Source organism: Georgenia sp. SYP-B2076 (assembly GCF_003991205.1).
GTDB lineage: Bacteria > Actinomycetota > Actinomycetes > Actinomycetales > Actinomycetaceae > Georgenia.
This window is the reverse complement of record NZ_RXOZ01000002.1, coordinates 1-112897: the sequence shown is the minus strand read 5'-3', so window position 1 is coordinate 112897 and position 112897 is coordinate 1. Positions and strand designations below refer to the sequence as shown.

Annotated in this window: 111 protein-coding genes, 2 tRNA genes and 3 pseudogenes (1 of these 116 cut by a window edge); 43 read left to right on the top strand and 73 right to left on the bottom strand. The window is 71.4% G+C overall.

Going from position 1 to position 112897, the window contains the following annotated elements; genetic code table 11:
- The 5 genes from EJK16_RS01455 to EJK16_RS01435 form a co-directional block, all read right to left on the bottom strand.
- On the bottom strand, positions 1-1448 hold the 5' portion of the coding sequence (locus tag EJK16_RS01455) for a TIGR01777 family oxidoreductase (protein WP_127125621.1). 25 nt of this gene lie to the left of the window's left edge; the window shows 1448 of its 1473 coding nt (coding positions 1-1448); the start codon lies at positions 1446-1448; the stop codon falls past the left edge of the window.
- 116 nt (positions 1449-1564) lie between these two features.
- Positions 1565-1942 (bottom strand): VOC family protein, encoded by a 378-nt coding sequence (locus EJK16_RS01450; protein ID WP_127125619.1) that lies wholly within the window; start codon positions 1940-1942, stop codon positions 1565-1567.
- Between the two features lie 190 nt (positions 1943-2132).
- Positions 2133-2888: a CDP-alcohol phosphatidyltransferase family protein gene (locus tag EJK16_RS01445; protein ID WP_127125617.1), complete on the bottom strand. Its 756-nt coding sequence runs from the start codon at positions 2886-2888 to the stop codon at positions 2133-2135.
- 99 nt (positions 2889-2987) lie between these two features.
- Positions 2988-4223, bottom strand: a complete 1236-nt coding sequence (locus tag EJK16_RS01440; protein ID WP_127125615.1) for a TerC/Alx family metal homeostasis membrane protein — start codon at positions 4221-4223, stop codon at positions 2988-2990.
- A 157-nt stretch (positions 4224-4380) separates the two neighbouring features.
- A tRNA-Met gene (locus EJK16_RS01435) sits at positions 4381-4454 on the bottom strand.
- Between the two features lie 331 nt (positions 4455-4785).
- On the opposite strand from EJK16_RS01435, the gene EJK16_RS01430 reads away from it, so the two are divergent.
- Positions 4786-5169 carry a VOC family protein gene (locus EJK16_RS01430; RefSeq protein WP_127125613.1) on the top strand — a complete coding sequence of 128 codons (384 nt, stop codon included), beginning with the start codon at positions 4786-4788 and terminating at the stop codon, positions 5167-5169.
- Positions 5170-5300: 131 nt separating this feature from the next.
- Here EJK16_RS01430 and EJK16_RS01425 read toward each other — a convergent pair whose 3' ends face one another.
- The 12 genes from EJK16_RS01425 to EJK16_RS01370 all read right to left on the bottom strand — a co-directional run bounded on the left by EJK16_RS01425 (position 5301) and on the right by EJK16_RS01370 (position 21611).
- Positions 5301-6323, bottom strand: a complete 1023-nt coding sequence (locus tag EJK16_RS01425; protein ID WP_127125611.1) for an Rv2578c family radical SAM protein — start codon at positions 6321-6323, stop codon at positions 5301-5303.
- Between the two features lie 517 nt (positions 6324-6840).
- Positions 6841-9303, bottom strand: a complete 2463-nt coding sequence (locus EJK16_RS01420; RefSeq protein ID WP_164737170.1) for a class I SAM-dependent DNA methyltransferase — start codon at positions 9301-9303, stop codon at positions 6841-6843.
- A 64-nt stretch (positions 9304-9367) separates the two neighbouring features.
- Positions 9368-12586 carry a type I restriction endonuclease subunit R gene (locus EJK16_RS01415; protein WP_127125607.1) on the bottom strand — a complete coding sequence of 1073 codons (3219 nt, stop codon included), beginning with the start codon at positions 12584-12586 and terminating at the stop codon, positions 9368-9370.
- A 3-nt stretch (positions 12587-12589) separates the two neighbouring features.
- Complete coding sequence (locus EJK16_RS01410) at positions 12590-13963, bottom strand: restriction endonuclease subunit S (protein WP_127125605.1); 1374 nt, start codon at positions 13961-13963, stop codon at positions 12590-12592.
- Entirely contained in the window at positions 13960-15966 is a 2007-nt protein-coding gene (locus EJK16_RS01405; RefSeq protein ID WP_127125603.1) for a class I SAM-dependent DNA methyltransferase, read from the bottom strand. The genes EJK16_RS01410 and EJK16_RS01405 overlap by 4 nt, the downstream gene beginning before the upstream one ends.
- Before the next feature lie 133 nt (positions 15967-16099).
- Positions 16100-16360, bottom strand: coding sequence for a hypothetical protein (locus tag EJK16_RS01400; RefSeq protein ID WP_127125601.1), 261 nt, complete (start codon positions 16358-16360; stop codon positions 16100-16102).
- Between the two features lie 127 nt (positions 16361-16487).
- Entirely contained in the window at positions 16488-17009 is a 522-nt protein-coding gene (locus tag EJK16_RS01395; RefSeq protein ID WP_127125599.1) for a hypothetical protein, read from the bottom strand.
- Entirely contained in the window at positions 17006-17245 is a 240-nt protein-coding gene (locus tag EJK16_RS19985; RefSeq protein ID WP_240645705.1) for a hypothetical protein, read from the bottom strand. The genes EJK16_RS01395 and EJK16_RS19985 overlap by 4 nt, the downstream gene beginning before the upstream one ends.
- A 227-nt stretch (positions 17246-17472) precedes the next feature.
- Positions 17473-18534, bottom strand: coding sequence for a nucleotidyltransferase (locus EJK16_RS01385; RefSeq protein ID WP_127125594.1), 1062 nt, complete (start codon positions 18532-18534; stop codon positions 17473-17475).
- Positions 18535-18656: 122 nt separating this feature from the next.
- Positions 18657-19652 (bottom strand): ImmA/IrrE family metallo-endopeptidase, encoded by a 996-nt coding sequence (locus EJK16_RS01380; protein ID WP_164737169.1) that lies wholly within the window; start codon positions 19650-19652, stop codon positions 18657-18659.
- A 55-nt stretch (positions 19653-19707) separates the two neighbouring features.
- Entirely contained in the window at positions 19708-20598 is an 891-nt protein-coding gene (locus EJK16_RS01375) for a hypothetical protein (RefSeq protein ID WP_127125590.1), read from the bottom strand.
- On the bottom strand, positions 20595-21611 hold the full coding sequence (locus tag EJK16_RS01370) for a hypothetical protein (RefSeq protein ID WP_127125588.1): 1017 nt from the start codon (positions 21609-21611) through the stop codon (positions 20595-20597). The genes EJK16_RS01375 and EJK16_RS01370 overlap by 4 nt, the downstream gene beginning before the upstream one ends.
- A 202-nt stretch (positions 21612-21813) precedes the next feature.
- Here EJK16_RS01370 and EJK16_RS01365 point away from each other — a divergent pair.
- A pseudogene (locus EJK16_RS01365) lies at positions 21814-22318 on the top strand (transposase); the annotation flags it as partial.
- Positions 22319-22348: 30 nt separating this feature from the next.
- Here the strand turns inward: EJK16_RS01365 and mobF are convergent.
- The 8 genes from mobF to EJK16_RS01325 all read right to left on the bottom strand — a co-directional run bounded on the left by mobF (position 22349) and on the right by EJK16_RS01325 (position 33009).
- The gene (gene mobF, locus EJK16_RS01360; protein WP_240645704.1) at positions 22349-25885 is read right to left on the bottom strand and encodes a MobF family relaxase; all 3537 of its coding nucleotides are present in this window, start codon (positions 25883-25885) and stop codon (positions 22349-22351) included.
- A 610-nt stretch (positions 25886-26495) separates the two neighbouring features.
- Complete coding sequence (locus EJK16_RS01355) at positions 26496-27689, bottom strand: tyrosine-type recombinase/integrase (protein WP_127125586.1); 1194 nt, start codon at positions 27687-27689, stop codon at positions 26496-26498.
- A 6-nt stretch (positions 27690-27695) separates the two neighbouring features.
- Positions 27696-27884, bottom strand: a complete 189-nt coding sequence (locus EJK16_RS01350) for a helix-turn-helix domain-containing protein (RefSeq protein WP_127125584.1) — start codon at positions 27882-27884, stop codon at positions 27696-27698.
- A gap of 227 nt (positions 27885-28111) precedes the next feature.
- Positions 28112-28185 (bottom strand) — tRNA-Met (locus EJK16_RS01345).
- 475 nt (positions 28186-28660) lie between these two features.
- Entirely contained in the window at positions 28661-29311 is a 651-nt protein-coding gene (locus tag EJK16_RS20490) for a response regulator transcription factor (protein WP_127125582.1), read from the bottom strand.
- Positions 29308-31251, bottom strand: coding sequence for a histidine kinase (locus EJK16_RS01335; RefSeq protein ID WP_127125580.1), 1944 nt, complete (start codon positions 31249-31251; stop codon positions 29308-29310). The genes EJK16_RS20490 and EJK16_RS01335 overlap by 4 nt, the downstream gene beginning before the upstream one ends.
- A 57-nt stretch (positions 31252-31308) precedes the next feature.
- Positions 31309-32004, bottom strand: coding sequence for a hypothetical protein (locus EJK16_RS19440; protein WP_164737168.1), 696 nt, complete (start codon positions 32002-32004; stop codon positions 31309-31311).
- Between the two features lie 186 nt (positions 32005-32190).
- Positions 32191-33009, bottom strand: coding sequence for an alpha/beta fold hydrolase (locus EJK16_RS01325; RefSeq protein WP_127125578.1), 819 nt, complete (start codon positions 33007-33009; stop codon positions 32191-32193).
- A gap of 121 nt (positions 33010-33130) precedes the next feature.
- Here EJK16_RS01325 and EJK16_RS01320 point away from each other — a divergent pair, with 121 nt between their 5' ends.
- Positions 33131-34150 carry a DMT family transporter gene (locus EJK16_RS01320; protein WP_127125576.1) on the top strand — a complete coding sequence of 340 codons (1020 nt, stop codon included), beginning with the start codon at positions 33131-33133 and terminating at the stop codon, positions 34148-34150.
- Here EJK16_RS01320 and EJK16_RS01315 read toward each other — a convergent pair.
- From EJK16_RS01315 to EJK16_RS01305, 3 genes are all read right to left on the bottom strand, one after another.
- Positions 34089-34475 (bottom strand): MmcQ/YjbR family DNA-binding protein, encoded by a 387-nt coding sequence (locus tag EJK16_RS01315; protein ID WP_127125574.1) that lies wholly within the window; start codon positions 34473-34475, stop codon positions 34089-34091. The two genes, EJK16_RS01320 and EJK16_RS01315, sit on opposite strands and share 62 nt — an antisense overlap.
- Positions 34476-34571: 96 nt before the next feature.
- The gene (locus EJK16_RS01310; RefSeq protein ID WP_127125572.1) at positions 34572-35132 is read right to left on the bottom strand and encodes a CueP family metal-binding protein; all 561 of its coding nucleotides are present in this window, start codon (positions 35130-35132) and stop codon (positions 34572-34574) included.
- A 104-nt stretch (positions 35133-35236) separates the two neighbouring features.
- Positions 35237-36355 carry an XdhC family protein gene (locus EJK16_RS01305; RefSeq protein ID WP_127125570.1) on the bottom strand — a complete coding sequence of 373 codons (1119 nt, stop codon included), beginning with the start codon at positions 36353-36355 and terminating at the stop codon, positions 35237-35239.
- A gap of 221 nt (positions 36356-36576) precedes the next feature.
- Here EJK16_RS01305 and moaA point away from each other — a divergent pair, with 221 nt between their 5' ends.
- Complete coding sequence (gene moaA, locus EJK16_RS01300; protein WP_205739545.1) at positions 36577-37611, top strand: GTP 3',8-cyclase MoaA; 1035 nt, start codon at positions 36577-36579, stop codon at positions 37609-37611.
- An 18-nt stretch (positions 37612-37629) separates the two neighbouring features.
- On the opposite strand, the gene EJK16_RS01295 is transcribed toward moaA, so the two are convergent.
- The 23 genes from EJK16_RS01295 to EJK16_RS01185 all read right to left on the bottom strand — a co-directional run bounded on the left by EJK16_RS01295 (position 37630) and on the right by EJK16_RS01185 (position 60978).
- Positions 37630-39300 (bottom strand): NAD(P)/FAD-dependent oxidoreductase, encoded by a 1671-nt coding sequence (locus EJK16_RS01295; protein WP_127125566.1) that lies wholly within the window; start codon positions 39298-39300, stop codon positions 37630-37632.
- 26 nt (positions 39301-39326) lie between these two features.
- A complete protein-coding gene (locus tag EJK16_RS01290; protein WP_205739544.1) occupies positions 39327-41072 on the bottom strand; it encodes a flavin reductase in 1746 nt (581 codons plus the stop codon).
- 7 nt (positions 41073-41079) lie between these two features.
- A complete protein-coding gene (locus EJK16_RS01285; RefSeq protein ID WP_127125564.1) occupies positions 41080-41286 on the bottom strand; it encodes a tautomerase family protein in 207 nt (68 codons plus the stop codon).
- A gap of 18 nt (positions 41287-41304) precedes the next feature.
- Positions 41305-41712 carry a universal stress protein gene (locus EJK16_RS01280; protein WP_127125562.1) on the bottom strand — a complete coding sequence of 136 codons (408 nt, stop codon included), beginning with the start codon at positions 41710-41712 and terminating at the stop codon, positions 41305-41307.
- A 54-nt stretch (positions 41713-41766) separates the two neighbouring features.
- A complete protein-coding gene (locus EJK16_RS01275; RefSeq protein WP_127125560.1) occupies positions 41767-42687 on the bottom strand; it encodes a fumarylacetoacetate hydrolase family protein in 921 nt (306 codons plus the stop codon).
- Entirely contained in the window at positions 42684-43088 is a 405-nt protein-coding gene (locus tag EJK16_RS01270) for a RidA family protein (protein WP_127125558.1), read from the bottom strand. The genes EJK16_RS01275 and EJK16_RS01270 overlap by 4 nt, the downstream gene beginning before the upstream one ends.
- Positions 43089-43111: 23 nt before the next feature.
- Positions 43112-43657, bottom strand: coding sequence for a cupin domain-containing protein (locus EJK16_RS01265; RefSeq protein ID WP_127125556.1), 546 nt, complete (start codon positions 43655-43657; stop codon positions 43112-43114).
- Positions 43657-44346: a hypothetical protein gene (locus EJK16_RS19755; protein ID WP_205739543.1), complete on the bottom strand. Its 690-nt coding sequence runs from the start codon at positions 44344-44346 to the stop codon at positions 43657-43659. The genes EJK16_RS01265 and EJK16_RS19755 overlap by 1 nt, the downstream gene beginning before the upstream one ends.
- Entirely contained in the window at positions 44336-45412 is a 1077-nt protein-coding gene (locus tag EJK16_RS01255; protein WP_127125554.1) for an Ldh family oxidoreductase, read from the bottom strand. Before EJK16_RS01255 ends, EJK16_RS19755 begins: the two co-directional genes overlap by 11 nt.
- 128 nt (positions 45413-45540) lie before the next feature.
- The gene (locus EJK16_RS01250; RefSeq protein ID WP_127125552.1) at positions 45541-46767 is read right to left on the bottom strand and encodes a branched-chain amino acid ABC transporter permease; all 1227 of its coding nucleotides are present in this window, start codon (positions 46765-46767) and stop codon (positions 45541-45543) included.
- The gene (locus EJK16_RS01245; RefSeq protein WP_127125550.1) at positions 46764-47645 is read right to left on the bottom strand and encodes a branched-chain amino acid ABC transporter permease; all 882 of its coding nucleotides are present in this window, start codon (positions 47643-47645) and stop codon (positions 46764-46766) included. The genes EJK16_RS01250 and EJK16_RS01245 overlap by 4 nt, the downstream gene beginning before the upstream one ends.
- Complete coding sequence (locus EJK16_RS01240; protein WP_164737167.1) at positions 47642-48361, bottom strand: ABC transporter ATP-binding protein; 720 nt, start codon at positions 48359-48361, stop codon at positions 47642-47644. Before EJK16_RS01240 ends, EJK16_RS01245 begins: the two co-directional genes overlap by 4 nt.
- Entirely contained in the window at positions 48348-49097 is a 750-nt protein-coding gene (locus EJK16_RS01235) for an ABC transporter ATP-binding protein (RefSeq protein WP_127125548.1), read from the bottom strand. The genes EJK16_RS01240 and EJK16_RS01235 overlap by 14 nt, the downstream gene beginning before the upstream one ends.
- A complete protein-coding gene (locus tag EJK16_RS01230; RefSeq protein WP_164737166.1) occupies positions 49094-50314 on the bottom strand; it encodes an ABC transporter substrate-binding protein in 1221 nt (406 codons plus the stop codon). Before EJK16_RS01230 ends, EJK16_RS01235 begins: the two co-directional genes overlap by 4 nt.
- 282 nt (positions 50315-50596) lie before the next feature.
- Positions 50597-52180, bottom strand: coding sequence for an FAD-dependent monooxygenase (locus EJK16_RS01225; RefSeq protein WP_127125544.1), 1584 nt, complete (start codon positions 52178-52180; stop codon positions 50597-50599).
- Positions 52177-52902 (bottom strand): SDR family NAD(P)-dependent oxidoreductase, encoded by a 726-nt coding sequence (locus EJK16_RS01220; RefSeq protein ID WP_127125542.1) that lies wholly within the window; start codon positions 52900-52902, stop codon positions 52177-52179. The genes EJK16_RS01225 and EJK16_RS01220 overlap by 4 nt, the downstream gene beginning before the upstream one ends.
- Entirely contained in the window at positions 52899-54524 is a 1626-nt protein-coding gene (locus EJK16_RS01215) for an NAD(P)/FAD-dependent oxidoreductase (protein WP_127125540.1), read from the bottom strand. The genes EJK16_RS01220 and EJK16_RS01215 overlap by 4 nt, the downstream gene beginning before the upstream one ends.
- Before the next feature lie 40 nt (positions 54525-54564).
- Positions 54565-55689, bottom strand: coding sequence for an LLM class flavin-dependent oxidoreductase (locus EJK16_RS01210; protein WP_240645703.1), 1125 nt, complete (start codon positions 55687-55689; stop codon positions 54565-54567).
- Positions 55690-55714: 25 nt separating this feature from the next.
- Positions 55715-56677 (bottom strand): amidohydrolase family protein, encoded by a 963-nt coding sequence (locus tag EJK16_RS01205; RefSeq protein ID WP_127125538.1) that lies wholly within the window; start codon positions 56675-56677, stop codon positions 55715-55717.
- Positions 56674-57120: a CoxG family protein gene (locus tag EJK16_RS01200; protein WP_127125536.1), complete on the bottom strand. Its 447-nt coding sequence runs from the start codon at positions 57118-57120 to the stop codon at positions 56674-56676. The genes EJK16_RS01205 and EJK16_RS01200 overlap by 4 nt, the downstream gene beginning before the upstream one ends.
- Positions 57117-59564, bottom strand: a complete 2448-nt coding sequence (locus tag EJK16_RS01195; protein ID WP_127125534.1) for a xanthine dehydrogenase family protein molybdopterin-binding subunit — start codon at positions 59562-59564, stop codon at positions 57117-57119. The genes EJK16_RS01200 and EJK16_RS01195 overlap by 4 nt, the downstream gene beginning before the upstream one ends.
- Positions 59561-60115 (bottom strand): (2Fe-2S)-binding protein, encoded by a 555-nt coding sequence (locus EJK16_RS01190; protein ID WP_127125532.1) that lies wholly within the window; start codon positions 60113-60115, stop codon positions 59561-59563. The genes EJK16_RS01195 and EJK16_RS01190 overlap by 4 nt, the downstream gene beginning before the upstream one ends.
- Complete coding sequence (locus EJK16_RS01185) at positions 60112-60978, bottom strand: xanthine dehydrogenase family protein subunit M (protein ID WP_127125530.1); 867 nt, start codon at positions 60976-60978, stop codon at positions 60112-60114. Before EJK16_RS01185 ends, EJK16_RS01190 begins: the two co-directional genes overlap by 4 nt.
- Before the next feature lie 363 nt (positions 60979-61341).
- Here EJK16_RS01185 and EJK16_RS01180 point away from each other — a divergent pair, with 363 nt between their 5' ends.
- Positions 61342-62037, top strand: coding sequence for a GntR family transcriptional regulator (locus EJK16_RS01180; RefSeq protein ID WP_127125528.1), 696 nt, complete (start codon positions 61342-61344; stop codon positions 62035-62037).
- Between the two features lie 105 nt (positions 62038-62142).
- Positions 62143-62919 carry a GntR family transcriptional regulator gene (locus EJK16_RS01175; protein ID WP_205739542.1) on the top strand — a complete coding sequence of 259 codons (777 nt, stop codon included), beginning with the start codon at positions 62143-62145 and terminating at the stop codon, positions 62917-62919.
- A gap of 25 nt (positions 62920-62944) precedes the next feature.
- On the opposite strand, the gene EJK16_RS01170 is transcribed toward EJK16_RS01175, so the two are convergent.
- On the bottom strand, positions 62945-63325 hold the full coding sequence (locus EJK16_RS01170) for a DUF6544 family protein (protein ID WP_127125526.1): 381 nt from the start codon (positions 63323-63325) through the stop codon (positions 62945-62947).
- Between the two features lie 192 nt (positions 63326-63517).
- On the opposite strand from EJK16_RS01170, the gene EJK16_RS01165 reads away from it, so the two are divergent.
- The 6 genes from EJK16_RS01165 to EJK16_RS01140 all read left to right on the top strand — a co-directional run bounded on the left by EJK16_RS01165 (position 63518) and on the right by EJK16_RS01140 (position 66838).
- Positions 63518-64093: a hemerythrin domain-containing protein gene (locus tag EJK16_RS01165; RefSeq protein ID WP_127125524.1), complete on the top strand. Its 576-nt coding sequence runs from the start codon at positions 63518-63520 to the stop codon at positions 64091-64093.
- Between the two features lie 14 nt (positions 64094-64107).
- Positions 64108-64680 (top strand): dihydrofolate reductase family protein, encoded by a 573-nt coding sequence (locus EJK16_RS01160; RefSeq protein WP_127125522.1) that lies wholly within the window; start codon positions 64108-64110, stop codon positions 64678-64680.
- 65 nt (positions 64681-64745) lie between these two features.
- Positions 64746-64982, top strand: coding sequence for a helix-turn-helix domain-containing protein (locus EJK16_RS01155; RefSeq protein ID WP_127125520.1), 237 nt, complete (start codon positions 64746-64748; stop codon positions 64980-64982).
- Positions 64982-65533, top strand: coding sequence for a Clp protease N-terminal domain-containing protein (locus EJK16_RS01150; protein WP_164737165.1), 552 nt, complete (start codon positions 64982-64984; stop codon positions 65531-65533). The genes EJK16_RS01155 and EJK16_RS01150 overlap by 1 nt, the downstream gene beginning before the upstream one ends.
- A 186-nt stretch (positions 65534-65719) precedes the next feature.
- Entirely contained in the window at positions 65720-66172 is a 453-nt protein-coding gene (locus EJK16_RS01145; RefSeq protein ID WP_127125516.1) for a VOC family protein, read from the top strand.
- 3 nt (positions 66173-66175) lie between these two features.
- Positions 66176-66838: a helix-turn-helix domain-containing protein gene (locus EJK16_RS01140; protein WP_127125514.1), complete on the top strand. Its 663-nt coding sequence runs from the start codon at positions 66176-66178 to the stop codon at positions 66836-66838.
- A 148-nt stretch (positions 66839-66986) separates the two neighbouring features.
- On the opposite strand, the gene EJK16_RS01135 is transcribed toward EJK16_RS01140, so the two are convergent.
- The 5 genes from EJK16_RS01135 to EJK16_RS01115 form a co-directional block, all read right to left on the bottom strand.
- The gene (locus EJK16_RS01135; protein WP_127125512.1) at positions 66987-67535 is read right to left on the bottom strand and encodes a type 1 glutamine amidotransferase domain-containing protein; all 549 of its coding nucleotides are present in this window, start codon (positions 67533-67535) and stop codon (positions 66987-66989) included.
- Positions 67536-67651: 116 nt separating this feature from the next.
- Positions 67652-68026, bottom strand: coding sequence for a PH domain-containing protein (locus EJK16_RS01130; protein WP_127125510.1), 375 nt, complete (start codon positions 68024-68026; stop codon positions 67652-67654).
- 189 nt (positions 68027-68215) lie between these two features.
- Entirely contained in the window at positions 68216-68713 is a 498-nt protein-coding gene (locus EJK16_RS01125) for a hypothetical protein (RefSeq protein WP_127125508.1), read from the bottom strand.
- 399 nt (positions 68714-69112) lie between these two features.
- The gene (locus EJK16_RS20560; protein ID WP_127125506.1) at positions 69113-69616 is read right to left on the bottom strand and encodes a DUF1918 domain-containing protein; all 504 of its coding nucleotides are present in this window, start codon (positions 69614-69616) and stop codon (positions 69113-69115) included.
- Positions 69617-69758: 142 nt separating this feature from the next.
- A complete protein-coding gene (locus EJK16_RS01115) occupies positions 69759-70304 on the bottom strand; it encodes a DUF1697 domain-containing protein (RefSeq protein ID WP_127125504.1) in 546 nt (181 codons plus the stop codon).
- 215 nt (positions 70305-70519) lie between these two features.
- Here EJK16_RS01115 and EJK16_RS01110 point away from each other — a divergent pair, with 215 nt between their 5' ends.
- Complete coding sequence (locus tag EJK16_RS01110) at positions 70520-71257, top strand: SDR family oxidoreductase (protein WP_127125502.1); 738 nt, start codon at positions 70520-70522, stop codon at positions 71255-71257.
- A 57-nt stretch (positions 71258-71314) separates the two neighbouring features.
- Here EJK16_RS01110 and EJK16_RS01105 read toward each other — a convergent pair whose 3' ends face one another.
- Entirely contained in the window at positions 71315-72022 is a 708-nt protein-coding gene (locus EJK16_RS01105) for a hypothetical protein (RefSeq protein ID WP_127125500.1), read from the bottom strand.
- A 157-nt stretch (positions 72023-72179) separates the two neighbouring features.
- On the opposite strand from EJK16_RS01105, the pseudogene EJK16_RS20555 reads away from it, so the two are divergent.
- From EJK16_RS20555 to EJK16_RS01095, 3 genes and pseudogenes are all read left to right on the top strand, one after another.
- Positions 72180-72494: pseudogene (locus EJK16_RS20555) on the top strand (sulfurtransferase); the annotation flags it as partial.
- Positions 72467-73024: a sulfurtransferase gene (locus tag EJK16_RS19745; protein ID WP_370275865.1), complete on the top strand. Its 558-nt coding sequence runs from the start codon at positions 72467-72469 to the stop codon at positions 73022-73024. The pseudogene EJK16_RS20555 and the gene EJK16_RS19745, both read left to right, overlap by 28 nt.
- Before the next feature lie 56 nt (positions 73025-73080).
- On the top strand, positions 73081-73716 hold the full coding sequence (locus tag EJK16_RS01095) for a DUF2461 domain-containing protein (protein ID WP_127125498.1): 636 nt from the start codon (positions 73081-73083) through the stop codon (positions 73714-73716).
- Positions 73717-73833: 117 nt separating this feature from the next.
- On the opposite strand, the gene EJK16_RS01090 is transcribed toward EJK16_RS01095, so the two are convergent.
- Complete coding sequence (locus tag EJK16_RS01090; protein WP_127125496.1) at positions 73834-74445, bottom strand: class I SAM-dependent methyltransferase; 612 nt, start codon at positions 74443-74445, stop codon at positions 73834-73836.
- A 207-nt stretch (positions 74446-74652) separates the two neighbouring features.
- Here EJK16_RS01090 and EJK16_RS01085 point away from each other — a divergent pair, with 207 nt between their 5' ends.
- Positions 74653-75366 carry a DNA alkylation repair protein gene (locus tag EJK16_RS01085; RefSeq protein ID WP_127125494.1) on the top strand — a complete coding sequence of 238 codons (714 nt, stop codon included), beginning with the start codon at positions 74653-74655 and terminating at the stop codon, positions 75364-75366.
- Positions 75367-75469: 103 nt separating this feature from the next.
- On the opposite strand, the gene EJK16_RS01080 is transcribed toward EJK16_RS01085, so the two are convergent.
- From EJK16_RS01080 to mftR, 3 genes are read right to left on the bottom strand one after another with little or no spacing between them, the layout of a single operon-like run.
- The gene (locus EJK16_RS01080; RefSeq protein ID WP_127125492.1) at positions 75470-77017 is read right to left on the bottom strand and encodes a GMC family oxidoreductase; all 1548 of its coding nucleotides are present in this window, start codon (positions 77015-77017) and stop codon (positions 75470-75472) included.
- Positions 77018-77025: 8 nt separating this feature from the next.
- Positions 77026-77718 carry a mycofactocin biosynthesis peptidyl-dipeptidase MftE gene (gene mftE / locus EJK16_RS01075; protein ID WP_127125490.1) on the bottom strand — a complete coding sequence of 231 codons (693 nt, stop codon included), beginning with the start codon at positions 77716-77718 and terminating at the stop codon, positions 77026-77028.
- Entirely contained in the window at positions 77715-78365 is a 651-nt protein-coding gene (gene mftR, locus EJK16_RS01070; RefSeq protein ID WP_127125488.1) for a mycofactocin system transcriptional regulator, read from the bottom strand. The genes mftE and mftR overlap by 4 nt, the downstream gene beginning before the upstream one ends.
- A 111-nt stretch (positions 78366-78476) precedes the next feature.
- Here mftR and mftA point away from each other — a divergent pair, with 111 nt between their 5' ends.
- The 16 genes from mftA to EJK16_RS00990 all read left to right on the top strand — a co-directional run bounded on the left by mftA (position 78477) and on the right by EJK16_RS00990 (position 94745).
- Complete coding sequence (gene mftA / locus EJK16_RS01065) at positions 78477-78572, top strand: mycofactocin precursor MftA (protein ID WP_127125486.1); 96 nt, start codon at positions 78477-78479, stop codon at positions 78570-78572.
- Entirely contained in the window at positions 78562-78888 is a 327-nt protein-coding gene (gene mftB / locus EJK16_RS01060; protein WP_127125484.1) for a mycofactocin biosynthesis chaperone MftB, read from the top strand. The genes mftA and mftB overlap by 11 nt, the downstream gene beginning before the upstream one ends.
- On the top strand, positions 78885-80231 hold the full coding sequence (mftC, locus tag EJK16_RS01055; protein WP_127125482.1) for a mycofactocin radical SAM maturase: 1347 nt from the start codon (positions 78885-78887) through the stop codon (positions 80229-80231). Before mftB ends, mftC begins: the two co-directional genes overlap by 4 nt.
- A gap of 78 nt (positions 80232-80309) precedes the next feature.
- A complete protein-coding gene (locus EJK16_RS01050) occupies positions 80310-81146 on the top strand; it encodes a mycofactocin-coupled SDR family oxidoreductase (protein ID WP_127125480.1) in 837 nt (278 codons plus the stop codon).
- Positions 81147-81208: 62 nt separating this feature from the next.
- A complete protein-coding gene (locus EJK16_RS01045) occupies positions 81209-82048 on the top strand; it encodes a mycofactocin-coupled SDR family oxidoreductase (protein ID WP_127125478.1) in 840 nt (279 codons plus the stop codon).
- Positions 82049-82100: 52 nt separating this feature from the next.
- Positions 82101-82943, top strand: a complete 843-nt coding sequence (locus EJK16_RS01040; protein ID WP_127125476.1) for a mycofactocin-coupled SDR family oxidoreductase — start codon at positions 82101-82103, stop codon at positions 82941-82943.
- A 182-nt stretch (positions 82944-83125) separates the two neighbouring features.
- Positions 83126-83944: a mycofactocin-coupled SDR family oxidoreductase gene (locus EJK16_RS01035; RefSeq protein WP_127125474.1), complete on the top strand. Its 819-nt coding sequence runs from the start codon at positions 83126-83128 to the stop codon at positions 83942-83944.
- Between the two features lie 61 nt (positions 83945-84005).
- Entirely contained in the window at positions 84006-85001 is a 996-nt protein-coding gene (locus tag EJK16_RS01030) for a MoxR family ATPase (RefSeq protein WP_127125472.1), read from the top strand.
- A 129-nt stretch (positions 85002-85130) separates the two neighbouring features.
- Positions 85131-85976, top strand: a complete 846-nt coding sequence (locus EJK16_RS01025; protein WP_205739540.1) for a VWA domain-containing protein — start codon at positions 85131-85133, stop codon at positions 85974-85976.
- Between the two features lie 58 nt (positions 85977-86034).
- Positions 86035-87282: a pre-mycofactocin synthase MftD gene (mftD, locus tag EJK16_RS01020; RefSeq protein WP_127125468.1), complete on the top strand. Its 1248-nt coding sequence runs from the start codon at positions 86035-86037 to the stop codon at positions 87280-87282.
- A 30-nt stretch (positions 87283-87312) separates the two neighbouring features.
- Complete coding sequence (gene mftF, locus EJK16_RS01015) at positions 87313-88836, top strand: mycofactocin biosynthesis glycosyltransferase MftF (RefSeq protein ID WP_127125466.1); 1524 nt, start codon at positions 87313-87315, stop codon at positions 88834-88836.
- A gap of 146 nt (positions 88837-88982) precedes the next feature.
- Positions 88983-89963: a thiamine pyrophosphate-dependent dehydrogenase E1 component subunit alpha gene (locus tag EJK16_RS01010; RefSeq protein ID WP_127125464.1), complete on the top strand. Its 981-nt coding sequence runs from the start codon at positions 88983-88985 to the stop codon at positions 89961-89963.
- Between the two features lie 23 nt (positions 89964-89986).
- Positions 89987-90955 (top strand): alpha-ketoacid dehydrogenase subunit beta, encoded by a 969-nt coding sequence (locus EJK16_RS01005; protein ID WP_127125462.1) that lies wholly within the window; start codon positions 89987-89989, stop codon positions 90953-90955.
- A 9-nt stretch (positions 90956-90964) separates the two neighbouring features.
- On the top strand, positions 90965-92188 hold the full coding sequence (locus EJK16_RS01000; protein ID WP_205739539.1) for a dihydrolipoamide acetyltransferase family protein: 1224 nt from the start codon (positions 90965-90967) through the stop codon (positions 92186-92188).
- 140 nt (positions 92189-92328) lie between these two features.
- Positions 92329-93693: a plasmid pRiA4b ORF-3 family protein gene (locus EJK16_RS00995; RefSeq protein WP_164737164.1), complete on the top strand. Its 1365-nt coding sequence runs from the start codon at positions 92329-92331 to the stop codon at positions 93691-93693.
- An 8-nt stretch (positions 93694-93701) separates the two neighbouring features.
- Positions 93702-94745, top strand: coding sequence for a DUF2293 domain-containing protein (locus EJK16_RS00990; RefSeq protein ID WP_127125458.1), 1044 nt, complete (start codon positions 93702-93704; stop codon positions 94743-94745).
- A 245-nt stretch (positions 94746-94990) separates the two neighbouring features.
- Here EJK16_RS00990 and EJK16_RS00985 read toward each other — a convergent pair whose 3' ends face one another.
- The gene (locus tag EJK16_RS00985) at positions 94991-95935 is read right to left on the bottom strand and encodes an NAD(P)-dependent oxidoreductase (RefSeq protein ID WP_127125456.1); all 945 of its coding nucleotides are present in this window, start codon (positions 95933-95935) and stop codon (positions 94991-94993) included.
- A gap of 153 nt (positions 95936-96088) precedes the next feature.
- Between EJK16_RS00985 and EJK16_RS00980 the strand changes: the two genes are divergently transcribed.
- A complete protein-coding gene (locus EJK16_RS00980) occupies positions 96089-96400 on the top strand; it encodes a DUF1905 domain-containing protein (protein ID WP_127125454.1) in 312 nt (103 codons plus the stop codon).
- Between the two features lie 308 nt (positions 96401-96708).
- Here EJK16_RS00980 and EJK16_RS00975 read toward each other — a convergent pair whose 3' ends face one another.
- Together EJK16_RS00975 and EJK16_RS00970 are read right to left on the bottom strand one after the other, a co-directional pair.
- The gene (locus EJK16_RS00975) at positions 96709-98928 is read right to left on the bottom strand and encodes a RyR domain-containing protein (protein WP_164737163.1); all 2220 of its coding nucleotides are present in this window, start codon (positions 98926-98928) and stop codon (positions 96709-96711) included.
- Between the two features lie 72 nt (positions 98929-99000).
- Complete coding sequence (locus EJK16_RS00970) at positions 99001-99894, bottom strand: toll/interleukin-1 receptor domain-containing protein (RefSeq protein ID WP_164737162.1); 894 nt, start codon at positions 99892-99894, stop codon at positions 99001-99003.
- A 128-nt stretch (positions 99895-100022) separates the two neighbouring features.
- Here EJK16_RS00970 and EJK16_RS00965 point away from each other — a divergent pair, with 128 nt between their 5' ends.
- Positions 100023-101000, top strand: a complete 978-nt coding sequence (locus EJK16_RS00965; RefSeq protein WP_127125448.1) for a hypothetical protein — start codon at positions 100023-100025, stop codon at positions 100998-101000.
- A gap of 209 nt (positions 101001-101209) precedes the next feature.
- On the opposite strand, the gene EJK16_RS00960 is transcribed toward EJK16_RS00965, so the two are convergent.
- Both EJK16_RS00960 and EJK16_RS00955 read right to left on the bottom strand, forming a co-directional pair.
- Positions 101210-101443, bottom strand: a complete 234-nt coding sequence (locus tag EJK16_RS00960; RefSeq protein ID WP_127125446.1) for a hypothetical protein — start codon at positions 101441-101443, stop codon at positions 101210-101212.
- On the bottom strand, positions 101430-101696 hold the full coding sequence (locus EJK16_RS00955; protein ID WP_127125444.1) for a hypothetical protein: 267 nt from the start codon (positions 101694-101696) through the stop codon (positions 101430-101432). The genes EJK16_RS00960 and EJK16_RS00955 overlap by 14 nt, the downstream gene beginning before the upstream one ends.
- Before the next feature lie 126 nt (positions 101697-101822).
- On the opposite strand from EJK16_RS00955, the gene EJK16_RS00950 reads away from it, so the two are divergent.
- Together EJK16_RS00950 and EJK16_RS20550 are read left to right on the top strand one after the other, a co-directional pair.
- Complete coding sequence (locus EJK16_RS00950) at positions 101823-102215, top strand: VOC family protein (protein ID WP_127125442.1); 393 nt, start codon at positions 101823-101825, stop codon at positions 102213-102215.
- Between the two features lie 533 nt (positions 102216-102748).
- Positions 102749-102916, top strand: coding sequence for a hypothetical protein (locus EJK16_RS20550; protein WP_370275861.1), 168 nt, complete (start codon positions 102749-102751; stop codon positions 102914-102916).
- Positions 102917-103127: 211 nt separating this feature from the next.
- Here EJK16_RS20550 and EJK16_RS00940 read toward each other — a convergent pair whose 3' ends face one another.
- Positions 103128-103529, bottom strand: a complete 402-nt coding sequence (locus EJK16_RS00940; RefSeq protein WP_127125440.1) for a type II toxin-antitoxin system VapC family toxin — start codon at positions 103527-103529, stop codon at positions 103128-103130.
- Positions 103529-103783: pseudogene (locus EJK16_RS00935) on the bottom strand (type II toxin-antitoxin system VapB family antitoxin). The gene EJK16_RS00940 and the pseudogene EJK16_RS00935 overlap by 1 nt, the downstream one beginning before the upstream one ends.
- 351 nt (positions 103784-104134) lie before the next feature.
- Here EJK16_RS00935 and EJK16_RS00930 point away from each other — a divergent pair.
- The 3 genes from EJK16_RS00930 (at position 104135) to EJK16_RS19740 (ending at position 106386) form a co-directional block, all read left to right on the top strand.
- Positions 104135-105121 (top strand): diaminopimelate dehydrogenase, encoded by a 987-nt coding sequence (locus EJK16_RS00930; protein ID WP_127125438.1) that lies wholly within the window; start codon positions 104135-104137, stop codon positions 105119-105121.
- A gap of 375 nt (positions 105122-105496) precedes the next feature.
- The gene (locus EJK16_RS00925) at positions 105497-106213 is read left to right on the top strand and encodes a type II CAAX prenyl endopeptidase Rce1 family protein (protein ID WP_240645702.1); all 717 of its coding nucleotides are present in this window, start codon (positions 105497-105499) and stop codon (positions 106211-106213) included.
- Complete coding sequence (locus EJK16_RS19740) at positions 106156-106386, top strand: hypothetical protein (protein WP_205739538.1); 231 nt, start codon at positions 106156-106158, stop codon at positions 106384-106386. Before EJK16_RS00925 ends, EJK16_RS19740 begins: the two co-directional genes overlap by 58 nt.
- On the opposite strand, the gene EJK16_RS00920 is transcribed toward EJK16_RS19740, so the two are convergent.
- From EJK16_RS00920 to EJK16_RS00910, 3 genes are all read right to left on the bottom strand, one after another.
- Entirely contained in the window at positions 106383-108281 is a 1899-nt protein-coding gene (locus EJK16_RS00920; protein ID WP_240645701.1) for a DUF2075 domain-containing protein, read from the bottom strand. The genes EJK16_RS19740 and EJK16_RS00920 overlap by 4 nt on opposite strands.
- 142 nt (positions 108282-108423) lie before the next feature.
- Complete coding sequence (locus EJK16_RS00915) at positions 108424-108615, bottom strand: ribbon-helix-helix protein, CopG family (RefSeq protein WP_127125434.1); 192 nt, start codon at positions 108613-108615, stop codon at positions 108424-108426.
- Between the two features lie 31 nt (positions 108616-108646).
- On the bottom strand, positions 108647-109000 hold the full coding sequence (locus EJK16_RS00910; protein WP_240645700.1) for a rhodanese-like domain-containing protein: 354 nt from the start codon (positions 108998-109000) through the stop codon (positions 108647-108649).
- Between the two features lie 221 nt (positions 109001-109221).
- On the opposite strand from EJK16_RS00910, the gene EJK16_RS00905 reads away from it, so the two are divergent.
- Both EJK16_RS00905 and EJK16_RS19435 read left to right on the top strand, forming a co-directional pair.
- On the top strand, positions 109222-110766 hold the full coding sequence (locus EJK16_RS00905; protein WP_127125432.1) for an FAD-dependent oxidoreductase: 1545 nt from the start codon (positions 109222-109224) through the stop codon (positions 110764-110766).
- Positions 110767-110802: 36 nt separating this feature from the next.
- Positions 110803-111027, top strand: coding sequence for a hypothetical protein (locus EJK16_RS19435; protein WP_164737161.1), 225 nt, complete (start codon positions 110803-110805; stop codon positions 111025-111027).
- 166 nt (positions 111028-111193) lie between these two features.
- On the opposite strand, the gene EJK16_RS00895 is transcribed toward EJK16_RS19435, so the two are convergent.
- Complete coding sequence (locus EJK16_RS00895) at positions 111194-112321, bottom strand: NYN domain-containing protein (RefSeq protein ID WP_127125430.1); 1128 nt, start codon at positions 112319-112321, stop codon at positions 111194-111196.
- 107 nt (positions 112322-112428) lie between these two features.
- Between EJK16_RS00895 and EJK16_RS00890 the strand changes: the two genes are divergently transcribed.
- Positions 112429-112897, top strand: a 469-nt coding sequence (locus EJK16_RS00890) for a molybdopterin-binding protein (RefSeq protein WP_164737160.1), incomplete at its 3' end; no start/stop codon positions are given.

The window sequence follows — 112897 nt, the reverse complement described above, 5'->3', positions numbered from 1 at the left end:
GCCTCGAGGGTGGGATGGCGGAAGCGGAAGCCGGCCTCCTGCAGCCGCCGGGACGACACCCGCTGGCTCGCGTACGCCAGCTCCTCGGCGCCCTGCCGCCCGACCACCAGGCGCGGGCCGAAGGCCGGGACGGGCAGGAGCGCCGGCCGGTGCAGGACGTGCCCGAGGGTGCGGGCGTACTCCTCGCCGCGCACGGGCTCGGGGCCGACGGCGTTGACCGGGCCGCGGACCCGGTCATCGAGCGCGGCGTGGGCGTAGGCGGAGACGATGTCGTCGATGGAGATCCAGCTCTGCCACTGGTCGCGGTCGAGCGGGCCGCCGAGCCCGACGGCGAAGAGCGGGAGGAGCCGCGCGAGCGGTCCCTCCACGGGGGTCTGGACCAGTCCGGTGCGCAGCGAGACCACGCGGACCCCGGCCTCCGCGGCGGGGGTGGTCGCGGCCTCCCAGGCGCGGGAGACGTCGGCGAGGAAGCCCGTCCCCGCCGGGTCGTCCTCGGTGAGCGGCTCGGGGTCGGGGACGGTGTGCGGGCGGGCGCCGTAGTAGCCGATGCCCGAGGCGCAGACGAACGCCCGCTCCCGCCCGTCCTCGGCGATCCGGGCGAGCGCCCGGGACAGCAGCGTGGTGCCGTCGACCCGGCTGTGCCAGATCTCGTGCTTGGCCGTCGGCGTGAGGTGGCCGCCGATGAACCGGCCGGCCAGGTTGACGACGACGTCGACTTCGCGCAGCGCCTCCTCGTCCAGGGTCCCGGCGGCCGGGTCCCAGGAGACCTCGTCGGGGGCGGTGGCGTCGCGGCGGACGAGCCGCAGCACGCGGTGCCCGCCGCCGGTGAGCAGCGCGCACAGCTGGCGGCCGATGAGCCCGGAGGCGCCGGCGACGGCGACGGTCCGGGTCCCGGCGGCCGCGTGGGCGGCGTGGAAGACGAGGTCGTCGCGCAGCTGGGCGGCCCGGTAGGCGAAGATGCGCCGCAGCGTCGGCTGCAGCGGCCGGGCGGCGGTCTCGGCCACCTGGTCGGGGAGCCGCCCCTCCCCCGGGACCCCGAAGTCGATGTGGTCGACCATCACGGTGCCGCCGTCGGGGGCCTCCTCGAAGCGGTGCGTGTGCTGCCAGTGGCCCAGGGGCCCGCGCTCCATCGTGTCGCGGAAGCCGTGCGGCGGGTCGTAGGCGTCGTGGCGGGCGGTCCAGTCCAGCTCGGGCCGGCGCAGGCGCGCCGGGACGACGCCGGGCCACGGCACCGCCCGGGCCAGCGCCCCGAGACCGGCGCCCAGCACGCCGGGGGCGCCGATGCCCAGCCGGGCGGTCGAGCCGTCCCGGATCCCCCGGTCCGGCTCCGCCTGCACCGAGCCGCCGAAGGGCGGGCTGAGCCGGACGAGCGCGCCCGGGCGCTCGAACCACGCGAAGACCTCGTCGCGCGGGTACGGCAGGACCGTCGTGTGCTGGAAGTGCGCCATCGGCCCATGGTCGCAGGCGCGTCACGCTCGCACCTTCCGGTCGGGCGCGGCGACCCGGCGCGCCGCCGACGGGCGTGGCGGCCCCGGCGGCGGCTCCGCCGCCGGAAAGCCGGACGTCAGCCGCCGTACGGCCGGGTGAGGATCTCGAGGTTGTGGCCGTCCGGGTCGCGCCAGTAAAGCCCGCGGCCGCCGTCGTTGGTGTTGATCTCCCCCGCGCGCCGATGGTACGGGTCCGCCCAGTAGGTCAATCCGAGGCCGGTGATCCGCCCGAGGATCTGGTCGAACTCCCCCTCGCCCACGAGGAAGGCGTAGTGCTGCGGGCGGATCTCGCCGGAGTCGTCGGCGAAGTCCAGCGACACGCCGTTCTCGACCTGGACGACGACGAACGGGCCATACGTCGTCGGCGCGGGCAGCCCCAGGATCCCGGCGAGGAACACGGCGGAGGCGTGCTTGTCGCGCGCGTTCACGATGGTGTGGTTCAGCTCGATGCTCATCGGCGACCTCCGTGTGCTGCCACTGCGGCGGGGCGGGTTGCGAGGCGACGCCAGGTGACGCGTCGCGTCGCGACGTCTGGGTGCGCGAGCCCCATGGGACCTGATCCTCCCCCGCCCCGTCGACGGCGGCCACGGAATGGCCGGGTGTCATCCGCCGGGGCTTCGACACCGGTAGGACCGTCGCGGTGGCCTACCGCACCGTGGCCAGGTGCCGGGCGCGCTGCCACCGCGCGTCCCGGCCGAACGACCAGCACAACGCCACGAGCGCCGGCGCGACGACGACGTCCGGGGCCGCCGGCGGCAGCCCCGGGACCAGGGGGCACAGGAGCGCGGCGAGCAGCGCGACCCCCTGGGCGACGCCGACCGCCTTGCGGGCCGTGCTCTCGGGCAAGGGCGCCCGGAGCCACGGCCACCGGTACGAGCAGGCCAGGTAGGCGTAGCGCATGAGGCCGACGGCGAGAGCCCACCCGCCCACGACGTCGAGGAGGCCGACGGCGAGGCTCAGGACCAGCACCAGGGCCGCGTCCGTCTCCATGTCGAACCGGGCACCGAACGGGCTCGCCCCGCCCCACGCCCGGGCCACGCGCCCGTCCACGCCGTCGAGCAGCAGCGAAAGGGTGCCCACGCCGATCACGAAGAGGTGCGTGGCCGGTGACCACGGGCCCAGCACGGCCTGCGGCAGGGTCGCGGCCACCCACGAGACGCCGACGAGACGCACGAGGGTGATCTGGTTCGCCGGGCCGAGGGACCGGCCGGGCCAGTGCCAGGCGACGAGCCCGGCGCCGGCCAGGTACACCAGCGGCCCGGTAAGAGCTGCCGCCCCGGTCCCACCGGCGGACATCAGGACGAGCGGGGCCAAGAGGCTCGCGAGCAGCCCACGGATCAACGACGGCCAGGGGAAGTCAGCAACCGGCGCCAGCGTGCTCGCACCGCGGCCGGGAGCCATGGCGCCAGCCTAGGCACTGCCGCGCGGCCGCAGGGCGCATGACCGCGGCCTGCGCGCCGCGGGCACCACCGCGGCCGCGGCGCGCTGTGCAGGTGGTACCTACCCGCGTTCGACGATCTGCGTCTCGCCGGCCGGGGGCGCCTGCCCGCGGTCCACCGCGGTCTCGTGGCTCTCCTTCGCCCGCTCGAGCAGCTCCATCAGGGCCGGCTCGTCGCGGACCATCTGGCGGTACTTCGGCCCGAGCGCGATGATCTGGTCACGCTCGGTAAGCAGCATCCGGAAGATCCGCTCCCGCTCCGCCGCGTCGATCGTGTACTCGGAGTCGAGGTAGTGCGTGGCGTGGCGTCGCGCGTTGGCGATGGCGTTCTGAGCCTTGCCCTTCTTGCTGACGAGCGAGCCCACGACGGTCACGACCAGGACCCCGAGGATCACCGTCAGGGAGAGGCTTGTGCTGATCTCCACGACCGGCACGGGCTCGCCGCCGTTGATGAACGGCACGTTGTTCTCGTGCAGGGCGTGGAGGATCAGCTTGACGCCGATGAACCCGAGGATCGCGGCCAGCCCGTACGACAGGTAGACCAGTCGGTCCAGCAGCCCGTCGATGAGGAAGTACAGCTGCCGCAGCCCGAGGAGGGAGAACGCGGTCGCGGTGAAGACGATGAAGACGTTCTGGGTCAGCCCGAAGATCGCCGGGATGGAGTCCAGGGCGAACAGGATGTCGGTACCGCCGATGGCCACCATGACCAGCAGCATCGGCGTGAGCGCCCGCCTGCCGTCAACCATCGTGAACAGCTTGTCGCCGTCGTAGTGGTCGGTGGTGTGGAAGAGCTTGCGAGCGATCCGGATGATGAAGTTGTCGGCGCCGCGGGAGTCGTCGCTGCTCTCGGGCTTGAGCATGTTGCCGGCGGTGAGCAGGAGGATCAGGCCGAAGAAGTAGAACACCCAGGCAAACGAGTTGATCAGCGCTGCGCCCACGAAGATGAGCCCGGTCCGTGCGATGAGGGAGAAGACGATGCCGAACAGCAGCACCTTCTGCTGGTCCTCACGCGGCACCCGGAAGCTGGTCATGATGATGAGGAAGACGAACAGGTTGTCGACCGAGAGCGCCTTCTCGGTGACGTAGCCGGCGAAGTACTCCGACCCCGCCGCCGCGCCTCCGAACACGAGCACGCCGACGCCGAACAGCAACGCCAGCCCGACGTACAGACCGGACCACAGCGCCGCCTCGCGCAGCGTGGGAACGTGGGCCTTGCGGACGTGGAAGATGAAGTCGAAGGCCAGCAGCCCGACGATCCCGGCGATCGTCAGGCCCCAGACCAGGGGTGGTACCTCCATGTGGGGACTCCCTTCAGAAGCTGGCGCCGGTGGCCGGGTGCGTTGCGCCGATCTCATGGAGCGCGCGCCCAGGGCGTTCGCGGCGTGCCACCAATGTAGTTGGGTGGCTAGAGATGATTCAGGCTCGGAAATTTGTCATTTCCGAGCCTGAAACCCGTAGCGGGGGCAGGATGTGAACCTGCGACCTCCGGGTTATGAGCCCGGCGAGCTACCGAGCTGCTCCACCCCGCGATGAGTCGTCAATGTTATGGGGTCGCCGGCCGGTGGACGAGGCAGGTCGGCATGCGCTTGATCACAACGCCCGACGGGTGCCCGGTGTTCGGCACACCTGTTCCTCGCCCCACGCGCCGACGAGTTCCACCGCGCAACCTGTTCGGCACGCTCCGCGTGCCGTCGCGGGTGAGCCGGTGCGGCTGCCGCTGGGCTGACGTCACCCCGGGCACGACTCCTCGACCCGCGAAGGACGCATAGCCAAGAATGGCGTCTTGACCGGGACCAGCCAGAGACTTACCTTCGAGCCGCCGACCAGCCGATGTACGTCTGGCTCGCATAGGAGGTCGCCATGCTCTCCAACCTCACGGCCATCCCGGCGCTCGCGGTCAAGGACCTCGCCGCCGCGCGGGAGTTCTACGAGAATGTCCTCGGCTTCTCGCCAGGCAGCGAGACGGTGGGTGGTGTGCTGTACCAGGCGGGACAGAGCCAGTTCCTGGTCTACCCCTCCGCCTACGCCGGCACGAACAAGGCAACGGCGTTGTCCTTCATGGCGTCGGATGAGTCCTTCGACGCCGAGGTCGCCGCGTTGCGCGACAAGGGCATCAAGTTCCAGACCTTCGAGTACGAGGGCACGGAGTGGCAGGACGGGGTCGCGACCATGGGCGATTCGAAGGGCGTCTGGTTCACCGACCCCGACGGGAACATCCTGAGCGTCGCGACCGGCATGTCCTGAGCGGCGGGGCGTCCGCCGCAGGCGGCCGGGTCTGATGCCGGCTCGGCCGCCACCTTGAGAAGGAACTGCACCGCCGTCGATGCCAGCCTGCGCTTGACCTGGGAAGTGCCGCGTAGAACTCGGCCGTCGGCTCAGAAGAGGGCGGGCTGAGCGGGTCCGGTCGCCTCCGGTGCCGGCTCCGGTGCGGCGGTGCGCGCCCAGCGGAACGGGGCCCGCCGGTCGAACCCGTGCATGCGGTGCGCCCGCGCCGTGCGTTCACCGAGCCACTGGCGGTACTCCTTCGGGGCATAGGCGCCGGAGCCATACAACCGGCGGTACCGCGGCACGAGGCCGGGGAACTCACGCTGGAGCCACGCCAGGTACCACTCGCGGGCACCGGGGCGCAGGTGCAGGGGGCCGGCCGTGACGTCGGTCGCCCCCGCGTCGGCCAGGGCGGCGTACAGGTCGTCGAGCTGGTCCTCGGAGTCGGTCAGCCACGGCAGGATCGGCATCGCCAGTACCGAACACTCGAGCCCGGCGTCGGTGATAGCCCGGATGAGGTCGAGGCGTGCCTTGGGCGTGGACGTGCCGGGCTCGACCCGCTGCTGGAGCTCGGGGTCGACCAGGGCGAGGGACACGGCCACGGAGACGGGCACCGTGCGTGCCGCGTCCACGAGGAGTGGGAGGTCGCGCCGGAGCAGCGGGCCCTTGGTCAGGATGGAGAACGGGGTCCCGGACTCCGCGAGCGCGGTGATGATCCCCGGCATGAGGCGGTAGCGGCCTTCGGCGCGCATGTAGGGGTCGGAGTTCGTGCCGAGCGCCACGTGCTCGCGCCGCCAGGACGGGCGGCCGAGCTCCTTGCGGAGCACCTCGACGATGTTCGTCTTGACGACGATCTGCGTGTCGAAGTCCTGGCCGGCGTCCAGGTCCAGGTACTCGTGGGTGCGGCGCGCGAAGCAGTACGTGCACCGGTGCAGGCACCCCCGAGTTGGGTTGATCGTCCACGTGAAGGGCATCGAGGACTGTGCCGGCACCCGGTTCAGCGCGCTCCTGCACAGCACCTCGTGGAAGGTCACCCCGGCGAACTCGGGCGTGCTCACGCTCCGGACCAGCCCGGCCAGCGGCAGCAGCGCAGTCGCGTCCGCGCCCTTCAGCTCTCGAGACTCCCATCGCATACCCCCATTCGAACATGCATTCGATACGACGTCCAGCGGTGGGACTGCTCCCCGAGCGGGCGGTCGCGGACACAGCAAAGGCCCGGTCGCAGTGACCGGGCCTCGTGCCAACGAGATTGGTAGCGGGGGCAGGATTTGAACCTGCGACCTCCGGACGCCATCAGGGGCATCGCGACTACTACGGTCTCGGGCCGGAAGCTACCGATTCGCTCGGTTTGGTGAGGGATCCGCCCTCGCTTCCAGTCGCCAGGATACCCGTTTGCTGCGGTGTGCGACGGACCCAATGTGGACACTAAGTGGACCCAGGTGAGGATCCGGGTTGCATGCGCGGGATCACCGGTTGCACGTCGTGGGCGGCAGCGTCGAGACTGTTTTAGACGAGTTCGATGACCGCCTTGATCGGGTCGTTCTCGTGGCCTCGTCTCTGGACGAGGTCGTCGTCGTCCTCAAGCTGCATGTGCGGCACGTTCACATCCTGTCAGCGACGACCGACAGATAGCCCCAGCACGCCCGTCGATCACGAGAGCGCCAGTCCCCCGAAGTCCGCACGAAGGCTCTCCACGTCGTCCTCCAGCTCGCTCTCCAATCCGTACTGGTAGCTGACCATCCGCACGCTTGTCCCCTCGGTGCGGTTGTAGAAGTACGTGGTGAACTGGGCGCTGCTCGGGGCCGCGCGCAGCTGCACGAAGTGCCCGAGGCGCAGCGGCGACTGCGATCCGTCCCGCACGAGGTAGAGCTCGTCGTCGTACATGTGCTCACCCACGGCGAACTCCCGAGCCGCGAACGGCGTCCGAGTCCCCACTGCGACCTCCGCCGTCTGGACGAGACCGTCACGACGGCGCTTCGCGCTGCCAGGGCGGACCAGCACGAGCTGTGCCCAGACGTTCCCGAGGAGCCCGCGGAGCTCTCTGAGGTCTGAGACGAGAGAGTCGACCTGAGTCCTCAGCTCCTGCTCCGGGGTGTACCCCGTGTGGCCGGACCACCGGTTGCGCTTGCCGTTCAGCTCGTTGAACTTTTTGACGACGTCCTTCGAGATCAGCCGTTCGATGCCGGCGCGGCCGAGGTCGGCGAACGCGCGGCGAACGCGGGCCACGTCATCGGCGTCGCCGTTCTCGAGCGCGCTGCGCAGGCTCTTCGACGTCTTCTCGACGATGACCACCCAGGTGCCGAGCGAGGCCTTCTCGATGCCCAGGTGCTGTTCATGCAGGGTCTGACGGATCGCGGCCTCGGTCTCGCTGCTGCTGCCCGGATCGCTGCGGCTCGCGGAGAGCAGGACCGTCGCATGGAAGGTCACGATCGCCTCCCAGGCGTGGAGATAGGCGCGCTGCTGCTCCCCCACCGAATGGGCGGACTCCGCGGTCCACAATGCCGATGCGATCGGGTACGGCAGCTGGTCGAGCCAGGACGTCAACGAGTCGTCGAAGGCACCAGCGACCTTGCTCACCACCTCCTCAGCGCTCTCCGGTGATGACCAGATGCTCGCTCGCCGAGTGCCGAGGTCGGCCTGGAACGAACTGAGCCGTTCGTCTGCAGAGGCGAGGGCCAGCTGGACACTGAGGTCCGGCACCGGAATCAGCAGCTCATCGGCCCACCTCATCAATGAGTTGGCGTCCGACCGCAATGCCTTGAGGTGGTGGCCCGAACTGGCGTTGTCGATCGCACGAAGCCGACTGGCGACGCCCTGCTCCGAGTTCAGCCACGCCGCCATGAAGGGCGGGTACACCGAGTCGTCGTCAAACTGCATCGCCAGGACGCGACCGCCGGCGTTCGTCTCGGACAGCTCGGTGGCGGCTCTGCCACCCCAGCTGGTGGGCACGAACAACCGGCGCTCGCCCTTCTCGTGATTCGGATCAGGGGCAGCGTCGGGCTCTCGGGCGAGAAGGCTGCTCAGACGTCGGCTGGGCCAGCCTTTCGCGGCCATGTCCCGCAGCAGCTCGCGCGCATCCTCCCTGAAGACGCGGCTGGGATCGAGGTCGACGGTCTCGCGCGGCTCCTCGGTCAACGAGACTCCGGAGTCCGGCCCATAGCGTGCCTCAAGGAACCGACCATCGATCGCTGTGTCGTTGTACGTTGTGACGCGCCACGAGAGCTGAGTGCTTTCGCTCGTGGTGCGCGACAGCCGTGCGTCCCTGCGCGTGAACTGGCGAGTGCTGATGGTGCGGTTGCGCGGGCCCGACTTCTTCGTCCTTAGCCCAGACTCGAGCTCGTGGAACGCCTCGACCGGGATCGACCTCCGGCCTTGCTCCGTGGTGAACATCGTCTGCAGGTCGGCGATCATCGCCGTGTCCCGGCCGACGTCCTCGGCTCTGTTGGAGAAGGTCAGGAGGTACAGGGGGATCTCGGTGTTCGGCGCGAGGCCGTCGGGAAGGCGGGTGACCGACTCCAGCAGGCCGGCGTCGACGATCCGCTGCCGCACCCCGCCGGTTGCGCCGCCGGAGCTCAGAGCGCCCGGGTTGACCAATGCCGCGACACGTCCACCGCCCTGCTTCGCCGGACGCAGCTTCTCCAGCGCCAGAGAGATGAACAGCCAGGTGCTGTCGGAACGCTGGGGAAGGCCGAACCCGAACGCGCCGGCGCGATGCCGGGCCTCGACAGCCGTCGCCGACTGCCTCCAGTCCATGCCCCAGGGCGCGTCGACGATCACCAGATCCGCACTGAAGTCCTCAAAGGCGTCGTGCGCCAACGTGTCCGCATGGGCGATTTCGGCGTCGTGGACCGCCTCGAACCGACGAAGGCTCGCGGACGCCGCGGCTTCGTTGATGTCCTGACCGCGGTAGCGGACCTCCACTCCCGACGACTGCAGCGCTTCGACCAGGAGGAAACCGGCGAATCCCAGGCCGGCCGCAGGATCCCAGACGTCGACGGCCGTGAGACTCGGCTCGAGGCGGCTGAGGCCGCCGACGGCAAGAGCCCGCGCCAAAGACACGCTCGTCGCGTGCTCCAGGCCAACCGGGCCGCGGCCCATGTCGGAGTACGGCACGGGCTCAGAGTCCTGGAGCACCGCGCGAATCGCCGGGTGCGGAGCGCTCTTCGTCGCCATCGTGCTACACGCCCTGGTCGGAGGCACCGGCGTCCTCAGAATCCGTCTCGTCCGCCATCCGCATCCGGCGCGACTGGTACAGGTACTGACCGATCAGGCGGATGAACTCGTCGGCGCGCTCGTTGTCGCCGGTCAGCGCACCGGTGAGCTTGCCGAACGCCCCCTCGTTCAGCACAGCGGCGTCGGTCAGCGTCTCGCGCAGCTCGGGCGAGGCCAGGAACTGGTCGACGGCGTTGTGGTCGATCTGGTCGGCGATGCGCTGGTCCTCCTCGGCCATGCCGGCCGCGGCTATCACGAAGCCCTCGATCTGCGGGTCCGCGAACTCCGTGCCGAACAGCGAGTTGATCCGGGCGACGACCTCCGACAGCAGCTCCTGCTGAGGGTCGGGACGCGACACTCCCGACCCGACGCCCGTGATGCCTGACAGACCCGGCGTGTCCTGGTCGCCGGAGAGGCCGATGTCGGCCCTGCCCTGGTCGATCTGGCGGACGCGGCGCAGCTCGAGCCCGGACACGTCGGCGTCCCCGCCCGTGTCGTCGGACGGGAGCAGCCGCACCAGCTGCCTCAGGAACTCGGCGAGCTTCTCGAGATCGCTGGTGCCGTAGTCGACCACCTGCGACATGAAGTCGTATAGGCGCACGTAGGAGCCGCAGTCTTTGCGAAACGTGCGCAGCTCGTCGAGCGCCTGGCTGTCCTGTCCCTCCACGGCCTCGGCCCACCGGCTCGCGAACCCGTCGCGCGCCGGTGTCACCGCGGCGGCCAGCGCCGCGTGCGACTGCGTAGGCGTCCACCACGCCTCCGCGTAGCGCTCGACGTCCTCGGGCGAGTAGATCCGTGTCTGGGTCAGCTTGGTCGCGAGCCGGTGCACCAAGTTTGGGTCGGTCTCGGTCTCGACGTGAGCCTCGAGGTAGTAGGTCAGGAAGGCCTCGCGGATCTCGGCCGGGTCGTTGACGAAGTCGAGCACGAATGTGCGGTCCTTCACCTCCCCCGACGGCGCTCGGTAGGTTCGGTTGAGCCGCGACAGCGTCTGCACCGCGTGCACGTCGGGGAGCTTTTTGTCGACGTACATCGCGCACAGCAGCGGCTGGTCGAACCCTGTCTGGAACTTGTCGGCGACGAGCATCAGCCGGTACTCGGGCCGGCGGAACTCCCGCGCGAGGTCGGAGCCGAGACCGGGGTTCATCGACGCCTCAGTGACGTCGGTCAGCCCGTACTCGTCGTCGCTGATCTTGTCGGAGAACGCGACGATCGACTGGTACCCGTAGCCCTTCTGCGCGAGGTACTTGTCGACCTCCACCTTGTACCGGACCGCGGCCTGCCGGGAATCCGTGACGACCATCGCCTTGGCGTGCCCGTCGAGGAGCTGGGCGACGTTCGCGCGGAAGTGCTCGACGATGATCTCGACCTTCTGGCCGACGTTCGTCGGGTGCAGGTTCGCGAACCGCATGATCTTGCGGGCGGCGACCTTGGGGTCCACCAGGCGGTCGTCGCCGCCCTCCACGATGCCCGTGACGACACCGTCCTCGCCGCGCTGCTCGATTTCGAACGCGGTCCGGTAGGTCTGGTAGCCGCGCAGCACGTCGAGGATGAAGCCCTCCTCGATCGCCTGCCGCATCGGGTAGACGTCGAACGAGACCGGCAGCCCCCCGTCGTTCTCGCGCCCGAAGAGCGTCTTGGTCTTCGTCTTCGGCGTCGCCGTGAAGGCCAGCAGCGACACGTTCCGAGCACCGGCCCGGGCGGCGGTCTCGGCGGCGATCTGCTGCTCTCGCGCGTCGTCGGCCTCGACCAGCTCGTTGACGACGTCCTGCGCGTCGAGCTCCTCATCGGTCGCGATCTGCCCGCCCTCGGTGAGGACCTTCTTCAGGTCGGCGGCGGTCTTGCCGGACTGCGAGGTGTGCGCCTCGTCGACGATCACGGCGAAGTTCTTGTCGCCCAGCGTCGTCTCCAGCAGACCCTTGACGTAGGGGAACGTCTGGATCGTCACGACGATAATCAGCGCCGAGCCGGTCAGGGCGTCCAGCAAGGCGCGGGACTTCGAGCCGCCTGAGCGGCGCACGGCCGCCGAGTCGATGACGGCGACCGTGCCGACGGTGTCGTCGACCTGCTCTACCGCCTGCTGCAGTTGCGCGTCCAGGACCCGGCGGTCCGAGACGATCAGGACCTTGTCGAAGACCTTCGCGTTCGCCTGGTCGTGGAGCCGCGCGAGCCGGTGCGCCGTCCAGGCGATGGTGTTCGTCTTCCCCGAACCGGCGCTGTGCTCGATCAGGTAGCGGCGGCCCGGGCCCTCGTCCGCGATCGAGTCCACGAGCTTCTTCACGGCGCGCCACTGGTGGTAGCGCGGGAACATCAGCGTGGTGGACCGCTTGATTCTCCCGGTGGCGGGGTCCTCGTGGGCCTCGGTTTTGAGGAACATCTGGGAGCCGAGGATCGCCAGCCAGTTGTCGCGCTGCAGGACCTGCTCCCACAGGTACGACGTGGCGGCCCCGTGCGGGTCCTGCGGGTTGCCCGCTGCGCCGGTGTCCTCGTGGCCGCGGTTGAAGGGCAGGAAGTGGGTCCTCTCCCCCGCCAGCTTCGTGGTCATGTGGACCTGGTCGTCGTCGACGGCGAAGTGGACGAGGGCGCGCGTGCCGAAGCCGAGCAGCGGCTGCCCGGCCGGTTCGCGGTCCTTCCGGTACTGGCTGACGGCCGTGCGCCACTCCTGCTTGAAGAACGACTTCAGCTCGATGGTCGCCACCGGCAAGCCGTTGACGAACAGGACCAGGTCGATCGAGCGGGAGTCCCCGCGCTTCGGCGAGAAGTGCAGCTGTCGGACGACGCGCAGCCGCACCTTCCCGTAGTGCTCGGTGGTCGTCGGGTTCTGGGTCGTGGCCGGCCTGAACTGGCACATCCGCAGGTGCGCGGTGGCCCCGCGGGTGTGGGAGAACTTCCGGCGCAGCACGTTCAGCGTGCCGCCGCCGGAGCTCATCGGGGTGTCCAGCCGGGCGACGAGGGACGACAGCAGCGCCTCGCGGTCGGCGGCCTCAGCTGCGGTGCCGACGCGGACGACCTTCGCGTACTGGCTGGGCTGCGTCTCGCTCAGCCACCAGTGCACGTCCTCCGGCCAGACCGCCCGCTCGGCGTCGTAGCCGTCGTCGGTCTCGCTGTACTCCCAGCCGTGCGCTGCGAGGTGCTCGGCGATCTCGGTCTCGAACGCCTCCTCGCGGGTTCCGTCGGGTGCCGCCATGGTTCAGCTCGCCTTCCGTGCCGTGCGTACGTCGATCTGCCCCGTCACCGCCGCCGTGACCAGCGCCGAGCGCCGCTCCTTGGCGAGGACGATGTGCTCCTCGGCCTTCGCGATCAGGGCATCGATGCGGGTGGTCTGCTCGTTGATGTGCTCGACGATCGCGTGCTGCTCATCTATAGGCGGACGTGGCAAGACGATGGATTTGACATCAGCAGCTGAAACCTTGAAGGTTCCCACTGTCGTCCGCGCCAACAGCTCGATCTGTGCTCGACTCGCGGGCGCGTCGAACGCAGCAACGAAGAACTCGGGAAGCATGTCGGGAGTTGTGCGGATTCTGATCAAGAGGTCGGGATAGATGTACTCCTGTTGGCCGAATTCGTCGCCGACCAGCCCCGCCCGTCCGACCAAACTGATGTTGCCGTTGCCGCGAACGATGAGCACGTCACCAGGTTCAAGGCGCAGACGCGAAATGTCACTCACCGCGGCTCGGTCGACGTACTTCGTGACGTCGTCTGCGAGTCTCACCCGCCCATTGCGGACCGCACCGATCGACAACGAGCGCAGATCGCCGACGCGGCCTGCCTCGGGTGAGACGCCATTGGAGGGCCCAAGTTCAAGCAGGCGTCGCGTGGGAACGGCCCGCCAGCCACGCGGCAGTTCCGAGAGCCAGGCGCTTCCGGTTGCTTCGACGCTCCGACCTTGCACGACACCAGCGGTCATCAGTTTGTCCCGGACAGCACCTCGGCGCTCTTGCAGCAGCCCGACGAACTCCTCCTGCTTGGCGACGAGCACGTCGATCTGGGCCGTCTCGTGGTCCAGGTAGTCGGCGATGGCGCGCTGCTCGTCGGGCGGCGGGAGCGGGATCGTAACCTTGTTGAGGTCGGTGCTGCGGATACCGACACGAGTCACGCCTGCGGCGGTGACACTCCACTGACGGGCGATGGGCTCCGAATCAAGCGCCCAATAGAGGAACCTCGGAACGACCTTTCGCCCGTGGGGCCGGATGATGGCCAAGTGGTAGCCGCAGACGAGGTCTTCGGCTTCGTACTCGACGAAGGCCGGGACGCCGATGTCGTCCGCAGTCTCGGAGTCCTTGGTGATGAGGGTGTCACCTTGGCGGATTCGAAACTTCCTAATCTGGTCATGCGTCGCGGAAGCGGCCATGAAGTCGAGTGAGTCGACGATGGAGTCGTTCTTGTAGACGTCCACGTAGTTGCAGAGCCGGACCGAGGGCTGCCCCTCGACTGTGTGTTTGTCTACGTTGCTCGTCCACGCGTCTGCGACCTCGAACAGTCGAGCCCCGCTCCAACCGGCCGGAATGTCTCCAAGCCACTTGTGAACGCGCTCGGCAACGGCATCCGGGACTACGACGCTCACGCTTCCACCTCGCGGAGCAACGTCATGATCTCGCCGACGACCCTCTCGAGATCGGCGTCGATCTCGTCGAGCGGCCTTGGCGGCTCGTAGGAGTAAAAGTGCCGGGTGAACGGGATCTCGTAGCCGGTCTTCGTCTTCGACCAGTCGATCCAGGCGTCGTCGACGTGCGGCTTCACCTCGGCGTCGAAGTACGCCTGCACGGTCTCCTCGAGCGCCTCGTGGGTCTTCGGGTGGCCCCCCCATCCGAAGGGCACGTTCTCTGTGTCACGGAGCGCCGCGTCCGGCTCCGGCTCGCCCCTCTGCGCACCCGAGGCGTACACGCAGACGTCCGCGGTCTCGTCGTGGACGCCGATGGTCTGCCACAGGGTCTTGCGCCGCGCCGTGGTCAGGCGGAGTCCCTGGTCACCGAGGTGCTTGCCGAGCTCGCGGTTGAACTTCTCGCGGTTCAGGTACGGCTCGTCGCCGAAGGACTCGAGGGCATCGGTCAGCCCGGTGATCTTGCCGAGCGTCCTGTGCTCAGACACGGCGCTGATCGCCTCTGGGGTGCACGCGAAGCGCAGCTGGAGCGGGCGCTCGACGGTCACGCTCCAGTAGGCGAAGTCGAGGTTGTCGAACACCTTCACCGGCACCGTGGTTTCATCGTCCTCGCTCTCGGTCCCGGCGAAGGCGCGCACGATCGCCTCGCGGCCCTTCTCGGCGATCTCGACGCGCTTGGAGCCGATCGACTTGCGCAGCTTCGACCCCAGCCCCGTGGCGTCGATCAGCTGCAACCTGCCCACGCGCTCATCGGGTTTGGCGTTCGACAGGATCCACAGGTACGTGGCGATGCCGGTGTTGTAGAACATGTCGTTCGGCAGGGCGACGATCGCCTCGACCATGTCGTTCTCAAGCATGTGGCCGCGGATGTCCGATGGCCCGGAGCCCGCGCCGCCGTTGAAGAGCGGCGAGCCGTTGAGGACGATGCCGGCCTTGCCGCCGCGGCCGCTGTCGTCGACGTCGCGCATCTTCGACGCGACGTGCAGCAGGAACAGCATCGCGGCGTCGCCGACGGCCGGGAGCCCCGGCATGAAGCGCCCCTGTCCCCCACGCGCGTGCTCGTTCTTCACGTCCGACTCGACGGCCTTCCAGTCGGTCCCGAATGGCGGATTGGAGAGCACGTAGTCGAAGCGGCGGTCCTCGAACCGGTCGACCACGAGCGTGTCTCCCTGCCGGACGTTCGACGGGTCCTGGCCCTTGATCAGGAGATCCGCCTTGCAGATCGCGTAGGTGCGCGGGTTGATCTCCTGCCCGAACAGGGCCGTGGAGGCGTCCGGGTTGAGCCCGTGCAGGTGCTCGTCGGCGACGGTCAGCATGCCGCCGGTGCCGACGGTCGGGTCGTAGATCGACCGCACGGTACCGCGGTCCCGCAGCGCCTCGGTGTCCTCGGCGTAGACCAGATCGACTAGGAGCCTCACGACGTCGCGGGGCGTGTAGAACTGGCCGGCACCGTCGTTGGCGGACTCGGCGAACCGGTAGATGAGGTTCTCGAACAGGTCCCCCATGTCCGCGTTCGAGACGGCATCGGGAGACAGGTCGATCCTGTCGAAGTGGCGGACGACCTGGGCCAGGCGGTCGCGCTCGTCGAGGGTGCGGATGACGTTCTCGAAGCCGAAGGACTTGAACACGTCGAGGTTCGCGGAAAACCCGCCCACGTAGTCGATGAGGTTCTCGGCCAGGTTGTCCGGGTCCTGCAGCGCCTTCTTCAGCGTGTAGGCACTGGTGGTCCAGAACGACAGTCCGGCGCTGTCCTCGGTGCGGGTGGCGATCTTCAGGTGCGTGCGCCGCTGCTGCTCGCCGGGGTACTTCGCGACGATCTCGGCCATCGCCTCGCGGTGCGGCTCCATCACGCACTCCAGGCGGCGCAGCACCGTGAACGGCAGGATCACCGAGCCATACTCGGCCTCGGCGTAGGGACCGCGCAGGGTGTCGGCGACACTCCACACGAAGCTCGAAAGGACTGACACGGCTGGTGATTCTCCGGATCTGGTCGGCGCTGAACGTGCCGGCTAGACCGGCGATTTCTGTACGTTCCTCACCCTATCGGCGAGCACCGACACGCGTTCGCGTAGACCAGACCGAGGAGATGGCCGAATTCCGCTACCGATCCGCCTCCTCGCCGAGCCGGTAGAGCAGGCTGCAGGCGAACATCAGAGCCTGCTCCGCGTTTCGCCGGCTGTACTGGTGCGCGCTCACCGCGTGCGCCGTCGCGTGGCGGCTGAAACGGGCGGGCACCTTGTCGCCGTTGGTGGCGAAGAACTGCTGGTATGTCTGCCACATCGGGGCGAAGGCGATGTACTCGCGGACGGTGAACTCGTCGTTGGCGACGGTCGTGGTCGTCTTCTTGTTCGGTACGAGCACGCCTACTGCGCTGCCCCCACCCCTTCGCCGGCGACCGCCGCCGAAGCACACACAACTCTCCACTGAACCCGGCGCGGTTCATCTTTGCGAGCTGATGGGTGTGGGCGAGGGGCGTCCGACACGGTGATCAAGCGTCTCGATGTCGGATCGCTTCGATGTAGCCCTTGCGCGCATCATCACTGCGGGAGCGGTTGTAGCGGGCGCCGATGGGAACTCCGCCATCACGTCGTGTGGGCCGGCTCTTCCACGCCTGTGACATCGCCTTGCCGCCTTCGGCTCGCGCCGCGGACACCAGCGTGCGGTATGCCGTGCTGATCTCGGAGTGCGCGTGGATGTCGAGCAGGGCGCAGTAGTAGGACAGCCTGGATTGGATTTCGCTGATGTGGGTGGTGATGGTCTGGCGTGCGGAGGTGGACCCGTCGCGGCGGCGCACGAGGTATGGCGCTTCCAGGTAGTCCTCAACCGCGCGCAGCGCTTCGCTGTAGATCACGGCCCGGCGCTCCTTTCGCGCGATCCTTTGCTGGATGCTGTAGCCGAGGACGGCGACGATCGCGGCAAGGACTGCGGCGAGGACGGTTGCGATGCCGTCCCAGCTGAGCGGCTCGATCGCGAGGGTCGCTTCGGTAGCGGGCAGCTGGGTCGGCGTCATGGCCTGCCACCTTGATAGCCGTGCGGTGCTTCCGGCGCCAGCCACGTGCCGCCTTGGTGGCCTCCGGTGTGGCGCCAGTAGGTCTCGAAGAACAGGTGGTCGCCGGCGAGATTCAGGAGAGCGAGCAGCCCGTCGTCCGCCATCCATCTTCGTTCGCGTGGATCGCCGGGGTAGAACAGGCAGAGGCTGTCGTCGGGCATGCGGTGGGGCGAGGCCAATCCGGGGTCGGCGAACACCCGTGGATAGTCCTGAGGCGAAAGCCCGTAGGTGTCGTAGAGAGGCCGGGCTTCGAATCGGACCTCTACGGGGACGGGTCCGTCACGCCCTGGGATATGGAGTCCCTCGTGGCGGTAGAGGAGGTTGTAGGGCCGCAAGGTGACGGTGACCGCTGGGCCGTAGTGGCGTCTCGCGTCGCGCTGGAACGGGAGTGCCCACGCCGGGTCGGCCCCGTACCACCGTGGGCTCAGGCTCCCCATGAGCGTACGTTTCCGCGTTCGCGGCCCGCGGAGGCGCCGGTGCCGGTGAGGAGGGCGGGGGTACCGAACGTCTTGCTGTCCTTGGCCTTCTGCGCGGTGATCCGCCGGGCTTCTTCCTGCATCACCGCAATGGGGTCCGGGGCGGGCAGCATCTTGGGGTCGTTGAAGAACTTGGCGAGGTCGTTGTGGGCGAGGGCGATGTAGCCGGTCTTCTCGTACTCGATCGCGCGGTCGAGCTTCTCCAGTGCGCGCGTGAGCCGACGGATCACTTCGGTGCGGATGCCGTTGAGCTTGATGGGCTTCTCCGCGACCCCGGCAGGATCAGGTGTCTCGCCGCGAGAGAGTTCCTTGATCGCGAAGTCGAACCATGCGCGTAGACCCGGGATTAGCGCAGTGGGGGCATCGACACAGTTGAGTGCGAGGGCCTTGATGTTCCAGGAGCACAGCGGCTTGCCGTTGCTCCGGTTCCAGTGCTTCAGCAGTCGCACGATCCGGGCGAAGCAGGCGTCGGTGCTCGTGTTCGCGATTCTCACGAGTTCGGTGTGCTTCTCGGGGTGCGAGCGGTCCCAGCTATCGAATCGAGGGATGTAGAGGCCGGCGCCGTCAGGGTTGTCGATGGCGACGATCACGTCGGCGGTGAAGTCGGGTTGTCCCGGGGCAACCGGGTCGCGGAATCGCACGAGGATGGAGCGCTTGCGGCCCTTGACTTCGACGGCGAGATCACCGTATTCCTCTTTGAGGCCGGCACGGATAGCGTCTGCGGCGCGCTCCTTGAGGTCCTTCGGCCCGCGCTTGCCCGGACCGTACTCGTGGTCGGGATTGGGCACCACGACGCCGAGGTCGACGTCTGTCAGTGGGGTCAGCGCATCCCCGTGAGCGATGCTGCCGTTGACGTAGGTGCGGCTGCCGCTGAACTCGTTGCGGAGCGCAGCGCCGATAGCAGCGCGGCGCTTTCGTGCTTCGTCGAGTTCGGCGTCGGAGACCTCGATCCTGCGGCGGGCCTGGTTGACGATTTGTTCAAGGGTGATGGTCGGGCTGATGGTTGTCATGATGTTCTTCTCGCCGGGAGCAGTGAGCTGGTGACTCTCCCGGCGTCGAGTCCCGCGCGAAGCATCACTTCGATGCTCTACCGAGGGCAGACGACGTATTTCGCTTTCAGCCGCCGCCCTGTTCAGGAGCAGTCTTGGCAGGCTCCGGTGGTGTCGTCGAAGAGATGGGCGGCTTTCACCAGGTAACACGACGGGCAGGTGCGTTCCCGCAGCCGGAAGCCGCAGTTGCACTGTCCGCATTCTGGACACCTCGGGACACTGCACTGCTCGCATGGGCGCTCAAACGTGCGGAACTCGTGTCCACACGCGCCATGTTCACAGATTCGGAACACGCCTTTGGGGCCGTTGTCCTTCCGTGGCAAGGACAGCTTCCGCCAGGCCGCCCGTTCGGTCACGGAGACGATGACGGTCATGCCGCCCATGTCGGCTGCCTGCGCATACAGTGCCTGACCGCGGATGCCGTCGCGGTAGAAGAACTCCGCCTCGCCGTCGAGGATACGCATGGGCGCCTGTCGTGCGGCGGCCACGATGCTCACTCGAGATTGGTCGCTGCCTCGATGCAGCGGGGGAAGCTCGCGGGAGGAGGAGAAGACGACGACGCCGTTCTCGTCGAGGAGCGTCACGTGACCCGGGGTCTGGAGCGTCAGGGCAGCACGGACGCAGACGGCCGCCCGGGAGACTTGCGGCGCGGCGTGCCACAGCGACAGCGCGGTGTCCGCTGACGGGCCTCGGTCCCCGATGTGCTTCTTGACCAGCTCTTTGGGCAGCAAGATGGCGGAGGCGAAAGTGTCACAGGCCGCGTCCTCCAACGCGAGGCCGCCGTCGGGTTGCTGTGTTAGGCCTTCCATGAGGTCGAAGACACTCTGCTGGAGGTGATGGCCGTACTCGTGCAACGCGGTGAAGGCCCGTCGACCACGGCTGGCTGATTCTGAGATGACGAGAACGGGCGGCGTGTGGTCGGCGAGGTACCCGCCGGCCACACTGCATCCAGATCCGTCGACTTCCTGATCGGGGACCAAACGCACATCGATCTCGTCTCTGCTTGCCAACGTGCTCAAGACGTCGTCGAACAGCCGCGAGCGGATGCCTGGGTCGGATGCGTCGATGTAGTCGAGCATGGCCGTCACCTGTGCGATGACCTGGTTCCTGGGCACACTGATTGGGCGGTGACGGTCAGGGTTCATCGAGCACCGCCGCAAAGAGGGTGTCGAGCCGAAGGTTCCAGTTCGTCGTCTTCTGACCGGTCTGCCGCGCGGCGAGAGCCCAGGTTTGGTACGCGAGGTCTCGGTAAGCGGTAGGGACCTTCACGCTGCGCCTGGCGGCGTAGGCCAGAACCAGGCGATGACGCACCGGTTGTTCCAGGGAGGCGACGAGGTCCGCTGGTGGCGCAGGGTTCGCCGCCAACAGGGTTTCGGCTGACTCGCCGATCAACGGAGCGACCTTCTCCGCCTCCTCGTGGCTCAGCGCCAATTGGCCACGCCAGATTGCCAACGCCCTCTGCGGTGTCGCTCCGAGGGCTGCTGCGACGTCCTGAACCGTCAGGTCGGCCCGGTGCAGTATCGCACTCAAGTCACCCGACCCGCTCTCGTACCAGCGCGCAGCCGAGAGTTCCCCCATCGCGTCTTCGAGCAACGCTCGATACACGCGTACCGGGTGCGGCAGTGAACGATCCTCGGCGGATCGTGCCGGCTCCGAGGCCAGCGAGGCGGTGACCTCTGGGGACAGCTGACCGGCGAAGCGGTCGAAGACGACGAGGGGGAGGGCCTGGGCGAGCCCGGACCAGACGATCACCGGAACGTTGAACGGGTTGGCCGCAGCCGCGATCGGCGTCGTGGTGGAGTCGGTGTAGTCGAGGTCGAATGACAGAGGGATTGCTGTGGGGCGCCGGTCGGCGCCGAGGATGACGACGAGTTGGACCTGGTCGTCCCAGCGTGCGCGCCAGATTTGCCCAACAGTCAGCCCCGGCGCGACCCCGGTCCACGCCGCGCGCACCTCGGCCGGAACAGTGACGCTTGAGGCGGCTACTTCAAGCTTCGACTGCGGACGTGCAGCATCACCAGTCACCTCAACTCCTCTCCGGCTGACCCCGCTAGGTGCGGTCCCACCTGGGACAGACGACGTGATTCATTGTTGGTGCGTGCGAGCGCTGCCAGGTGCAGAATGATGTCCTCGCGATGCCGGTCATCAACGGTGGCCAGCCTTAGCCGATCAGTCAGAGCCGCGCTCAGCGCTTGTGTCGCCGCGCGTCCCATGCCGGTGGCGGCCTGCCGGGAGTCCAGGCTCTGCCCCAGTACAGGCAGCAGATCTTGTTCTTCCGCGCTGAGCGTGAGCCAAAGATGTTCAGCTTGTTCTCGCACCGTCAACTCCGCAGTTGGGTCGTCACTGGCGGTGAACCCGGCGAGCGCGGCCGCGGTGAAGGAACCGTCGGGAATCTCAATGAAGACCGGTGGTGCAAGGAGTGCGAATCGGCGCTCGATGACCGCGGCGAGGTCCTGGTCTCGGACGGCACCGTCGGCGTGGTCGATTACGCCGTAGGAGACCTCCGTGAGTGCTACCACCGTGTGCTTCGGGGTTCGTCCCGCCGTGTTCCAGGCAAGAATCTGGTAGCCGCGGACCCGCGCCGCGGCTTGATGCAGTTCCTCCAGGTCACCTTGCCACAGGCCCATGGCGCGATGGAGGAGCGCCCAGGCCCAAATGTCCGCAAGTCCGGGTGGTCGCGCGAAACGAGCATCATCGCTGAGGAGAGTGTCGAGACGGCGGCGGAGTTTGCCGCGCTCGGTTCCCTTGGCCTGATCGATCAGGAAGTTGCGGATGCTGGCCAAGATGAGCCGCTCGAGTGATGCCTGGTCCGTCGCTTTCAGATAGCAGGCGAGGACGAAAACCTGGCCGCGGGGCGAGGCCTTTGAGAACATGTCGGCAAGCAGGTCATCGACTGCTTCGGCGCTCCAGCTGCGGTGCCCAGTCGGGGGTGGAAAGGACGAGGTACGCGTGACCTGAGCGCCAAGCCGACGGAGCAAAGCGATGGTTTGAGGTCCACCCGCATCTGCGCGCTGACCTATCTCATCGAACGCGCTCAAGCGGACTCCTACCGACGAACGTGGATCACGTCATCATCTTCTCACTATGACCAGGTAGCGGCCGTGCGACACGCAGCGCAAGGGCTCAGCTCACCGCCAGCGAGTGGGAAGCGTCGGCCGGAGCCTCCTTTGTGCCCGCTGTGAGCGGTGCCGGGCGCTCTTCCGCCGCGCCCGTCGTTCGCGAGGGCGCGAGGGCGCGCGGGCGCGCGCGCTGCTGGCGGCGGCGTTGCAGGCCGAGGTCGCCGCCTACATCGAGACCCACTCCGGCGAGGTCGACGAGTACGGCCACCGGCTGGTGGTGCGCAACGGCTATCACGGCGAGCGGGAGGTGACCACGGCGGCCGACGCGGTGCCGGTACGGGCGCCGCGGGTCAACGACAAGCGCACCGATGAGGCCACGGGTGAGCGGCCGCGGTTCGCCTCGGCGATCCTGCCTGCGTGGGCGCGCAGATCCCCGCGGGTGGCGGAGGTGTTGCCGTTGCTGTACCTGCACGGGCTGTCCAGCAGTGACTTCGCTCCGGCGTTGGAGCAGTTCCTCGACTCCGCCGGGTTGTCGGCCAAGACGATCACCCGCTGGCCGAGCAGTGGCAGGAGGAGGCGGCCGCGTTCAACCCGCGGTCGCTGGCCGGAGTCGATTAGGTGTACGTGTGGGTCAACGGGATCCCCTCAAGGTGCGCCTGGCCCAAGACAAGGTGTGCCTGCTGATGCGTGCGATCCCGGTCGAAACCTGGGCGGTCTCAGAGGCTGCGCCCGAGGTTGCGCGCACCACTCGGTCGAGTCCTCCGGGTTTGGGCGATGGCCGCGGCGCGGCGCAGGGCTTCGGCGGCTCGGCGCCGGTCGCGTTCCTGGGCGAGGGTCTGGGTCGAAGCGCCGAGTGGCGCGGCGGAGGTGATGGCGTACCGGTCGCGGTAGGCGGCGACGACGGTCAGCTCGGCGAGCCACTGCTCGCGGTCGCTTGCGCCGGCTGGCCGCTCACCGATGCGGTACACCCAGGGCGCCCGATCGCGGATCGCAGCCTCGGTGAGGGTGCGGGCGCGGGTCTCGATGAGCTCGCGGCGTTCGGTCAGCGCGCGGGCGGCGTCGGCGGGCAGTGGGCCGGTGGCGGCCGGGAGGAGTCCGGCGACGAGATCCGGGGTCGTCCCGCGTGGGGGCCGTCGCGTGGCTCGGGCGAGGCGGGCGGTGAGGACGGCGGCGATGTCGTCGGCGTCGAGCAGCGTGCGCTGGGCGACCAGGCGCGGCAGCAGGGTGTCGACGTCATGGCGGTTGGCCTCGGCGCGGCGCAGCCCCCCTGCGAGGACGGCGAAGGCTGCGGAGGCGATGACCTGGCTAGCGTCGGCGATCGTGAGCCCGCCCTTTCCGACGAGCGCGTCGGTCACGAGCCGCGTCCAGCGACCTTGCTGGGCGGTGGCGACGATGGTCTCGTACTCGGCCGCGAGCTGCCCGATGCTCGTCCACCGCTCCTGCTCGGCGGCGATGGTCTGGCGGGCGGAGAGCTCGAGCCCGGAGTGGTTGAGCACGCCGAACAGCACTGTGCGTGCGGAGGTCTCGGTGTCGGCCGGGGTGGTGTGCAGCGGGTCGGGCTTGTCGAGGGCGACGTAGGCGGTGTTGGCGCGTCGGCCGCGGGTCATGGACACGTACAGGTTCTCGCGGGTGGTGGACGGGGAGACGACCACGTGCGCGGTGTCGACGGTCATGCCCTGGGCGCGGTGGGCGGTGACGGCGTAGCCGAGGTCGACGTGCCGGGCGACGTAGCCGGCCGGAAGCGTCACGCTCACCCCGCTGAGATCGCCGACTCGGCGGACGTCGATCGTCTCGCCGCGTCCGACGGCGGTGACGGTCCAGCGGTCGCCGTTGCAAACCCAGGTGCCTTCGCCGGTGCGCAGCCGACGGTCGTTGCGGCGCGTGATGATCACATCGCCCACGGACGCGCGGGCCTCGTCGCGCAGCGCGACCTCGCGCCGTGTGAACGTCAGGCCGGACTGGATGCGTTCGGCACGGGCACGCTCGTTGAGCTGCCGTACCGATTCCGCGGCCTCAGTCACCAGGATGGACGACCGGCCGGCGGACAGGTCGTCCTGCCACGCCTGGTAGGCGGCGTCGATCATCGCCTCGGTGGTGCCCTCGCGGACGCGCCCGTGGGTCTCGTACGTGTCGATCGCGGCCACGTCGCCGTCGCGCAGGGCGAGGGAGGCGTCCTTCTCCCACTCGTGGACGAAGCGCCGCACCTCGACCAGCCGCGCCAGTTCGCCGACGCGGTCCTGGACGAGCATGGAGAACGCGCCGCCGGCGTCGACGGACTGGAGCTGGGCGGGGTCGCCGACGAGGACGACCTTGGCGCCGACCGCGGCTGCGCGGGTGGCGATTGTCTCCAGGGTGCGGGTGGAGGCGAGGGTGGCCTCGTCGAGGATGACGAGCTGGCCTGGGCGGAAGTCTGCCTTGCCGCGGTGGTGGTCGTGGAGCCACTTGGCGGTGTTGTCGCAGCCGATGCCGAGGTCTTCGGCGAGCACCTGCGCGGCGGCGGCCGACGGCGCCATGCCGACCACGGACCCGGGCCCGTGCCGGGCGGTCCAGGCACCCAGCAACGCGGCCATCGCGGTGGACTTGCCGGTGCCGGCCGGACCGACCAGCAGGTCCAGGCGCCGGCCCGAGGTGAGGACCTGGCCGATCGCGGCGCCCTGCTCACCGTCGATCACCACGCCGTCGCCACGGGCGCCGGGCATGGTCTCGACGATGTGCGGCGGGACGACGAGTTGCGCGTCGTGGTCCTGGGCCAGGGTGAGCAGCCGGTCCTCCGCGGCGAGCAGTTTCTCACTGGAGTAATAGATAGAGTGCCGGGGGCGCAAGATGCTGGTGCCGTCGTCGCGCCGCATCGTGGCCGGGGTGGTGGCGACCTCGCCCGGGGTGAGCTGGACCGACCGGCGGGTGGCGGCGTCGGTGACGAGGGCGACGACGCGTTCGCGGTCCGAGGCGGTCGCGAAGCGCCAGCCCATCGTGCGGCGCGTGGCCTCGGCCCACAGGTTCCAGTGTCGCCAGGTCGACCGCTTCTCCGAGACGGCGTCGACGACCTGGGCGGCGGCCTGGTCGATCAGGTGCATCGGCACCGACTCCGCGGTGAGGGCCTGCGCCGGCTGCGTGGTGGTGAGCTTGCGTGCCCATTCGGTGGGCTCGCCCCCGACGATTACACGCGCGCGTGCACGCCACTCGGTCGTCAGGTCGGCCAGCGCGCGGATGGTCTTCTCGGGCCGGGTCTCGAGGGTGGCCTCGGCGCGCAGCTGCACGATCCGCCGGTCGGAGGGTCGGTGGCCGTGCTCAATCACGTAGGCGGCGATCTTCGCGTCGGTGGCGACGTCGATCGCGCGGGCACGGCTGGAGAACTCGGCCACAAGGTCCTCACTGACGCCCTGGATCTCCCACTGCGCAGTGCGGTCCTCGCCACGTTCGCGCCGCTCCCAGGTCAGGCCGAAGGCTCCGGTGAGCCGGTCGGCGAGGGCGGCGTTGTAGTGCTCGGACAGCGCGACGATCGAGTGGTGGACGGCCCTGCTGTCCAGGGTGCGCCACTGCCCGTCGTGGGCGGTCATGACCTTGTTCGACACGACGACGTGGGTGTGGAGCTGTGGGTCGTTGGCGCGCGAGTCCCAATGGTCGTACGCCATCGCAGCGACCCCGACGACGGGCACCTGCGCGATCCCAGCATGGCCCGTACGGGTGGCGGCGACCTCCCGCTCAAAGAACTCGAGCACTTGGGCGACGGCGGCGTGGTGCGCCGCGACGAGGAGCTCCTGGGTGTTGGCGTCGGCGACGCCCCACAGCACGGAGACCGACTTGGGCACGGAGAACGTGAGGTCGAACCCGGCGGTCGCCGTCTGCGGCCCCCGCGCGGCCTGCGCGGCCTGGATACGGGTCACCTCGGCGTCGAACTCCTCGCCGGGCAGGCCCCGGTCGACGCGAGCGGCCAGCGCCGCGGTGCGCTCGGCCACCGTAGGGTACTCCCGGAAGGGCTGACCGAGGTTCGCCCCCGTGACAGGGTCGTTGCCGCGACCCAGGAGCGTCTGAAGCTGCTGGGATGTCGCCGTCATACCGGGGCGCAGCTCGCCAGCCCCGAAGTACGCGACCCCGTTGCCCATCCACACCCCCGGCGGGGTGCCGGCCTCGGTGAAGTACCGCGTGAACGCGGTCGCCTGGGCGGCGTCCCCGTCGCCCTGCACGACCGACCGGAGCAGGTACCCGTAGCCCTTGCCGGCCGAGATCACGCGCATCGAGACCGTCACACCCACCCGGTGCGCCTCGGGTGCCAGAGGTGTGAGGACCACAAACGACGACTGCCGCGGCCTGCCCGGGGATGGCTGGGCGGGTGCGACCGTTCACGGGGCGGCCTTCGCCGATAGTGCCCCCGGTCCGGTCCGGACAACACGTTGGGGTCCTCTGGCGTAGCCTGCACACCTCGTAGTCGAACGGGCCTCCTCCGGAGTTCGTCGCCGGCATGGGCAGGCTGGTCGACGAGCTGCTGAAGGAGGGCTCGGGAAGGAGGGAGCTGGGCACGGTCGCCAACACGCGGCGACCTTCCCCCGTACGCACCCTGACCTGTGCTGATGTGCGCCGTCATGGTGCGTACGGGGTGCGTACGGGGTCAGGCGCCCCGTACGTTCTCCGTAACGCACCCGCGCGAGAGTGAGTCCCATGGAACCCGCGATCGCACACGTGAGCTGGACGCCGGCAGCAAGGAGATGCACGTCGGTGACGACGGCAACCGTGGGGACGAGTGCGGTGGTGAAGAGTCATCACGACCGGGGATGCGCCGTCGCCAGGCGATGCGCTTCGGTTGGAATCGGCAACTTCGGGGAAGGGAGCGGTGGTGCGGAGTCCGCACCACCGGCGACGTCCCTTTCACTTCTGGTCGTCTCGCTCGCGCGGAGCGAGTGATTCGAGGATCTCGGCGGTCACCGGGTTCACCATCTCGTCGGGCTCGATGTAGTGCTCCTTCGTGATCTTCGACGAGGTGTGACCGAGCATCTCGGCCGCAAGATCCGCACCGCCGGCCCGGTCGATGACCGTCGCGACGGTCCGACGGAACGAATGTGGCGTCACGCCCGAGATCCCCGCGCCGTCCAGGACGGTGCGCAGACGCCGGCGAACGTTGTTGGTCGTCAACGGCGTGTGGTTGCGGGTGAAGAAGATCAGGTGCTCCGGGTCCTCCGCGACGATCGCGACGAGCCGCTGACCCAGCACCTCGGCGGTGAATCTGGGTACCGAAACCGTCCTGGTTGACTTCGCCGTTTTGGGGTGCGGCTGTCGGTGCGTGGGCTTACCTGCCGGTGACACGATGGTTCCGCAGATGCGCACGGTCGCGGGAGAACTGATCACGTCGACGTCGCACCTTCGGATCGCGAGCACCTCGCCGATGCGGGCCGACGTCCCGAGCATGATCTCGATGATCTGCTCCAGTTGGCCGTCTGGCGGTGGCCCGGGAACGCCCGGGCCGCGCCGCCAACCTCGAGTTGCGTCGCGGATCGCCTCGACCTGCGTGGCCGTCAGCGCCATCGCCTGGGACGGCGGCTTTCGGAGCCGGGTCGTGTCGCGGACCGGGTTCTTGGCGATTGCGTCGTAGCGGACGGCAAGACCGAGGGCGAGGCTCAGGACAGTCCTCGCCTGCTTGGCCATGCTGTAGCTCTTGGTCGTCGCCAGTGTCTTGATGAACTGGTCAACCTTGCGAACAGTGATCTCCCGCAGGACGTAGTGCTCGAAGGCAGGCATGACGAGCTGACGCATGTTGCGCTCGTAGAGAGCACGCGTGCTCGGCGCGAGCTTGGACTCCGCATCGAGGTCTTCCAGCCAGGTCTCGACGAGTGTGGCAAAGGAAGTGTCCCCAGTCCCCTCTCCCCTGGCGACGTGACTCGGCCTCCGTGCTAGCACTTTCTTGAGGTTGCGCTCGGCGTCCTTGTTCGAGGTACCGGTGGCCGAGACTCGGCGAATCTGGCCGTCGTCATCGCGATAGCGGGTGCGAGCTCGGACCCGGCCGCCTGCGACCTTGACGTAGGTGATGTCACCGAAGGTGCCGATCGGTGTTCGCGGCCTACCCATCGCTGGTCACCCCGCCTCCGGCGCCCGCCCAGGCTCGGCCTCGCGCTGCTGCCGTAGCCAGCCGTGGATGTCGCTGACCAAGTAGCGGAGCTGTCGGCCGATGCGAACGGCACATGGCCCTTTGCCGGCGAGGCGCCAGTCGTACAACGTCCTGACCGGCACGTCGAGGTACTCCGAGAGTTCCTCGATGCTCATCAGCGGCTCCAGGCCGCCACTCAATCCTCGTGCTGTGCCTTCCATGCCCGGTAGGTGTGCCGCGGTCGCCGCACCACTCCGTGCAGGACGTGGCGACTCCGTACCCAAGCCGGACATCCGGCCAGCAGAAGGTTCCTGGACCGGGTTTGTGGACACTAAGTGGACACCCGATCATGTCTCTAAACGCCTCCAGGCTCGGAATCCGTAGATTCCGAGCCTGGATCTCGTAGCGGGGGCAGGATTTGAACCTGCGACCTCCGGGTTATGAGCCCGGCGAGCTACCGAGCTGCTCCACCCCGCGTCGGCTCAACAAGACTACGACGCCATGGGACTGGGGCGCGCATCGGGGCGGCATGCCGTCCGTCACACCTGCGCGGCCGGGCCGGGTGCGGGAGTACACCCCGCACCACCCGCACCACCGGAACCGCCGGCACCACCCGCACCGCCGGCGACCCGTCCGCGGGAGAGTGCGTAGGGGTGAGGCGGGCCCGGTCGGTGCGGTGGGCGCGTGGATCGCGCCACAACCGCCGCCCCACGCTCGTCGCGACCTGGCCCTTTGGCGCGGGACGAGCCCCTCACGGCCGGGGTTGTGGCGCGATCGCGATCCGATCAGTGTGCGTGGGCGCCGGCACGGGCCTCAGCTGACGAGCTGTCCCTGAGGGGCGGGAACGCCGGGCGCGGGCGCCCTCACCCTCCTCGCCCGAGCGGCGTCAACCGCCAGGATCACGAGCGCGCCCCACACGAGGCCGAACCCACCCGCCGCGCGAGGGGCCCCTTCAGCTTGCGCCGGCCCCGCCGAGGCCCCCCTCACGGGCACGGACGATCGCCGCCGACCGGTTCGGCACAGCCAGCTTCGCCAGGACGTTGGCCACGTGGTTGCGAACCGTCTTCGGGCTGAGCACGAGCCGGCGGGCGATGGCGGTGTTGTCGTGCCCGCGGGCCATGAGGTCGAGGACCTCGCGCTCCCGGTCGGTCAGCTCCGGGAACGGCACCCGCACCGCGGTGCGGCCTGAGACGAGGGCCGACATGGCGCGCGCGGCCACCTGGGGCCCGAGTATCAGCTCCCCGTTGGCCACCGCCCGCACCGCCCGCTCCACCTCCTCCGGCCCGGCCGTCTTGAGCAGATACCCCCGCGCGCCCACCCGCACCGCCGCGACGACGGACTCGTCGTCCTCGTTCATCGTCACCACCAGGACCGCGAGCCGCGGGTCCCGCGCCACCAGCTCGCGTGTCAGCTCGATCCCGGAGTCGGTGCCGAGGTGCAGGTCCATGAGGACGACGTCCACGCCCGGACCGACGGCGTCGCGCGCCTGCGCAGCGTCCGCCACCTGGCCGGCCACCTCCACCCCCGCCAGCGAGGCGAGCAGGGCGACCATGCCGAGGCGGAACACCGGGTGGTCGTCGACGACCACGACGCGGATCGTCATCGCGCCCCCACCGGCAGCACAGCCTCGACCGCCGTCCCGCGCGGCACCAGATCGCGGATCTCGAGCTCGCCGCCCAGCTCCTCGGCGCGCTCGCGCATGGCGCGGGTGCCGACGCCGGCCCGGGCGTCGGCGGGGTATCCCACGCCGTCGTCGCGACAGGTGATCCGGATCGTCCCGACCTCGTCGGCGACGTCGAGGTCGCAGCCCGCCGCGCCGCTGTGCCGGGCCGCGTTGAGCACCGCCTCGCCGGCGATACCGTAGGCGGCGGTCGCCACCGCCCCGGGCAGCGTGGGCTCGAGCCGGCAGGTCAGCCGCACGTCGAAGCCGTTCTCCGCGTGGCGGGCCACCAGCTCGCGCAGCGCCGGTTCCAGGCCCAGCTCCTCGAGGACGGGCGGCAGCAGCGTGCGCGCCACCGTGCGGACGTCCTCGACACGGGTCTCGAGCTCGGCCTGCAGCGCGCCGAGCATCTCCCGGGCGGCAGCCGGGTCCGTGGCGAGGAGGTTGGCCACGCCCCGCAGCCCCAGGCGCAAGCCGGCCAGCCATGGGCCGAGCCCGTCGTGCAGCTCGCGCCGGATGACCCGCCGCTCCTGCAGGCGGGCGGTGGTCAGGCGCTCGCGCGTGCGCTCCAGCTCGCTCGCGGTCCGGGTGAGCACGAGGCCAGAGGCCACTACCGCCGCCAGCTCCGTCAGCGCCCGCAGGGTGCGGACGTCCAGCGCCTCGCCGGGGCGCGCCGTCACGGACAGCGTCCCGATCGGCTCGCTGCCCGCTACGAGGGGTACCCGCGTGGCCCCGGCCGACGGCGTCCCCCACCGGGTTACGACCTGCTCCCCGCCGGGGGCGCCGGCGAGGAGGGTCACCGACTCGAGCCGCAGCGCGGTGCCGACGCTCTCGGTCAGCGAGCCGAGCAACGCGTCCGGGTCCGCCGCCCGGCCCAGCTGGGTGCCCATCCGGCCGGCCACGCGCCAGGGGTCGTGCGCGGCGCCGTAGATCATCAGGCGCAGGCGGCGCTGGAGCCACAGGCGGGTGGGCTGCACGGCGACGACCACGGCCGCCGCAGCGAGCGCCCGCGCCACCCCCTCCCCCGGCACAAGCCGGGCCAGGACCACGCTCGCGGTGAGGTAGATCGCCGCCAGCCCGAGGGTGAGGGAGCCCGCGAGCAACGCCCGCGAGACCGCCAGCTCGATGCCCCACAGCCGCTGCCGGAGCACCACGGAGAGGATCGCGGCCGGGAACAGCGCCTGCGTCCCAAGGTGCACGGCCGGGGTCAGCCACGCGGGCACGATGGCCTCGGGCAGGAGGATCGGGACGAACGACACGGCGAGCACCGCCGTCCCGGCGACGAGCCAGTCCAGGCCCACAGCCTCGGGCTCCGGCGAGCGCCGCCGTCGGACCTCCACGCCGACCGCGGTGACCAGGCCGAACACGACGGCCGCGGTGAGCACGAGCGTGAGGACCGCGAAGGTGCCGGCGACCGAGGCGGCGAGCGCCGCGGTCACCACGACGCCGCCGAGCGCCGGCCCCCACCAGGCCCGTCCGAGCGGCCGCTCCCGCACCATCCACGGCACCACGAGGAAAAGCGCCAGGGTGCCGGGCACCCACGCCCAGCCGAACGGGTCGGCGAGCGCGCCCGGCTCGAGCCCACGCGCCGTCGCGAACGCCCGCCACCCGCCGGCGAGGGCGGAGACCGCGCCACCGATGCTGGTGAGGGCGAGCAGGTACCCGACGGGATGGCGCCGGCGCGCGAGCACAAGGGCCGTGACCGCCCCGTACACCAGCCCGACGGTGACGTCGACGAGGAGGAACACGTCCTCGGGGGCGACCTGCGGACGCGACGCGACGAACAGCACGAGGCCGCCGAGGGCGAGGAGCCACGCGGCGGCACCCAGGACGTACGCCGGGACCCCGGACGCGGGGCGCCCGGGGTCCGACGGCTCAGTCATAAGGCAGGAGATCGGTCATGAGGGGACTGTAGAAACGATCAGGCCGCGTGGTCGGCGTTATCGCGCGGCACGTTCGCCGCGGAGCATCGTCAGGGCGGTGACGAGCAGCCACACCGGGCCGATGAAGCCGGCCATGTACTGCAGCGGCGACACCCCGAAGAGCACCATCAGGCCGCCGAGCACCAGGCTCGTCACGCCGAGGGCCCTCCCCGCGGCGCCGTGCCGGATTGCCGCGATCCCCAGCGCCAGGGCGCTGACCCCGGCGGTCAGCCAGAGCCAGGAGATGGTGGCGATCCAGTGCGAGTAGAACGACACGTCGCTCGCGACCATCAGCTCCGGCTCGCCGAGGCCGAAGACGAACTCGGTGTCCAGGCCCGAGCCGAGCACCAGCACCGCAGAGAGGACGCCCAGGCCCAGTGCGGCCACCGCGGGGAGCAGGGAGTGGGCCGGGGCCTGGCCGGCGAGACGGCGGTGCAGCCCCGCCGCGAACGGGATGAGCAGGAGCGCGCACACGACAGTGGCGACGTGCAGCCCGATGAGCTGCGGGACGAAGCCGGACAGGTGGTCGGTGACCGACTCGACCGTGGGTGGGTCGGCCCTGTCGTAGACGGGGCTGACACTCATGGACAGGAAGATGCCCGTCCCGCCGGCGAGGGCTGCGGCGACGCCGGACGCGGCCCAGCCGCGGCCGGCACGCGCCCCGCGGGGCTCGGTGGTGGTGGAGGCGGAAGTCAGGACCGGTGATGCGGACACTGTGGGCTCCTCTTGCCCGCGGCGCGCCGGCCGCCGTGGCCGGTCCCGTTCGGGCTCAGGAGTGATCCTGTGGCGCCCGGCATCCCGGGCGGCAGGGCCGGATGTCCCGACCTCCCGGGCAGTTCTGGGGTGTGGACGGCCGAGGGTGGCCCCCGTCACGCCGGGGCAGCCACCGATGCCCGCAGCTCACTCCCCCGCGCGATCCTGGTCCAGGACCTGGGAGGGCTGCGCCGTCTGCCGCATGGCTCCAGCGTCCGCCGCCGGGGTCGTCGCGCTCGACGCCGCGTCCGCGATGACGGCCGCGAGGTCGGCCGGCCGGCTGAACATGGGCCAGTGGCCCGTGGGCAGGTCCACGAACGTCAGGACGTCGGGGTTGGTGGCCACGAGCTCGCCGGTCCACGCCTGCCCCTCGTCCATCACCGCGCGCAGCCGGGCCGCGGGCACCGAGGAGCAGATGACCGTGACCGGGACGTCCAGGCGCCGCTCGTCGGTCAGGTGGACCGCCGAGCGGGCCACGCCCGCCGGCTCCGGCACAGCTCGTTCGCGGAACCGGGCGAGGCCGGCCTCGTCGATGCCCTCGAGGCTGTTGCCGTCCGCCTCCATCTGCTCCCAGCTCGGCAGCGGCAGGTCGACCTGGTCGGCGGGCAGGTCGAAGATGGCGTCGCCGTCGGCCGACGGCCACGCGTCGACATAGACCACCCCGGCGATCCGGCCCGGGTCGGCGTCGACGATGCCCTGCACGACGAGCGCGGCGCCGCTGTGCCCCACCAGCACCACCTGGCCCGTGAGGTCGGCGACCACGTCGCGCACGGTTGCGACGTGGTCGGCCAGCGTCAGCCCGGCGCGGTCCTCCGATGACGAGGCGAGGCCCGGCAGGGTGACGGGGTGCGGCTCGAGGCCGGACCGCTCGAGGTGCGGGACGACGTCGTCCCACGCCCAGCCGCCGAGCCAGAAGCCGGGCACGAGGACGACATGGACGGGCCCCGCCGTGTCTTCGGTTGTCATGGGCGACAGCCTGCCGGAGCGCAGCGGCCTTGTCTCCCGGACCGGTGGGTACCATGGTGCGGGCCGGCCGGTGCTTCCTGCGGCGGTCCGGCCACGCGTCGGGAAGCAGTTGGAGTAGACGGTGAAGGCGGCCCTTGCCCTCGTCCTGGCGACCTTGATGTGGGCGGGCAACTACATCGTCGGTCATGCGGCCGTCCAGACCATGAGCCCGCTGTCGCTGACGTGGCTGCGCTGGCTCCTCGCGGCCGTGCCGCTGCTGGTGCTGGCTCAGGTGCTGGAGAAGCCGGACTGGCGGCGGGTCGCCAGGGCGTGGCCGCGTCTCCTCCTGCTCGCCGCCCTCGGGCTGGCCGGGTACAACCTGCTGCTCTACGCGGCGCTGCAGCACACCTCGGCGCTGTCCGCCTCGCTGATCAACGCGGCCAACCCGGCCGTGATGGTCCTGCTCGCCGCGTTCATCCTCCGCGAGCGCATGGGCTGGCGGGGCGTCGCCGGGCTGGCCCTGGGCCTGGCCGGCGTGCTGCTCATCCTGACCAAGGGGGACCTGGCGTCCGTCCTGACCCTCGGTCACAACGCGGGCGACCTGCTCATGGTCGGCGCGATCGTCGTGTGGAGCCTGTACACGATCTTCGGGAAGGGCCTCACGTCCGTCCCACCCATCACGTCGACGGCGGCGCAGGCCACGATCATCGCGGTGCTGCTGGCCCCGGTGTCCCTCACCCTCGGCGTCGACTGGCCGGCGGACCGGGTGACGCTGAGCGCCCTGCTGTTCATCGCCCTCTTCCCGTCGGTGGGCGCCTACGCCCTGTGGAACGCGGCGCTGAAGACCATCCCGTCGGGGCGCGCGGGCCTGTTCCTCAACCTCATCACGGTCTTCACCGTGGTCATCTCGCTGGTGATGGGTGCGTCCCTGACCGCGGCGCAGGCGGCGGGCGGGCTCCTGGTGTTCGCCGGCGTCGGGCTCAGCGCGATGCGGCCGAGGCGGCCGGCTCTCGATATGCCGGCGGCCGGCGCGCCGGCGGCCGCGGACGCCGCGGACCGAGAGGACCCCGAGGGCCCCGCGAACCGCGCACACCCCACGGTCACCGGTCGAGGTACCCGTCCGACAGCCGGGGCGGCGCGCACGCCAGCCAGCCGTCCGTGATCGCCTCCTGCAGCGCCGTCGCGGAGACCTCCTGCAGCTCGATGAGCACGGCCGGGTACCCGTCGAAGTGCGGGATGGTGAAGAAGCCCGGCCGCCGCGCCGCGAGCACCGCCTCCTTCTCGCCGAGGTCCTCGACGCGGACGGCCAGGATGGGCCCCTCGGGCGGGGTCTGGTCCCCGAACCGGCGGAGATCGGCCTTGGTGAACGGACGCTCCCAGGCGAACGCCTTGCCCGCGACGGACCACGCCCGGTGCCCGCGGGACTCCCCCTCGGTCACCTCGGGCAGCTGCTCGGCCAACCGGGACACGTCCTCGTAGGTCGCCACGCGGGCCAACCTACGGGCCGACGGCGCGCGGCGGGTCCGCTACGACAGCCGCGCCGTCACAGGACCTGCCGCGCCGTCACACGACCGGCAGGCTCGTCACACGACCTGCAGTGTCGTCACGCAGGTGGCGCCGTCGGCGTCGGTGGAGAACCGGGCCTCTCCGGTCCGACCGTCGTGCGTGACGGTGATCGTGCCGTCGATGCCCCGCGGCAGCCAGAACCCGGTGAAGCCGTTCTCGAACGTGGTCCGCGCCTCGTCCAGCAGGACCTCGCCGGTGGCGTCGTCGACGATCCGCACCTGGACGTCCTCGCCGCCGAGCTCGCCGTGGCACGTGGTGAGGCTGTGGTAGAAGCACTCGTGCGTCTGGTCGGCGTACGGCGCGACGGACAGGTAGAACCGGTCCGCGGGCAGCTCCAGGCTCAGCTCCCGCGTGCCGTCGGAGAGCAGCAGCTCGTCGGTCCGCACGGACGCGGTGAGGTCGGTGGGGCGCTCGTCGTCGCCCAGGCGGTCCAGCCGGTCGATAACCTGGGTCGTGTCCAGGCCGTCGAGGTCGTGCTGGACGAGCATCGGGTCCGCCTCGGGCGCCCCCGGTCCCGACGAGCAGCCCGCCAGCACCAGTGCGAGCCCTGCGGCGGTGGCTGCCAGCCTTCTTGCCATCGTGGTCCCCCTTCACTACCGGCCGAGAGCGGCCGTATCTTTGGCCAGCATGCCAGGGGGCGAGGGACACCGGTGGGCCCAACGGCCCAGGGCGACCCGCCGGCTCAGCCGGCGGTTACGGGCGCCGTGGCCTCGCGGTGGATCGGGGTGTCGACGGCGGACAGGCGCCGACCGGACCCGCCCCACCGCTGCGCGACGATCTCGGCGGCGATGGACACCGCCGTCTCCTCAGGGGTGTGCGCGCCGAGGTCGAGCCCGATCGGCGAGCTCAGGCGCGCGAGCTGCTCCTCGGTGATGCCGTGCTCGCGGAGCTCGGCGTTGCGCTGGGCGTGGGTGCGCCGGCTCCCCATCACCCCGATGTAGGCGGCCGGTCCCGACAACGCCTCGACGAGGAGCGGGATGTCGAACTTGGGGTCGTGGGTGAGCACGCAGAGCACGGTGCGCCGGTCGACCTCCACCGACCGCAGGTAGTCGTGCGGCCACTGCACGATGAGCTCGTCGACCTCGGGGAACCGGGCGCGCGTGGCGAAGACCGGCCGCGCGTCGCACACCGTCACGTGGTAGCCGAGGAAGGAGCCCATCCGCGCCACCGCGGCGGCGAAGTCGATGGCACCGAAGACGATCATGCGCGGGGCGGGTGCGAAGGACTCGACGAAGACCGACACCTCGTCCATGCGCCGCTCGCCGTGGCTGCCCAGGTGCACCATCTGGTTGCGGCCGTGCTCGAGCAGGCCGCGCGCGGCGTCGACGACCGCCTCGTCGAGCCGCGCGTCGCCGGTGCCGCCGCGGGCCTCGTCGTCGACGAGGAGCACGTGCCTGCCCACCAGCCCCTCGTCCGCCGCGGCGGCCACGGTGGCCAGGGCGGTGGGGCGGTGGGCGTCGACGGCGGCCAGCAGGTCGGCCAGGTGCTCCGGCGCGGCGGGGTCGATGCGCTGGACCAGCAGCTCGATGGTCCCTCCGCACGTCAGGCCCACCTGGAAGGCGTCGTCGTCGCTGACCCCGTAGCGGACCCGCTGCGGGCGGCCGCTCTCGAGCACCTCCTGGCACGCCTCGTACACGGCGCCCTCGACGCACCCGCCCGAGACGCTGCCCACCGCCTCGCCCATGGCGTTGACCGCCATCGACGCGCCCGGCCCGCGCGGGGAGGACTTCCACGTGCGCACGACTGTGGCGACGGCGAAGGGTTCGGTCCAGTCGTGGATGCGGTCGAGGATGTCACGCACGATGTCGTCTCCGGGGTCAGGTGGCGATGGGTCTAGGCGGTGATGCAGACACGTCCAGGGTCACCACGGCTGCGTGAGACCCCTCGTGGGGAGGATGTCGGCCGGACGGGGCTGCGTCCGGCTACGATGGCGAGATTCTTCGATGTAGTTGATCACATGTCAACCGTGGCGCGCGGATGTGCGCGCGTGCCGGTCTGCCCCCGCGGGGCGGAGGAGGACAGATGTCAGACGACGTCCCTGCCGACCGGCTCGGCCGGCCCCTGCGTGACCTGCGGATCTCGGTCACCGACCGGTGCAACTTCCGGTGCGTCTACTGCATGCCGAAGGAGGTCTTCGGGCGCGACTACCCCTTCCTGCCCAAGGCGGAGATCCTCACCTTCGAGGAGATCGTGCGGGTGGCCCGCGTCGCGGTCGCGCACGGTGTCGAGAAGGTGCGCCTGACCGGGGGTGAGCCCCTGCTGCGCCGCGGCATCGAGGACCTCGTCGCCGCCCTCGCGCAGCTCCGCACGGCGGAGGGCCGGCCGGTCGACATCGCCCTCACCACCAACGGGTCCGCACTCGCCGTGATGGCACGCAGCCTGAAGGACGCCGGCCTGTCACGGGTGAGCGTCTCCCTCGACTCGCTCGACCCGGACCGGTTCGCCGCCATGAACGACGTGGACTTCCCGCTCGCGAGGGTGCTGCGCGGGATCGAGGCGGCCCAGGACGCCGGCCTGGCCCCGGTCAAGGTCAACATGGTCGTCAAACGCGGCACGAACGACGCCGACATCCTCCCCATGGCGCGGCACTTCAAGGGCACTGGCGTGATCGTCCGGTTCATCGAGTTCATGGACGTCGGCGCGACGAACGGCTGGAGCATGGACGAGGTACTGCCCTCCGCCGAGGTCGTGGCGCGGATCGACGCGGAGCTCCCGGTCGAGGCCGCCGCCGCCAGCCACCGCGGCGAGACGGCCACCCGGTGGCGCTACCGGGACGGTGCAGGCGAGATCGGCGTCATCTCCTCGGTCACCGCGGCCTTCTGCGGCACCTGCACCCGCGCCCGGCTGTCCACCGACGGCAAGCTCTTCACGTGCCTGTTCGCCTCCGAGGGGCACGACCTGCGGGCACTGCTGCGCGACCCCGCCAAGGACGACGGCGACCTCGCCGCCGCGCTCGGCGGCATCTGGGCCGCGCGCGGCGACCGGTACTCGGAGCTGCGCTCCTCGCTCGGTAGGCGCCGCGCCGGGCGGATCGAGATGTCCTACATCGGCGGCTGAGGCGCCTCAGCCCACGGGTTACCGCCCGGTGAACCGCCCCGCCACGGCATCCGCGCCGCGCGCGAGCGCGGCGGCACCGGCCCGCACGCCCGACCGCGCCCGGGTGCCCAGCCCGGGCGCAGGGCCGAGGAGCAGCTCGGCGCACAGATAGCCCGACAGCGCGTTCGTCCCGGCACCGGGCCACGTCGCCGCCCCGATCTGGTACAGCCCCGGAACGGCGGTGGCGTAACCGGAAGCGCCCAGCCAGGGGCGGAAGAGGAAGTTCTGGGCCACGTGGTGGCTGCCGGCCACGCTGTCGCCGCCGACAAGGTTGGGGTTGGACCGCTCGAGGTCCAGCGGGGAGAGCACGGTGCGGGCGCGCACGAGCGCGCCGACGCCCGGGGCGTACTCCTCCAGCTTGGCGAGGACCCGGTCGGCGACCGCCTCCTTCGCCTCGTCCCAGTGCCGGGCGGTGATCTCCCCCGCGGCGTCACCCAGGATCGTTGACGGCAGGCTGCGCACCTGCACCCAGACGACCTGGCGCCCGTCGGGGCTGCGGGTGGGGTCGACCTGGCTCGTCTGGCCGACGACGAGCAGCGGGCTGTCGGGGATGAGTCCGGCCAGGGACTGCGTGTAGGTGCGGGCCAGGTCGTCGACGTACGGGCCGACGTGGACGTAGGCGAAGGATGCGAGGTCGGGGTGGGCGGACCACGGGACCGGGGCGTCGAGCGCGAGGTGCACCATCATGGTGCCGGGGCCGTAGCGGAAGCGGCGGGCGTGCTCCCGCTCCTCGGCCCGGACCCCGGGGGCGCCGTCGAGGAGCTCCCCGAAGAGGCGGCGCGGGGACGTCCCGGCGACGACCGCGCGACGGGCGGCGATCGGCTCGCCGTTCGCCACGACGCCGGTGGCCCGGCCGCCGTCGACGGTGACGCGCTCGACCCGGGCGCCCGTGCGCACCTCGCCGCCTGCCTCGCGGACCAGGGCGGCGAGCGCCTCCGGCAGGCTCGAGACGCCGCCCCGGGCGATGGCGATGCCCGCCTCCATGTCGCCGAACGTCTCGACGAAGGGGAACATCGCGCCGAACGAGACGTCCGGGCCGTAGTCCAGGTGCATCCCCCACGCCGCGATGAGCGCCCTGGTCTCGGGGGTCTCGAACCACGTCTCGCCCAGCTCGCGGGTCGAGCGCGCCAACAGCTGGGCGAAGGTCAGCAGCTTGCCCACACCGGCGCGGCGCACGGCGCGGGCGAGGTGCCGCAGGGCCGCCGCGCTCGGCAGCCGGGTGCCGTAGAGCGGCATGAGCGTCGCCATGAACTCGTGCTGCATCTCGCGCAGACGGCGCCAGCCCGCGAGGTCGGCGGCGCTGTGCTCGCCCAGCTCGCGCTCCGTGCGCTCGGCGTCCTGGTAGACCCGCAGGCTGCCCCCGGGGAAGACGCTGGCGTACGGCCGGTCGGACACGACCGGCCGGAAGCCGGTGCGTGCGAGGTCCTCGCGCAGCTCGGCGTAGACGGGGCTGGCGAGGAACAGGTTGAGGTTCGTGGCGTAGAGGTCGTGGACCAGGCCGGGCTCGGTGACCTCACCGCTGCGGGTCGCGCCCCCGACGTCGTGGTTCCCCTCCAGCACGAGCACGTCCCACCCGGCCCGGGCCAGGTAGAGGGCGGTGACCAGGCCGTTGTGGCCGGCCCCGATGACGACGGCGTCGACGGTGCGCACGGATGATCCTCCTGTGGGTGGGTCGGTCAGCTCTCGGGGCGCGGCCGCGTCACGTGGAAGCGGCCGTCGTGGAACAGCAGCGGCTCTCCGCCGGTCGAGGAGTAGCGCTCCACCTGCCCGACGTGGATGTCGTGGTCGCCCGCGTCGTGGACGGCCACGCGCCGGCACTCGAAGGTGGCGACGGCGTCCGCGAGGACCGGCGCGCCGCCGAGCCCCTCGACCGTCTCCACGCCCTTGAACTTCTCGGCCGAGCCGGACACCGAGAACTGCCGGGACAGGTGGTGCTGCGCGTCCGCGAGGACGTTGACGACGAAGTACTCCGACGCGGCGAACACCGGCCGGCTCGTCGACCGCTTCGACGGGCACCACAGGACGAGCGGCGGGTCGATCGAGACCGACGTGAAGGAGTTCGCCGTGAGGCCGTGGTAGACGCCCGCACCGTCCGTCGTGGTGATGACGGTGACGCCGGTCGCGTACTGGCCGAGCGCCGAGCGGAGGTCACGCGCGTCGAGCGGACCCCGCGCCTCGGCCGCGCTGCGGGCGATGAGGGCGGCGGCGTCGGCCTCCTCGAACCACCATCGATAGCTCGTGCGGGGGTCCTCGAGGCTGTTGGCCACGGCCTGCGCCACGCCGGGCACCGTCTCCGCGGCCTTGAGGAGGGTGCGCTGGTGGGCGGTGAGGTCCTGCAGGATCGAGTTGGTCCAGAGCACCGACCACTTCGACCAGCCGCGCCAGAACGCCTCGAACGTGCGCCTCTGCCACGTGGCGTCGAAGTCGCGGTCGCCGCGCCGCAGGATGGCGTCGAGGTAGAAGTCGGCCGCGAGCGTCGCGTTGTTCGACGGCTGGGAGGCGATGGGGTCGGTCGCGACGACGGCGGTGCCGAGGCCCAGCACCGTACGGCCCGAGGGCAGCACGCCGACAGGCTGCCGCACCGTCGGGGTGACCCGGCCGCGGGCGACGGAGGTCTCGTCGAGCAGCCGGGCGCCCGCGAACCGCGCGGCCTCCGAGGGGAAGTGCTCGGCGAGCAGCTCCAGCCCGACGGCGAGATGGTCCGCGGCGTCGGTGATGGCGTCGAGCCGGCGCCCCAGGCCGGAGCCGGGCCGCCCCTCGAACATCATGACGTGGGCGGTGCCCCGTTCGGTGAGCATGGGGTAGCTGAGGAACTCCCCCGCCGCGGGGTCGACCGCCAGGTGCAGAGCCTCGCCGTCGGCGTCCGGCTCCACCCCCGTCACCAGGGCGACGGCGAGCACCCGCTGAGGGGCGTCGAAGGTGGTCCGGGACGCGTCCGTGGGGAACAGCGAGCCGACCTCGCCCTTGCCGGTGGCGACGATGGTGAGGTCGTGGCTGCCGGCGAGCTCCTCGGTGGCGCCCACGGTCATCGACTGGATGCGCAGGTCCCCGCCGCGGGCGACGAACAGGTCGAGCCAGGCGCTGTACTTCAGCCGCAGGTCCACCGACCGCGCCGGGGAGTCGAAGGAGGTGCGCCAGTGGACGGGCTCGCCGCCCGCGACCGTGAGGTCGAGGTGGGGGATGGACGGCGCCTCGTCGTCCCACGTGGGCAGGTCCGAGTTGTCCTCGACCTCGAGCGCGGGGGCGAAGAGGCACGACGTGGCCATGACCGCGCCCGAGCGGATCTCGGCGGGGCCGCGGTCGGTGACGAGGGTGACGGTCACGCCGTGGTGCTGGAGGCCGAGGGCGAGCTGGATGCCCGCCTGCCCGGCACCCACGATCGCGATCCGCCGTTCGGTGACGGCATGCGTCCTGCTGGCCACGGCGGTGTCAGTGCGTGCTGCCGGCGGCCTGACGCTCGGCGAGGGTCTCGCCCGCGATCATGAGCTGCTCTGCGGGGATCTCGACGATCCAGGCGCGCACGGCGGCGAGCGGCGTGCCCGTGGTCTCGTGGGCGGCCTGGGTGATGGCCGCGAGCAGGTCCCGCTTCTGCTCGGCGGTGCGACCTGCGCCCATGGTGATCTGGATGAGAGGCATGAGTGGTGCTCCTTCGGATCAGCTGGTGGCGTCGGCCTTGACGGCGACGACGGGGCAGTCGGCGCCGAGCAGCACCCGCTGGGAGTTCGAGCCCAGCACGAGCTTGCCGACGGGCGTGCGGCGGCGCAGGCCGATGACGATGAGCTCGGCGTCGACCTCCGCCGCCACGGCGAGGATGTCCTCGGCCGGGTCGTTGCCGCGGACGAGAAGGCGCACCTGGACGTCGACGCCGGCGTCGGAGACGACGCCGCGCGCCGCGGCGAGCTCGGCGTCGAACCGCGCCGACTGGGCGCCGTCGAGACGGTGGTCGCCGTACTGGGAGCTGACGACGACCAGCGGGAGCCCCGACGCCCTCCCCCACTGCGCGCCGCGGCGCAGCGCGGCGTGCCCCTCGGGGGTGGGGACGTAACCGACGACGATCGTCATCTGTGCTCCTCTGGGTGCGGGGGGCGGCCGGCCCGGCGAACCGGCCGCCCTCGCTCAGGCGTGAACGGTGAGCTCGGCCGAGGCGTGGCTGGTGAGGTCGGACCGGCGGAGGGTGTTGCGCAGCTCGCCCAGCCCGCTTCCGCGGGTGACGACGACGTCGCCCTCCGTGAGGAAGATCTGCGGCTCGCGCGCGTTGCCGATGCCGGCTGGGGTGCCGGTGAGGATGACGTCGCCCGCCCGCAGCGTCATCCCCCAGCTCAGCTCGGCGATGATGTCCTCGAAGCGGAACGCCACCTGGCCGGTGGACGCGTCCTGGAGCACCTGGCCGTTGAGCTCGCAGGTGAGGCGGATGTCGTACGGGTCGGCGACTTCGTCCGGCGTGGTGATCCAGGGCCCGAGCGGCGAGCCTGCGTCGATGCTCTTGCCCTTGAGCCACTGGCCGCCGTGCGCCCGCTGGATGTCACGCTGCGAGACGTCGTTGGCGAGGCAGAAGCCGAACACGTGCTCCATCGCTCGCTCCGCAGGGATGGAACGCCCGGTCTTGCCGATGACGATGGCGACCTCCGCCTCGTAGTCCCACTTCGCGCTCAGGCGCGGGTCGTACGCGATGTCGTCGCTCGGGCCGATGATGGAGTCGGGCCCCTTGGTGAAGAAGGTCGGGTGGTCGGGGCGCCCCGCAGGGTCCTGCCCCTCACGCTTGCCCTTCGACTCCTCGAAGTGGTCCCAGTAGTTCCACCCGGTGCACAGCACGTCGCGGTTGAACCTGCTCAGTGGGGCGCGGAGGTCGGCGCCCGGCAGGGCGACGACCTCGCCGTCGCCCGCGCGCGCGGCCACCTCCGCGAGGGCGGCGGCCCCGCCGCGCACGACGTCGTCGAGGGTCCCCGCGCCGGACGGCAGCACGGTCACCGTGCCGGCGGCCACGTCGACGATCCCGACCCGGAGGTCACCCTCCGCGCGGACGGACGCGAGCCTCATCGGTCCTGGCCGACGACGGCGATGGCGTTGATCTCGATGAGGTAGTCCTTGTTGACGAACTTCGACACCTCGACCAGCGTCGAGGCCGGTGCGACCCCGGTGAAGTACTGCTCGCGCACGGCGTGGATGGCCTTGAAGTCCTCCATGTTGCGCACGTACACGTCCACCCTCGCGATGTCGTCGAGGGTGCCGCCCGCCTCCTCGACGGCGGCGCGGAGGTTCTGGCACACCTGGTGCGTCTGGGCCGTGACGTCCCCGACGCCGGTGACCCCGCCGTCGCGGTTGCGGGCGGTCATGCCGGAGATGAACACCATCCGGCCGGTCAGCGGGGCGGCGGTGGCCTGCGCGAAGTGCCCGTTGGGCTCGGCCAGCAGGTCGGACCTGATCTCGGTCTTGGGCATGTCGTTCTCCTAGTCTGGGGCGCTCAGTGCGCGTCGGCGGGGTCTGTGTACCAGCTGGGCTGGGTCGGGTAGTGCGGGCCGTCATAGATCTCGAGCAGCACGGTCTCCTCCTCGGCCCGGGTGGGCCCGTGCAGGGAGCCCTTGGGGTTCCAGTAGAACGAGCCGGGCGTGAGCGTCACGTCGGTCGGCACGTACGTGTAGCGGCCGGAGAGGCAGAACATGAACTGGTTGGAGGCGTGCGAGTGCCGGCTCGGGATGCCCGAGCCCTTGAGGAAGCGCACGAGGGTGATCGACGCGCCCGTCGCCTCGTCGCGCCACAGCGCCTTCTGGCTCAGCCCGGCCAGGGTCTTCTCGACCCACTCGAGGTCCCCGGTCTGCACCAGGATCTCCCGGAAGCGGTGCGTGAGCTCGCCGTCGACGACGGGGCCGGCCGCCTCGCGGGAGCGGTCGGGGGCGACGCCCCCGTAGCGGGCCGGGTCAGAGAGGTTCTCGGCCCACTCCTCCTCGGCGACCCCCTCGGGCCGGGGCGGGCGGGCGACGAGCGGCAGGGCGACATCCTGGTGGGTCATCATCGGTCCTCTCGGGTGCGGTGGGTGAGGTAGTCGAGCGCGACGACGAACCACGTGCGGTCGTGGTCGGCGTCGTTGGTGAGTCGGCGCGGGCCGCCGTCGTGCTCGGTCACCGACGCGGCGAGGTCGTCGCCCTCGAGCGTCGCGTCGAGCTCGGCCACGACGTGGCCGACGGGGTCCAGCACCAGGTCGGCGGCGGACCGGGCGGGCACGGTCACGGTCCACACGCGGACGTGGTCGGTCGCGATGACCGGGACGCGGCCGTCCGCGGGCGCGGGGACGCCGACGGGAGGCTCGCCCTCGACGCTGCGGGCGCCCGCGCCGACGTCCAGCACCCCGCCGGGGCGGTTCTCCCCCAGGTCCTTGAGCTCGACGAGGCGGTTGCGGTAGCGCGTACCGCCGGTGTTCGTCAGGCAGTGCACGGGCGAGACCGGCCGGAACACCGCCCCGCCGGTGTACTCCGAGATCTGCCTGGAGGGCGCGCCGTCGAGCCAGTCCATGCGGCCGCTCGACCCGGCCACGGACAGCACGACGTAGGGGTTGTGGTGCTGGTGCCACGGGTGGCGCCCGCCGGGTTCCAGCGCGACGTCCCACACCCGGACGACGTCGGTGTCCAGCAGCCGGGTGCTGCCGACGTCCACCAGGGTGACCTTGGACCCGTCGGGGGTCTCGACCACGTCACCGAACATTGCTCTCCTCCTCCAGGGGGCGGGCCGGCAGCTGCGCGCCGACCAGCTCCGCGGCTTCCAGGATCCCGTCCATCACGCTGCCCTCGAGAGCGATCCCCTCGGACAGGGCGCGCTCGCGTCGTTCCTCCTCGGGCTGCCCAGGGAGCAGGATCCGCTCGACGCCGGGGCGGGGCCGGGAGCCGGTGACCTCGCCCGCCAGGGCGGCCGCCCGCTCCTCGAAACCGTCGCCGAAACGCGCCGGGTCGATGGCCAGGAAGAAGTGCGCGCAGTCGTTCGGGACCGTGGGGTCCTTGTACAGGGGCTGGACCCCGCTGCCGAACGCGCCGCCCGCGAGGACGCCGGTGAGGACGTCCACCACGAGCGCTAGGCCGAACCCCTTGGGACCGCCGGTCGGCAGCAGCATGCCGGCGATCGCGGCCGTGGGGTCCGTGGTGGGCACGCCGTCGACGTCGGTCGCCCACGTGTCGGGGATGGCGCGTCCCTCCGCCTCGGCGAGGCGGATCTTCCCGAGGGCGACCTCCGAGAGCGCCATGTCGAGCGAGATGCCCGGCCCGTCGCCGGACGGCACGGCGATAGCCAGCGGGTTGTTCCCCACCACGGGCTCCGCGCCGCCCACGGCCGGCATGAGCGGACGGGTGTTGGACGTCGCGAGGCCGATGCACCCCCGCGCGGCCGCGAGCTGGGCGTAGGCGGCGGCGCGGCCGAAGTGGAAGGCGTGCCTGACGGCGACCGCCCCGATGCCGAACCGGTGTGCCTTGTCGACCGCGAGCTCCATCGCCTGCCTGCCCGTGAGCTGGCCGAAGGCGTGGCCGCCGTCGAGCACGGCGACGGCGCCGAAGTCGCTGACCACCTCGGCGCTCTCGCGGGTGGTGACGGAGCCGCTGCGCAGGCGTGCGACGTACATCGGCAGCAGCATGCTGCCGTGCGACGCGACCCCGCACATGTCCGACTCGACGAGGCTCTCCGCGACGACGTCGGCCGCGCCGGCGGAGAAGCCGGACGCCCGGAACACGGAGCTCAGAGCCGCGCCGAGCCAGTCGACACTGACGTGGTAGCTGGCGCCCATGGGAGCCTCCTTTGATCTGTGATATCTGATATGCACTATGCCATGTCTTGCCCGCCCAGGGAAGGGCGAGACGTCGGCGCAGGACCGCCTCCCCCGCCGCCGGCGATGGTCCGGCGGCGGGGGACGTGTCAGGCGCTCACGTCGTCGGTCCGGGGCGTCGGCGCCCCCGCCGGCGCAGCACCGCCGGAGGGCGCAGGACCGCCCGTCGACGCGCCCGCGGGCACCGGTGCCTGCTCGGCCACCGCGCCACGAGTCCGGGCCACCGGCCCGGACGAGAAGAACCTGCGGCGCGCGAGCAGGTCCACGGGCCGCGGCAACGCGAACTCCCGGCCGCCGGTGATGCCCTCGGGGCGCAGGAGCAGCATGAGGACGAGGACCGCGCCCAGCACGATGAGCCGCGCGCCCTCGGGGATCGAGACGATCACCGGGCCGAGGGTGACGCCGCCTTGGAAGACCTGCAGGGCCGAGTCGAGGACCGAGTAAACCATGGTCCCGACGACGGCCCCCCACATGCTCTGCCGGCCCCCCAGCACGAGCATCGCGATGAGCGCGAAGGTGAAGCCGATGCCGAGCTGGGACGCCTGGACCACCCGGTTGGTCTCGGCCCACAGCGCCCCGCCCAGTCCGGCGACGGCGCCGGAGAGCACGAAGGCCACGATCCGGTGCCAGGTGACGTTGACGCCCGACGCCGGCGCGGCGATGAGCGACTCGCGGCTCGCCCGCAGCAGGCGGGCGCTCCTGGTCTGCTGGTAGAGCCAGGAGACGACGATCGCGGCGATGGCGAAGAAGAGGAGCTGCTGCAGGCCGATCTGGTCCGGGATGCCGACCATGGACTGACCGCTCGGCGGGGCCACCTTGGTCCAGTACGTCAGCACCTGCCCCACCATGAGGAGCAGCGCGAAGGTGGCGATGCCGGCCTGCAGGCCGTTCGCGCGCATGAGGAACGGCGCGACGATCGCGGCGAACAGGCCGCCGCCGGCCACGGCAAGCGCCACGGCCGCGCCGAAGGACAGCTGGGTGTCGACCAGCGCCGGGAAGGCGTCGGCCAGAAGGTTGGCCTTGAGGACCGGGTCGATGACCATCAGCCCGAAGATCCAGGCGCCGACGGCGACGAAGGCGACGTGCCCGAAGGACAGCACCCCGGAGTTGCCGACGAAGATCTGGAGGCCGACGACGATGACGAGGTTGACCAGGGCGTAGCCGGCCTGGACCGGCAGGGCCCCGCCCAGGAGGCTCGCGCCGAGGATCCACACGTAGACGACGACCAGCGGACCGACGAGGCTGACGAGCCGGGCGCCCAGGGCCGGCCTGGCGGGCGTGGTGGCGCGCCCGCTGGGGGTGGTGTCGGTGTTCATGCGCGCTCCAGGACGGGGCCGCGGACGAGCAGCCCGGATGGCTTGAGGATGAGGATGACCATGACGGCCGCGAAGACGAAGGCGTTGCGGAAGTTCACCGTCTCGCTCGGCAGGTAGCTGGTGAGGAGCGAGGTCGCGAAGCCGACGAGGAAGCCGCCCACAAGGGCGCTGCCGAGCTTGTCGATCCCGCCGATCACCGCCCCGATGAGGGCGAGCACCGTGATGTTGACACCGAAGGTCGGCCCGACGGCGCCGGTCTGCACGGTCAGGACGAAGGCGACGACGGCGGCGAGGGCGCCGCTGATCCCGAACGTCAGGGCGATCACCTTGTTCGCGCGGACGCCGAGGAGCCGTGCGGTGGCGAAGTCGGTCGACGCGGCCTGGACCTGGAGGCCGAGGCTGGAGCGGTTGAGGAACTGGTGCAGCCCGACGAGCAGGACGGCCGCGGCCAGGATCGTGACGAGGGAGAGCATCTGGACCCGCATCCCGGCGACCTCGACCGAGCGGGCGAGCGCCGGGGCGACCGCGGCCGAGCGCACGGTGTTTCCGAAGGCGATCTCGTAGACGCGCTGGAGGAGGAAGCTGAGCCCGAAGCTGGCGATGAGCAGGGTGGCGGAGTTGGCCCGGCGCATACGGCGGAACACGGCGAACTCCAGCAGGAGGGCGAGCAGGACGGAGGCGGCGATCGCGAGCACGATCGAGACCACGGCACCGAGGTGCCAGGTGAGCACGAGGGTGTACGCGGCGATCGTGATGAGCTCGCCGTGGGCGAAGTTGGCCAGGCGCATGACGCCGAAGACCAGGCCGATCCCCAGCGCGGCCAGTCCGTACAGGGCGCCGGTGGAGATGGCGTCGATGAGTGCTTGGAGGTTGCTCATGATCCGAAGTACGCCTTCGTGAGGAGGTCTTCGTCGCCGGCGGCCTCGGGCGAGAGCTCGAGGGTGATCTCGCCGTCGTGGAGCACGTAGGTGCGGTCCGCGAAGGCGATGGTGAACTCGGCCCGCTGCTCGACGACAAGGACGGAGGTGCCCTGGGCGCGGACGGCCTGTAGGGCCTCGAAGACCGTGTCGACGGCGGTCGGTGAGAGTCCGAGGGACGGCTCGTCGAGCATGAGCACGTCGGGGCGGGCGAGCAGGGCGCGGCCGATGGCCAGCTGCTGCTGCTGGCCACCGGAGAGCAGCCCGGCCGCCCGGCTCTCGAACTCGCGGAGGATCGGGAAGAGCTCGAGCACCCCGTCCAGGTCCTCGGTGCTCCCGGCGCTGTCGCGCCGGCCGACGAGCCCCAGACGCAGGTTGTTGCGCACGGAGAGGTCCCCGAAGATGTGCCGGCCCTCCGGCACCAGGGCCAGGCCGCGGCGGATGACGTTCTCCGGGGCGAGCCCGGTGATGTCGGTGCCGGCGAGGCGCACGGTGCCCGTGCTCCGCACCGCTCCCATGAGCGCCTGAAGGGTCGAGGACTTCCCGGCCCCGTTCGGGCCGATGAGACCGACGGTCTCACCGCGCCCGACGGTGAAGGAGATGCCCTTCACCGCGGGGACGCCGCTGTAGCGGACCTCGAGGCCGGTCACCTCGAGCGCGGGATCATGCTGCGTCACGTCCGCTCCTTCCCAGGTAGGCCTCCGCCAGGGCCTCGCTGCGCTGGACCTCCGCGGGCGGGCCCTCGAGGAAGCTCTTCCCCTGGACCACCACGTGGATCCGGTCGCAGACGGCCATGATGAGGCGGATGTTGTGGTCGATGAGCAGCACACCGGTCCCGGCGGCCGCGATCGACCGAACGACCTCGCCGAACTCGCCGATCTCGCCCTCGTTCAGGCCGGCGGCCGGCTCGTCGAGGAGGACGTAGCGCGGCTCGACGGCGAGCGCCCTGGCGACGCCGAGGCGGCGCTCCGTGCCGTGCGGGAGCGTGGCAGCGAGCTGGTTCGCCCGGTCCGCGATGCCGAGCCGTTCCATCAGCTCGTCCGCCCGGCGGCGGGCCTCCGCCCGCCGCCGGCCGGTGCCGAGGGCAGCCACCTCGATGTTCTCCCGCACCGAGAGCCCGTGGTACGTGTGGCCGTGCTGGAAGGTCCGCGCCAGCCCCGAGCGCGCCTTGGTGCGCGCGTCGGTGCGGGTGACATCCTGCCCGTCCATCGTCACGGTCCCGGTGTCCGGCCGGTCGTACCCGCTGATGATGTTCACCAGCGTGGACTTCCCGGCTCCGTTGGGGCCGATGAGCCCGAGGACGGCGCCCTTGGTGACCGAGAGGTCGACGCCGGAGAGCGCCTTGACCCCACGGAAGGACCGGGTGATGCCGGTGGCGGTCAACGTTCCCGAGGTGGCTGCCTGCTCGCTCATCCCGCGAAGGTCACCTTCTCGGGCGTCCGCTCCTCGACGAACGCGAGCTTGCCGTCCTTGACCTCGAGGACCCGCATGGGGCGCTCGACCGAGATGTGCAGGTCCTTGGAGAACTCCGTCGGGCCGGCGAGGAGGTCGAGGCTGCCCATCGTCTCCAGGGCGGCGGTGAGCTTGTCGCCGTCCCAGCTGCCCGCCTTGTCGTAGGCCGCCTTGATGGCCTGGAGGGTGGAGTGGCCGGCGACGAAGGCGCCGACGGAGGGACGCTCCTTGTAGGCCTTCTCGTAGGCGGCGGCGGCCTCGTTGACGGCGGGGTCGGGGTCGTCGCCGTTCTTCGCGGCGTAGGTGACGACGTAGTAGTCGCTCAGGCCGGGGATGCCGCCGGTCCAGAAGTCGCCGTCCATGCCGAAGCCGGAGATGATCGGGGCCGTGACGCCGCCGTCGCGCATCTCCTTGGCGACGGTCGCTCCGCCCGGGGAGTAGCCGCAGTTCGCGATGACGCCCGGCGCCTCGCCGGCCGCGACGGCGGAGACGGTCTCCCGGACGGAGTCGCCCTGCTTGTAGTCGTGCTTGGAGATGATCCGGCCGCCGAGCTCGGTGAAGCGCTTCTCGAAGATCTCGCACTGGTTCTGCGTGTACTTCAGCGTCGTGTCGGTGAGCAGGACCGCGGTGGTCCAGCCCTTCTCGTAGGCGAACTCGGCCTGGATCGTGGCCTCGCCCGGCGTGCCGCTGCCCATCGAGAAGCCGTTCTTGAGCCCGCCGGCCGGCCCGTAGATCGGGTCACCGATGCACGGGGCGATGTTGAGCATGTTCGCGCCCTCCGCGACGAGGGCGGCGGGCGAGGACACGTCGTAGTCGCACGTGACGACGAGCGCCTTCGCTCCGGCGTCGATCACCTCGGTCGCCGCGGAGGCGTACCGGTCGAGCTTCGTGCCGGTGTCGATGATCTTCAGCTCGACCTGCTGGCCGCCGATCCCGCCCTCGGCGTTGATCTTGTCGGCCTCCAGCTTCATGGCGTTGAGCGGCGGGGTGTCGATCGGCCCCATGAAGCCGGAGCTGGCCATGACGACGCCGATGGTCACGTTCCCGGCAGCGGTCGAGGCGTCCGGGCTGCCGGCGGCGGAGGCGTCGTCCGTCGGTGCACTGGAGACGCAGCCGGCGAGCGCGAGGGCTGCGCCGAGAAGACCCACGAGGGGAAGGGCTTTGCGAGGGAGGGACATGTCACCACCGGGTTTCGGTTGAGGTCCGCAGACCATCTGGAGGGACTGGGCGCCGCGACCTTGCGGCGGTGTGATTGGAGATCTTGCCACTGTGATCACAGATATGACCAGCCCTTTGCATCACGAACTTGTTAAGTTTCCGGATCACGGCCGTGAAGCCGGGCCAGAGGCGTGGAGGCCGTGGGGCGCGCGCCATCGCGCGGGCGGCACGTCGGCCGCCCGCGCACGTCGGCCGCCCGCGCACGTCAGCCGCCGCCCGGGGGCGGGCGGCGGCACGGCGCCTCAGGTCGGGCTGAGCACCGGCTGCCCGACGATGCCGACGTACTTCGCGGTGACCTCCTCGGGGGTGCCCGCGGGGAGGATTGCGGCCACGTGCGCGTCGGGGCGCAGCAGCACCACGGTGCCCTCCCCCACGCCGAACCGGCGCCTCACCCGGTCGGCGGGGTCGAACAGCGCACGGTCGCGCAGGCCGGAGTCGTGCGGGGCGTCCCAACGGCTGACGACGTAGTGCCGCAGGCCCGGGACCGTCGGGGCCGGGATCTCCGGCTGGCGCCGGGCGTCGGTGAAGTGCAGCGCGACGAAGGAGTCGGCCACCAGGTCGTGGAGATAGGTCAGCCCGTCGGGACCGAAGACCGGCAGGTCGGGCGCGCGGTCCCCCGCCACCACGGGCACCGGTGCGTCGCCGGACTTGGCCATCGACCAGTCGCCGTCACCGTCCACGTCGAGCCGGACCCCGAGCAGCGCGCGGGTGAACGCGTTGCCCCAGTTGCCCGCGCCCATCAGGGAGACGCCGTCGGTGCGCCGGCCCATGTTGGCGCGCGCCGCCTCCGCGAGGGCACCCGAGCCCTTGATCGCCACGGGCGCCTGCTCCTGCTCGTACCCGGCGAGGACCTTTTCGTCCGCCCAGCCCCGGAACAGCCAGGCCAGGCGCCAGGGCAGGTTGGAGGCGTCGAGGATCCCGGTGTTGAGCCCGAGGGCCCACATCGGGGTGATGAGGTGCGCGGCGTCGCCCATGAGGAAGACCCGGCCCACGTTCCACGTCCCGGCCACGCGGTGGTGGACGGAGTAGACGTTGGTGCCGAGTACCACCACCGTGTCGGTCTCCCCGATGAACCGGGCGACCTTCTCGGCCAGCTCTTCGCGCGTGGGCTCCGGCTTGCCCGGGCCCAGGGGGAAGAGGAACCGCCAGCAGTGCGGCTGGCGGACCAGCACCATCCACTCCTGGGGGTCGCCGAAGTAGGCGAGGTAGGGGTAGTCGCGGGGGTTGGCGAGATCGAGGTCCACCTTGAGGTCCACGAGGGTGTAGCGCTCCTCGAGCGTCTTGCCCTCGACCGTGATGCCGAGCCTCTCGCGGACCGTCGACCGGCCGCCGTCGCAGCCGAGGAGGTAGCTCGCCTCCTGGCGGACCTCGCCGGCGGGCCCGTCGAGGACGAGCTCGACGCCGTCCCCGTGGTCGGTGAACTCGCGCAGCCGGTGTCCCATGCGCAGCGAGCCGGGCGCCTTGCGCTCGAGGGCCTCGCGCAGGAGCGGCTCGAGCTCGTGCTGCGGGATGTTGATGACGAACGGGTAGCGGGTGTCCTCGGTGAGGTCGCCGGTGCGGACGGACAGGGTGGAGGTGTTCGTGGCCCGGTCCAGCTCCCCGATCTCGTCCACCCGGACAGCGTTGCGCAGAACGTCGTCCAGCGCGCCGTAGCGATGGAGTACCTCGAGGGTGCGCGTGAGGATCGTGCCCGCCTTCGTGTCCAGCGACAGCCGGTCGTCCTCCTCGAAGACGACCACGGGCACTCCGTAGTGGGCCAGGCCGATGGCGGTGACCAGCCCGATGGGGCCGCCGCCCACGACGGCGACAGGATGTTCGTTGCTCACATGTCCTCCTTGCTGAACACCCGGTCGCGGGTGAGGGTGGAACCGGTCATGGTGGCGGCGTCGGACAGCAGGTACATCAGCGGCCCGACGACGTCGTCGGGGACGCCGACGCCGGTCGAGCGCATCCAGCGGTCGTACTCGGGGCCGGGCGGGTTCGCCGCCCGCATCTGGGGGGTGTCGATGACCCCGGGGAACACGGCGTTGACGCGCACGCGGTGCTCCGCGACCTCGGCGGCCAGGGACTGCAGGAACGCCACGATGGCGGCCTTGCTCGCCGCGTAGGCGGCGGCCTCGGGGTGGCCGGTGCGTGCCAGGCCGGAGGCGAACGCGAGCACCGACCCGGAGCGCCGGCGCACCATGTGGGGCACGACCGCCTGGCAGGCCCACACGACACCGTCGAGGTTGATGCCGAGCGTGCGCCGCCAGGTCTGCGGGTCCGTGTCGAGGACGGGAACCCGGGGCTGGACCGCGGCGCCGGCGACGAGACCGTCGATCCGGCCGTGGCGGGCGACGACGTCGTCCGCGGCGGCCACGACGGCGTCGCGGTCGGAGACGTCCACGCGCAGGTGCTCGACGCCGTCGGCGGGCTCGCCCTCGGCGAGGTCGAGGACGACCGAGCGCCCCCCGGCGGCGGCGAAGGTCCGCGCGAGCGCGGCGCCGATGCCGGAGGCTCCCCCGGTCACGACGAGGACCTCCCCGGTCGCGTCGAACGTTGCCCTCATGCGTGGACCCTCTCCTTCACGGTGCGCGGAGCCGGCCGGCTCACGCGTGCGCGCCGGGCCAGCCGGGTGGCCGCCCGGTAGCCGGACCCGGCGCCGAGGCCGGGCCCGGGGTGCACGGCCGCGCCGATGTGCACCAGCGCGTCCACGCCGGTGCGGCCGGCGCCGTCGGGGAACGGGCGCCACCACAGGTTCTGGTCAAGCTCTGCGGAGCCGCCGTACGGGTCGCCGGCCACCGCGTTGGGGTTGCGCCCGACCAGGTCGAGCGGCGTGGTCACCCGCACGTCGCGGACCGAGGCGAGCAACCCGGGCGCGTGCGCGGCGACGCGGCGCAGGACCCGGTCGGCGTAGGCGCGCGCCAGCTCCGGGTTCCAGCCGCCGCCGGTGGGCAGCTCCCCCGCCGCGTCGCCGAGGGGGGCGAACGGCACCTCCTGGAGCTGGAGCCACAGCGCCCCGGCCCCGGCGGGCACGCGGGAGGGGTCGAGCACGTGCTGGCGCCCCACGACCACGGTGGGGCGCCGCGGCAGCAGGCCGGCCTCCGCCTCGGCGCAGGCGATCCCGGTGGACGCCGACCCGTCGCTCACGTGCACGAGCGGGACGTCGGCGAGGCGTTCGTCGGTCCAGGCGAGGGGACTGTCGAGCGTGACGTGGACGTGCATCGCGGCCCGGCCGGGCCGGTAGGTGGCCGCCGCCGCGCGGTGCGCGGGCGGCGCGGCAGGGCCGAGGAGGTCCCCGTAGAGGGCCTGCGGGGAGACCGACGCGAGGACGGCACGGCGGGCCGGGATGCGCTCGCCGTCCGCCTGGACGCCGACCGCCCGCCCGGCACGGACGAGGACGCGGTCGACGCTCACGCCGGTGCGCACCTGGACGCCGAGCTCGGCGAGCAGGCCCTCGAAGGCGGCGACGAAGTTGCCGGCGCCGCCCTCGACGACGGGCAGCCCCGCCAGGTGGGTGGAGGCGGCGAAGACCGGCAGCATGAAGCCTCCCGAGGCGCTGTCCGGGGACAGCCCTGCGTGCAGCAGCCACGGGACCCACAGGTGGTCGACCTCGCCGCCGCGGAAGGTCCGCGCGGCCCAGGACCGGCCCGAGGCGAGCAGGTCGCGGGCAAGGGCCTCCGAGCCTCGACGGCCGAGGCGACCGCCGAGGCCGAGCGCCGCCAGCGCGCCGCCCGGCGAGCGCAGGTCGGCACCCATGAGCGCGCCGATGCGGTCGGCGCTGCGGCCGAAGCCCTCGACCATGGCGAGGTAGGCGCGGCGGTCCGCCCGGTCGGCGAGGCCCCGGGCGGTGAGCTCGGGGTCGCGGTGGGCGAGGGCGACGCGGCCGTCGTCGGCGATGCTGGCAGTGAGGGGCCCGTCGGTGTTGCGGTACGCCAGGCCGTGCCGGGCGAGGTCGGGGCCGAGCTCGGCGAACGCGGGCGAGGTGACGAAGAGCGGGTGCCAGGAGGAGTACAGGTCGTCGACGTACCCGGGCGTGGTCGCCTCGCCCGAGGCGATGAAGCCGCCGATGCGCTCGTTGCGGTCGACCAGGACGACGTCCCAGCCCGCCCTGGCGAGCACGGCGGCGGCGACCATGCCGTTCACGCCGGCCCCGACGACGACGGCGTCGGCGCCGTGCGGCGCGCTCATGCGGCCCGTCCCGCGGTGCGGGCGGCGGCGGCAGGTCTGGTCATCGGGGCTTCCGCACGCCCTTGCGCTCCAGGCGCGGGAGGACCTCCTGGGCGAAGTACTCGAGCTCGGAGACGTAGTCGACGAAGGCCATGGTCAGGCCGGAGAAGCCGGCCCGGTAGTAGCGCTCGAGCTCGTCGGCGATGTCGTCGGGCGTGCCGTACAGGGGCACGGAGCCGTGCCCGGCGGCGAAGCGGGCGCGGTAGGTGGCGAGCATCTCCGGGGTGAAGGACTTTGCGTGGAGGTTCTGCAGGCGCATGAGGTTGTCGACGGCCGACCAGTCGGCGTTCTCCTGCGCGTAGTAGCGGAGGTAGTCCTCGGCCTCCTTGCGGGTGGGCCGGCAGACCACGTGGGCGGGGGTGAACACGCCGAACTTGCGCCCGTAGGCGTCCTTGGCGTGGGTCGTCAGCTTCGAGACGACGCCCGCGCCGTCGTCGGGCCCGAAGACGTTGGTGAAGACGTAGTCGGCGTTGCGGGCGCCGAACTCCCGGCCCTGGCCGGACGAGCCCGCGTTGAGGATGGGCATCCGGCCCGCGAAGGGCTTGGGGCTGCCGATGATGTGCTTGCCGGAGTAGAACCTGCCGTTGTGGTCGAAGGGCTTGTCCTCGGTCCAGATGCGCTCGACGAGGTCGAACCACTCCTGCGCGAGGGCGTAGCGGTCGTCGTGCTCGGTGGGCAGGTCGACGCCGAAGATCTCGTACTCGGGCTGGTTCCAGCCGGCGACGACATTGAGGCCGGCGCGGCCGTGGCTGATCTGGTCGATGGTGGCCAACTGCTTGGCGACGACGACCGGGTGGTTGAAGGCGGTGTGCACGGTGGAGAAGACGGTGATGTTTTTCGTCTTGGCCAGCAGCCCGGCCGCCCAGGTGACGGTCTCCAGCACGCTGCCGTGGAAGTCGGTGTCGCCGCCGTAGCCGATCCACCGGGCGATCGGCAGGAGGAAGTCGATGCCGACCTCGTCCGCGAGCAGCGCCATCCGCTCGTTGTCGTCCCAGCTCGCGGACCAGCGCTCGTCGATCTTGGTGACGGCGAACCCTCCGGAGCAGTTGGCGCTGAAGATCCCGAGCTTCAGGCCCGTGTCGGTCAGCATCGGGCGCGTCTGGATGGTGTCGAGCGTCTGGGTCATCACAGGTCTCCTCGCGTGTGGAAGGTCAGGCGGTCTGGGTGGCGCGCCGGCCGAGGGCGGCGGCGGCGTTGTCGACGGCCGCGCGGCGCTGCGCCTCGGCGCCGCGGTGGGCGATGAGGGCCAGCGGGTCGGACGAGCCCATGGGGAAGGGCCAGTCGCTGCCGACGAGCAGCCGGTCGGCCCCGAAGACCTCTACGGCGAGGTCCACGACGGCCGGGTCGTGGGCGAGGTCGTCGACGTAAAGGCGCCGGACGGCCTCCCGTGGGGGCAGCTCGAGGCGCGCGACGCCGGGACGGTCGGTGTCGTAGCCGCGCTGCCAGCGGCCGACGACCGAGGGCACGACGCCGCCGCAGTGGGACAGCACGACGCGCACGCGCGGGTAGGTGCTGAGCACGGCGCCGAACACGAGCTCGGCGGCGGCCATCCCCGTCTCGGCGGGGTTGCCGAGGAGGTTGGCGAGGTAGTGCCGGTCGAGCCGGGCGTCGGCGCTCGTGCCCGGGTGGAGCAGGAGGGTGCGGCCGTCCTCGTCCAGCATGCGCCACAGCGGCGCGAGCGCCTCGCCGTCGAGCGGCTGCGAGCGGCCCCCGGCGGAGGCCGTGACACCCGCCCAGCGGGCGTCGCCGCGCAGCGCCGCGTACTCCGCGACGGCGACGTCGGGATGCTCGAGCGGGAGGTAGGCCAGCGGCAGCAGCCTGGTCCGTCCGGCCACGGAGCGCAGCACGCCGTCGTTGAGGGCGCGCACCCAGGCGGCCGCGGCGGCCGGGTCGAGCTCCTGGCGGAAGAACGGCGGCGGCGGCGAGACGACGGCGGACTCCAGACCGGCGTCGTCGAGATAGGCCTCGAGGGCGTCGGGGCGGTACAGGCCCAGCGGCCCGACGGCGTGCCCGTCGACGACGAGCCGCTCGCCGTCCGCGGCCACGCCGTCGGCCCCGTCCGGGAGCACGGGGGCGAGGTGGGTGTGCACGTCCACCGAGCCGGGTAGCGTCATGCGGGCACGCCCGCGCCGGCGGCCGCGCCTGCCGCCGCCCGGAGCACGTCGTCGATGGCGCGGGTGACGATCTCGGCGCCCACGCGCTGGCCGACGCTGGCGGCGGTGCCCCCGAGCATGACCTCGGCCTCCCAGCGCACCCGCGAGCCACCGTCGGCTGCCTCGAAGGTGAGCAGGAGGTCGGCGTCGACGAGGTTGCTGCCGCGAAGCGCGCGGACGGCCACCTCGGCCGTGGTGTCGGTGACCTCGCCGGCGGTGATCGTCGTCACGAACCGGATCGGGCCGAGCGAGATCACCGGGTAGTACGCCACCCTCAGGGCGCCGTCGTCGGCCACCTCCACGTCACGGAAGGCGGGGACCGCGGCCAGCACCTCCGGCGAGGTGGCGAGAGCGCGCAGCGCGTCGGGACCGGCGGGGGTGTCGAACGTGCCGTCGAGCTTCATCGGACCACCTTCACGTGCTCGGAGTTCGCCCCGGCGAGGAGCTCGAGGACTGACTCGGCGGGGATGTGGGAGTCGATGACGATGCCCGTGTCACCGAGGGCGTTCTGCACGGCGGCGCCGATGGTGTGCTGCGGGGCGCCGCCGCCCTCCCCCATGCCCTTGGCGCCGGTGGGCGTGAAGGGCGAGGGGCTGATGACGTTGTCGTACGCGAACTGCGGCAGGTCGTAGGCGGTGGCCGCGTGGTAGTCGTAGAAGTTGGCGCCCAGGAGCTGGCCGTCCGGCGTGTAGTGCATGTTCTCGAAGAGGGTCGCCGAGATGCCGTGCGCGGTGGCGCCGTGGACCTGCCCCTGGACGATGAGCGGGTTGATGGGCGTGCCACAGTCGTCGACCATGCCGTAACGGAGCAGCTCGATCTGGCCCGTCTCCTCGTCGATCTCGACGACGGCCGCGTGGACCTGGGTCGAGTACGTGAGGGTGAGGTTGCCCTTCTTGGTCTCGACGTCGGGCACGGTGAAGGGGGCGGCGTAGACGCCGCGACCGACGAGCGTGACGACGTCCTGCACCTCCTTGGGCAGCTCCGCCGGGGACATGTGCACGAGCCAGCCGACGGCCTTGAGCGGCATCTGCCGCTCCGGGTCCGCGGCGACCCTGACCATGTGGTCCTCGAGCACGAGCTCGTCCGGCTCGGCGCCGAGCACGGCGCCGGCCACGAGCTTGATGTCGGTGATGAGCTTGTTGGTGGCGTCGATGAGGGCGCCGATGCCGGTGACGGCGAACTGGGAGGCGTACGAGCCGGAGAAGCCCGTCTGGGTCCCGAGGATCGAGTCGCCGCCGCGGTGGGTCACGAGCTCGTCCGGGGTCACGCCGAGCATGTCCGCGACGACCTGGGCCATCGTGGTCTCGTGGCCCTGCCCGTAGGCGACGCCGCCGGTGACGACGTACACGGAGCCGTCGCTGCCCATCCGGACCAGGCCGGCCTCGGTGTTGCCGCTCATGCCCGAGTTGGGGTTGATGAACCGGGACTGACCGAAGTTGTTGGTCCCGGAGTCGAGCGTGGAGCCGATGCCGATGCCGATGCGCCTGCCCGTACCGACCGCCTCGGCCTGCAGCCGCTTGGCGTCCTCGTAGTCGATGAGGTCGAGGGCCTTGCGCAGGCTCAGCGGCAGGTTGCCGGAGTCGTACACGCACTCGTTGACGGTGGTGTACGGGTACTGGTCCGGCTGGATGTAGTTCTTCAGGCGGAACTCCACCGGGTCCATGCCGAGCTTGGTGGCCGCGATGTCGAAGAGCCGCTCCATCGCCCACAGGTGCTGCATGCGGGAGTACCCACGGACCGGGAGCGTCGGGCCCTTGTTGGTGTAGACGGACTTCCAGTTCACGCGCAGGTGCTTGATCTGGTAGCAGGCGTTGGTGACCTGGGACCAGATGGGGGCGCCGAGCGGCTCGTACCGGGTGTAGGCACCGTGGTCGTCGAGGGCGTCGTAGGTGACGCCGAGGACGGTGCCGTCGTTCTGCACGGCCATCTTGAGGTTGGTGAAAGTGCGCTCGTTGGAGTGGCCGCCCTCGGAGTGCGCCTCCGAGCGGGTCTGCACCCAGCGCATGGGCCGGCGGAACTTCCGCGCCATGAGGCACAGCGCCACCATCGGGATGAACATGCCGACCTTGACGCCGAAGGAGCCGCCGATGTCCTTGCTCAGCAGGCGGATCTTCTCCACCGGGTGGCGCAGGGCTGCGCCGATCATCAGCAGGCTCAGCTGGGGCTGGGCGCAGCCGCTCTGGATGGTGAAGGTGTCCATGCCGGGGTCGTAGTCGACGGAGATCACGAAGGTCTCCAGCGGCGTCGGGGAGAAGCGGTGGAAGTGCAGCTCGTCGACCTCGATGACGTGGTCGGCGTTCTCGAGGGCGAAGTCGATGTCGCCGAAGTCGAACTGGCCCTGCCAGGAGACGTTCTCCCCGATGGCCTCGTGCAGGAGCGGGGCGCCCGGCTCGACGGCCTTCTTCGTCTCGACGACCACGGGCAGCGGCTCGTACTCCACGACGACGGCGGCCGCCGCGTCGCGGGCGGCCTCGCGGCTGTCGGCGGCGACGGCGACGACGGGCTCGCCGGCGTAGCGGACCTTGCCCCCGCTGGCGAGAGGCCGGTCGATCTCGGCGGCGCCCGGGCCGGCCTGGTACTCGATGAACGGGTCTGAGAGCTCCTCGACGTCGTCCGGTGTCAGGCACCCGACGAAGCCCTGGACCTTGCTCGCGCCGGAGACGTCGATCTTGGTGATCCTCGCGTGAGCGAACGGGGAGCGCACGAACTGGACGTAGGCGAGGCGGAAGACCGGGGTGTCGTCGGCGAACTCGCCCTCCGCCCGCAGCAGGCGGTCGTCCTCCCGGCGAAGCATCGCCTGGCCCTCGTACTTCTGCTGGGCCTGGGGGCGCGCGTCCGTCGCGGTCATGCCGTCACCTCCTCGTGGCCGGCCTCGCGCCCGTGGGGCAGCGGGGCGTCTGCGCCGCCGGCGGCGCAGATGGCGTTGACGATGTTCTCGTAGCCGGTGCAGCGGCAGATGTTGCCCTTGAGGGCCCGGCGCACGCTGGCGTTGCTGACCTCCTCGCCGGAGGCGAGGAAGTCCGTGGCGGTCATGAGCATCCCCGAGGTGCAGTAGCCGCACTGCAGGGCGTGGTGCTCCTTGAAGCTGCGCTGAAGGTCGTTGAGGGTGCCGTCCTCCTCGGCGAGCGACGCGGCGGTCTCGACCTCTGTGCCGTCCGCCTGCACGGCGAGCACCATGCACGACTTCACGAGCGTGCCGTCCCACTTGACGGTGCAGGCGCCGCAGTTGCCGGTGTCGCAGCCGATCTTCGGCCCGCGGCGGTCCAGGTCGTCGCGCAGGAAGTGCACGAGGAGCTTGCGCGAGGACACGGTGCCGGTGTGCTGCTCGCCGTCGACGGTGACGGTGATGGCGTGGACGTCGGGGCCCGCGAGCAGGTCCTCCACGGTCTGCTGGGTCATGCTTGCTCCTTCTCGATGAGGTCGACGAGGGCGCGGCGCACCTGCACGCGCGCCATCGCCCGCCGGTAGTGGGCGCTGCCGTGCGCGTCCGAGATGGTCTCGACGGGTTCGGTGTCGAAGGCCTTGAGGGCGCCAGGGATCACCGCGGGGTCGCGCGGGCGGCCCTCGAGCACGGCCTCGACGGCCGCCAGGCGCAGCGGCGAGCCGGGGACCGCGCCGAGGAAGACCCGCGGGCCCGTGAGCGTCCCGCCCGAGACGTCCGCCCGGACCACTACGCGGGCGAGCGCCCAGGAGTCGCGGGCGAGCTGCAGGTGGCGGTGCACGACGACGTCGGTCGCTGGGAGCGCCGGGACGTGGACGGCCGTGAGCAGGCCGCCGCCCGTCACCGCGGTGAAGAGCGCGCCACGGAAGAACTGCGCCGCCGAGAGGGTGGCCGCGCCGTCGGCCGTGATGACCTCGAACGAGGCGCCGAGAGCGGAGAGCAGCGGCGGGAAGTTGTTGGTCGGGTCGTTCAGGGAGACGTTGCCCCCGATCGTCCCCCGGTTGCGGACCTGACGGTCCACGAGCCCCGCCGCCATCTCCGCGACGGAGGGCAGGACCTCCCGCACGAGCGGATGAGCCGCAAGCTCGGCGTACGTCATGGCGGCGCCGATGCGGAGGCCGCCGGCGGAGCGCTCGACGCGACGCAGCTCCTCGAGGGCGTGGACGTCCACCAGTGCCGTGGGCGAGACGAGGTCGAGCTTGAGCGCGTTGACCAGGGTCTGGCCGCCGGCGAGGACCGTGGAGCCGGGCACCTCGCGCAGCAGGTCGGCCGCGTGGCTGACGCTGTCAGCCCGCAGATAGCGGAAGGGCGGAAGAATCATGGAGGGACCCTCCTTCGAGCCCGAACGGGCTCGGATAGTCGTCGTCGACTCGAGTGATCGGAAGCCTGTCGAATCTGTGATCACATGTCAAGAGGATCAGATACACGCGTTCCGCACGCTTCTCTTCACCGTCGCAGCGGCGTAAGGCTCCCCCTGCTGGCGCGTCAACCCGCGGGGCGTCCAGGCTGCGAGAAGCCCTCGGTGCAGGCTGCGAGGAGCCGCCCAGGCTCGCAGGAGCGCCCACGGCCCGGGTGCCGGGGGCGTCCACGGCCGCGAGGTGTGATCACACCTTGTGTAAACTCCAGACACGCCCGGGATCCCCGGGGTCTCCTTCGTTGCACGCCGCTCCGGGGGTCGGCGCACATGACTTCGATCGATCACGACCTGTTCGAGCTCTCACCCGACTCCACCGCCGGCATCCAGCGCACCATGGCGGACAGGGTCACGGTCGAGATCCACCGGCTGATCATCATGGGCGAGATCGAGCCCGGCTCCGCGCTGCCCATCCGCGACCTCGCGGACCGCTTCGGGACCAGCGCGATGCCGGTACGCGAGGCCCTGCGCCGGCTCGGTGGCCTCGGGCTCGTGGAGATCACGCCGCACCGCGGGGCGCGCGTCGCGGAGATCTCGGTCGAGGACCTCGAGGACACCTACCGGGTCAGGCTCGTCCTCGAGCCGCTCGCGGTCGCCTCCGCCGCCGAGGTGGTCGACGAGGCGCAGCTCGAGCGCGCCGCGGACGCCCTCGCTCGGCACAACGCCGCGATGGACGCCGGCGACCTCGACCGGGCGCGCACGGCACACACGGAGTTCCACTTCCTGCTGTACCAGGGTGCCGGCTCACGGTGGCTCCAGCGGGCCATCGAACCCGTCTGGCAGAACAGCGACCGGTACCGCTTCGCCGCGCCCGGTGGCGAGAAGGACCGGAGCCGCGCCGAGCACACCGAGATCCTCGAGGCGTGCCGAGCGCACGACCCGGCCGCCGCCGAGGGAGCAATGCGACGTCACCTCGAGGGCGCGCTCGGCCGGATTCGCACGGCGATGCTGGCCCACCGCGACTGAGCGCCCGGGCGCCGGGACGGAACGCCTCGTGAGCGAACGTCGGCGCCGGGCACGGGCCTGTTCGTCGCCCATGCTTGACATGTGATCACAGATTCTTCACGCTGGGTGACGTCGCCCCATTCGGGACGACGAGCGGCGCGCATCAGCGCCGCCACCGGCCCGCCCTCGGGCAGCGCTGCGACCAACGTGGGGGACCTTGTGACCATCGGCTTCGAGCTCTCCCCCAATCGGAGCGCTGGCCTGCACGACACGCTGTCGGACAGGGTCACCGCCGAGCTTCACCGCCTCATCCTGATCGGCGTGCTGCCGGCCGGCTCCGCGCTCCCGATCCAGGAGCTCGCCGAGCGCTTCGCCACGAGCGCCATGCCGGTGCGCGAGGCGCTGCGCCGCCTGGCCGCCCTGGGCCTGGTCGACATCGCGGCGCACAAGGGCGCGCGCGTGCGCGACCTGACACTCAGCGACCTCGAGGACACCTACCGGATGCGGCTCACGCTCGAGCCGCTCGCCGTGTCGCTCGCCGCCGACCGGAGCGACGAGACCGTCGCCCAGCGTGCGCTGGAGGCGCTCGACCGCCACGAGCGGCACCTCGACGCCGGCGAGCTCGAGCAGGCGCGAGGGGCACACAGCGACTTCCACTTCGGCCTCTACCGCGCCTCGGGCTCGCGCTGGCTCGTCCGGGCGATCGAGCCCGTCTGGCAGAACAGCGAGCGGTACCGCTTCAGCGCCCGCCGCGGCGACTCGGACCCTCATCGCAGCCACGACGAGCACATGCGAATACTCCAGGCGTACCGCGCGGGTGACCCCGCCGCCGCGGAGCGCGCCATGCGTGAGCACCTCGAGGGCGCGATGACCCGCATGCAGGCAGCCATCGGGCCGGGCTGAGCCTGGGGCCGGGTGACCGCCGGGTTCAGCGCCGCGGCCGGGAGGAGCATCGTCTCGCCCGCGAGTCGGCCGGCGGCGCTGCGGGTGACTTGGCGTTCCGGGCGGACATCACTGGCAGGAGGCCACCCAGCCGCCGACGCATCTCGCCCCGGGTGAACCGGTCGAAGCCCCGGGGCCGCGTGGCGCCGCGACCCGCTGGCCCCGCCCAGACGAACCCCTCGGGCGGCGCGAGGACCTGCAGCGCGGTGAAGGGCCGCCACCGGCCGACCAGGATCTCCCCGTGCATGGCCAGGAGCGCGGTGCGCAGCAGCGGGGGGTGATCGCGAACCGCCGCCACCGGGCGACCGGGGCGGGCGGGTGCTCGACGTCGGCCGTGCGGCGCCCGTTCGACGTCGTCGTCGTCCATGCCTCCAGCCTGGCCGCGGGGGCGGCGGGCCACCCGGGCCGAAGGTCACCGCCGTCGGCGCGGTGCCGACGCCGCCGGGGACGCACACACCTTCTCCCCTGACCATCCGGCGCGGCGTGGCGTGGCTGAGGATGCCGCGCCCTCGCTTCCTTCCTAGGCTCGGGTCACAACGACGCGAAGGAGGGTCGTCTCATGACCGAGACCCGAAGTGGCGGCCAGGGCCGGGATGTCGTCGACATCCTCACCGCCGACCACCAGGAGATGCTGGAGCTGCTCGGCCAGATCGAGGGCACGCCCGACGCCGGCCGGCGCCGGGACCTGGCCGACACCGTGATCGCGGAGGTGATGCGTCACGCCGTCGCCGAGGAGATGTACGTCTACCCCGCGATCAAGGAGCACGTGCCGGACGGGGCCGCGGAGGTGGAGCAGGACAAGAAGGAGCACGACGAGATCGTCCAGCTGATGAAGCGGATGGAGGACGTCGAGGCCGGCGATCCGACGTTCATGGGGCTCGTCAGGGAGCTGGAGGCGCAGCTGCGCCACCACGCGGGCGAGGAGGAGGCCGACCAGTTCCCGAAGCTCCGGGCCAGCATTCCCGCCGAGAAGCTGGTCAAGCTGGGCGAGAAGGTGGAGACGGCCAAGAAGCTGGCACCGACCCGCCCGCACCCCCACGCCCCGCACTCCGAGCTGTTCCACAAGACCCTTGGGCCGGGCGTCGGCATGGTCGACCGGCTCCGCGACAAGCTGACCGGACGGCACACCGGCTGAGGCGGAGCGCGGGCGTGGCGAGGGTCATCTACAACGCCGCGGCGACGTTGAACGGATTCATCGCCGACGACGAGGACTCGCTGAGCTGGCTGTTCGCCGTCGAGAGCGCGGGCGCCCCCGACAACGCGGCGTTCCTGCGCGGGATCGGCGCGCTGGTGATGGGCTCGACGACGTACGAGTGGGTGCTGCGCGAGGAGCGGATCCTCGAGCGGCCCGGGCGGTGGCAGGAGCTCGAGTACGTCGGCGGCCGCCCGGCGTTCGTCTTCACCACCCGCCGGCTGCCGACGCCGGAGGGCGCCGACGTGCGCCTCGTCCGGGGCGCCGTCGCCGACCGGCTGCCCGACCTCGCGGCGGCGGCCGGGGACCGGGACCTGTGGCTGCTCGGCGGCGGCGACCTGGCCGGCCAGTTCCTGGACGTCGACGCGCTCGACGAGATCCAGGTGTCGGTCGCGCCGGCGACGCTGCCCGGCGGCGCCGCGCTCCTGCCCCGGCGGGTCGGGCCGGATCGGCTGGCGCTGACGAGCGCGGAGAGGCACGGCCAGTTCGTCCATCTCGTCTATGCCGTGCAGCGCCCCGCCGGCGGGTGACCACCAGGTACCCCTTCCGGCAACAAAGGTTGACGCGGTCGCTCCGTCAACCTAGGCTGACGATTGTGAATGAGGAGAGCGACCTCGTCGCGAGTGGCACGGACAAGGACCCAGCCGTCGGCCTGCGCGCCGTCGCGGCGTTGCGCCGGCTGGTCGAGCAGCTGGAGGACCTCCAGGTCCGCAACGCGCGGGAGCAGGGCTGGTCCTGGGCCGAGGTCGCCGCCGTGATGGGGGTCTCGAAGCAGGCGGTCCACAAGAAGCACGCCGGGCGGGTCGGTCCCGCCGCGGACGGGAGGCGATGATGTTCGAGCGGTTCACCGAGGCGGCACGCACCACGGTCGTCCGGTCGCAGGAGGAGGCCAGGCGGCTCCGGCACGACCACATCGGCGCCGAGCACCTCCTCCTCGGCCTCCTGGCGAACGACGACGACCTCGCGCCACGGGTGCTGGCCGAGCTGGGCCTCGACCGGGCGGCGCTCGAGCGCGAGCTCGCCGTCCTCGGCCACGCCGACGGGGAGGCGCTCGCGAGCATCGGGATCGACCTCGAGGCGGTGCGCCGCCAGGCCGAGGCCACCTTCGGCCCCGGCGCCCTGGACAAGCCGCGCGCGCCGCGCCGCGGGTTCCTCCGCAGGAAGGGTGACCGTCTGCCGTTCACCGCGAGCGCGAGGAAGGCGTTGGAGCAGTCCCTCCGCGAGGCCCTCGCGCTCGGGCACGGCTACATCGGCACCGAGCACCTGCTGCTCGCCCTGGTGGCCGACGACACCCCCACGGCCCGCACCCTGCAGTGGCTGGGCGTGGCGCCGGCGGACGTGCGGGCGAGGCTGCACGAGGAGCTCGGCCGCGCCGCCGGCTGAGTCCCGCTGCCCAGCTGATCGGCCTGTCCAGCCGATCTGCCTACCCCGCCAGTCGGCCCACCCGGCGGATCTGCCGCCCGCCGAAGGAGCCGAACGGCCTCTTGACAGTCGTACTTGCTTTTTGCAAGTGTAGTTCTCGTCCGCACGAGCGGTCAGGTTCAAACAGTCAAGGGAGACATGTTCATCATGACCACTGACATCTTCGTCAACCTGCCCACCTCCGACCTCGAGCGAGCGAAGGCGTTCTTCACCGGGCTCGGCTGGCACATCAACCCCAACTTCACCGATGAGAACGCCGCCTGCGTCGTCATCGACGAGCACCTGTACCTCATGATCCTCACCCGCGAGTTCTTCGCGACGTTCACCGACAAGCCGATCGCCGACCCGCACACCTCCGCGCAGGTCGAGGTGGCGCTGAGCCGGGAGAGCCGCCCGGAGGTCGACGCGCTCCTCGAGAAGGCGCTCGCTTCCGGCGGCACCGAGCCCCGCGAGGCCCAGGACTACGGGTTCATGTACTCGCGCGACTTCGAGGACCCCGACGGCAACAACTTCAGCGCGCTGTGGATGGATCCCGTCGCCGCCGAGAAGGGCCCCGAGGCCTACATGGCGCAGCAGGGACAGCAGGAGGCGGGCGCCTGACGGATGGGCGCACGTAGCTACGGGCAGTACTGCGGCGTCGTCACGGCCCTCGAGCTGGTCGGCGAACGATGGGCCCTGCTCATCGTCCGCGACCTGCTCGTGGGGCCGCGGCGCTACACCGACCTCAAGGCGGGCCTCCCCCGCATCCCGACGAACATCCTGGCCGCGCGGCTCAAGGAGCTGCAGGCGGGCGGCGTCATCCGCCGCGTCCCGCTCGCCCACGGCCTGGTCTACCAGCTCACCGAGTTCGGGCGCGGGCTCGAGGACGTCGTCCTGGCGCTGGGGCGGTGGGGCTTCCGGGCCATGGGCGAGCCCGACCCGGCCGACGTCGTCACCGCCGACTCGCTGACCATCGCGCTGCGCACCGCGTTCCGACCAGGCGTTGCCGCCGCCCTGCCGGCCGCCTCCTACGAGGCACGCATCGGCGACGTCGTGCTCGCGCTCGACGTCGCCGACGGCGCCCTCACCGTGACGCCCGGACCGCGGCCCGGCGCCGGCCTCACCTTCGCCGCCGGGCCCGGGATCCACTCGGTCATCTCGGGCGAGGTCTCCCCCGCCGAGGCGATCGAGCGGGGAGTCGTGGAGGTGCTCGACGGCGACCCGGCGTTGCTGGACCGCTTCGCCGCCACGTTCCACCTCGCAGCGGAGCCGGCGCCCGCCGCGTGAGGTTCCGGTCAGGGTCGTCCGCCGTCGGTCATGGGACGGCATGGGTGTGGGCCTGGTGCCGAGGTCACCTCGGCACCAGGCCCACACCCTGGGCTCGTCTACGTCCGCGCTACGGCGACGATTGGGCCGCCCGACGTCGCGGGGCGCATCAGGCCACCTGCGCCTCGTGCTTGCCCTCGGCGAACTCCTCGACGATCTTGGCGTTGAACGCGGGCAGGTCGTCGGGCTTCCGGCTGCTCACCAGCCCGGCGTCGACGACCACCTCCTCGTCAACCCAGGTGGCGCCGGCGTTGCGCAGGTCGGTGCGCAGGCTCGGCCACGAGGTCATGGTGCGCCCCTTGACCACGTCGGCGTCCGTGAGGATCCAGCCGCCGTGGCAGATCACCCCGACCGGCTTGTGCTGGTCGAAGAAGGACCGGGCGAACGCGACCGCGTCTTCGTCCATGCGGATCGTGTCACCGTTGGCGACGCCGCCCGGCAGGACGAGTCCGTCGAAGTCGTCGCCCTTCGCCTGGCCCACGGCCGCGTCGACCCTGGCCTCGTGCCCGTTCTTGCCGGTGATGCTGCCCGGCTCGGGCGAGACGAGGGTCGCCGTCGCGCCGGCCGAGGTCACCGCCTCCCAGGGCGACGTCAACTCCGAGTCCTCGAAGCCGTTCGTGGCGAGGAAGGCGATGCGCTTGCCTGTGAGGTCCGTCATTCTGTGCTCCTCTCGTTCGGTGGGATCTCTTCGACCGTACGAGCCCCGCGCGCTCCCCGCCTCCCGGAAGCGCCCAGGGAAACGTTCCTGTGGCGTCCGCGCGTTGAGCCGGGCGCCTAGAGGACGTGGTCCCCGATGAGCCGGTTGAGACCCCGGATGTCGACGCCGCGGGTGAACTCGAGCTTGATCCGGCCGAGGCCGCTGAACCACAGCTCGATCTCGGAGTCGAGGTCGAACGTTCCCGCGGTCTCCACGGAGAACGCCTGGATACGGCTGTACGGCAACGAGGTGTAGTCCTTCTTCTTACCGGTCATGCCCTGCACGTTCAGGGCGATGATCCGCTTGTTGGTGAACGTCACCGAGTCCCGCATGCCCTTGAATGCGAGGTGGACCGTCTCATTCTCGATGAGAATCTCCGCGAGGTCGGACTGCGCTTTAGTGGTCTCCCACGGCCCGAGCTTGATGTACGACGCGTTCTGGAAATCGATCATGGTGAAACCCTTCTGGCTGGACGACGGGTTTCGACCCTATCGGTCCATAAACGCGCCGCACATAAGGCTGCAGCCATCTGCCCCACTTCTGCGAGGCAGGCCCTGTCCGTGGGACGGCGCGCGCGACGGCGGCCGCGGGGCGGCCGCCCCACGAGCGCCGGGGCCGGGCGCCCACGACCGCCGGGGCGGTCAGCTCCGGTGGAGACCGGTGAGCGGCGCGACGCGGTCGGCGAAGGCGTCGACCTTCTCCTCCCACCCGGCCTCCAGCGGCCCCTTGAGCCCGGTCACCTGCACGGTGTCCTCGGCGACCTTTCGCAGGCCCTTCGCGTCGAGCAGCTCGGTCATGATCGGCCGCACGCGGCGCCACCGGGCCATGCTCTCCTCGCTGGGCATCTCGCCGGTCTTCTTGTCCGGCTGGGGCGTGGACGCGGTGGTGAGGAGGGCGTAGGGCGTGCCCGGGGGAAGCTGCACCTTCCGCAGGAACCGCCGCGCGGCGCCGATCGGCCTGCCCATCCGGCCCGGCGAGCTGAATATGTACAGGTCCGCGCGCGGCAGGTGCCTGGGATCGGCGTCACGCACGTGACTGACGTCGACCGTGATGCCTTTGGCGGCCATGGCCTGGGTGAAGTGCTCGGCGACGGCGGCGCCGTTGCCGAACTTCGAGGCGTGGCAGTAGGTGATGCTCATGATCTCGTCCCTTCACGGTCGGGTTGCGCGTGGGTCTCGGCGCGGACCAGGGCCGCGGCGAGAAGGAGGAGCCACAGCATCGTGGCGTAGATGTTCACGCGTTCCAGGGCGCCCAGGCGGGCGTCGGCATCCCACGTCGGCGGACACATAGACCAGGGGCGCGGCGATGCCGCACGCCAGCAGCAGGGTGGGCGTTGTGCGCGACGCCGAGGACCGTACGCGCGGAGGAGCGGTGGCCTCTGCCATCTCCCTCACCTCCGACGAGCGCGGAGCGGTGCCGACGGGCCCACCCGGGGCACCTGCGCTGAACGCGTGCGCTCACCTCCACTGTGGCGCCGGCCTCCGCCAGCGAACAGCGACCAAGGTCCCCGCCCGCCGCACCATCCGTGCCCGGGGCGCTCAGCTCGGCCGGATCGTCACGTCGGCCTCGCCGGTGACGTTCTCGACGTCGTGGCCCGCCCTGGCGAGGAGCTGGTCCGCGAGGTGACGCAGCGCCCGCGCCAGCGCGACCTCGTCGCCGATCCGCGCCACCGCCGGGTCGTGGGCGCCGCGGTGGCTCGCCCCCTGGGCGTCCAGCTCACCGATCGCGTCGCTGATCAGCGCGACCCGCGCGGTGGTGTCATCGCCGGACGGGAAGAGCGAGACCCGGATCTGCCACTCCTGCACGGGCCGGGCCTCGGCCGGCCGGTCAGCTCCGGCCGCAGCGGCCTCCTCGCGGGAGTGCGCGACGCGCAGCTCGGCGTCGGGACCGGGGAAGATCAGCACCTCCCGCCCGTCGCTCCAGCGCACCAGGTACGGCGGCGCCCCGTCCTCGCCGCGCACCTCGATGATCTCGCCGTCGGGCACCGTCTGGCCGACGTGCCCTCCGGCGAGCACGATGTGGTCTCCACGCTGAGCCCGCATGGTCCGCTCCTTCGCGTATCCGTGGTTGCCGTGTGGCTCCACTCTGGCGCGGCGGCGAGCGCGACGGAAGGGGCTTTGGGCCGACGACGCTCGTGCCGCGACGGCACGGCCGGGCCGCGCGGACGCGTGGCGAGTCGCTACCTCAGGTCTCGAGCTTCTTGACGATGCGCTGGACGGTGAGCCAGGTGCGGGTGGTGATGTCCTTGCCGTAGGTCTTGTCCAGCCAGGCCATGAAGTCCGGCGTCCTGCCGAGGACGCTGTTGTCGATGATCGCGAGGAAGACGCGGGCCGCCGGGTCGTACCCGACGATCCGGGTCAGCGGGTCGGGCTGCTCCGGCAGCCGCCCGGGGGCCCTGGCGCCGTCCTTGAGGAAGGTCACGGTCAGGTAGGTGCCGCGGCCGTGCGTGAGTCCGGGGAAAGGATCGGCGTCCAGGAGAGCGCGCAGCTCGGAGTGCTCGCGGACGATCGTGCCGCCGGCGATGCCGAGCTCGCTGGCGAGCGCGCGCTGGATCCGCCGCTCCAGCGCGGGGACGTCGGCCTCGGCGCTGCGAAACACGATGTTGCCGCTGGCCAGCACGGAGGCGACCTGCCCGAACCCGAGCGCCTCGAACACCCCGCGCAGCTTGTCGTTGGTCATGGCTGGGTTGCTCGGAGCGATCCCGCGGAGCAGGGCCGCGTACCTGGTCACGGCGCCGAGCGTAGCCAACCGCGACGTCTGCGTCGCCGGCACGGCGATCGCGCCACAACCGCGCGCAATCGAGGCGCGACACGCCGGGAGTGCCGGCGTTCCAGCGCCACGGCCAAGGGCGATTGTGGCGCGATCCGCACGACGGCACGATGCCGGGGGCGCGAGCGGCGCAGGTCGGGTCCCCGCCAACGGTCAACGCGGGCAGGATGAGCTCCATGGATCTGCTGGATCTCGCGGGCAAGGTCGTCATCGTCACCGGCGCGTCCTCCGGCATCGGCGAGGCGACAGCGCGACTGCTCCACGCCAACGGCGCGCACCCGGTCCTTGCCGCTCGCCGCGGGGATCGGCTCCGGCGGCTGAGCGGCAGCCTCGATGGCGCGCTGGCGCTCGAGACGGACGTCAGCGACCCCGACGCCGTCAGGAGGCTGGTCGACGCCACCCTGGAGCGCTTCGGCACGATCGACGGGCTCGTCAACAACGCCGGGGCTGCTCTGCACGCGCCGCTCGACCAGCTCGATCTCGAGGAGTTCACCCGGGTTCTGACCGTCAACGTGGTCAGCGTCGTGGCGCTGATGCAGGCGGTCCTGCCCGCCATGCGCGAGCAGGGATCGGGCCGGATCGTCAATGTCGGATCCGGGACGACGAGGCGTCCGATCCCCGGGGTCGGCGCCTACGCCGCAACGAAGTCAGCAGTCAACATGCTCACCGCGGTGGCTCGCGAAGAGCTCCGCGGCGACGGCATCCTCGTCTCGCTGGTGACACCGGCGATCACGGCGACCGAGTTCGCCGGGCGGCACCTGGCTCCCGGCCAGGAGGTCGCGCCTGGAGTGGTCGTGCACAGCGCCGACTACGTCGGAAAGGTCATCCTGCGGGCACTGCGCACCGGCGAGGAACGCATCGAGATCCCGCCCGGTCCGGAGCGGGCCGACCTCGCCGAGGTCCCGCCCGCATGACTCCACCGGCTCGGCCGGGAGCACGACGAGGGAGGCAGTGCGCCTCCTGCCCCGACCTCACGCGGTGCCCGCGGCCTCCTCGGGCGGCGGCGCGTCGATGGCGCCGGCGATGCGCTGCTCGAACGCGTCGGTTGTCGCGGTCGGCAGCACCACGAGCCCCTCGAGCTCTCGCGTCGCACGCAGGTAGGCGGACTGCCGCTCGGCGTGGGTGGCCGCCGGGTCGTCCGCGAGCGCGATGAACTTCTTGGCGCGGACCAGCGCCTGCTGCTCGGCCACGGTGAAGTCCGACGTGCGGCGCCGCCGCGCCTCCTGCTCGGCCAGGTCGAACGCGGTCTCGTAGCGGCGCACGGCGTCCCGGTACTCCGCCAGCAGGCCCGGGTCCTTCAGCTCCGCCGCGTCGTCCGGCCGCAGGGCGTCCGCGTCCCGCTTGGCGCGGTGGAAGTCGAGCGTGAGGGGCTCGCGCATGTCGGTCATCAGCGGGTAGTCGATGAGCTTGGCGACGTCGAGCTCGTAGCTCAGCCACCGCTCGCTGACCGCGTGGTGCCGGGCGAGGGTCCGCTCGATCTCGTGCTGCGTGGCCTCGGCCTGCTCGGCGGCGACGGCCCGGGCGCCGTACTTGATCCGGGCGAGCTCGATCTTGTCCTGGCGACGGCGTTCGTCCCACTTGCGCGCGTTGTACGTGAAGGCACGGACGGACCCACCGAGGGCGCCGCCGATCGGGAAGACGAGCCACCAGTAGTTGCCGATGAACTCGAAGGCATTCACGGCCCGAAGTCTAGGTGGCGGCCCTGCCTCCGCTGCGTGACCGGCGCGGGCCGCGTCGTCCAGGAGCCGAGACGTCACCAGAGCCGGGGCCCGGCCCGACGGGGCCGTTCCGTAACGTGGGAGCCATGACTACTCTGCCGCTCCTCGTCGACACCGCCTGGCTCCAGGCTCGCCTGGACGACGCCGACCTGATCGTCGTCGACGCCACCACGTTCTCGCCCAGCCCGAGGGCGACGGCTACTACGACGTCGCGTCCGGCCGCGACGCCTACCGCAAGGGCCACATCCCCGGCGCGGTCTTCGCCGACCTGCTCACCGATCTCGCCGACACCGGCGCCCCGACCACCTTCACCGCGCTCGACTCCGAGACGTTCGCCGAGCGGATCGGCGCCCTTGGCATCGGCGACGGCGCCCGAGTGGTCGTCTACGACCAGGGCGCCAACATGTGGGCGACCCGCCTGTGGTGGAACCTCCGCCTCGAGGGCTTCGACGACGTTGCCGTGCTCGACGGCGGCTTCAGCGCCTGGCGTACCGCCGGCCGCGCCGTGGCCACCGGCGAGGAGAACCTCCCGCCGGCGCGGTTCACCGCCCGCCGCCGCCCCGAGCTGCTCGCCCTGAAGGACGACGTCGTCGCCGCGCTGGGCCGGGACGACTTCAGCTCGTCAACTCCCTCGACCGCGCCACCTTCGAGGGCACCCGCGTCACGTACGCCCGCCCCGGCCGTATCCCCGGCAGCAGCAACGTCTTCGTCGGCGAGCTCCTCTCCCCCGACGGCGGCGCCCGCGACGCCGAGGAGCTCCGCCCGGCGTTCGCGGCGGCCGGCGCGCTGGAGGAGGACACGAAGGTCGTCACCTACTGCGGCAGCGGCATCGCCGCGACCTACCTCGCGTTCAACCTCGCCCGCCTCGGCCGCGACGACGTCGCCGTCTACGACGGGTCGATGACGGAGTGGGCCGCCGACGAGTCGCTGCCGCTGGAGGTGGGCGCGCCGAAGCGGGGCTGAGGACGGACCCCGCCAGAGCGGTCCGGGCGACGCCGTCGCCCGGCATGATGGCGACCATGGCCGACTTCACCGGCTTCCCGCTGTGGGGGCCGCAGTTCTACGCCCAGCTCGAGCGTCACAACACGCGCGAGTTCTGGGACGAGCACAAGGCACAGTGGGAGCGCGACGTGCGCGAGCCGATGCTCGCGCTCGTCGCCGCACTGGAGCCGGAGTTCGGCCCGGCACGCGTGTTCCGGCCGTACCGCGACCTCCGGTTCAGCGCCGACAAGTCGCCGTACAAGACGCACCAGGGCGCCATCTCGGGCCCGGCGCCGGGGTTCGGGTTCTACGTCGGCCTCGACGCCGACGGGCTCCTCGCCGGCGGCGGCTTCCGCACGCACTCGGCGGAGCAGACCGACCGCTTCCGCCGGGCGGTCGACGCCGACGACGACGGCGTCCTGCCGGGCATCGTCGCGACGCTGCAGCAGCAGGGCTTCACGATCGAGGGCGCGTCCCTGAAGACGCAGCCGCGGGGCTACCCGGCCGACCACCCGCGCATCGTCCTCCTGCGCCGCAAGGAGCTCATGGCCATCACGAACGTCGGCACGCCGCCGTGGCTGGCGACACCCGCCGCCCTCGACCACGTGCGGGCGATGTGGGAGCAGATCCGCCCGCTGGCGGACTGGGTGACCAAGAACGTCGGCGCCGACTGACGGCAACCTGCCTGACCGACGCCATCGGCCGATGGTAGTGGCGCGTGCGGCTCACCGGGGCCCGGGTGCCATCGCCGCGCGGGTCGAGGTCGCCCGTGACACCTCCGGCCGTGGTCCTCAGGCCGGACGGCGGGCCACGGCCAGGAACACGGAGTAGGTGACGCCGTCGCGGACGAACTCGGTGCAGTCCCGGACCGAGACGTCGACCAGGCCGGCGTCCGTCAGCTGCCCGGCCAGCTCCACGCGGTCGAAGCCGTGGTGGCCGTCGAAGTCGTGCCCATGGAAGGAGCCGTCCTCCCGGTCCAGGTCGGCGATGCACAGGTAGCCGCCGGGCTCCAGAAGCTCGGCGAAGCCGGCGAGCACCCGCTCCAGCGCACGGATGTGGTGCAGCACGAGCGAGGTGACGATGAGGTCGAACCGCTCGTCCGGTGCCGGCTGGGCCTCCAGGTCCAGGTCCCACACCCGCGCGCCGGGCAGCACGCCGGCGGCGACCTTGTCCCGGATGACGCCGCGCATCCCCGAGGAGCTGTCCGCCAGGGTCGCCGGGCCGATCTGCCCGACGAGCGCCTGCGTCACCAGCCCGGTCCCGGCGCCGTAGTCGAGCACACGCGTGCCCTGGCTCAGCGGCACCGTCGTCGCCACCGACCGCGCGACCTCCTGCGCCCGGACCACCTTCTGCTCGTCACGGTCCCAGTCCGCCGCCGTCGCGTCGAAGTGCTCGGTTCCCATCGCGCCACCTTGCCAGGAGTCCCGCACCTGAGAGAAGCCGCCGAGATGACGCGCGCTGACCGGCCGCGCGCGGTCAGCCCGTGTGCCGTCCCGCTACCGTGGTCGCGGACGAGAGGCGCGCCCTCACGTCAGAGGTTCCGTGGCGTGCGGAGCCGCGACCGACCGATGGTCTCGCCCCGTCCGGGACGGAGCAGGAAGGGCCCGAGAGTGCCGACGCACGAACCCCTCGTCGTCGCGGTCCGCCGCGTGCTCGGCGACGCCGCCGACCCCGCCCGCGCGGCCGGCCAGCAACGGTACATGCGCTCGGAGATGCCGTTCCGTGGGCTGCGTTCCCCCGAGCTCCGGGCCGTGCTGCGGCCCCTCCTCACCGATCCCGCGCACGCCCTTGGCGACGCCGGAGCCTGGGAGGCCACCGTCCGCGCCCTCTGGGACGGGGCCGGGTACCGCGAGGAGCGCTACGCCGCGATCGCCCTCGCCCGGCACCGCGCCTACGCGGTCTGGGCCACCGACCCGGCGGCGCTGCCGCTCTACCGGCACCTGCTCGTCTCGGGCGCGTGGTGGGACTACGTCGACGACGTCGCCGTCCACCTCGTCGGACCGGTGCTGCGGGCCCACCCGGAGGAGGCCGAGCTCATGCGCTCGTGGGCGCGCCATGAGGACATGTGGGTCCGGCGGGCCGCGGTCCTCTGCCAGCTCGGCGCCCGCGGGCGCACCGACACGGGTCTGCTCGTCGACGTCGTGGAGGCGAACGTTCTCGGCAGCGCGTTCGGGCGCGAGTTCTTCATCCGCAAGGCGATCGGGTGGGCGCTGCGCGACTACGCCCGCACCGACATGCCCTGGGTGCTCGCCCACGTCGACGCCCTCGGCGACCGGTTGTCGCCGCTGTCGCGCCGCGAGGCGCTCAAGCACCTGCCTGCCTGACGACGGGCGGAGCCGCCTCCCGGGCGACCGCGGGGGCCCGGACAACCTGCGCGCGCCATCGCGCCGGAACGACGCCTGCCGCCACGATGGTCGAGCGTCGCGCCTACTCGCCGTCCTCGAGCACCATCTCGGCGGCCATGTGGCCCAACGCCATGGTGGGCGCGGCGGTGCCGCCGGAGGGTTGCGTCGGGAACACGGACGTGTCTGCCACCCGAAGCGCTCGCACGCCGCGCACCCGCAGCCGCGTGTCCACCACCGACTCCGCCGAGCGACCGACGGCGCAGGACCCGACGGCATGGAAGATCCCGGCCCCGGCATCGAGCGCGTGCCGCACGGCGTCCTCCCGGCTCCGCACCCACGGGCCGGGCACCTCCTCGCCGAGGACGAGGTCGGCCAGCGGGGGCGAGGCGAGCACCTCGCGCATGCGTTCCAGGACCGCCCCCGTCAGGCGCCGATCGTCCGCGGTGGCGAGCGACGCGGCGTCGATGCGCGGCGGGTCGCCCGGGAGGGGGCCGCTGACGTGGATGGAGCCCGCGGTGCTCGGCCGCAGGGGATAACCCTGCAGCATCATGCCCGCGTGGTCGCCCACACGCAGCCCGCTGTCGTCGGTGGCGAGCATCGTGGCGAGGAGCTGGAGATCCGGCACCTGCCCCGTGCTCGCGGCGAGCGCGGCCACCTCGTACGGCCCGGTGGCGATCGGCCCACCCCGGGTGAGGAGATAGCGCACCGCCTGCGCGGCCACCTTCGTCCGGCTGTCCAGCAGCGGGCCCGTCCCCGTTCCCGGGCGCAGCCGCGCCTTGACGATGACCGAGCGTTGCTCGACCAGGCCTTCGCCCACGGCCGGGGACTCGACCAGCGGCTCGATCCCCGCCCGGCGCAGCACGGCGGGGTCACCGATGCCGGATCGCTCGAGCAGCAGCGGCGTCTCGAGCGCTCCCCCGCACACCACGACCTCCCGCCTGGCGCGGTGGAGCACCGCCCGGCCGTCGTCGGCGACCACGACGCCGGCCGCCCGCTTGCCCTCGAGGTGCACCCGGACGGCGGGAGAACCCGTCACGACGCGGAGGGTGGCGCGCCGTCGCGCGTGCGACAGGAACGCCGTGGCGGTCACCCGTCGTCCGCGCCGGATCGTCGTCGGGGTGGCGCCGGAGCGCTGCCCGGAGGAGCCGTTCAGGTCGGCGACGCTCGGCATCCCGGCGGTGGCGAAGGCGCGCAGCACGGCCGTCGCGACGCCGTCCTCCATCGGTGTCGGGCTCACCGGAAGACGCCGTTCGACGGCGTGGAAGGCCCGCGCCCACGCCGGCCACGCCCACCGATGGCCGAGCTCGGCAGCGAGCTCGTCGTAGTGCTCCCGCTCGCCGCGCAGGTACATGGACCCGTTGATCGCCGTCGAGCCGCCCAGGGCGCGCCCCCGGATCCAGCTCTGCGCCTGCCCGTTGGCGAGGGGCTCCGTGACGTACCGATAGGTGAGCCGGGGGGACCGCATCGTGACGATGAAGGCCTTGGGCACGGCGAGGAGCGGGTGCCCCGACCTCCCCGCCTCGAGGAGGAGGACCGTCCGCGTCCCGTCCTCGCTCAGCCGCTGGGCCAGGGCGCAACCCGCCGCGCCGGCTCCGACGACGATGTAGTCGGCCGTGATCCCCTCACGCACAGGCTCTCCTAGCGGGCATCGTCGGTCCCTCCGGAGGCGCGGTCGTGGGCGGCGAGCGCACGCTCGACGAGCTCGCCGAAGAGCTGGGCGCCCTCCTGCGCGGTCGCCCCCCGCGGGTCGCCGAGCACCCCGGTGGGGCTGACGGCGCGCACGCCCTCGGCGTGCAACCGCGGCAGGAGCTGGCGGAGGGGTTGCGTCACTCCCGCGCTGATGCGGTCCGGCCGCACCAGGTCCGGTTCGAGGTGCAGCATGAGGGCCGTCTCGGACCGCCCGGCGTGGCCGTCCATGCCCGGCAGGCCCACGTGATGGATGCCGAGGTGCCGCCCCTCGTACGTGCACAGCTCGCGCGCCCGGGCCAGCGCCCGCGCGTTCCCGCCGTGCGCGTTGATGACCAGCACCGCCCGCCAGACCGGGGAGACGTGCCGGACCAGCTCGACGACGACGTCGTGCAGGGCCCGCTCGCCGACCGACATCGTGCCGGGGAAGTCCGCGTGCTCGCCGCTGGCGCCGTACACGATCGGCGGCGCCAGCCCGGCTTCTGGCCGCTCGGCGGCGAGAGCGGCGGACACCCGCTCGGCGATGAGTGCGTCGGTGCTCAGCGGCAGGTGCGGGCCGTGCTGCTCGATCGACCCGACCGGCAGCACGAGGACGCCGCGGCCGCCCTCCTCGACCTCCGGCCAGGTGAGGTCGGCGAGCCTCACTCGCGGTCCTCGTGGACGGACACGGAGGAGGCAGTGGGACCCATGAGCTCCAGCATCCGGAACGCCTCGTCCATGAGGGCGGACAGGTGGGCGCCCTCGTCGACGAACCACCGCCGGTAGGCGGCCACCGACGCTCCCAGGGCGCACTCCCCCACCACCTGTGGGAACAGGTCCGTCGGTTCCTGACCGAGCCGCCCACCGGCGAACTCGGCGATCACCTGCCGCCAGCCCGCGAACTTGACCATGGAGCGGGCGATGAGATCCGGTTCGCCGAGGATGAGCCGGAGCCGGGCGCGGTGGTGCTCCGTCTCCTCCGGGGGCACGCGGTTGAAGTCGACGACGGCGTGCCGCAGGGCCGTCATCATCGGCACGGTCGCCGGCACGGCCTCGAGGGACGCGCGCAGTCGCTCGATCTCGCGCTCGAAGTCGCCCCAGACGACGTCGGCCTTGGTCGGGAAGTACCGGAAGAAGGTCCGACGGGAGATGCCGGCGCTGCCGGCGATCTCCTCGACGCTCGTCTTGGCGTAGCCGAACCGCGTGAACATCTCGATGCCGAGGCGCTCGAGGTCGTGGTGCGTCGTCGACGGCGGACGGCCGTGCCGAGGCCCGCTGTCCCCGTCGTCGTCCGCGGGTGGCATGAACGGCATGCGCCCATCTCACCAGAAGTCATTGCATTTGGCACCGGGTGCCATATAACGTGCGTCGCACCTCGTGATCGGCACCGGCGCCGAGCGACTTGCAGTCCAAGGGAGGACAGCATGAGCAACCCCATCGAGAACCAGGACACGGAGACGGTCCAGGCCGAGGACCTCCTCGAGGACGTCTCGATCGACGGTATGTGCGGTGTCTACTGACGCGGGCACCGATGGCAGCCCGGCGGGCGTCGCGTTCGACCCCCGGGCGAGGTGGCGGCTGGATCCCTCGGTCGCCGTCCGGCCGGAGCCGTTCGGCGCGCTCCTCTACCACTTCGGCACACGGCGGCTGACCTTCCTCAAGGACCGGCGACTCCTCACCGTCGTCACCACGCTCGACTCGTATGGCTCCGCCCGCGAGGCCTGTGCGGCCGCGGGGATCGAACCGGCCGAGCAGCCGGGGTTCGACGCCGCACTGCAGCGGCTCGTCGACGTCGACATGCTCGCCCCTGCCGAGACCGAGGTGCTCGCTCGATGACCATCGCCCCCGCCCATCCCGGCGCGCCGCCCCGGCCCAGCCTGATCGACCACTTCGAGAAGGGGCTGGACTCCCCCATCTGCCTGACCTGGGAGCTGACGTACGCCTGCAACCTCTCGTGCACGCACTGCCTCTCGGCGTCCGGCCGGCGCGACCCGAACGAGCTGAGCACCGAGGAGTGCAAGGCGATCGTCGACGAGCTGCAGCGCATGCAGGTCTTCTACGTCAACATCGGCGGCGGCGAGCCCACGGTCCGGCCCGACTTCTGGGAGATCGTCGAGTACGCCACCGCCCACGACGTGGGGGTCAAGTTCTCCACGAACGGAGTGCGGATCACCCCCGAGGCCGCCCGGCGCATCGCCGACAACGGCTACATCGACGTGCAGATCTCCCTCGACGGCGCCACGGCCGAGGTCAACGACGCCGTCCGCGGCCGGGGTTCCTTCGACCTCGCCGTCCGGGCGATGGAGAACCTGCGCGAGGCCGGGGTCGAGGGCTTCAAGATCTCCGTGGTCATGACCCGGCACAACGTCCCCCAGCTCGACCGGTTCAAAGCCCTCGCCGACGAGTACGGCGCCACGCTGCGGATCACCCGGCTGCGCCCGTCGGGCCGCGGCGCGGACGTGTGGGACGACCTCCACCCCCGCCCCAGGCAGCAACGCGAGCTCTACGAGTGGCTGGTCGCGCACGGCGAGGGTGTCCTCACCGGCGACTCGTTCTTCCACCTCTCCGCCTACGGCGAGGCCCTCCCCGGCCTGAACCTGTGCGGCGCCGGGCGGGTGGTCTGCCTCATCGACCCGGTCGGCGACGTCTACGCCTGCCCGTTCGCCATCCACGACGAGTTCAAGGCCGGCAACATCACCACCGACGGCGGCTTCCAGAACGTCTGGCGCGACGCGGAGCTCTTCGCCGAGCTGCGCACCCCCCAGAAGGGCGGCGCCTGCGCGAGCTGCCACTTCTTCGACTCCTGCCGCGGCGGGTGCATGGCCGCGAAGTTCTTCACCGGCCTGCCCCTCGACGGGCCGGACCCGGAGTGCGTGCGGGGCTTCGGGGAGCAGCTCCTGGGCGCCCGGGACGACTCCGATCGGCCGCCCAGGCCCACCGGCGACCACAGCCACCTCACCTCGCCCCCGCGCCCCAGGGCGACGAGCCGCCCGGTACCGGTGACGATCGGGCGCGCCAACCCCGGCCGTCCGCCGGTCAGCGCGTGCGAGGAGAACCCGCTGGCGGGTTTCGTCCCAGACCGGCCGCCCGTGGGCGCGCCCACGGCCGACCCGGCGGCCGGGACGAGCACCGGCCAGTCCGGCGGCGGCTGCGCCTGCGGCGCCGGCGGTTGCGGCTGACCCGCCGCCCTCTTGAATGTCCGCCTGGGCAACGAGGCACAGGCGGCTGGCACATCCGAGTCAAGGAGGACGAGGACCATGGCAGGACGACTCGAGGGCAAGGTTGCCTTCATCACCGGCGGAGCCCGGGGCCAGGGGCGCAGCCACTGCATCCGGCTGGCCGAGGAGGGCGCCGACATCATCACCGTCGACGTCTGCGAGGACGTCGACTACGTCCCCTACCCGGGGCCGACGGAGGAGGACCTCGCGGAGACCGTCAAGCAGGTCGAGGCGCTGGACCGGCGGATCGTGGCGACCAAGGCCGACGTCCGCGACTACGCCGCCCTCAGGGCGGCGGTGGACGACGGCGTCGCGCAGCTCGGCCGGCTCGACATCGTCAGCGCGAACGCGGGGATCTCCGGCCAGATGGCCCCGGCCCACGAGCTGGACGAGGACGCCTGGTCGACGATGATCGACATCAACCTCACGGGCGTGTGGCTGACGTGCAAGGCGTCGATCCCGCACATCAAGGCCGGCGGACGGGGCGGGTCGATCGTCATCACGAGCTCGGCCGCGGGTCTCCAGGCCTACGGCAACATCGCCCATTACGTCGCCGCCAAGCACGGCGTGGTCGGCCTCATGCGCACGCTGGCGCTGGAGCTCGCACCGGACAGCATCCGGGTCAACAGCATCCACCCGACGCAGGTGGACACCCCGATGATCATGAACGAGGCGACGTTCAGGCTGTTCGACCCCGAGGCGGTCAACCCGTCGCGGGAGACCTTCGCGCCCGTCTCCCAGTCGATGAACGCCCTGCCGATCCCCTGGGTGGACTCGGTCGACATCTCCAACGCGATCGTCTTCCTGGCGTCGGACGAAGGTCGCTACCTCACGGGCGTGACGCTGCCCGTCGACGCCGGCGCCACGATCAAGTAGCCCGTCCCGCGCTTCCCGCACGTAGTTCCATCCACGCTTCCCACGACGACGAGGAGAAGACCATGGCAGGACGACTCGAGGGCAAGGTCGCGTTCATCACCGGCGGCGCGAGGGGGCAGGGCCGCAGCCACGCGGTCCGCCTGGCCCAGGAGGGCGCCGACATCATCACCGTCGACATCTGCGAGGACATCCCGCACATCCCGTACGCGGGTGCGACGCAGGAGGACCTGGCGGAGACCGTCAAGCAGGTCGAGGCGCTCGACCGGCGGATCATCGCCACGAGGGCCGACGTGCGCGACCACGCCGCCCTCAGGGCCGCCGTGGACGACGGCGTCGCCCAGCTCGGCGGGCGGCTCGACATCGTCTCGGCCAACGCCGGGATCTCCGGCCCCATGGCCAAGGCCCACGAGCTGGACGAGGACGACTGGCGCCAGATGATCGACATCAACCTCACGGGCGTGTGGCTGACGTGCAAGGCGGCGATCCCGCACATGATCGCGGCCGGCAACGGCGGCTCGATCGTCATCACGAGCTCGCTGGCGGGGCTGCAGGCGAACGAGAACATCGCCCACTACGTCGCCGCCAAGCACGGCGTGGTCGGTCTCATGCGGACGATGGCCCTCGAGCTCGCACCACACTCGATCCGCGTCAACTCGGTTCACCCGACGACGGTCGACACCCCGATGATCATGAACGACGCCACGGTGCGCCTCTTCCGGCCCGACCTGGAGAACCCCACCGTCGACGACTTCGCCGAGGCGTCCCGCACCATGAACGCCCTGCCGGTGCCCTGGGTCGAGGCCATCGACATCTCCAACGCCGTGCTGTTCCTGGCCTCGGACGAGGCCCGGTACATCACCGGCATGACCCTGCCCATCGACGCGGGCGCGGGCACGAAGTGACGACCTCGACGGCGCAGGCCGGCGCGACGACGCACAGAGGGGACGTGTAGCCATGACAGGACGCCTCGAGGGCAAGGTCGCCCTCATCACCGGGGCCGCGCGGGGCCAGGGCCGCAGCCACGCGGTCCGCCTCGCCCAGGAGGGCGCGGACATCATCGCCGTCGACCTGTGCGCGCCGGTCGCCAGCGTCGAGCCGTTCTACGAGCCGGCCACCGAGGCGGACCTCGCCGAGACCGTGCGTCAGGTGGAGGCGCTGGACCGGCGCATCTACGCACGGACGGCGGACGTCCGGGACCTCGAGGCGCTGCGCGCGGTGGTCGACGCGGGAGCGGCCGAGCTCGGCGGGGTCAACATCGTGGTGGCCAACGCGGGCATCTTCACCTTCGGCGACGAGACCCACAAGATCGCCGAACAGTCCTGGCAGGACATCCAGGACGTCAACACCACGGGCGTCTGGCACACCTACGCGGCCGCCGCCGAGCACCTCCTGGCCGCCGGGCCCGGCGGGTCGGTCATCATCATCTCCTCGCTCGCCGGCTTCAAGGGGCTGGCGAACGTCGCCGCCTACACCACGGCCAAGCACGCGATCGTCGGCCTCATGAAGGTGCTCGCCAACGAGCTGGGACAGCACGGCATCCGCGTCAACACCATCCACCCCAATTCGATCGACACCCCGATGGTCAAGAACCGAGCCACCTACCGGCTCTTCCGCCCGGACCTGGAGAACCCGCAGGCCGACGACGCCGAGGCGGCCTTCGCCGGGCTCAACCCGATGGGCAAGGCCTGGATCGAGCCGGTGCACGTCTCCAACGCCGTGGCCTGGCTGGCCTCCGACGAGTCCTACTACGTCTCCGGCGGCCAGATCCCGGTGGACGGCGCCGCCGCCGTCCACTGAGCACCACCGCACCACCGCACCACCGCACCACCGCCCATATCACTTCACCACGAAGTCGCTCCACCACGTAGTTGCTCCGCACACGACATCGCCCCACCACGTAGTTGCTCCGCACACGACATCGCCCCACCACGTAGTTGCTCCGCACACGACATCGCTCCACAACGAAGAGGAGAGAGCTCATGACTGGACGTCTCGAGGGCAAGGTCGCCTTCATCACCGGCGCCGCGCGGGGGCAGGGCCGCAGCCACGCGGTCCGCCTCGCCGAGGAGGGCGCCGACATCATCGCGATCGACATCTGCGAGGGGATCCCCGGCCCCCACTACGCGCCCGCCACTCCCGAGGATCTTGAGGAGACCGTCCGCCAGGTCGAGGCCCTGGACCGGCGCATCATCGCCGAGCGCGCCGACGTCCGCGACCTCGCGCGGCTCAAGGAGGTCGTCTCGGGCGGGATCGCCCAGCTCGGCCGGCTCGACATCGTCGTCGCCAACGCCGGCATCGACATCCTGAAGAACTGGGACGACATCTCGGAGGAGGACTGGCACAACACCATCGGCATCAACCTCACCGGCGTGTGGAACACCGTGATGGCGACGGCGCCGCACATGGTCGAGGCCGGCAACGGCGGGTCCATCGTCCTCATCAGCTCCGCCAACGGCATCAAGGCGGGCCCGTTCAACGTCGCGTACAACGCCGCGAAGTTCGGCGTGACCGGGCTGGCGAAGTCCTTCGCGATGGAGCTCGCGAAGGACCGGATCCGGGTGAACAGCATCCACCCCGGGCCCGTGCGGTCGGGGATGACCGAGGGCGGGGTCGAGGAGATCTTCGCGAAGTTCGCTGAGGTCAACCCGCGTCTGATGGGGATGCTCGGCGTCTGGCTGGACGTGGACCTCATGGACCCGCGGGAGATCTCCAACGCCATCGTCTACCTCGCCTCGGACGAGTCGCAGATGACCACGGGGCTCGAGATGGCCGTCGACGCCGGCATGAGCATGTACTAACCGGCCCCGGAGGGGCGACCCGGTCCGGGTCGCCCCTCCACACCGCTCCCGGAGGACGCGCATGACGACCACAGAAGAGACACCAGCGATGACGACCAGCAGCGACCGCCGGCACGTCGCGCGCACCCGCGAGCGGGTCAGGGACCTGGTGGTCGGCCGCGAGCACGAGCTCGACCTCATCCTCGCCGCCGTCGCCGCCGGCCGCGACATCCTCCTCGAGGGACCGCCCGGCACGTCGAAGTCGACCCTGCTGCGGGCGATCGCCGCGGAGTGGAACATCCCGCTCGTGCTCGTCGAGGGCAACGCCGACCTCACACCGGCCAAGCTCCTCGGCCACCACGACCCCGCGCGCGTGCTCAAGGAGGGGTACCGGGACGACAACTTCGTGGACGGGCCGCTGCTGCGCGCCATGCGCGAGGGCGGCTTCCTCTACATCGAGGAGTTCAACCGGGCCCCGGACGACGCGCTCAACGCGCTCCTGACCGCGATGGCCGAGCGCGAGGTGGCTGTCCCGCGCCTGGGCAGCGTCGTCGCCGCCCCGACGTTCCGGGTCATCGCCTCGATGAACCCGCACGACAACATCGGCACCTCGCGCCTGTCGACCTCGGTCCACGACCGGTTCAACCGGGTCGCCGTGACGTACCAGGACGCCGCCGCGGAGCGGGAGATCGTCGCGATGCGCACCTCGTTGACCGACGGGCGGGTTCCCGCGGCGCTCGGCGAGGCGCTTGTGGCGGACGCCGTCGCCCTCACCCGGGCCACCCGCGAGCACCCCGACCTCCGCCAGGGCAGCAGCGTGCGCGGGGCCATCGACCTCGCCCTCGTCGCCGCCCAGCTGTGCGAGATGCGCGGCGTCGACCATCCCGGCAGCGGCCGGGTCACCTCCGACGACGACGACCGGCGGCGGTACGCACGCAGCGTGCTCGACGCCGCCGGTGTGGCCCTCTCCGGACGCATCTACCTCGACGAGTCGGTCCCCACCTCGCCCGAAGCCGTCATCCGGGAGATCTGGGAGCAGTACTTCGTCCTGGACCGCGCCGTCGCGGAGCCGGGATGAAGGGACGTCGGGGCGGACTCCCCGCTCACGCGGCGCACGGACCGCGCCACGCCGCTGCGCCGTCGCCCCAAGCAGCTGACCGCCGAGCCGGCGGTCTACCAGCCCGCCGGGAACGGCGGGCCGGGGCCCGTGCTCACCGCCGGCGGTGGCGGCCGTGACCGGGCCGTCGGCCCCCAGCGCGGCGCGGGCGGGGCGGGCGAGACCGACGAGCCCGCCCGCGTCCTCGACCTCGAGGACCTCGATGACGAGGCCGACGTCGACACCCTCCGGCGGTCACGGGAGATCGCGGCCGCGCTGTCGATCCCGCGTCCGCCCCGCGACGCCGACATGCGGCGCGGGTTCGGCGACCTCGCCAGCGTGCCGTACCGCGGCACCGCCGACGACATCGACCTCGACGCCACACTGGACAACATCGCCGGCAAGCACGTGCCGGAGACGGCCGACGTCGTCGTCCGGGAGCGGGCCAGGACCCGGCGGTCCGTGGTCCTGCTCGTCGACGTCTCCGGGTCCATGCGCGGCGAGCGGGTGCGCTCGGCCGCCGCGACGGTCGGCGCCCTGGCGGCGGAGCTGTCCCGGGAGCACCTCGCCGTCGTCGCGTTCTGGTCCGACGCCGCGGTGCTCGCGCCGCTCGGGAGACCGGTGGCCGGCGACGAGATCCTGGAGCTCCTGGTGCGGGTCCCGGCCCGCGGGCTCACCAATGTCGAGCTGCCCCTGCGCGTGGCGCGTGAGCAGCTGGCACGCGTGCCCGCGGGGCAGGGGCGGGTCCTCCTGCTGTCGGACTGCGTGCACAACGCCGGCCCCGACCCACGCCCCGCCGCGGCCGCCCTGCCCCGGCTCGACGTCCTCCTCGACACGACCGGGGAGAAGGATGTCGACCTCGGCCGCGACCTCGCCCGGCACGGGCGCGGGCGCCTCGAGACCGTTCGGACCTACCGAGACATCGCCCCGGCCCTGTCCCGGATTCTTGCCCCTTGACCCACCGGGGCCGCGAGGCCCCGCCCGTACGGCACTGACGTAGGAAAGGACCACCCCCATGGCCAACCCCTGGTTCGAGAGCGTGATGGAGGCCCGGCGCCGCGCCGAGCGCCGGCTGCCGAGCTCCGTCTACAAGGCGCTGGTCGCCGGTTCGGAGCGTGGGATAACGCTGAAGGACAACGTCGAGGCGTTCGCCGAGCTCGGGTTCGCCCCGTTCGTGACGAACCTGCCGACGGATCGTGAGCTCGCGACGACGATCATGGGCCAGGAGGTCTCCTTCCCGGTGATGATCTCGCCCACCGGCGTCCAGGCGATCCACCCCGACGGCGAGGTCGCCGTCGCGCGTGCCGCCAACAACCGTGGTGTCGCGATGGGGCTCGGCGGCTTCGGGTCCAAGCCGATGGAGGAGGTCATCGCCGCCAACCCCAAGACCTTCTTCCAGACCTACTGGACCGGCACCAGGGACGCGATGCTGTACCGCATCGAGCGCGCCCGGACCGCCGGGGCGAAGGGCCTCATCGTCACGCTGGACTGGACCTTCGGTTACGGGCGGGACTGGGGCAGCCCGGAGATCCCCGCGCAGATGGATCTGAAGACCATCGCCAAGTTCGCGCCGGAGATCGTCTTCGGGCGAAAGTTCTCCTACCTCATGGACTTCGCGAAGACCATGCGGCCGCCGGCGCTGACGGTGCCGAACATGCAGCTGCCGGGGCAGCCGGCGCCGGGGTTCTTCGAAGCCTACGGCGAGTGGATGCAGACGCCGCAGCCCACCTGGGACGACATCGCCTGGCTGCGGGAGCAGTGGGGCGGCCCCTTCATGATCAAGGGCATCACCCGCGTGGACGACGCGAAGGCCGCCGTCCAGACCGGCGCCACGGCGATCTCGGTGTCCAACCACGGCGGGAACAACCTCGACGGCACCCCGGCGACGATCCGCCTCCTGCCCTCCATCGCCGACGCGGTCGGGCACGAGGTCGAGGTGCTCATGGACGGCGGCATCCGCCGCGGCTCCGACGTCGCCAAGGCCCTGGCCCTCGGCGCCCGCGCCGTGCTCATCGGCCGCGCGTACCTGTGGGGCGTCGCCGCGAACGGCCAGGCCGGCGTGGAGAACGTCCTCGACATCATGCGCGACGGGCTCAGCGCCGCGATGCTCGGCCTGGGCAAGAGGTCCGTCCACGACCTCGAGCCGGCCGACCTCCTCATCCCGCCGAACTTCGCCCGGACCCTGGGCACCCCCGAGGGCCACCTGTACGGCGCACCCTCGCTCGGCGCGTACGAGATGCACGCGGCCGCGCGGGCGCACTGACGGGACCCACGAGCGAACGGAGGACGACGCGTGCACCTGGCGGAAAAGCCCCGGACGGCGGCGCAGCCCGCGGCCCGGCCGACGACGCAGCCCGTCATGCGGCCGACGACGCCCCTCCCGGCGGCCCGGCCGGCGGCGAGCCGCGCGCCGGACCCGCGGGTCGCCTGGGACAGACGCGCCCGGCTCCGGCAGGGCGGGGCGTTCGTGCTGGGCGGCGCGCCCTGGGGCGTGGTCCGCCTCAGCGCGCCCGCCCAGCAGTTCGCCCGCCGGGCGCGCGACGCCGGACCCACCGGCCTGGTGCCCAACGGCCCCGTGGAGCGCCGCACCGCCGACCTCCTCCTCGAGCGGGGCATCGTCCACCCCGTCGTCGCGGCCCGTCCCCGGGCCCACCGCGTGACGGTGATCGTCCCCGCGCACGACCGCCTCGACCTGCTCGACGCCTGCCTGAGCCGGCTGCGCGGCCTGGACGTCGTCGTCGTCGACGACGCCTCCCGCGACGCCGACGGCGTCCGCCGGATCGCGGACTCCCACGGCGCACGGCTCGTGCGGCACGCCGCCAACCGGGGGCCGGGAGCCGCGCGCAACACCGGGCTGGAGCACACGGAGGCCCCGGTCGTCGCGTTCCTCGACTCCGACTGCACCGCCGAGCCGGGCTGGCTGGACGCCCTGCTCCCCCACTTCGACGACCCCCGGGTCGGCGCGGTGGCCCCACGGGTGCGCCCGCACCACGACGGCGGCTCCCTCCTCGCCCGCCACGAGGAGGCCCGCTCCGCGCTCGACATGGGGCGCCATCCCGAGCTCGTCCGGCACGGCGCCGCCCTGGGCTTCCTGCCCTCGGCCGCGCTCGTCGTCCGCCGCGAGGCGCTGGCCGGCGGGGCGTTCGAGCCGTCGCTGCGGGTGGGCGAGGACGTCGACCTGGTGTGGCGCCTGGTCGACGCCGGCTGGCTGGTGCGCTACGACCCGGCCGTCGACGTCGGGCACGAGGCGCGGGTGCGCCCGGTGGAGTGGGCGCGGCGCCGGTACGAGTACGGCACGTCCGCCGCGGCCCTCGACCGCCGCCACCCCGGCCGGCTCGCACCCGCCCGGGTGTCCGCCTGGAACGTCGCGGCCGTGGCGCTCCTCCTCGCGCACCGGCCCGGTGCCGCGACGGCGGTTGCGGCCGCCGCCACGGGGCTGCTCGCCAACCGGCTGCGCCGCACCGGCGCCCGCCCGGACCTGGCGGCGCGCATCATCGCCAAGGGCCTCGCCGCGGACACCCTCGCGGTGGGGCACGCGCTGCGGCGGGAGTGGTGGCCGGCGGGATGGGCGGCGCTGGCGCTCGCGCCGCGCTCCCGGGTCGCCGCCGCCGCATCCGTCAGCATGCTCGCACCGATCATCCTCGAGCTGATCACCACCCGTCCGGGCGTCGACCCGCTCCGGTACACCCTCCTGCGCCTGGTCGAGGACGCCGCCTACGGCAGCGGCGTCCTCGTCAGCGCGGCCCGCGCCGGGCGCGCCGGACCCCTGCGACCCGATATCCGGCTGCCGTTCCGGAACACGGGAGGGCGCCGCTGACTCCCGTTCATGGCCCGCATGGTTCGACATTGCCCGACATGGCCCGGCACGACCGGGCCGCACGTCAACGATCCGACCGCAACGGAGCGGCGGCAGACGGCGGAACCGTCCTCCCGCTCCGCACCACCAAGGTGAGGGGAAGTGCGATGACCGACGACGACCAGCTGCGCGAGATGTACCGCCGGATGACCCGCATCCGGCAGTTCGAGAACACCACCAAGGAGCTCCTGCTCAAGGGCGACCTCTACGGCGCCTTCCACACGTCCACCGGGCAGGAGGCATCCATCGTCGGTTCCTGCATGGCGCTGCGCCCGGACGACTACATGGTCGGCACGCACCGCTCCCACGGGCACCCGATCGGCAAGGGCGCCAAGGTCGACCGGCTGCTCGCTGAGCTCATGGGCAAGGAGACGGGCATCAACCACGGCAAGGGCGGGTCGATGCACCTGTCCGACTTCGGCATCGGCTCCCTCGGTGAGACGTCGATCGTCGGCTCCGGCCTGCCGGTGGCCACGGGCGCCGCGCTGGGCTCCAAGATGCAGGGCAACGACCGCGTCACCCTGTGCTTCTTCGGCGACGGCGCCTCCTCCGAGGGCACCTTTCACGAGTCGCTCAACCTCGCGTCGCTGTGGACCCTGCCGGTGGTCTACGTCTGCGAGAACAACGGCTACGGCGAGATGACCGCCACCCGTGACGCGGTGGCGATCGAGCACATCGCCGACCGCGCCGCCGGCTACAACATGCCCGGCGTCACCGTGGACGGGCAGGACGTCCTCGCCGTCTACGAGGCCGTCGACGCCGCCGTCCGCCGCGCCCGCGCCGGGCAGGGCCCGTCGCTCGTGGAGACGAAGACGTACCGCTTTGAGAACCACGCGATCGGGCTGCCGATCGAGAACTACCGCCCGGCCGAGGAGGTCGAGGACTGGAAGGTCAACCGCGACCCGCTCGAGCTCTACCGGGCCGCCCTCACCGAGCGGGGCTGGGACGCGATCGAGCTCAAGGAGATCGACGAGGAGGTCGCCGCCGAGATCGCCGCCGCCGTCGAGTTCGGGCGCTCGAGCGCCGCTCCGCCGCTGGACGCGGCCTACACGAACGTCTTCACCAACCCCATCCCGATCGCGCGCTGAGCGCCGGCTGAGAGGAGTACACGATGCACACCGTGACCTACCTGCAGGCGCTCAACGAGGCCCTGCACGAGGAGATGGCCCGCGACGAGAAGGTCTTCATCATGGGCGAGGACGTCGGGTGGAACATGCTCGGCGCCACCGGCGGGCTCAAGGAGGAGTTCGGCACCGAGCGGGTGCGCAACACCCCCATCGCGGAGGCCGGGTTCGTCGGCGCGGGTGCCGGCGCCGCGATGGTCGGCATGCGGCCGGTGGTCGACATGCTCATCGCGCCCTTCCTGTACGTGGCCTTCGACCAGATCGCCTCGATCATCGCCAAGTCGACCTATCTCTACGGCGGCCAGTCGAAGATGCCCATCACGCTGCGCGCCCCGATGATCTACGGCGCCGGCAACGCCGCGCAGCACTCCGACCGCCCGTACTCGACCTTCATGTCCATCCCCGGGCTGAAGATCATCGCGCCCGCGTCGCCCTTCGACGCCAAGGGCATGCTCAAGGCGGCCATCCGGGACGACGACCCGGTGATCTCCTTCGAGGACTTCGGCCTCGCCGGCCTCCGCGAGGACATCCCGGACGAGGACTATATCGTGGAGCTGGGCAAGGCGGCCGTCCGCCGCGAGGGCACGGACCTGACGATCGTCGCCGTCGCCGGTGCGGTGCCGCACGCCGTCCGGGCCGCCGAGCAGCTCGACGGCGACGGCGTCTCGGCGGAGGTCATCGACCTGCGCTCGATTGTGCCGCTGGACCGCGAGACCATCCTGGCGTCGGTGGCCAAGACCGGCCGGCTCGTCGTCGCCGACCCCGCGCACGAGATGGGCTCGGTGGCCTCCGAGGTCTCCGCCGTCGTCGCACAGGAAGGCTTCTGGGACCTGCAGGCGCCCATCGTCCGCGTGACGACCCCGCACACACACATCCCGTTCAGCGCCCAGCTCGAGCGGCCCCTCTACCCCAGCGCCGAGCGGATCGTCACCGCCGCCCAGCGCGTCATGGCCTGAGGAGGCGCCGTGGCCACGGAGATCCGGATGCCCATGTGGGGCATGGGCATGCTCGAGGGGACCATCGTCGAGTGGTACAAGCAGGAGGGCGACGCCGTCGAGGAGGGTGAGGCGCTCGCCGAGATCGAAGCCGCCAAGACCGTCGAGGACCTGGTCGCCCCCTTCGCCGGGGTCCTGCAGAGGATCGTCGTGCCCCAGGGCGCGACGGTGCCCGTCCAGGAGGTGCTGGCCATCCTCGCCGCCGACGGCGAGGGCGCTGACTCGTCCGCGGCGGAGGCGCCCGAGGGCTCGGCGGAGCCCGGCCCGGTCCCGACGGCGGCCGGCGGCCTGGTCCCGGCGGCCGCCGCCGTGGGAGGTGCGGCGGAGGCCCCGACCGGCGGCACAGTGCGCAATGTCGTCCCGCGCGCCCGGCAGCGGGCGAAGCAGCTCGACGTGGACCTGGCCATCGTGACGGGCACCGGGCCTGGCGGGCGGATCGGGGTGGAGGACGTCGAGCGGGCCGCCGCTTCCTCCGCCGCGACCGCTGACGCCACGACTCCCGCTCCCGCTCCCGCTCCCGCTCCCGGCGACGGGACCACCATCGCGCTGACGGGCATGCGCGGCACGATCGCCCGGCGCATGCGCAGCTCGTTGCAGTCGACGGCGCAGCTCACGCTCGTCACGACGGCGGACGTCACCGACCTGGTCGAGTATCGCGAGACGCTGGAGGCGAGGCCGACCTACACCGACTTCGTGGTCAAGGCCGCCGCCCTGGCGCTGCGCGAGCACCCGGGGCTGAATGCCACGATCGACGGCGACCGGATCCACCTGCTGCCCGACATCCACGTCGGCGTCGCCACCGCCGTGCCAGACGGCCTCGTCGTACCCGTCATCCGGCACGCGGACGCCGCGCCGCTGGCCCGGATCGCCGAGGAGTCCGCTGCCCTGGTGGCGAAGGTGCGCGCCGGCACCTTCGGCGCCGAGGACGTCACCGGCTCGACCTTCACGGTCACGTCGCTCGGCGGCCAGGGCATCGACGCTTTCACCCCGATCATCAACCCGCCGGAGGTGGCCATCCTGGGCGTGGGCCGGATCGTCGACCAGCCCGCCCGCGACGGCGACGGGCTTCTCTGGCGCAAGGTGGTCACGCTCAGCCTGACCATCGACCACCAGGCGGTCGACGGCGCACCCGGTGCGGCGTTCCTGGAGACGCTGGATGAGTTCCTCGCGAGCCCGGAGATGCTGGCTGAGTGATCCCGTGGCGCACCGGCGTGGCAACCCGGCATGTCGTCACCCTCCGGGTCGCCGTCGACGGCGGCACGGCAAGGGCCACGGCGTGCAGAGTCGACGCTGGACGGTCGTCGCCACGCACTGGTCGACCTATCCTGCGTCACGTGCGCCGCTACTACGACCTCACTGTGACGCTGGACCACGTGGACACCCCACCGTGGCGACGCTTCCTCATCGACGCCGAGGCGACGCTCGCTCACCTGCACCGGGCGATCCAGGACGCGTGCGGGTGGGAGGACCGCCACCTCTTCGAGTTCTCGGCCACGTCCGGGGTGCCCCTGGCCGGGTTGCCAGGCGACGAGAGCGACGCGCCGGTGCGCGATGCCTCCACCGTTTGGCTGAGCACGGTCCTCGGCGCGGACCTGACCGAGCTGCACTACGTGTACGACTTCGGCGACCACTGGCGGCACACCGTCCGGCGCGAGGCCCTCGTGGAGTCCGACGAGGTCTACCACCGCCGCCTGGTCGGCGGCGCCCTGGCCTTCCCGCCCGAGGACTGCGGCGGCGTCTCCGGCTACGAGGAGTGCGTCGCCGTCGTCCGTGGCAAGGATGACGACGAGAACGTGCGCACGTGGCTCGGCAGCTGGACTCCGGAGCGGTTCGACCTCGACGCGACCCGCCAGGCCTTCGATGCCGATCGGGCCCCCACGGCCTTCCTCCTGCCGGGCTTCCCGCACCCGTCACACCTGGGCGGGCTGGAGGTGCCCGCCGCCGCACAACCGGCGTTGAGCGCGGCGGCCGAGGGCGTCGAGCTGCTCGACCGCCTCCGGGTGTTCACCGGGTGGGCGGGCGGCGGTCGCAAGCTCACCGCCACCGGCAACCTGACGATGGCGGCCGGCAGGGAGCTGATCGGCCTGCTCGGTACCGACGACCGCCTCGACGAGCAGATCGGCGACCGCGTGTTCAAGACCAAGAGCACGGTGGAGCTCCCGGGGGTCGATTTCACCTTCCGCCTCGCCCGCCAGGCCGGGTTCGTCAAGGTGCGCAAGGGCGCCGTGTCGGCGACGAAGCACGGAACGCAACTCGGACGCGACCCGCTCGCCGACTGGCGGACCACCCTCAGGGGACTGCTCGACCTCGGCGTCCTCCAGCACCGCTATGCCCACGCGACCTGGATGGACCCCTACTGGAAGGAGCTCGTTGACGGCGAAGTCCCCGGCCTGGTGGCCCACCTGCTGGTCGTCGGCCAACCCGTTCCGCTCGTCGACCTCCAGGAGCGGCTGTGGCAGCTGGTCGAGGCGTCGTTCGTGCTCGACGACCTCGACGAGGAGCAACTGCTCCAGCACCGTCGTGTCCTCGACAGCGACGTACGGAGGATCTGCCAGGTGCTCGCCGATCTCGGCGCCGTCGAGGTCACCGGCGTGGAGACGACCACCGATGCCTACGGGTTGACGGTTCAGCGGGGCGGGGAGGTAGCGGTGACCCCGTTGGGCGCTGCGGCGGCGCCGGACCTCGCGGCCCGGCGATAGGGAGCAGCATGGCGTCGATCGAGGAGCGGGTCGTCCGCGCGGCCGAGGCGCAGTTGCGTGAGCAGGGCTACGTCGCGCCGATCGATGTGCTCGTCGGCATGGGCTGGCTGCAGCCCGTGCACCGGGACCACTGGCGGCAGGGACGCGTGCCCCATCTCGAAGGGGTGGTGCAAGCAGGCTCGGGCAAGGTCTCGACGGCGATGGCGGCGTTGCGGCGTTGGGCCCGTGAGGAGGGGCTGCAGCCGAGCGAGACGGCCTACGTGGCACGCACCCGCGACCGCAGGGACCTGCAGTTCTCCGCCAGTGGCGAGCCGGACGTAGAGCTGGCGTACCGCACGCACTGGGTCTCTCCGGCCCTGTCGGAGGCCAAACGGGCGCGTCTCCAGGAGAAGGCCAGCCGCCCGCCGGATCTCGTCATCATCTCTCCGCTCGGAGACTGGACCTGCGCGGGGTGCGGCGGCACGGGCGACCTGCTGCTGATGGAGGACGACGCCCCGCTCTGCCTGGTCTGCGCCGACCTCGAACACCTGACCTACCTGCCCGCGGGCGACGCCATGCTCACGCGCCGGGCAAGGAAGGCGAGCCGCCTGTCGGCGGTGGTGGTGCGTTTCAGCCGCTCCCGCCGGCGCTACGAGCGCCAGGGAGTCCTCGTCGAGGAGCGGGCGCTGGTTGAGGCCGAGGCGTCCTGCCTCGCCGATGCCGAGGCGCGCGTCCGCCGCCGTGACCGTGACGAGGAGCGGCGGCGCGACGCCGACAGCCAGCTCACCGACCGGCTGGCCGAGGAGATCAGACGGGTGTTCCCGGGATGTCCGCCCGAGCGCGCTGCCGCGGTCGCCGCCCGTGCCAGCGCCCGGGGCGTTGGCCGTTCCGGTCGGACCGCCACGGGCCAGCACCTGGACTCCCACGCCGTCGAGCTGGCGGTCACGGCCTCCGTCCGCCACGAGGACACTCCGTACGATGAGCTGCTCATGGCCGGCGTCCCTCGCGACGAGGCCCGCGAGCGCGTCCGGGCGGGGGTAGCGGCGGTGCTCGCCCGCTGGCGGACGACGTGAGCGCGGGCTACCGGCGTCCCCAATGCCATCGGCCGGCCGGCACGGACATGTCGGTCCTACCGAGACCCGGGACCGCGCTCGCCATACCCGGAACGTCCCGGGCCGGGGCTGGCGCCAGGCGGGCACCGAGTAGCCACGGTCCCACGGGAACCGACCCGACTCGAACGTCACGACCTCACCCGGCATCAGCCGCCGGGGCGGGTTCGGTCCCGACCTGCGGACCCGCGTGCGGGACGGCGCGGCCGTCAGTGCCGCTCGCCCCGCCACGTCTGCGCGACGGCGGCCAGGCCATCCCGGGCGCTCGGGTACGCCGGCGCCCAGTCGAGCTCGCGCTTGGCCTTGGCGGTGACGAGCCGGATGCTCGCCCGCGTCATGAGCGCACCGAGGTAGGGCGAGACGAGGAACGCGGCGTTCGGCACCCGCCACGGGCGCGGCGCGCCGGCGGCCTCGGCGAAGGCGTCGAGGTACTCCGTCCAGGACAGCGGGTGGTCGTCGGCGACGTTGTACGCGTGCCCCGCCCGGCCTTGCTCGAGGGCCGCGACCGTGGCGGCCGCGGCGTCGTCGACGTGGACGGCGGACATCATGGTCCCCCGCCGTGGCGCGGGCATGCGGCGCCTCGCGGCGAGGTCGAGGAGCCCGTAGGTCCCGGACTCGGGCCCGTAGAAGAACCCGTACCGGAGCGCCACGCCGTCGAGGCCCGCGGCGTCGAGCACGTGCCGCTCGTTGGCCTGCATGGCGGCCGCGTGGACGTCGAAGCGATCACCCCCGCCGGGGCTGAACGGCTCGTCCTCGGTCAGCGCCCGCTCGCCGTGGTCGACGAAGCCGTAGACGTACAGGAACGACTGGGTGACGAACCGGCGGGCACCCACCCCACGGGCGGCGGCGAGCAGGTTGGCCGTGCCGCGCGTGCGCAGGCGGTCCGTCGGGTAGAGGTCGCGGTGCCGGGTCGGCGTCTTGCGAAGCGCCGTGCCCTCGTGGATGACGGCGTCGGCCCGCACGCCGGCCAGCGCGCGCAGGAGCGCGTCGCGGTCGAGGACGTCGGCGACGATCCCCTCGGCGCCGACCTCCCGCAGCCAGCGCACACCGTCCGCGTGCCGCGTGAGTCCGACGACCGCGTGCCCCGCGGCGCGCAGCCGCCGCGTGAGCGGCCGACCGATGGCGCCGGTCGCCCCGGCGAGCACAACCCTCATGGCATCTCCTCGGATCGGACGTCGCCGCCAAGTTAGCGAAGGTTGGCAGCTGGGTGTCCAGAATTGTTGTGGCGGGAGCGCGGGCACCCGACCGCTCCGGTCGCGGCCCGGGACCGCGTTGACCTGCGCCGGCGCGCGCGCCAGCATGCCGGGGTGACCTACGAGTTCGACGCGCCGCTGTGGGTGTGGGACGCCCGCCAGGCCGACACGTGGATGTTCGTCTCCGTCCCCACAGACATCGCCGACGAGGTCGACGAGCTCACCGCGCCGTTCTCGCACGGCTTCGGCTCGGTGCGGGTTGAGGTCACGGTGGGTGCCACGGTGTGGCGGACATCGATCTTCCCGAGCAAGGCGGAGCGCACCTATGTGCTGCCGATCAAGAAGGCGGTGCGGCGCGCCGAGGGGATCCAGGCGGGCGACACCGCTCGGGTGAGGATCGAGCTGCTCGACGTCGGGCGGCGCTGAAGCCGTAATCGGCCCACCTCCCCGCCGCGCGGACCGCCCGTCAGGCCGGTCGACGGGCGACGGGCAGGAACACCGAGTACGTGGCACCGTCACGGACGAACTCGGTGCAGTCCTGGACCGAGACGTCCTCACGGGCTCCTACATCCCGGTGGACGGCGGCTACCTCGCTCGCTGATCCTGGTACCCCGGCGGCCACCAGAACCACTTCACGGTCCCTGGTTGTCGCCCCGGCGGCGCGGCTGGCGACCGGTAGTCACGTCCACGTCGCATGCCGTGGTGCGATTGTCTGGTGTCGGTCGGCGTGGCCTTCACCCCGTCTTCGCAGGCTCCGCCGGCACCTCCACATAGTTGATGGCGAAGTACTCGGCCGGGACTGCCCACTGCGCACCGTCGTCATCCTGTACGACCCAGTCGCCCGCGACGGCGACGTACCCGCCCTCGAGAGTCTCGATCCGCTCACCAGCAAAGGCCGGTCGCGCGAGAACGGAGCCGACGCGCGCCCAGGTCTCGCCCTCGACGTACGTGTACGTCGCGCGCAGCTTTACGTCGGTGATGGACCACTGCCGCCCGTCAGGCCCCGTGACCAACCAATCCCCCGCGCGGCCCTGAAGTCGCTGCCCGTCGTCCGTCCGCCATGCGAAGTCGGTCGACTGTCGCTGAGCCTTCACCCGGCCGCTTCGGACGAACCGGCGCCATGGCCCCGCGGCAGCCTGGTGCGGCCGGTAGCCGAAGGCGTCCAACATGACGAGTGCGTCACGGACGCCCTTCTCGGCCTTGTCTCTGGCCTCCGGCGGAAGTTCCGACCAAGGCACGAGTGCGGGGTGCGTGCGCATGGCGTCGTCACGGTGCATTGCCGCCTTCCAGCCGTGCCGTAAGTAGTACGAGCACCAGGACTCGTGCTCTGTCTCCGCCAGCGCACGGATCTGCTCAGGCGTCACGACGGCAACCCCGGCCGGGCCTTCCTGGACTGGCCCCCACGAGATCCCCACCTTGGCGGCGCCGCCCAGCACGGTGGTGACTTGACGGATGTTGCTCCCGCGGTAGAAGGGGCTCAGCTCCGCCCACGGCCGAGCGGCCGTCGAGTGGCCAACCCCGTACCGAGCTAAGTACAGCTTGTGCGCCCGCTCCGCGAGCCGCGCCCAGGTGTCGGAGGCATCAGCGTCGTCGTGCCACAAGGCAAGTCCGAAGTATCGAACCTGCCCCACGAGTGCCCGCTTGGCGATTCCAGTGGCCGCGGAGCTGTAGGCGTAGATGGCCCACGGATACCGGGCGCCCAGCTCGGCGGGGAGCGTCCCTGCCTCCTCGGTGAAGATCACGACCGGTGACCGCGCCCCGGAGACCGCCCGCTCCACGCTCGCGCGGGTGACGGGTGTCTCCATGACAACCAGCGTCTCGGACGAGTTGCCATAGCGTCGCTGATGAACCGCGTGGTTATCGGTAAGGTCGCCCGCTTGAGGGCCAAGCACCGTCAACCGCGCCGTGTCGGTCGTCGTCCCCTCGTCCGCGTAATCGTCAGTGACGAGGTCGCGGATGGCCTTGCGTTCGCGCATCGCCTGCGCCGCTGCGGCGCAAAGTGCGAGCGCGAGCGGACCCGAACCACTCACGACGATGTGGTCGTGATCTGCGCCAGCCGTCTGCCTGAGCAGGGCGCGCGCCGTGACCTCGTACGTGCTGAGACTGTCCACTACCCAGCCGTCGTCAGAGAGCGCTCCGCGGCGCCACTCCTCCGCCGCCCACGGGTCGTCGATCCGCACGACTCCGCGCAGCGCCTCACCTCGGCGAGGAGGCGTGACGATGGTGCGGAGCACGTCCAGTCGGCGGAGGTTTGTCTCCGGGTCTGGGTCCACCAAATGGACCGACGAGATCCGTGACGCTCCACGTAGCGGCAGCAGCCGCTCAAGGAACGACGGATCGTCAACGGCTCCGTCAATGGCTAGTACTTCCTGCGAGCGCTCTAACAGCCCGGTCGGCGGCTGGTCGATGACGGCGGCGGTCGTCGTACCCGGACCGGTTGCCCGGCCCACGGCGCTGACGTAGTCGCCGGCGCTCTCCGCGCCGAGGACAAGGACCAGGTCCTGGGCGGATCGGATGCGCATGCTCGTCACGTACCGGCGTGAGAGGGAAAGGACGAGTTTGGCAGCGCCCAGGAACACCACGCCGAGCGCGAGGCTCCTCGCCAGGAGCAGGGCCAAGGGCTGCTGGGCGGGGCAGCCCGGTGCGCTACCGAACGGATTCTCCGGGGCACCGAGGAAGAGCTGAGCGATCCATACGGTCTGGGTGAGCACCGGCAGCTGTCCCGCAGAGCAGTGCCAGTACGCTCCGGCGGCGAGGATCGTCGTTCCGGCGACGCCGAGGCCGGCGGCGAGTACCGACAGGTGCCGTTCCGATCCCCGAGCGAGATGGCGGTACGTGGCGAGCGTGATCGCGATCGTGCCCCCATAGGCGAGCGCGACCGCAGCCGGTAACGCGCCGGCGACCAGTCCGTTGGCCGCAGCGATGAGACCGGTGACGACGACGAATGTCGCCACCGCCAAGATGAAGGGCCAACGGCGCCTGACGACCGTCCGAGTCGAGCCCCGCCCGCGCCCGGAAGTCATTCCTCAGTTCTCCTGACTGGCGAGGGCCCGGGAAATCGCATCCTCCACCCGATCACGCTGAACGTCGGTGCCCAGGTCCTCTGCGCGCACCCGGACGTAGTGACGCCGCCCTTGCTTCCGCTCGAGCTCGCCGATGCCCTCCGACATCAGCACCGCCGCGTCGGCTTCCCACATGGGGATGGAGATGGACGACCGCTTCACGTAGGCGCTCACCGGGCCACCGCGCTGTGGGTGCAGCGTCAGGTACTTGGCTGAGGCCAGATATCGGTGATGCATGGTCGCTCTGACGGCGAGCGTGCCGAGAAGCTCCGCGATCGCCGGTGCGGCCCGGAGCTCCTTGAGGGACTCTGCCAAGGTCAGACGCTGGTCGACCGCACGTGCGGCGGCCGCCGCCGCGTCGCCAGCGACGCTGGCGAACACGTTCTGATCGGGTTGGCCGGTGGACGGAACCTCGCTCGTCGCTGCGGGCCCCGCTCCCGGCAACGACGTGCGGGCTCCTGGAAGCGCCGCCGCCATGACGCCGGCAGCCAATTGCGCGCTCGTGAGAGGAGCGATCTGGGCGACGGCGAGCATGAACTGCCAGTTCGGTGGCAGCGATGCGTAGTTCACCGTCGATCGGTCGGTCGCAAACACGAACAGTGGGCGGTGATTCGCGACCGCTACGGTGACCTCCCGCAGCACGTGAGGGGACGCCACGGCGTCGGGAGAGAGGATCACGGCGAGCGCGTCGCATGCACCGATGGCGTGCATGATCGAGGTCATGAAGTCCGCGCCTGCTGGGACATCTCGCGGCGCGACCCAAGCCGGCACGCCGGATGCCTCGAGTGCCTGGGCCGTGGACAGGGCTACTTCCGCGTCCGTGCTGCTGTGGCTGATAAAGACGCGATGCTTCGGCAACGTGAGCTCCTTCGGTTGGCTGCTGATACGCAGGTTAGGGCCCGAGAACCTCCGTAGGCTCCAACTGCTCGGGAATCGCCACCGATGTCGCGATTGCGAGACAAGACACCGAGATGAGAAAGCCGCCGATGCCGACGAACACCGCTATCGCGCTGGACAGGCCCTACCTGCCGGACCCCGGGATGGGAGGACGACGGATTAGCGCCTACGCGATCGTCCGACATCTGCTTGAGCTCCCCAGCCAGGTGTCCGTCGCCCACCGCCGCCACATGCTCACCATCGCGTTGTGGAAATGGACCGAGGCGACCGGCGTTTCGCCGTATTCGAAGTACCACATCAGGTACCGGTCGAGAGCGGCGATGGAAGTCTGGCGCACAGCCGATGTTCATCACGAGCACGTGTGGCCGCGTGCCTGGTTGATCGACCAGCTGCTCGCGCGCACCGCATGGTCAGAGGGCGATCTTTGGGCATTTCTGGACACCTACGGCGTGGGCTGTGTCGTGACGGTCGAAGAACATGGCCGTCTCGGCGACGGCCGAGGATGGGACCGCTACACGGAGGCCGGGATCGAGGTGGTGGATGTGCTGAGCGAGGAGCCTGCCCACGCGCCCGGCGCGCCGTTCAAATCTCCTTGGCCACGAGCGGAAGCGGGGCCAGTGACTCAAACCCTCCAGCCGCGGATTGCAGACACTCACCCGATTCCTTCGATGACAGAACCTGCGGCGGCATCCGTCCGTGAGCTGATCGATCAGCACGCCCGACCGATCGCGGCCCTCCTGCGCGAGCTCATCGATCGATATGACGGCGAGGAGGTCGTCTTCCTCCCCGGGAAGCGTCGTGACGGAACCCCGACGGATTATCTACGCGTCCACGACCTCACGGTCGACGGCCAATCCTCCGCCATCGCCTATGTGCATTGGTCCGGCAAGGTCTCCGTGCGCCTTGCCGGACCACAGATTCCCGGTCATCTCCGGGATATCGCAACGCTCTCGGCTCACGCGCGATTCGGCGTCGAGTGCCGTATCCGCGACCGTCAGACCATCGATGTCGCCGAGGGGCTGATTGACGCGGCCCTCGAAGTCGGGCGCACCCTCGAGCCGGTCTGACTCATCCGAGGCGATCGCAGGCCAGCGAGGGCCACCGGTATCGCGCATACCGCAGGCACGACGTCGGCGCCTATCAGCCGCCCCGAAATCAAACGCAGCTCCCGCCCGGTCACCGGCCCCGTCCTCCAGCCACTCCGGCCGTGCGGTCCGGCCGCCGTCTCCGGGATGGACGAGCGGCGCACAACGAGGCGGCCGAAGCCGCGGCGCGCTCAGGCGAGCGACGCGTCATACTCCCGCTGGGCCGCGTAGTAGTCGTCGAAGCTCACGAGCGGGCGCCCGTGGCGCGCGGCGAGGTTGTCCAGGTAGTACTCCCAGCCCGGGCCCACCTCGCGCGGGTCCGCATCACCGGTGAGGTGGTGGACGAGCTGGAGCACCGTGCCGCCGTCGGACGGCGGCACGGTCACCTCGAAGCGCCAGCCGCCGGCGGCCTCATCCGTACGCACGTCGGGCGACGCGGTGCCTCGCACGCAGGATCCCGACGTCGGTGGTGGCCTCGCCCTCCTCGTGCGTGAACCCCACCTGCACGGTGTTGCCGGCGCCCGGCGTCCCCGTCCACGGGCCGAACCAGATGGCCGTGCGGTCGGGGTCTGTGAGGGTGGCCCAGACCGCCTCGGGCCGGTCGGCGATCGCGCGTCGAATCGCCAGGTCGCGCCGCTCTCTGGCCCTGGTGCGCGCGCCGGTGGGCCCGGGTGCCATGGGAATCTCCGGCGATCCTTCGGGGTGGGCGTCCTACCACCGGCACGCCGCGCGATCCCTTAGTCTGCCGGAGGCAGCCGCCTTGACCCGAAGGCGGGCACTGCACGCCGTTCACAAGGAGAAGCCATGCCCCGTCCCGTGCACTTCGAGATCCACGCGAGCGACGTCGCTCGCGCCCAGGCGTTCTACGGCGCCGCGTTCGGCTGGGCCTTTGAGGACTGGAGCGAGTACGCCGGGACGCCGTACATCGGCGTCAGGACCGGCGAGGAACAGCCGGGTATCGACGGGGCCATCATGCGGCGCCAGGGCGAGGCTCCGGCCCCCGGCCAACCGGTGATGGGGGCGGTGCTGACCGTCGGCGTCGACGACTACGACACCACCGAGGCCGCGATCCTCAAGGCGGGCGGCACGGAAGCGCTCGGCAAGCACGCGCTGCCTGGCATGGCCTGGCAGGGGTACTACCTCGACACCGAGGGGAACGTCTTCGGGATCCACCAGCCCGACGAACAGGCGAAGTAGCCTCGCCCGCACCTGGCGCGGTCCGCCGTCGACGGTCGCGCAGGCCGTCGACGGCACGGGCTCGCGCGGCTCGGCAGCCATGGCACGGTCGCGCCGGCGTCGATGGCCACGGCGAGTCCGGCGGTGCCGTCGGGGTTCATCATGACCATGACCCAGCGGCCGGTCGCGAGGTCGGTCACCGCCGCCCGGGGCGCCGGGGCCGGCCGACTCGACGAGCCAGATGTCCGAGTCCGCGGGGCTCACGCTCGGCGCGCCGCCGTCCGTGGCCGACCCACCGCCGTAGCGAGCCGGTGCTGGTCTTGCCTCCGGGCGTGGCAGCACCGGCAGATCCCGCTGACGAAGGAGGCCTTCGCCGGCGCCCGGCTGACCGGGCTCGAGATCGACGTGGACGTCAACGGCCCGTTCCGGTGGCGGCGACGCCGGGCGGCTGACCGGGCGAGGTCGCGCCCGCCGGCGCTACTGCGGCAATGAGCTCACGCGCGCCCGCAGTGCCGCCAGGCTGCTCGGCCAGTCGTGCGCGGCAGGTCGAACCCGTGGTCCCGGAGGGTCGCGAGGTCCTCCCCGACGCGTTCGAACAGCACCGGTGCCGGCAGCCGCCTGTCCTCGCCCGCAAGGTGGGCGCCGAGGATCGCGACGATAGGGCCGGCGTGCTGGGCGCGCGCAGCAGGGACCAGGCCGGGCTCGCCTCGGAGAGCCGCTGAGCGGTCAGCGCCGTGCGGAGCATGCTCACGCCCGCGACTCTAGTTCGCGGGTGTGACAACCGCCGTAGGCCTTCCGGGGAATGGCCGGCGGTGTCCATGGGCGCAGGTCATCACGTCCACGAGGCCGCAAACAGGAGCGCCCGCCGCGGCATAAGCGGCCACGTCAACGCGCCCGCCGCGAGGGCGAGGGGCCGTGCAGATCAACGCCCGGTCAGGTCGGGTGAGCCATGACCGAGTGGACGTCGGTCGCGGAGAAGTCTTTTCCTTTGAAGAGCAGCGGCTCACCGGTGACGGCGGTGAGTGCGTAGGCGAAGCAGTCGCCGAAGTTCAGGCCGGCAGGGTGGCGGCCCCTGGCGTAGCGCCGGTACGCGGCTCGGGCGAGCTGGGCCTGCTCGGCGTCGACCGGCACGAGTTCGACCTCGGCGCGGTGCATCCACAGATCGAGCTCGCGTCCGCCAAGCTCGCCGAAGCGACTTTCGACCACGATTGCGGTCTCGAGGAACGATGCGGTGGACATCACTCGCACCGAGCCGGCTTCGACAGCAGCCTCGAATGCCTCCGCCTCGGGCTCGTCGCTCAGCATCGCGACCAGGGCGGAGGTCTCGATCGCCATCAGCGCGGCAGGCCATGCACGTCGTAGCCGAGGATCTCCTCCGGCGTCCGGCCGTCGAGCACCGGCAGGGCGGCGCAGCGGCGGCGGATGGTCGCCAGCTCTGCGGCGAGCGGCAGGGACTTCCTCGTCCTGCTCAGTCTGTCCAGCCGCTCCCGGAGCGCCGTCACCACGGCACCGTTGAGCGACTAACCGGTCCGCGCCGCAATCTCCCGCGCCAACCTGTCCGCTTCGGGGTCCTTGATGCTGAGCGCCACGATCCCGACTCTAGACGGGCGTCATACTTCCATACCACCTAACTTCGCCGTCCGCCGTACCTCCGAGCGTGGCGGCTCCGGTAGATCCCGCTGACGAAGGAGTCGTTCGCCGGAGCCCTGCTGACCGGGCTCGAGATCGACGTCGACGTCAGCCCCAGGGTCGCAGCTCCCCTGGGGGCTGATGGGGGCCGCGGCCGACGCTGCTCGCCCGGCCGCTCCTGCCCGAGGCGAACTCGCCGGCGGACCTGCGTAGGCCCAGCGCCTCCGACAGGTGGTCGCGTACCGCAGCTCGCGCCGACCGGAACTACGGTCCAGGGGCACGGCATTCGAGGAGCAGGGAGAGGCGCGGCAGTGAGCGAGAACATCCGGATCGGCATCGTCGGGTACGGCAACCTGGGACGCGGCGTCGCGCTTGCGGTCCGGCAGAACCCGGACATGGAGCTTGTGGGAATCTTCAGCCGTCGCGCACCGGCCGAGCTCGACGCGCCCGACCCCGGCACACCCGTACTGCCCCTCGACGGCCTGGCCGACCGGCGCGGCGACATCGACGTGCTCATCCTGTGCGGAGGGTCCAAGGACGACCTGCCCGAGCAGGGCCCGGCGCTGGCGGCACACTTCAACACCGTCGACAGCTTCGACACCCACGCCCGCATCCCGGAGTACTTCGCCGCGGTGGACGGGCCGGCTCGCGCGGGCGGGACGACGGCGCTGATCTCGACCGGCTGGGACCCTGGCATGTTCTCCCTCAACCGCCTGTACGGCGAGGCGTTGCTGCCGGACGGGGACACGTACACCTTCTGGGGCAAGGGCCTGAGCCAGGGCCACTCCGACGCGCTTCGCCGGGTGCCCGGCGTCGCCGGCGGCGTGCAGTACACCGTCCCCTCCCCCGCGGCGATCGACGCCGTCCGCAGCGGCCGGCGCCCCGTGCTGACCACGCGCGAGAAGCACCGGCGCGAGTGCTACGTCGTGCTCGGGGAGGGGGCCGACGCCGCCGCCGTGGAGCAGGCCATCGTCACGATGCCGGACTACTTCGCCGACTACGACACCGAGGTGCGTGTCATCAGCGCGGAGGAGCTCGAGCGCGACCACGGCGCGATGCCTCACGGGGGCTTCGTCATCCGCTCCGGCACCACCGGCGGCGGCCACGCGCAGGTGGTGGAGTACCGCCTGCAGCTGGAGAGCAACCCAGAGTTCACCGCCAGCGTGCTCGTCGCCTTCGCCCGGGCCACGTACCGGCTCAACGCCCGAGGCGAGGTGGGCGCCCGGACGGTCCTCGACGTGCCGCCGGGGCTGCTGTCCCCGAAGTCGCCGGAGACGCTGCGCGCCGAGCTTCTCTAGGCTGTCGGCCGCCGGGCGGCGAGCGCGCCGAGCTTCGCGACCGGCGCCGAGACGTCCCGCAGGCCGCCCTCCCCCTGTTCGGCCGGAGAGGCGCGGGACGTTCGCCCGTTGCGCCCGGATGCCGCCCGAGGGCACGGGGAGGCAACCGGCGAGCGGAGGAGCGATGACCACGGCGACCAAGCCGCTCCCAGCCGTGACTCACGCCGCCCGGTCCGACCGGGACGACATCGCGCGCCCACTCGGAGCGACTTTCACCGGGTTCACCGTACCCACGCGGCTCGTGGCCGGATTCGGCGACGACTACGCGGCCAGGGCGCATTCATCCGCCTGGCGGTCGACGACGTCGTCCCCCGCTGAGCCGTGACGAAGGCAGACATGACCATCCAAGTCCCCGAGCGAAGCAGCGCCCCGACTGCGCGGCGAAAAGAACTGACGGTCCGCTCGCTGGGGACCTACTTCCTCGCGACCTTCGGGCTGTCCTGGGGTGCGGGCATGTTCTACGTGTTCTTCCAGGAGCAGGTCGACGCCGTCCTCTGGCCGATGGCGTACACCAACCCGGTCTTCATCTTCATGGTCTACTCCCCTTGCATGGTGGGCGTGTTCATGGTGACCCGTCACTACGGACTGCGCGGACTAGGGCCGTTCTTCCGCCGCTTCGTGCTGTGGCGGATGTCGCAGGCGTGGTGGGTGCTGCTGGTCGTCGGCATGCCCGCGGTGTTCTACGCCGGCGCCGCGGTCAACGGCATCCTGACCGACCCGTTCCCCTTCACGCCCTGGTACACCGTGCTGCCCGCCCTGCTGCCGATGCTGCTCATCGGTCCCATCGAGGAGCTCGGCTGGCGCGGGCTGGCGCTGCCGCTGCCGCTGCCGCTGCTCCAGCGACGGCTGGCCCCGCTGTGGGCGAGCCTGCTGCTCGGCCTCGCTGTTGCCTTCTGGCACACCCCGTCGTTCCTACTGAGCGGGACAAGCAGTCTGCCTGGGACTTCTGGCCGTTCTTCTTCGGCGTCGTCGCGATCAGCGTCATCCTTACGCCCATGTTCAACACCGCCCGGGGCAGCCTGCTGGTCGCCTTCCTGTTCCACGCGCAGATGAACAACCCCGTCTGGCCCGACGCCCAACCCTGGGACATGTGGCTGTTCGTCGCGACGGCCGTCGTGGTCGCCGTTGTCAACCGCAAGGCCATGCTCGATCGCGGCACTGCGGCGACGGCGATCCTCGCTCCGCCGTCGTCGCGCGCGGGCGGGCAAGGCCCGATTCCAGCTTAGGGATTGGTTACAGACCGGAGCATCGCCTGGGTCTCCTCGTCGGTCGAGTAAAGCAGGGTCCCTCGCAGGCCGCGCGTCATCAACACCTTGTATACGTGCCGAACGAGACGGTCGAAAGTGGCGTCGTCAACTGTCTTGCGCGACCTAAAATCCGGATCTCTGTTGAACTCGCGTCGCGAGACCCATCGGTCGTCCCGCCACACCAAGTCCGGACCGATGATGACCCCGTTCCACGAGTACTCGAAGCCCTGCGCGGTGTACACGCACCCGACCTGCTCAAAGCCGGCGGGGTCGTATGCCCACAACCAGGACGGCGGCGCGCCACCGATCGCCCGATCACTCTTGACGTTCCACGGCTTCGACCACGAACCGATCTGCACGTCTGGAACCAGCGACCCATCCTTGTTGGGGTTGCTCCACGGCCAGCAGTAGCCGGCCGTCATCCGGGCGTTCTCGCCCGCATGGAAATGGGCGCGCAGCCGTGCCTCAAGTTCTCCAACCGAGTCGACGACGTCCACCGAGAACGTGGGCTCGTCGCGCCAGACAGGCGGCGTGCTCTCGCCGTCAGTGGCCACTTCATTCCGGAGCCCGAGGAGCACGTGCACCCACTCGAGGTACTTGTCGCTACCACCCGACCGAAACTGCCCATTGAGATCGACCTGCGTGACGGGGATGCCACGGGCAGCTGCATGCGCCTTGATGTCCGCAACGGTCCCCATCTCCCCGGGCCGCACCACTTGGTGTTCATCCAGCAGGAAGACCGGCACCCGCGCGACGTCGAGCAGTTCCTCCACCTGGGGGCGGGCGCGTTCCCGGATCTGCTTGGGCGTGTATCGGTTCACCGACTTCTCACGGATCCGGTGGGCCTCGTCGAGGACGACCACGTCGAGGTCGTTTGGCTCGGCCTCCATGAAGGAGTTGAAGTACTTGAAAAGGCTCTTCGTGCGAATCGAACCCTTGCCGGCGACCTCACGCATCGTCTGCGTAAACGACTTGGACCCTGTCGCGTGCAGGACAGTGCGGCCTTGCCGGGCGAGCTCACCAAGCAACGACAGTGCGATAACGCTCTTGCCACTCCCGGGCGCGCCCGTCACGACGACGACATTCTTCTGGTCGGCCCGTCGTGCTCTCTCCACGGCGCGCGGGACGAGTTCATACGCCACGCGCTGCTCATCCAGCAGGGTGAACTGCTCGCGTTCCTGGATCTCCTTTGCCGCGACGCTGAGCAGCTGCTTGGAGGGAGCGATCGAGGATGAGAGCAGAACGTCGGCTGCGCTGCGTCCCGACTCGGGTGCGAGCCGCGAGCGGAGGAACTCGATGAAGTCACCCCGTCGCTGTCCTGTAAAGACGCGGCTGAGAGGTGTCTGGGGACGCCCCCACAGATCGGCGACCGTGCCGTCCGTGGCGTTGTGCAGGTACGCGACCCCGGCAAGCGGATCCGGTTCGTCGGCCAGCACGCGCACAAAATCGCGCAGATAGTCGCCATAGCCGGCCACCTGCAGCCCCGGGTGCAGCGAGGGCCGGTAGGGCGCCGCCGTTACGTCTACGAGGGTGTCACTGTCCTCCCAGCGCGTAGCCGCGCTCCACTGCTTAAGCTCGACGACGACGTAGCTGGGGCGTCCGGTCTTGGGATGGATGCCGGCGAGGATCGCGTCGGCGCGCTTGCTGGACAGAGGAAGCCGGTACTCAAGGATGACTTCAACGTCGGAAAGCCCCGCGTCGGCGAGATCCCGAGCGAGAACTGGCAGGCTACCGCGCCAGGATCGGCGCTCCCCTGGACCGGGCCGCCCTGCACCCTCGACCACCAGGTAATTCTCCAGCGCGTCCTCGATCACTGAGAAGCCACTGCGAGTGCCCTCATCGAGCGCTCGAGCAGCAAGACGGACGTTGCCCACGATTGTCCCTTACGCAGCACGAATCAACGTGCGGAGGGGACATATCTGCGATCAGAAGTCCGTCGAACCGCTTTCGGACCAGGTTATCGCCTTTCAGACGCTTCCACGGCGGCCGCGAGTCCACCTCGCGTGCAGGGCTGACTCACGAGCTGTACCTCACCGTTCCCGCCAGAGCCTCGCGTGACCTGTTGATCCTCGTGCCGAATCGAGCTGTCTCCCAGACCTTGGCGACGGCATCCTCGATGAGGGCGGAGATCGATCGACCCGTCCGCGCGGCCTCCGCGACGAGGAGACGCCGGTCCGCTTCCGTCAGCGAGATCTGGGTACGAACCATGATGTAACGCCACATCATGCGGGTAGTCGGATCATGGCCGTACGTCGGCTGGGCCCCGGCTCACCGGCAGGCCAGCGGCACGCCAAGCCTGCACCCAGCCGATCAGGTCGGTGGCCCGGTGCAGACCGACCGCCCGCAGCGACGCGACCGCCAGGCTCGAGCTGTACCGTGGCGGCAGGCCACCACGACCTGCGGGTCGTAGCTGGTGGCCTCGGGGATCCGCGACGCAGGCCGAGTCCAGGCGCCACTCCAGCACCGTGCGGTCGATCACCAGCGCCCCCGGGAGCTCGCCCTGCTTACCTCGCTGAGACTCCGTGCGGGTGTCGACCAGCAGCGTTCCGGCCGCGACCGCCGCGATCAGCTCCCGCGGCTCGAGCCGCTTCACGCCCGCTCGTGCGGCCGGCCAGCACGTCGTCGATGCCCACCCGCACAAGCATCGCGCCTGCACTGGTGAAGCGCGAGATGGCAAACGTTCGGTGAGGTCCGGCGCCGCCGTCGTCGCCGAGGGGTGCACCCGCCTCGCCCTCGCCGTGCTCCGGCCCCTAGGGGCCGCTACGGTCGTCACACCGGCACCGTCGCCGGTGCGCCGCACGAGCGGAGACCCCCATGCTGCCCGGCACCGCAGAGTCGTACTGGATGCGCACCACCCCCACCACGGCCTACCCGCAGCTCACCGAGGACCTCGAGGTCGACGTCGCCGTGATCGGCGCCGGGATCGCCGGGATGTCCGCGGCATGGGAGCTCGCAGCCGCCTGGCGCAGCGTCGCGCTGCTCGAGGCGGGCCGGATCGTCGCCGGTGTGACCGGGCACACCACCGCCAAGCTGTCGGCGCTGCACGGGCTCAACTACGCGCGGATCCGCGCCGCCTTCGGCCCGGACGGCGCCCGCCTGTACGCGCAGTCCCAGCAGGACGCCGTCGAGCACGCCGCGAGCGTGAGCGCCGAGCTGGGGATCGACTGCGACCTCGAGCGGTTGCCCGGGTTCACGTACGTCGAGGCCGAGGACGGTCTCGGGGAGATCCGCGAGGAGGTCGACGCCGCGGCCGAGGCCGGGCTCGACGTCTCGTTTGTGACCGCGACCGGGCTGCCCTTCCCCGTGGCCGGGGCCATCCGCATGGAGGACCAGGCGCAGTTCCACCCGCGCAAGTACCTCCTCGGCCTGGCCGAGGACCTCGTCCGCCGCGGTGGCCGCATCTTTGAGCGCACTCGGGCGACGGAGCTCGACGAGGGCGACCCCTGCCGGGTGACCACCGAGCAGGGGCGCGTCGTGACGGTGCGTGACGTCGTCGTCGCCACGCACTACCCCGTCTTCGACCAGGCGACGATCTACTCCGGGATGGCCCCGAAGCGTGAGTTCGCCGTCGCCTGGCCGATCCCGGCCGAGCACGACCCGCACGGAATCTCCCTCACCCGGGAGCAGGACATCCGCTCGGTGCGCACGGCCCCCTACGACGACGGCCGGCGGCTGCTGATCGTCACCGGCGAGCACTACCGACCGGGCGCCGGTCGCACCACCGCCCGGTACGAGCGGCTCACCGCCTGGACCCGCGGGCACTTCCCCGTGGCCGAGATCGCCTGCTGGTGGGCGACCCAGGACCACAGCACCCCCGATCACGTCCCCTACGTCGGGCCGTTCCACCCCGAGGCGAAGCACCTGTGGGTCGCCACCGGGTTCGGCGGCTGGGGCATGAGCACCGGGGTGATGGCGGGGCAGCTCCTCACGGCGTCGATCGCCGGCGAGGAGCTGGAGTGGGCGCGGCTGTACGACCCGCGCCGGCTGCACGAGCCGCGCAGGGCCACGCCGACGGTGAAGACCGAGCCGAGACCGGCGGCGCGGAGCACGCCCGCCGCAGGCGACGGCGACGGCGCCGGCGACGGCGAGCGCCCGCCCGTCGCCGTCGACGACGTCGCTGCCGGCACGGGCGCCGTGCTCACGCTCGACGGCGGGGACTGCGCCGTGTACCGCGACGAGGACGGCGCCGCGTACGTCCTCTCGGCACGGTGCACCCACCTCGGCTGCACCGTGGGGTTCAACGACGCCGAGGTCGCGTGGGAGTGCCCGTGCCACGGCTCGCGGTTCGCCGTGGACGGCACTGTCATCCAGGGCCCAGCGACCCGGCCCCTCCCCCACATGGAGCCGACGGTCGCCTAGCCGACACGTCGACTTGGCACGTCGATAGGGACCGGCATGGCGTCGATCGAGGAGCGGGTCGCCCGCGCGGCCGAGGCGGCGTTGCGGGAGCACGGCTACATCGCGCCCGTCGACGTGCTCATCGGCATGGGTTGGCTGCAGCCCGTGCATCGGGACCACTGGCGGCGCGCGCTCGCCGTCACGACCGCGACGAGGAGCGGCGGCGCGCCGCCGACAGCGAGCTCGCCTACCGGCTGGCCGAGGAGATCCGGCGCCTGCTAGCGGGATGTCCGCCGGAGCGCGCTGCCTCGATCGCCGCTCATTCCAGCGCCCGGGGCAGCAGCCGCATCGGTCGGACGGCCGCGGGCCAGCGTCTGGAGGTTCACGCCGTCGAGCTGGCGGTCTCAGCCAGGACGGCACGATCACCGGTCATGCAGATCCGCGCGGCTCATTCAGTAAGGATGTAGTCCTCGGCAGCGTCGTCCCACCGCAGGGTCACGAGCTCATCGAGCTGCGCAGCCTTGCAGAACTGCAGGAAGTTTCGGTATCCGAGGGCCTTCTCGCTGAAGTCCGGGCGCCGCTTGCGCAGGCTGTTCTTCAGGCCGGAGAGCAGCACGGGCCCGTCTGCGCTTGCGACGACCTCCCGGAGCAGCACAAACGCACTGTCGCGCTCGCCGCGCTCCGGCAGGGACACCTCCGGGTCACCAGCCGCAGGGCCGGGCGAGAGCTCGACGATGCCACGCTCGGCGAGATGCTTGAGGATCTCACCGAAGGACCGGAAGCCGAAGTCGGACTCGCTGAACGTCGGGTCCTTGCGCAGCAGCGTCCGCTTGAGGACCGAGGCGCTGACCGCGCCCGATGCTGACGCGAGTCCGGCCAACGTCTGCGCGACAAGCACCTCAAGGGACTGGGGCTCCGCTGGTGTCTCAGCCTCGACGGTGTCCGGCTCGGTCGGCGTGATCGGCTTGACGGGCACCGGCTGGCCCCCGGGCTGCCCCACCGGCGCGGAGGATGTCGTGGGTGCGGGCTCGCGAATCGTCGCGACGGCCCTCCGGGAGCCCCGGGGCCGCCGCTCGCGCGGCTCGACCTCCTCGGGGACCTCGACCCCCTCGAGCCGGTCGTAGAAAAGGAACTCGTCGCACGCCGGCGGCAGCAGACGGGACGTGGATTGCTCGACCCCGACACCGATCACCCGCTTGTTCAGCTCACGGAGCTTGTGCACGAGGGGCGAGAAGTCGCTGTCCCCTGTGCACATGACGAACGTCGAGACGTACTCGCGCTCGAACGCCATCTCGATCGCGTCGACGACCATCTTGATGTCCGCGGCGTTCTTCCTCGACGCCCCCATCCGCTGGGGCATCTCGATGAGCTCGACCTGGTGGCGTGTCAGGGCGCGCCGATCCTCGTCGAAGTAGGACCAGTCCGCGTAAGCACGACGGACAAGGACCCTGCCCCGCACGGCGAGCGCGTCAGCGATCGGCCCGAAGTCGAAGGTCATCCCGCCCAGGTGCTCACGGGCGCCGAGTGCGAGGTTCTCGTAGTCGAGGAAGACGGCCAGTCGCTCTTCAGTGTCCATCCAGCCAGCGTAGGAGAGCCGGTCGCCATCGCGTCGACGGGGGCCGTCCTCGCTCGGCGAGATGGCCGGTCGGGGATGGTCCATCGACAGCCCCAAAGGTTGCTCTCGTGCCGGACCCCACCGCCGCCATCCTCGTCATCGGGGACGAGATCCTCTCCGGCCGCACCCGCGAGGCGAACGCCTACCACCTCGCCGGCGAGCTGACCCGCGTCGGGATCGACCTGCGCGAGATCCGCGTCGTGCCCGACGACCACGACGTCATCGTCGACACCCTGGGCGCCCTCCGCTCCGCGCACACCCACGTGTTCACCTCGGGCGGCATCGGGCCCACCCACGACGACATCACCGCCGACGCCGTCGCCGCGGCCTTCGGCGTCGGCATCGACGTGCGCGACGACGCCCGCAAGCTCCTAGAGCACGCGCTCGCCGCGCGCGGCATGACCGTCACAGCGGACCAGCTGCGGATGGCCCGCATCCCCGACGGCGCCACCCTCATCGTCAACGACCTCTCCGGCGCGCCGGGCTTCAGCCTCGGCAACGTCCACGTCCTGGCCGGCGTGCCGAGCATCTTCGTCT

Bases quoted from the DNA above. Each gene is read 5' to 3' on its own strand.
- EJK16_RS01165 (WP_127125524.1), top strand. From the start codon at position 63,518: ATGACCGAGACCCGAAGTGGCGGCCAGGGCCGGGATGTCGTCGACATC.
- EJK16_RS01110 (WP_127125502.1), top strand. From the start codon at position 70,520: ATGGATCTGCTGGATCTCGCGGGCAAGGTCGTCATCGTCACCGGCGCG.
- EJK16_RS01180 (WP_127125528.1), top strand. From the start codon at position 61,342: ATGACTTCGATCGATCACGACCTGTTCGAGCTCTCACCCGACTCCACC.
- EJK16_RS01415 (WP_127125607.1), bottom strand. From the start codon at position 12,586: ATGGCGGCACCCGACGGAACCCGCGAGGAGGCGTTCGAGACCGAGATC.
- EJK16_RS01265 (WP_127125556.1), bottom strand. From the start codon at position 43,657: ATGACCCACCAGGATGTCGCCCTGCCGCTCGTCGCCCGCCCGCCCCGG.
- EJK16_RS00895 (WP_127125430.1), bottom strand. From the start codon at position 112,321: ATGGACACTGAAGAGCGACTGGCCGTCTTCCTCGACTACGAGAACCTC.
- EJK16_RS01135 (WP_127125512.1), bottom strand. From the start codon at position 67,535: ATGACGGACCTCACAGGCAAGCGCATCGCCTTCCTCGCCACGAACGGC.
- EJK16_RS00950 (WP_127125442.1), top strand. From the start codon at position 101,823: ATGCCCCGTCCCGTGCACTTCGAGATCCACGCGAGCGACGTCGCTCGC.
- EJK16_RS01230 (WP_164737166.1), bottom strand. From the start codon at position 50,314: ATGTCCCTCCCTCGCAAAGCCCTTCCCCTCGTGGGTCTTCTCGGCGCA.
- EJK16_RS01220 (WP_127125542.1), bottom strand. From the start codon at position 52,902: ATGAGGGCAACGTTCGACGCGACCGGGGAGGTCCTCGTCGTGACCGGG.
- EJK16_RS01185 (WP_127125530.1), bottom strand. From the start codon at position 60,978: ATGATTCTTCCGCCCTTCCGCTATCTGCGGGCTGACAGCGTCAGCCAC.
- mftR (WP_127125488.1), bottom strand. From the start codon at position 78,365: ATGCCGTTCATGCCACCCGCGGACGACGACGGGGACAGCGGGCCTCGG.
- EJK16_RS01430 (WP_127125613.1), top strand. From the start codon at position 4,786: ATGCTCTCCAACCTCACGGCCATCCCGGCGCTCGCGGTCAAGGACCTC.
- EJK16_RS01450 (WP_127125619.1), bottom strand. From the start codon at position 1,942: ATGAGCATCGAGCTGAACCACACCATCGTGAACGCGCGCGACAAGCAC.
- EJK16_RS01440 (WP_127125615.1), bottom strand. From the start codon at position 4,223: ATGGAGGTACCACCCCTGGTCTGGGGCCTGACGATCGCCGGGATCGTC.
- EJK16_RS19435 (WP_164737161.1), top strand. From the start codon at position 110,803: ATGGCGTCGATCGAGGAGCGGGTCGCCCGCGCGGCCGAGGCGGCGTTG.
- EJK16_RS19755 (WP_205739543.1), bottom strand. From the start codon at position 44,346: ATGTTCGGTGACGTGGTCGAGACCCCCGACGGGTCCAAGGTCACCCTG.
- EJK16_RS01335 (WP_127125580.1), bottom strand. From the start codon at position 31,251: ATGACTGAGCCGTCGGACCCCGGGCGCCCCGCGTCCGGGGTCCCGGCG.
- EJK16_RS01215 (WP_127125540.1), bottom strand. From the start codon at position 54,524: ATGAGCGCGCCGCACGGCGCCGACGCCGTCGTCGTCGGGGCCGGCGTG.
- EJK16_RS01095 (WP_127125498.1), top strand. From the start codon at position 73,081: ATGGCCGACTTCACCGGCTTCCCGCTGTGGGGGCCGCAGTTCTACGCC.
- EJK16_RS01200 (WP_127125536.1), bottom strand. From the start codon at position 57,120: ATGAAGCTCGACGGCACGTTCGACACCCCCGCCGGTCCCGACGCGCTG.
- EJK16_RS01235 (WP_127125548.1), bottom strand. From the start codon at position 49,097: ATGAGCGAGCAGGCAGCCACCTCGGGAACGTTGACCGCCACCGGCATC.
- EJK16_RS01170 (WP_127125526.1), bottom strand. From the start codon at position 63,325: ATGGACGACGACGACGTCGAACGGGCGCCGCACGGCCGACGTCGAGCA.
- EJK16_RS01395 (WP_127125599.1), bottom strand. From the start codon at position 17,009: ATGACGCCGACCCAGCTGCCCGCTACCGAAGCGACCCTCGCGATCGAG.
- EJK16_RS00940 (WP_127125440.1), bottom strand. From the start codon at position 103,529: ATGGCGATCGAGACCTCCGCCCTGGTCGCGATGCTGAGCGACGAGCCC.
- EJK16_RS01425 (WP_127125611.1), bottom strand. From the start codon at position 6,323: ATGCGATGGGAGTCTCGAGAGCTGAAGGGCGCGGACGCGACTGCGCTG.
- EJK16_RS01035 (WP_127125474.1), top strand. From the start codon at position 83,126: ATGACTGGACGTCTCGAGGGCAAGGTCGCCTTCATCACCGGCGCCGCG.
- EJK16_RS19740 (WP_205739538.1), top strand. From the start codon at position 106,156: ATGTTCAACACCGCCCGGGGCAGCCTGCTGGTCGCCTTCCTGTTCCAC.
- EJK16_RS01145 (WP_127125516.1), top strand. From the start codon at position 65,720: ATGACCACTGACATCTTCGTCAACCTGCCCACCTCCGACCTCGAGCGA.
- EJK16_RS01355 (WP_127125586.1), bottom strand. From the start codon at position 27,689: ATGGGTAGGCCGCGAACACCGATCGGCACCTTCGGTGACATCACCTAC.
- mftA (WP_127125486.1), top strand. From the start codon at position 78,477: ATGAGCAACCCCATCGAGAACCAGGACACGGAGACGGTCCAGGCCGAG.
- EJK16_RS01040 (WP_127125476.1), top strand. From the start codon at position 82,101: ATGACAGGACGCCTCGAGGGCAAGGTCGCCCTCATCACCGGGGCCGCG.
- EJK16_RS20560 (WP_127125506.1), bottom strand. From the start codon at position 69,616: ATGCGGGCTCAGCGTGGAGACCACATCGTGCTCGCCGGAGGGCACGTC.
- EJK16_RS01270 (WP_127125558.1), bottom strand. From the start codon at position 43,088: ATGCCCAAGACCGAGATCAGGTCCGACCTGCTGGCCGAGCCCAACGGG.
- EJK16_RS01275 (WP_127125560.1), bottom strand. From the start codon at position 42,687: ATGAGGCTCGCGTCCGTCCGCGCGGAGGGTGACCTCCGGGTCGGGATC.
- EJK16_RS00955 (WP_127125444.1), bottom strand. From the start codon at position 101,696: ATGGCACCCGGGCCCACCGGCGCGCGCACCAGGGCCAGAGAGCGGCGC.
- EJK16_RS01140 (WP_127125514.1), top strand. From the start codon at position 66,176: ATGGGCGCACGTAGCTACGGGCAGTACTGCGGCGTCGTCACGGCCCTC.
- EJK16_RS01010 (WP_127125464.1), top strand. From the start codon at position 88,983: ATGACCGACGACGACCAGCTGCGCGAGATGTACCGCCGGATGACCCGC.
- EJK16_RS01350 (WP_127125584.1), bottom strand. From the start codon at position 27,884: ATGAGCATCGAGGAACTCTCGGAGTACCTCGACGTGCCGGTCAGGACG.
- moaA (WP_205739545.1), top strand. From the start codon at position 36,577: ATGTCAGACGACGTCCCTGCCGACCGGCTCGGCCGGCCCCTGCGTGAC.
- EJK16_RS01210 (WP_240645703.1), bottom strand. From the start codon at position 55,689: ATGACCCAGACGCTCGACACCATCCAGACGCGCCCGATGCTGACCGAC.
- EJK16_RS01150 (WP_164737165.1), top strand. From the start codon at position 64,982: ATGTTCGAGCGGTTCACCGAGGCGGCACGCACCACGGTCGTCCGGTCG.
- EJK16_RS01310 (WP_127125572.1), bottom strand. From the start codon at position 35,132: ATGGCAAGAAGGCTGGCAGCCACCGCCGCAGGGCTCGCACTGGTGCTG.
- EJK16_RS00915 (WP_127125434.1), bottom strand. From the start codon at position 108,615: ATGGTTCGTACCCAGATCTCGCTGACGGAAGCGGACCGGCGTCTCCTC.
- EJK16_RS01045 (WP_127125478.1), top strand. From the start codon at position 81,209: ATGGCAGGACGACTCGAGGGCAAGGTCGCGTTCATCACCGGCGGCGCG.
- EJK16_RS01285 (WP_127125564.1), bottom strand. From the start codon at position 41,286: ATGCCTCTCATCCAGATCACCATGGGCGCAGGTCGCACCGCCGAGCAG.
- EJK16_RS00990 (WP_127125458.1), top strand. From the start codon at position 93,702: ATGGCGTCGATCGAGGAGCGGGTCGTCCGCGCGGCCGAGGCGCAGTTG.
- EJK16_RS01205 (WP_127125538.1), bottom strand. From the start codon at position 56,677: ATGACGCTACCCGGCTCGGTGGACGTGCACACCCACCTCGCCCCCGTG.
- EJK16_RS00905 (WP_127125432.1), top strand. From the start codon at position 109,222: ATGCTGCCCGGCACCGCAGAGTCGTACTGGATGCGCACCACCCCCACC.
- EJK16_RS01190 (WP_127125532.1), bottom strand. From the start codon at position 60,115: ATGACCCAGCAGACCGTGGAGGACCTGCTCGCGGGCCCCGACGTCCAC.
- EJK16_RS01250 (WP_127125552.1), bottom strand. From the start codon at position 46,767: ATGAACACCGACACCACCCCCAGCGGGCGCGCCACCACGCCCGCCAGG.
- EJK16_RS00925 (WP_240645702.1), top strand. From the start codon at position 105,497: ATGACCATCCAAGTCCCCGAGCGAAGCAGCGCCCCGACTGCGCGGCGA.
- EJK16_RS01125 (WP_127125508.1), bottom strand. From the start codon at position 68,713: ATGAGCATCACCTACTGCCACGCCTCGAAGTTCGGCAACGGCGCCGCC.
- EJK16_RS01130 (WP_127125510.1), bottom strand. From the start codon at position 68,026: ATGATCGATTTCCAGAACGCGTCGTACATCAAGCTCGGGCCGTGGGAG.
- EJK16_RS00985 (WP_127125456.1), bottom strand. From the start codon at position 95,935: ATGAGGGTTGTGCTCGCCGGGGCGACCGGCGCCATCGGTCGGCCGCTC.
- EJK16_RS01280 (WP_127125562.1), bottom strand. From the start codon at position 41,712: ATGACGATCGTCGTCGGTTACGTCCCCACCCCCGAGGGGCACGCCGCG.
- mftC (WP_127125482.1), top strand. From the start codon at position 78,885: ATGACCATCGCCCCCGCCCATCCCGGCGCGCCGCCCCGGCCCAGCCTG.
- EJK16_RS01050 (WP_127125480.1), top strand. From the start codon at position 80,310: ATGGCAGGACGACTCGAGGGCAAGGTTGCCTTCATCACCGGCGGAGCC.
- EJK16_RS01325 (WP_127125578.1), bottom strand. From the start codon at position 33,009: ATGACAACCGAAGACACGGCGGGGCCCGTCCATGTCGTCCTCGTGCCC.
- EJK16_RS01090 (WP_127125496.1), bottom strand. From the start codon at position 74,445: ATGGGAACCGAGCACTTCGACGCGACGGCGGCGGACTGGGACCGTGAC.
- EJK16_RS01255 (WP_127125554.1), bottom strand. From the start codon at position 45,412: ATGGGCGCCAGCTACCACGTCAGTGTCGACTGGCTCGGCGCGGCTCTG.
- EJK16_RS01445 (WP_127125617.1), bottom strand. From the start codon at position 2,888: ATGGCTCCCGGCCGCGGTGCGAGCACGCTGGCGCCGGTTGCTGACTTC.
- EJK16_RS01030 (WP_127125472.1), top strand. From the start codon at position 84,006: ATGACGACCACAGAAGAGACACCAGCGATGACGACCAGCAGCGACCGC.
- EJK16_RS01380 (WP_164737169.1), bottom strand. From the start codon at position 19,652: ATGCTCGACTACATCGACGCATCCGACCCAGGCATCCGCTCGCGGCTG.
- EJK16_RS20490 (WP_127125582.1), bottom strand. From the start codon at position 29,311: ATGACGATCCGCGTCGTGGTCGTCGACGACCACCCGGTGTTCCGCCTC.
- EJK16_RS01195 (WP_127125534.1), bottom strand. From the start codon at position 59,564: ATGACCGCGACGGACGCGCGCCCCCAGGCCCAGCAGAAGTACGAGGGC.
- EJK16_RS01385 (WP_127125594.1), bottom strand. From the start codon at position 18,534: ATGACAACCATCAGCCCGACCATCACCCTTGAACAAATCGTCAACCAG.
- EJK16_RS01245 (WP_127125550.1), bottom strand. From the start codon at position 47,645: ATGAGCAACCTCCAAGCACTCATCGACGCCATCTCCACCGGCGCCCTG.
- EJK16_RS01005 (WP_127125462.1), top strand. From the start codon at position 89,987: ATGCACACCGTGACCTACCTGCAGGCGCTCAACGAGGCCCTGCACGAG.
- mftD (WP_127125468.1), top strand. From the start codon at position 86,035: ATGGCCAACCCCTGGTTCGAGAGCGTGATGGAGGCCCGGCGCCGCGCC.
- EJK16_RS00965 (WP_127125448.1), top strand. From the start codon at position 100,023: ATGCCGACGAACACCGCTATCGCGCTGGACAGGCCCTACCTGCCGGAC.